At 32.8% G+C, this 107,703-nt stretch carries 96 protein-coding genes, 3 tRNA genes, 1 other RNA gene and 1 pseudogene (1 of these 101 running past the window's edge); 49 read left to right on the top strand and 52 right to left on the bottom strand.

Going from position 1 to position 107,703, the window contains the following annotated elements; genetic code table 11:
• Nucleotides 1–119 precede the first annotated feature (119 nt).
• Together DWQ18_09780 and DWQ18_09775 are read left to right on the top strand one after the other, a co-directional pair.
• Nucleotides 120–6,026, top strand: a complete 5,907-nt coding sequence (locus DWQ18_09780; GenBank protein RDJ33405.1) for a hypothetical protein — start codon at nt 120–122, stop codon at nt 6,024–6,026.
• Between the two features lie 231 nt (nt 6,027–6,257).
• The gene (locus DWQ18_09775; protein ID RDJ33404.1) at nt 6,258–11,993 is read left to right on the top strand and encodes a fibro-slime domain-containing protein; all 5,736 of its coding nucleotides are present in this window, start codon (nt 6,258–6,260) and stop codon (nt 11,991–11,993) included.
• A gap of 18 nt (nt 11,994–12,011) precedes the next feature.
• Here DWQ18_09775 and glyS read toward each other — a convergent pair whose 3' ends face one another.
• The gene (gene glyS, locus DWQ18_09770; GenBank protein ID RDJ33403.1) at nt 12,012–13,469 is read right to left on the bottom strand and encodes a glycine--tRNA ligase; all 1,458 of its coding nucleotides are present in this window, start codon (nt 13,467–13,469) and stop codon (nt 12,012–12,014) included.
• Nucleotides 13,470–13,499: 30 nt separating this feature from the next.
• Entirely contained in the window at nt 13,500–14,339 is an 840-nt protein-coding gene (locus DWQ18_09765) for a deoxyribonuclease IV (protein RDJ33402.1), read from the bottom strand.
• A 97-nt stretch (nt 14,340–14,436) separates the two neighbouring features.
• On the opposite strand from DWQ18_09765, the gene DWQ18_09760 reads away from it, so the two are divergent.
• The 5 genes from DWQ18_09760 (at nt 14,437) to DWQ18_09740 (ending at nt 21,099) form a co-directional block, all read left to right on the top strand.
• A complete protein-coding gene (locus DWQ18_09760; GenBank protein RDJ33401.1) occupies nt 14,437–15,468 on the top strand; it encodes a DNA primase in 1,032 nt (343 codons plus the stop codon).
• A complete protein-coding gene (locus tag DWQ18_09755; GenBank protein ID RDJ33400.1) occupies nt 15,461–16,588 on the top strand; it encodes a DNA primase in 1,128 nt (375 codons plus the stop codon). Before DWQ18_09760 ends, DWQ18_09755 begins: the two co-directional genes overlap by 8 nt.
• 125 nt (nt 16,589–16,713) lie before the next feature.
• The gene (locus tag DWQ18_09750; protein ID RDJ33474.1) at nt 16,714–19,563 is read left to right on the top strand and encodes a hypothetical protein; all 2,850 of its coding nucleotides are present in this window, start codon (nt 16,714–16,716) and stop codon (nt 19,561–19,563) included.
• Entirely contained in the window at nt 19,564–20,106 is a 543-nt protein-coding gene (locus tag DWQ18_09745; protein RDJ33399.1) for a glutamine amidotransferase, read from the top strand.
• Nucleotides 20,107–20,139: 33 nt separating this feature from the next.
• Nucleotides 20,140–21,099, top strand: a complete 960-nt coding sequence (locus tag DWQ18_09740) for a tetratricopeptide repeat protein (GenBank protein ID RDJ33398.1) — start codon at nt 20,140–20,142, stop codon at nt 21,097–21,099.
• A gap of 2 nt (nt 21,100–21,101) precedes the next feature.
• On the opposite strand, the gene DWQ18_09735 is transcribed toward DWQ18_09740, so the two are convergent.
• Nucleotides 21,102–21,175: transfer RNA gene (locus tag DWQ18_09735), tRNA-Gly, on the bottom strand.
• Nucleotides 21,176–21,227: 52 nt separating this feature from the next.
• Here DWQ18_09735 and DWQ18_09730 point away from each other — a divergent pair.
• From DWQ18_09730 to DWQ18_09700, 7 genes and pseudogenes are all read left to right on the top strand, one after another.
• On the top strand, nt 21,228–21,401 hold the full coding sequence (locus tag DWQ18_09730) for a zinc-domain-containing protein (protein RDJ33397.1): 174 nt from the start codon (nt 21,228–21,230) through the stop codon (nt 21,399–21,401).
• A gap of 195 nt (nt 21,402–21,596) precedes the next feature.
• Nucleotides 21,597–22,001, top strand: a complete 405-nt coding sequence (locus DWQ18_09725) for a 30S ribosomal protein S6e (protein RDJ33396.1) — start codon at nt 21,597–21,599, stop codon at nt 21,999–22,001.
• A 31-nt stretch (nt 22,002–22,032) separates the two neighbouring features.
• Entirely contained in the window at nt 22,033–23,295 is a 1,263-nt protein-coding gene (locus tag DWQ18_09720) for a translation initiation factor IF-2 subunit gamma (protein ID RDJ33395.1), read from the top strand.
• Complete coding sequence (locus DWQ18_09715; protein ID RDJ33394.1) at nt 23,288–23,656, top strand: twitching motility protein PilT; 369 nt, start codon at nt 23,288–23,290, stop codon at nt 23,654–23,656. The genes DWQ18_09720 and DWQ18_09715 overlap by 8 nt, the downstream gene beginning before the upstream one ends.
• A gap of 35 nt (nt 23,657–23,691) precedes the next feature.
• Nucleotides 23,692–24,147, top strand: a complete 456-nt coding sequence (locus DWQ18_09710; GenBank protein RDJ33393.1) for a YbhB/YbcL family Raf kinase inhibitor-like protein — start codon at nt 23,692–23,694, stop codon at nt 24,145–24,147.
• A gap of 57 nt (nt 24,148–24,204) precedes the next feature.
• Nucleotides 24,205–26,361 (top strand): annotated as a pseudogene (locus tag DWQ18_09705) (hypothetical protein).
• Between the two features lie 12 nt (nt 26,362–26,373).
• Nucleotides 26,374–26,874: a peptidylprolyl isomerase gene (locus DWQ18_09700; GenBank protein RDJ33473.1), complete on the top strand. Its 501-nt coding sequence runs from the start codon at nt 26,374–26,376 to the stop codon at nt 26,872–26,874.
• Here the strand turns inward: DWQ18_09700 and DWQ18_09695 are convergent, their stop codons facing one another.
• From DWQ18_09695 to cobO, 3 genes are read right to left on the bottom strand one after another with little or no spacing between them, the layout of a single operon-like run.
• Nucleotides 26,875–27,030, bottom strand: coding sequence for an RNA-protein complex protein Nop10 (locus DWQ18_09695; GenBank protein RDJ33392.1), 156 nt, complete (start codon nt 27,028–27,030; stop codon nt 26,875–26,877). It lies immediately after the preceding gene.
• 1 nt (nt 27,031) lies between these two features.
• Complete coding sequence (locus tag DWQ18_09690) at nt 27,032–27,835, bottom strand: S1 RNA-binding domain-containing protein (GenBank protein RDJ33391.1); 804 nt, start codon at nt 27,833–27,835, stop codon at nt 27,032–27,034.
• A 39-nt stretch (nt 27,836–27,874) separates the two neighbouring features.
• Nucleotides 27,875–28,408 carry a cob(I)yrinic acid a,c-diamide adenosyltransferase gene (gene cobO / locus DWQ18_09685; protein ID RDJ33472.1) on the bottom strand — a complete coding sequence of 178 codons (534 nt, stop codon included), beginning with the start codon at nt 28,406–28,408 and terminating at the stop codon, nt 27,875–27,877.
• Nucleotides 28,409–28,494: 86 nt separating this feature from the next.
• On the opposite strand from cobO, the gene DWQ18_09680 reads away from it, so the two are divergent.
• The gene (locus DWQ18_09680; protein ID RDJ33471.1) at nt 28,495–29,850 is read left to right on the top strand and encodes a cobyrinate a,c-diamide synthase; all 1,356 of its coding nucleotides are present in this window, start codon (nt 28,495–28,497) and stop codon (nt 29,848–29,850) included.
• On the opposite strand, the gene DWQ18_09675 is transcribed toward DWQ18_09680, so the two are convergent.
• The 4 genes from DWQ18_09675 to DWQ18_09660 are packed head-to-tail and all read right to left on the bottom strand — an operon-like array spanning nt 29,839 to nt 33,407.
• Nucleotides 29,839–30,477: a precorrin-8X methylmutase gene (locus DWQ18_09675; protein ID RDJ33390.1), complete on the bottom strand. Its 639-nt coding sequence runs from the start codon at nt 30,475–30,477 to the stop codon at nt 29,839–29,841. The two genes, DWQ18_09680 and DWQ18_09675, sit on opposite strands and share 12 nt — an antisense overlap.
• On the bottom strand, nt 30,467–31,219 hold the full coding sequence (locus DWQ18_09670; protein RDJ33389.1) for a sirohydrochlorin cobaltochelatase: 753 nt from the start codon (nt 31,217–31,219) through the stop codon (nt 30,467–30,469). Before DWQ18_09670 ends, DWQ18_09675 begins: the two co-directional genes overlap by 11 nt.
• Nucleotides 31,216–32,271 carry a precorrin-3B C(17)-methyltransferase gene (locus tag DWQ18_09665; protein ID RDJ33388.1) on the bottom strand — a complete coding sequence of 352 codons (1,056 nt, stop codon included), beginning with the start codon at nt 32,269–32,271 and terminating at the stop codon, nt 31,216–31,218. Before DWQ18_09665 ends, DWQ18_09670 begins: the two co-directional genes overlap by 4 nt.
• Nucleotides 32,272–32,306: 35 nt before the next feature.
• Nucleotides 32,307–33,407, bottom strand: coding sequence for a cobalt-precorrin-5B (C(1))-methyltransferase (locus DWQ18_09660; protein RDJ33387.1), 1,101 nt, complete (start codon nt 33,405–33,407; stop codon nt 32,307–32,309).
• A gap of 96 nt (nt 33,408–33,503) precedes the next feature.
• Here DWQ18_09660 and DWQ18_09655 point away from each other — a divergent pair, with 96 nt between their 5' ends.
• Nucleotides 33,504–34,358, top strand: a complete 855-nt coding sequence (locus tag DWQ18_09655; GenBank protein ID RDJ33386.1) for an NAD-dependent epimerase/dehydratase family protein — start codon at nt 33,504–33,506, stop codon at nt 34,356–34,358.
• Here the strand turns inward: DWQ18_09655 and DWQ18_09650 are convergent.
• Together DWQ18_09650 and DWQ18_09645 are read right to left on the bottom strand one after the other, a co-directional pair.
• The gene (locus DWQ18_09650; GenBank protein RDJ33385.1) at nt 34,335–35,501 is read right to left on the bottom strand and encodes a methionine adenosyltransferase; all 1,167 of its coding nucleotides are present in this window, start codon (nt 35,499–35,501) and stop codon (nt 34,335–34,337) included. The genes DWQ18_09655 and DWQ18_09650 overlap by 24 nt on opposite strands.
• A gap of 13 nt (nt 35,502–35,514) precedes the next feature.
• Nucleotides 35,515–35,757, bottom strand: a complete 243-nt coding sequence (locus DWQ18_09645; protein ID RDJ33470.1) for a ribonucleoprotein — start codon at nt 35,755–35,757, stop codon at nt 35,515–35,517.
• Between the two features lie 108 nt (nt 35,758–35,865).
• Here DWQ18_09645 and DWQ18_09640 point away from each other — a divergent pair, with 108 nt between their 5' ends.
• Nucleotides 35,866–36,525: a recombinase RecA gene (locus DWQ18_09640; GenBank protein RDJ33384.1), complete on the top strand. Its 660-nt coding sequence runs from the start codon at nt 35,866–35,868 to the stop codon at nt 36,523–36,525.
• 98 nt (nt 36,526–36,623) lie between these two features.
• Entirely contained in the window at nt 36,624–39,377 is a 2,754-nt protein-coding gene (locus DWQ18_09635; protein ID RDJ33383.1) for an Lhr helicase, read from the top strand.
• Here DWQ18_09635 and DWQ18_09630 read toward each other — a convergent pair.
• Nucleotides 39,374–40,771, bottom strand: a complete 1,398-nt coding sequence (locus tag DWQ18_09630; GenBank protein RDJ33382.1) for a single-stranded DNA-binding protein — start codon at nt 40,769–40,771, stop codon at nt 39,374–39,376. The genes DWQ18_09635 and DWQ18_09630 overlap by 4 nt on opposite strands.
• A gap of 71 nt (nt 40,772–40,842) precedes the next feature.
• Here DWQ18_09630 and DWQ18_09625 point away from each other — a divergent pair, with 71 nt between their 5' ends.
• Nucleotides 40,843–41,784 carry an ABC transporter ATP-binding protein gene (locus DWQ18_09625; protein RDJ33381.1) on the top strand — a complete coding sequence of 314 codons (942 nt, stop codon included), beginning with the start codon at nt 40,843–40,845 and terminating at the stop codon, nt 41,782–41,784.
• On the top strand, nt 41,765–42,529 hold the full coding sequence (locus tag DWQ18_09620; GenBank protein ID RDJ33380.1) for an ABC transporter: 765 nt from the start codon (nt 41,765–41,767) through the stop codon (nt 42,527–42,529). The genes DWQ18_09625 and DWQ18_09620 overlap by 20 nt, the downstream gene beginning before the upstream one ends.
• A 7-nt stretch (nt 42,530–42,536) precedes the next feature.
• Here DWQ18_09620 and DWQ18_09615 read toward each other — a convergent pair.
• Together DWQ18_09615 and DWQ18_09610 are read right to left on the bottom strand one after the other, a co-directional pair.
• Nucleotides 42,537–42,609, bottom strand: a tRNA-Gln gene (locus tag DWQ18_09615).
• A 38-nt stretch (nt 42,610–42,647) separates the two neighbouring features.
• Nucleotides 42,648–43,709 (bottom strand): DUF354 domain-containing protein, encoded by a 1,062-nt coding sequence (locus tag DWQ18_09610; protein RDJ33379.1) that lies wholly within the window; start codon nt 43,707–43,709, stop codon nt 42,648–42,650.
• A gap of 64 nt (nt 43,710–43,773) precedes the next feature.
• Between DWQ18_09610 and DWQ18_09605 the strand changes: the two genes are divergently transcribed.
• The 6 genes from DWQ18_09605 to DWQ18_09580 all read left to right on the top strand — a co-directional run bounded on the left by DWQ18_09605 (nt 43,774) and on the right by DWQ18_09580 (nt 49,170).
• Nucleotides 43,774–44,913: a hypothetical protein gene (locus DWQ18_09605; GenBank protein ID RDJ33378.1), complete on the top strand. Its 1,140-nt coding sequence runs from the start codon at nt 43,774–43,776 to the stop codon at nt 44,911–44,913.
• A gap of 34 nt (nt 44,914–44,947) precedes the next feature.
• Complete coding sequence (gene grpE / locus DWQ18_09600) at nt 44,948–45,517, top strand: nucleotide exchange factor GrpE (protein RDJ33377.1); 570 nt, start codon at nt 44,948–44,950, stop codon at nt 45,515–45,517.
• Nucleotides 45,518–45,529: 12 nt separating this feature from the next.
• Nucleotides 45,530–47,380 carry a molecular chaperone DnaK gene (locus DWQ18_09595; GenBank protein RDJ33376.1) on the top strand — a complete coding sequence of 617 codons (1,851 nt, stop codon included), beginning with the start codon at nt 45,530–45,532 and terminating at the stop codon, nt 47,378–47,380.
• Nucleotides 47,381–47,414: 34 nt separating this feature from the next.
• The gene (gene dnaJ, locus DWQ18_09590) at nt 47,415–48,509 is read left to right on the top strand and encodes a molecular chaperone DnaJ (protein ID RDJ33375.1); all 1,095 of its coding nucleotides are present in this window, start codon (nt 47,415–47,417) and stop codon (nt 48,507–48,509) included.
• Nucleotides 48,510–48,767: 258 nt separating this feature from the next.
• Nucleotides 48,768–48,852, top strand: a tRNA-Leu gene (locus DWQ18_09585).
• 63 nt (nt 48,853–48,915) lie between these two features.
• The gene (locus tag DWQ18_09580) at nt 48,916–49,170 is read left to right on the top strand and encodes a hypothetical protein (GenBank protein ID RDJ33374.1); all 255 of its coding nucleotides are present in this window, start codon (nt 48,916–48,918) and stop codon (nt 49,168–49,170) included.
• 36 nt (nt 49,171–49,206) lie between these two features.
• Here DWQ18_09580 and DWQ18_09575 read toward each other — a convergent pair whose 3' ends face one another.
• From DWQ18_09575 to DWQ18_09565, 3 genes are read right to left on the bottom strand one after another with little or no spacing between them, the layout of a single operon-like run.
• A complete protein-coding gene (locus tag DWQ18_09575; GenBank protein RDJ33373.1) occupies nt 49,207–51,099 on the bottom strand; it encodes a Glu-tRNA(Gln) amidotransferase GatDE subunit E in 1,893 nt (630 codons plus the stop codon).
• A gap of 31 nt (nt 51,100–51,130) precedes the next feature.
• Nucleotides 51,131–52,420 (bottom strand): Glu-tRNA(Gln) amidotransferase GatDE subunit D, encoded by a 1,290-nt coding sequence (locus DWQ18_09570; GenBank protein ID RDJ33372.1) that lies wholly within the window; start codon nt 52,418–52,420, stop codon nt 51,131–51,133.
• Nucleotides 52,421–52,452: 32 nt separating this feature from the next.
• Nucleotides 52,453–54,639 (bottom strand): AAA family ATPase, encoded by a 2,187-nt coding sequence (locus DWQ18_09565; GenBank protein ID RDJ33371.1) that lies wholly within the window; start codon nt 54,637–54,639, stop codon nt 52,453–52,455.
• Between the two features lie 106 nt (nt 54,640–54,745).
• Between DWQ18_09565 and DWQ18_09560 the strand changes: the two genes are divergently transcribed.
• Nucleotides 54,746–55,477, top strand: a complete 732-nt coding sequence (locus DWQ18_09560) for a 50S ribosomal protein L2 (GenBank protein ID RDJ33370.1) — start codon at nt 54,746–54,748, stop codon at nt 55,475–55,477.
• A gap of 47 nt (nt 55,478–55,524) precedes the next feature.
• On the top strand, nt 55,525–55,803 hold the full coding sequence (locus DWQ18_09555) for an acylphosphatase (protein RDJ33369.1): 279 nt from the start codon (nt 55,525–55,527) through the stop codon (nt 55,801–55,803).
• Here DWQ18_09555 and DWQ18_09550 read toward each other — a convergent pair.
• From DWQ18_09550 to DWQ18_09535, 4 genes are all read right to left on the bottom strand, one after another.
• Nucleotides 55,800–56,132, bottom strand: coding sequence for a hypothetical protein (locus DWQ18_09550; GenBank protein RDJ33368.1), 333 nt, complete (start codon nt 56,130–56,132; stop codon nt 55,800–55,802). The two genes, DWQ18_09555 and DWQ18_09550, sit on opposite strands and share 4 nt — an antisense overlap.
• Nucleotides 56,133–56,161: 29 nt before the next feature.
• An RNA gene (gene ffs / locus DWQ18_09545) (signal recognition particle sRNA) lies at nt 56,162–56,473 on the bottom strand.
• Nucleotides 56,474–56,507: 34 nt separating this feature from the next.
• On the bottom strand, nt 56,508–57,422 hold the full coding sequence (locus tag DWQ18_09540; GenBank protein ID RDJ33367.1) for a TIGR00269 family protein: 915 nt from the start codon (nt 57,420–57,422) through the stop codon (nt 56,508–56,510).
• A 34-nt stretch (nt 57,423–57,456) separates the two neighbouring features.
• Nucleotides 57,457–58,614: a PDZ domain-containing protein gene (locus DWQ18_09535; GenBank protein ID RDJ33469.1), complete on the bottom strand. Its 1,158-nt coding sequence runs from the start codon at nt 58,612–58,614 to the stop codon at nt 57,457–57,459.
• Nucleotides 58,615–58,702: 88 nt separating this feature from the next.
• On the opposite strand from DWQ18_09535, the gene DWQ18_09530 reads away from it, so the two are divergent.
• Complete coding sequence (locus DWQ18_09530; GenBank protein ID RDJ33366.1) at nt 58,703–59,014, top strand: divalent-cation tolerance protein CutA; 312 nt, start codon at nt 58,703–58,705, stop codon at nt 59,012–59,014.
• On the opposite strand, the gene DWQ18_09525 is transcribed toward DWQ18_09530, so the two are convergent.
• Nucleotides 59,004–60,059, bottom strand: coding sequence for an mRNA surveillance protein pelota (locus tag DWQ18_09525; protein RDJ33365.1), 1,056 nt, complete (start codon nt 60,057–60,059; stop codon nt 59,004–59,006). The two genes, DWQ18_09530 and DWQ18_09525, sit on opposite strands and share 11 nt — an antisense overlap.
• A 41-nt stretch (nt 60,060–60,100) precedes the next feature.
• Nucleotides 60,101–60,517: a hypothetical protein gene (locus DWQ18_09520; GenBank protein RDJ33364.1), complete on the bottom strand. Its 417-nt coding sequence runs from the start codon at nt 60,515–60,517 to the stop codon at nt 60,101–60,103.
• Nucleotides 60,518–60,687: 170 nt separating this feature from the next.
• On the opposite strand from DWQ18_09520, the gene DWQ18_09515 reads away from it, so the two are divergent.
• Nucleotides 60,688–61,107: a YjbQ family protein gene (locus DWQ18_09515; GenBank protein RDJ33363.1), complete on the top strand. Its 420-nt coding sequence runs from the start codon at nt 60,688–60,690 to the stop codon at nt 61,105–61,107.
• Nucleotides 61,108–61,328: 221 nt separating this feature from the next.
• On the opposite strand, the gene DWQ18_09510 is transcribed toward DWQ18_09515, so the two are convergent.
• On the bottom strand, nt 61,329–61,787 hold the full coding sequence (locus tag DWQ18_09510; protein RDJ33362.1) for a metal-dependent transcriptional regulator: 459 nt from the start codon (nt 61,785–61,787) through the stop codon (nt 61,329–61,331).
• A 1-nt stretch (nt 61,788) separates the two neighbouring features.
• Entirely contained in the window at nt 61,789–62,553 is a 765-nt protein-coding gene (locus DWQ18_09505; protein ID RDJ33361.1) for a TrmB family transcriptional regulator, read from the bottom strand.
• 209 nt (nt 62,554–62,762) lie between these two features.
• On the opposite strand from DWQ18_09505, the gene DWQ18_09500 reads away from it, so the two are divergent.
• Nucleotides 62,763–64,334: a radical SAM protein gene (locus DWQ18_09500; GenBank protein ID RDJ33468.1), complete on the top strand. Its 1,572-nt coding sequence runs from the start codon at nt 62,763–62,765 to the stop codon at nt 64,332–64,334.
• A gap of 55 nt (nt 64,335–64,389) precedes the next feature.
• A complete protein-coding gene (locus tag DWQ18_09495) occupies nt 64,390–65,340 on the top strand; it encodes a glycosyltransferase (GenBank protein ID RDJ33360.1) in 951 nt (316 codons plus the stop codon).
• Here DWQ18_09495 and DWQ18_09490 read toward each other — a convergent pair.
• Nucleotides 65,337–66,242: an SDR family NAD(P)-dependent oxidoreductase gene (locus DWQ18_09490; GenBank protein RDJ33359.1), complete on the bottom strand. Its 906-nt coding sequence runs from the start codon at nt 66,240–66,242 to the stop codon at nt 65,337–65,339. The genes DWQ18_09495 and DWQ18_09490 overlap by 4 nt on opposite strands.
• A 112-nt stretch (nt 66,243–66,354) precedes the next feature.
• On the opposite strand from DWQ18_09490, the gene DWQ18_09485 reads away from it, so the two are divergent.
• A complete protein-coding gene (locus tag DWQ18_09485) occupies nt 66,355–67,737 on the top strand; it encodes a nucleotide sugar dehydrogenase (GenBank protein ID RDJ33467.1) in 1,383 nt (460 codons plus the stop codon).
• Complete coding sequence (locus DWQ18_09480; GenBank protein RDJ33358.1) at nt 67,734–68,945, top strand: asparagine synthase; 1,212 nt, start codon at nt 67,734–67,736, stop codon at nt 68,943–68,945. Before DWQ18_09485 ends, DWQ18_09480 begins: the two co-directional genes overlap by 4 nt.
• 15 nt (nt 68,946–68,960) lie before the next feature.
• On the opposite strand, the gene DWQ18_09475 is transcribed toward DWQ18_09480, so the two are convergent.
• Nucleotides 68,961–70,013 carry a glycosyltransferase gene (locus tag DWQ18_09475; GenBank protein ID RDJ33357.1) on the bottom strand — a complete coding sequence of 351 codons (1,053 nt, stop codon included), beginning with the start codon at nt 70,011–70,013 and terminating at the stop codon, nt 68,961–68,963.
• Nucleotides 70,014–70,141: 128 nt separating this feature from the next.
• Here DWQ18_09475 and DWQ18_09470 point away from each other — a divergent pair, with 128 nt between their 5' ends.
• Nucleotides 70,142–71,185: a methyltransferase domain-containing protein gene (locus DWQ18_09470; GenBank protein RDJ33356.1), complete on the top strand. Its 1,044-nt coding sequence runs from the start codon at nt 70,142–70,144 to the stop codon at nt 71,183–71,185.
• On the opposite strand, the gene DWQ18_09465 is transcribed toward DWQ18_09470, so the two are convergent.
• A complete protein-coding gene (locus DWQ18_09465; GenBank protein ID RDJ33355.1) occupies nt 71,186–72,241 on the bottom strand; it encodes a glycosyltransferase in 1,056 nt (351 codons plus the stop codon).
• A gap of 121 nt (nt 72,242–72,362) precedes the next feature.
• Between DWQ18_09465 and DWQ18_09460 the strand changes: the two genes are divergently transcribed.
• The 3 genes from DWQ18_09460 to DWQ18_09450 all read left to right on the top strand — a co-directional run bounded on the left by DWQ18_09460 (nt 72,363) and on the right by DWQ18_09450 (nt 75,390).
• Complete coding sequence (locus DWQ18_09460; GenBank protein RDJ33354.1) at nt 72,363–72,854, top strand: hypothetical protein; 492 nt, start codon at nt 72,363–72,365, stop codon at nt 72,852–72,854.
• Nucleotides 72,855–72,985: 131 nt separating this feature from the next.
• Nucleotides 72,986–73,915, top strand: a complete 930-nt coding sequence (locus DWQ18_09455) for a hypothetical protein (GenBank protein RDJ33353.1) — start codon at nt 72,986–72,988, stop codon at nt 73,913–73,915.
• The gene (locus tag DWQ18_09450; GenBank protein RDJ33352.1) at nt 73,915–75,390 is read left to right on the top strand and encodes an MBOAT family protein; all 1,476 of its coding nucleotides are present in this window, start codon (nt 73,915–73,917) and stop codon (nt 75,388–75,390) included. Before DWQ18_09455 ends, DWQ18_09450 begins: the two co-directional genes overlap by 1 nt.
• A gap of 12 nt (nt 75,391–75,402) precedes the next feature.
• On the opposite strand, the gene DWQ18_09445 is transcribed toward DWQ18_09450, so the two are convergent.
• Nucleotides 75,403–76,356, bottom strand: a complete 954-nt coding sequence (locus tag DWQ18_09445; GenBank protein ID RDJ33351.1) for a hypothetical protein — start codon at nt 76,354–76,356, stop codon at nt 75,403–75,405.
• A 51-nt stretch (nt 76,357–76,407) separates the two neighbouring features.
• On the bottom strand, nt 76,408–77,367 hold the full coding sequence (locus tag DWQ18_09440; GenBank protein ID RDJ33350.1) for a pentapeptide repeat-containing protein: 960 nt from the start codon (nt 77,365–77,367) through the stop codon (nt 76,408–76,410).
• Between the two features lie 137 nt (nt 77,368–77,504).
• On the opposite strand from DWQ18_09440, the gene DWQ18_09435 reads away from it, so the two are divergent.
• Nucleotides 77,505–78,266, top strand: coding sequence for a macrocin O-methyltransferase (locus tag DWQ18_09435; GenBank protein RDJ33349.1), 762 nt, complete (start codon nt 77,505–77,507; stop codon nt 78,264–78,266).
• Here the strand turns inward: DWQ18_09435 and DWQ18_09430 are convergent.
• A complete protein-coding gene (locus DWQ18_09430) occupies nt 78,253–79,026 on the bottom strand; it encodes a class I SAM-dependent methyltransferase (protein RDJ33348.1) in 774 nt (257 codons plus the stop codon). The genes DWQ18_09435 and DWQ18_09430 overlap by 14 nt on opposite strands.
• Before the next feature lie 147 nt (nt 79,027–79,173).
• Here DWQ18_09430 and DWQ18_09425 point away from each other — a divergent pair, with 147 nt between their 5' ends.
• A complete protein-coding gene (locus tag DWQ18_09425; GenBank protein RDJ33347.1) occupies nt 79,174–80,778 on the top strand; it encodes a hypothetical protein in 1,605 nt (534 codons plus the stop codon).
• Here the strand turns inward: DWQ18_09425 and DWQ18_09420 are convergent.
• The 11 genes from DWQ18_09420 to DWQ18_09370 form a co-directional block, all read right to left on the bottom strand.
• Nucleotides 80,775–81,686: a glycosyltransferase family 2 protein gene (locus DWQ18_09420; GenBank protein RDJ33346.1), complete on the bottom strand. Its 912-nt coding sequence runs from the start codon at nt 81,684–81,686 to the stop codon at nt 80,775–80,777. The genes DWQ18_09425 and DWQ18_09420 overlap by 4 nt on opposite strands.
• Before the next feature lie 99 nt (nt 81,687–81,785).
• The gene (locus DWQ18_09415) at nt 81,786–82,910 is read right to left on the bottom strand and encodes a DegT/DnrJ/EryC1/StrS aminotransferase family protein (protein RDJ33345.1); all 1,125 of its coding nucleotides are present in this window, start codon (nt 82,908–82,910) and stop codon (nt 81,786–81,788) included.
• 3 nt (nt 82,911–82,913) lie between these two features.
• Entirely contained in the window at nt 82,914–83,639 is a 726-nt protein-coding gene (locus tag DWQ18_09410; protein ID RDJ33344.1) for a cephalosporin hydroxylase, read from the bottom strand.
• Nucleotides 83,640–84,413 carry a class I SAM-dependent methyltransferase gene (locus DWQ18_09405; protein RDJ33466.1) on the bottom strand — a complete coding sequence of 258 codons (774 nt, stop codon included), beginning with the start codon at nt 84,411–84,413 and terminating at the stop codon, nt 83,640–83,642.
• 23 nt (nt 84,414–84,436) lie between these two features.
• Entirely contained in the window at nt 84,437–85,672 is a 1,236-nt protein-coding gene (locus tag DWQ18_09400; GenBank protein ID RDJ33343.1) for an NAD(P)-dependent oxidoreductase, read from the bottom strand.
• Nucleotides 85,656–86,747: an ATP-grasp domain-containing protein gene (locus tag DWQ18_09395; GenBank protein RDJ33342.1), complete on the bottom strand. Its 1,092-nt coding sequence runs from the start codon at nt 86,745–86,747 to the stop codon at nt 85,656–85,658. The genes DWQ18_09400 and DWQ18_09395 overlap by 17 nt, the downstream gene beginning before the upstream one ends.
• The gene (gene rfbC, locus DWQ18_09390; protein ID RDJ33341.1) at nt 86,744–87,274 is read right to left on the bottom strand and encodes a dTDP-4-dehydrorhamnose 3,5-epimerase; all 531 of its coding nucleotides are present in this window, start codon (nt 87,272–87,274) and stop codon (nt 86,744–86,746) included. Before rfbC ends, DWQ18_09395 begins: the two co-directional genes overlap by 4 nt.
• Nucleotides 87,271–88,500 (bottom strand): methyltransferase domain-containing protein, encoded by a 1,230-nt coding sequence (locus tag DWQ18_09385; GenBank protein ID RDJ33340.1) that lies wholly within the window; start codon nt 88,498–88,500, stop codon nt 87,271–87,273. The genes rfbC and DWQ18_09385 overlap by 4 nt, the downstream gene beginning before the upstream one ends.
• 3 nt (nt 88,501–88,503) lie before the next feature.
• Complete coding sequence (gene rfbG / locus DWQ18_09380) at nt 88,504–89,580, bottom strand: CDP-glucose 4,6-dehydratase (protein RDJ33339.1); 1,077 nt, start codon at nt 89,578–89,580, stop codon at nt 88,504–88,506.
• Nucleotides 89,571–90,341, bottom strand: a complete 771-nt coding sequence (gene rfbF, locus DWQ18_09375; protein ID RDJ33338.1) for a glucose-1-phosphate cytidylyltransferase — start codon at nt 90,339–90,341, stop codon at nt 89,571–89,573. The genes rfbG and rfbF overlap by 10 nt, the downstream gene beginning before the upstream one ends.
• Nucleotides 90,342–90,396: 55 nt before the next feature.
• The gene (locus DWQ18_09370; GenBank protein ID RDJ33337.1) at nt 90,397–91,377 is read right to left on the bottom strand and encodes a glycosyltransferase family 1 protein; all 981 of its coding nucleotides are present in this window, start codon (nt 91,375–91,377) and stop codon (nt 90,397–90,399) included.
• A 65-nt stretch (nt 91,378–91,442) separates the two neighbouring features.
• Here DWQ18_09370 and DWQ18_09365 point away from each other — a divergent pair, with 65 nt between their 5' ends.
• Nucleotides 91,443–92,231 carry a hypothetical protein gene (locus DWQ18_09365; GenBank protein ID RDJ33336.1) on the top strand — a complete coding sequence of 263 codons (789 nt, stop codon included), beginning with the start codon at nt 91,443–91,445 and terminating at the stop codon, nt 92,229–92,231.
• Between the two features lies 1 nt (nt 92,232).
• Here DWQ18_09365 and DWQ18_09360 read toward each other — a convergent pair whose 3' ends face one another.
• From DWQ18_09360 to DWQ18_09345, 4 genes are all read right to left on the bottom strand, one after another.
• Nucleotides 92,233–93,072, bottom strand: a complete 840-nt coding sequence (locus tag DWQ18_09360; protein ID RDJ33335.1) for a sulfotransferase — start codon at nt 93,070–93,072, stop codon at nt 92,233–92,235.
• A gap of 13 nt (nt 93,073–93,085) precedes the next feature.
• Nucleotides 93,086–94,654 carry a hypothetical protein gene (locus tag DWQ18_09355; protein RDJ33334.1) on the bottom strand — a complete coding sequence of 523 codons (1,569 nt, stop codon included), beginning with the start codon at nt 94,652–94,654 and terminating at the stop codon, nt 93,086–93,088.
• A gap of 7 nt (nt 94,655–94,661) precedes the next feature.
• On the bottom strand, nt 94,662–95,840 hold the full coding sequence (locus tag DWQ18_09350; protein RDJ33333.1) for a hypothetical protein: 1,179 nt from the start codon (nt 95,838–95,840) through the stop codon (nt 94,662–94,664).
• 91 nt (nt 95,841–95,931) lie between these two features.
• Nucleotides 95,932–96,915 (bottom strand): NAD-dependent epimerase/dehydratase family protein, encoded by a 984-nt coding sequence (locus DWQ18_09345; GenBank protein ID RDJ33332.1) that lies wholly within the window; start codon nt 96,913–96,915, stop codon nt 95,932–95,934.
• 133 nt (nt 96,916–97,048) lie between these two features.
• Here DWQ18_09345 and DWQ18_09340 point away from each other — a divergent pair, with 133 nt between their 5' ends.
• The 3 genes from DWQ18_09340 (at nt 97,049) to DWQ18_09330 (ending at nt 99,891) form a co-directional block, all read left to right on the top strand.
• Nucleotides 97,049–98,053 carry a glycosyltransferase family 1 protein gene (locus DWQ18_09340; protein RDJ33331.1) on the top strand — a complete coding sequence of 335 codons (1,005 nt, stop codon included), beginning with the start codon at nt 97,049–97,051 and terminating at the stop codon, nt 98,051–98,053.
• Between the two features lie 61 nt (nt 98,054–98,114).
• The gene (locus tag DWQ18_09335) at nt 98,115–98,924 is read left to right on the top strand and encodes a class I SAM-dependent methyltransferase (GenBank protein RDJ33330.1); all 810 of its coding nucleotides are present in this window, start codon (nt 98,115–98,117) and stop codon (nt 98,922–98,924) included.
• 25 nt (nt 98,925–98,949) lie between these two features.
• The gene (locus DWQ18_09330; protein RDJ33329.1) at nt 98,950–99,891 is read left to right on the top strand and encodes an NAD-dependent epimerase/dehydratase family protein; all 942 of its coding nucleotides are present in this window, start codon (nt 98,950–98,952) and stop codon (nt 99,889–99,891) included.
• On the opposite strand, the gene DWQ18_09325 is transcribed toward DWQ18_09330, so the two are convergent.
• Both DWQ18_09325 and DWQ18_09320 read right to left on the bottom strand, forming a co-directional pair.
• Nucleotides 99,875–100,705: a DUF3473 domain-containing protein gene (locus DWQ18_09325; GenBank protein ID RDJ33328.1), complete on the bottom strand. Its 831-nt coding sequence runs from the start codon at nt 100,703–100,705 to the stop codon at nt 99,875–99,877. The genes DWQ18_09330 and DWQ18_09325 overlap by 17 nt on opposite strands.
• 44 nt (nt 100,706–100,749) lie before the next feature.
• Nucleotides 100,750–101,289 (bottom strand): acyltransferase, encoded by a 540-nt coding sequence (locus DWQ18_09320; GenBank protein ID RDJ33327.1) that lies wholly within the window; start codon nt 101,287–101,289, stop codon nt 100,750–100,752.
• A gap of 121 nt (nt 101,290–101,410) precedes the next feature.
• Between DWQ18_09320 and DWQ18_09315 the strand changes: the two genes are divergently transcribed.
• From DWQ18_09315 to DWQ18_09295, 5 genes are read left to right on the top strand one after another with little or no spacing between them, the layout of a single operon-like run.
• Nucleotides 101,411–103,162, top strand: coding sequence for an HAD-IIIC family phosphatase (locus tag DWQ18_09315; GenBank protein RDJ33326.1), 1,752 nt, complete (start codon nt 101,411–101,413; stop codon nt 103,160–103,162).
• Entirely contained in the window at nt 103,162–103,401 is a 240-nt protein-coding gene (locus DWQ18_09310) for an acyl carrier protein (protein ID RDJ33325.1), read from the top strand. The genes DWQ18_09315 and DWQ18_09310 overlap by 1 nt, the downstream gene beginning before the upstream one ends.
• Complete coding sequence (locus DWQ18_09305; protein ID RDJ33324.1) at nt 103,394–103,828, top strand: enoyl-CoA hydratase; 435 nt, start codon at nt 103,394–103,396, stop codon at nt 103,826–103,828. The genes DWQ18_09310 and DWQ18_09305 overlap by 8 nt, the downstream gene beginning before the upstream one ends.
• Complete coding sequence (locus tag DWQ18_09300) at nt 103,821–104,567, top strand: SDR family NAD(P)-dependent oxidoreductase (protein ID RDJ33323.1); 747 nt, start codon at nt 103,821–103,823, stop codon at nt 104,565–104,567. Before DWQ18_09305 ends, DWQ18_09300 begins: the two co-directional genes overlap by 8 nt.
• A gap of 2 nt (nt 104,568–104,569) precedes the next feature.
• Nucleotides 104,570–104,926 carry a holo-ACP synthase gene (locus tag DWQ18_09295; GenBank protein ID RDJ33322.1) on the top strand — a complete coding sequence of 119 codons (357 nt, stop codon included), beginning with the start codon at nt 104,570–104,572 and terminating at the stop codon, nt 104,924–104,926.
• Here DWQ18_09295 and DWQ18_09290 read toward each other — a convergent pair.
• The 3 genes in view from DWQ18_09290 to rfbB are tightly spaced (at most 57 nt apart) and all read right to left on the bottom strand, a layout consistent with a single transcriptional unit that may run on beyond the window.
• Nucleotides 104,923–105,966 carry a glycosyltransferase family 2 protein gene (locus DWQ18_09290; protein RDJ33321.1) on the bottom strand — a complete coding sequence of 348 codons (1,044 nt, stop codon included), beginning with the start codon at nt 105,964–105,966 and terminating at the stop codon, nt 104,923–104,925. The two genes, DWQ18_09295 and DWQ18_09290, sit on opposite strands and share 4 nt — an antisense overlap.
• 57 nt (nt 105,967–106,023) lie before the next feature.
• A complete protein-coding gene (locus tag DWQ18_09285; GenBank protein RDJ33320.1) occupies nt 106,024–107,088 on the bottom strand; it encodes a glucose-1-phosphate thymidylyltransferase in 1,065 nt (354 codons plus the stop codon).
• 22 nt (nt 107,089–107,110) lie between these two features.
• A protein-coding gene (rfbB, locus tag DWQ18_09280; protein ID RDJ33465.1) for a dTDP-glucose 4,6-dehydratase crosses the window boundary here: on the bottom strand, nt 107,111–107,703 show its 3' portion. It continues 394 nt past the right edge of the window; only the last 593 of its 987 coding nucleotides appear in the window; the start codon falls outside the window, past its right edge; its stop codon occupies nt 107,111–107,113.

Genomic DNA, 107,703 nt, shown 5'->3' with positions numbered 1-107,703 from the left:
GACAAGCTACAGTCTCACTTACAGAGAACTTAGGTCTCAACGATAACTTCAGACAAGCTACCATCTCACTTACAGAGAACCTCGGTCTCAACGATAACTTCAGACAAGCTACAGTATCTTTGACAGAAAACTTAGGTCTCAACGATAACTTCAGACAAGCTACAGTATCTTTGACAGAGAACCTCGGCCTACAGGATAACTTCAGACAAGCTACAGTCTCACTTACAGAGAACTTAGGTCTCAACGATAACTTCAGACAAGCTACCATCTCACTTACAGAGAACCTCGGTCTCAACGATAACTTCAGACAAGCTACAGTATCTTTGACAGAGAACCTCGGCCTACAGGATAACTTCAGACAAGCTACAGTCTCACTTACAGAGAACCTCGGCCTACAGGATAACTTCAGACAAGCTACAGTCTCACTTACAGAAAACTTAGGTCTCAACGATGTAGCAAACGCTCAGCTCACCACAATCAAACTATCTGAGAACCTCAGCCTACAGGACAACTTCAGACAAGCTACAGTATCTTTGACAGAGAACCTCGGTCTCAATGATCAATTCAGACAAGCTACCATCTCACTTACAGAGAACCTCGGCCTACAGGATAACTTCAGACAAGCTACAGTCTCACTTACAGAAAACTTAGGTCTCAACGATGTAGCAAACGCTCAGCTCACCACAATCAAACTTACAGAAAACCTTGGCATATCAGATGAAGATTTCCTTGCAGCAGTAGGATTGAAGAAACTTACAGAGAACCTCGGCCTACAGGATAACTTCAGACAAGCTACCGTATCTTTGACAGAAAACTTAGGTCTCAACGATAACTTCAGACAAGCTACAGTATCTTTGACAGAGAACCTCGGCCTACAGGATAACTTCAGACAAGCTACAGTATCTTTGACAGAGAACCTCGGTCTCAATGATCAATTCAGACAAGCTACAGTATCTTTGACAGAAAACTTAGGTCTCAACGATGTAGCAAACGCTCAGCTCACCACAATCAAACTATCTGAGAACCTCAGCCTACAGGATAACTTCAGACAAGCTACAGTATCTTTGACAGAGAACCTCGGTCTCAATGATAACTTCAGACAAGCAACCATCTCACTTACAGAAAACTTAGGTCTCAACGACAACTTCAGACAAGCTACAGTCTCACTTACAGAGAACCTCGGTCTCAACGATAACTTCAGACAAGCTACAGTATCTTTGACAGAAAACTTAGGTCTCAACGATGTAGCAAACGCTCAGCTCACCACAATCAAACTATCTGAGAACCTCGGCCTACAGGATAACTTCAGACAAGCTACAGTATCTTTGACAGAGAACCTCGGCCTACAGGATAACTTCAGACAAGCTACAGTATCTTTGACAGAGAACCTCGGCCTACAGGATAACTTCAGACAAGCAACCATCTCACTTACAGAGAACTTAGGTCTCAACGATAACTTCAGACAAGCTACAGTATCTTTGACAGAGAACCTCGGCCTACAGGATAACTTCAGACAAGCAACCATCTCACTTACAGAAAACTTAGGTCTCAACGATAACTTCAGACAAGCTACAGTATCTTTGACAGAAAACTTAGGTCTCAACGATAACTTCAGACAAGCTACAGTATCTTTGACAGAGAACCTCGGCCTACAGGATAACTTCAGACAAGCTACAGTCTCACTTACAGAAAACTTAGGTCTCAACGATAACTTCAGACAAGCTACCATCTCACTTACAGAGAACCTCGGCCTACAGGATAACTTCAGACAAGCTACAGTTTCACTTACAGAGAACTTAGGTCTCAATGATAATGTCAACGCTCAGCTCACCACAATCAAACTATCTGAGAACCTCGGTCTCAACGATGTAGCAAACGCTCAGCTCACCACAATCAAACTTACAGAAAACTTAGGAATTGTTGATACTATAGACAATCAGTTCACTAAGATCATTCTATCTGAGAATCTTGGTATTTCTGATGATTTCTTTGCAGCTAAAGGATTGGTCAGATTTGTAGAAAACTTAGGAATTGTTGATACTATAGACAATCAGTTCACTAAGATCATTCTATCTGAGAACCTCGGTCTCAACGATGTAGCAAACGCTCAGCTCACCACAATCAAACTATCTGAGAACCTCGGTCTCAACGATGTAGCAAACGCTCAGCTCACCACAATCAAACTATCTGAGAACCTCGGCCTACAGGACAACTTCAGACAAGCAACCATCTCACTTACAGAGAACTTGGGCTTCAATGATGCAATTAGCGTTAGACAATCCACAGTATCCCTAACAGAAAAATTGGGATTATCTGATACAACAAATGCAAGAAAAACATCCATCTCATTAACAGAGAACCTAGGAATTCAAGGACCACAACCCTCAATCAAAGTACTAGGTACACTCAAAATAATTACTACTCCACGAATTTCAGGTGCAGTGTATAATATTGGACCAAATCCATTCACCGGAACTGGAATACTAAGTGTCACAGAAAATAACTTGTCTCCAGATCAGAATGCAACAAATGGTGTATTGGTAATAGGTCCTGTACCTCTTGGAGTATACAATATCACAATGACTTCTGTTCCAGGTGTTGCTACAAATGTTGTCATGGCAAACCAGACATTTACTACGGTTGGTCTTACGGTTCCATTCCCAGTAGTTGAATTTGTAATAGTTGATGAGGCCACACAAACTCTCTCCACCTTGCCTCCAACAAATTCCACTTCATCACCATCTCTATCAGATAGCACCCTAGTTACTTGGAAGAATACATTCAGTGCAAAGGTAATTTCTAAGGTATCTGGTAATACAGTTCAAACACCAATAACTTCTACAGACCAGCTACCTAGATTTACAATGGTTGGTACTGGTAATACTGCCGGAATAAATACTGCAACAGGATCACAAAAATCAGTTCAGCTAACAAAATCATTTGATCCACTAAGAACAGGCCCAGCAATAATCTCAGAAATTAATGCTCCTGCATACACAATGAATAGCAAACAGTCTGTAGCATCTGTAATGACTGCCATTGTTGCATCATCAAATACCGCAGGAGGACAATTTGTTATGCCTCCGCCTATCACAAAGATACCTGCAGGTAAAACAATGATTATGCCTGTACAAGACTCCTTACTACCAAGTACCGGCGGTGTCTCTAAACTTCAATTAAAGACATCTACTACTCTTACCAAGACTGGTTCCCCAACATCAGAGTGGTTACTAATTAACAGTGAAAGAACAATTCCTGCAGGATCTGCGGCTCCGACTTCATTACCCGCACCACCTGTATCAGGAAGAACTAGTGGAGTTGAAATGTTCTTTAACATTACCTCTTCATTTGAGGCAAATGGTGTTGGTACTGACTGGAGCAAAGCAAGCACATTTGCAGAAAAACCAAAGCTTACAGTAAAGATACCAAAGACCACAGATTCACTTATAGATGTTGATTCAACATATGGATGCCAGATTCTAGATGCTTATGTGATAGATCACACTAGTGGTTTGCCAACTTGGGTAACTGAATCCGGAGTATCAGCAACCGCAATAGGAGTTGATTCTAACAATATGTGTATCTATGAGATGACTACAAATCACTTCTCATGCTATGGACTTGCTCACAGAAAGGCAAGTGCAACCACTTCAACTCCATCTGGACCAGGAGGTGCACCTTCACCAGGTAGCAAGACTGGTGCTGGCGCTGGTGGTGCTGGTGGAGCTGGCGGTGCTGCAGCAGGCCCAGGATTTGGAGGTGTCATTGGCCCATTAACTGGAGGTAAGTCACCAGCTACATTCAATGATGTTAGAGTAAGTCTAGGAGGAGGTGCACCAATTGATGCTGCAAACCCAGGTGGTAGCTGTGCAGACAACTTCCAGACAATGTTTGTCACATCAATTGTTCAGAGCCCAATAAGTCTCAAACGAGCAGAACTAAGATTTGTACAATATGGTCAATCAACTGATGAATACACTGCCATAAAGATGAAGATTACAAACTCTACTGTACCTCAACAGTATGAGATCTCTGCATCAATTCCATGGGAATTCATGTATGGTTCACCTGCTCTCAAATATTGGATACATGTACTAGATGATAATCTGGCAACAGCTGATTCTGAAGAATACATCATGAGTACCAAGACTGATTACACAGCGCAAGGAAATCTTGAATTTGATGTAGTATCTGTCAAGGCTGAAGGCACAAATGTAAAGCCAATTGCATACTTTACAAACCTAATCACTCAACCAATTGCTGGTGCAATATCTCTACTGGTAGATGGCAAGGTTGTCTACACATCAAAGCCATATGTCTTTGAATCAGGTCAGTCTTCAGTTCCATTATCTTGGGATATACCCAAAGTAAATCACATTGAAGATTACCAATTCCAAGTAATTGGTGAATTCTGTGGCCAGTTGTTTGAAACTGAAGATCTTACATTCAACTCATTCCCAAGGACTGTTATTACTACTGCTTCAGAGGAACTTGATGTAGAAGTTTTAATGGATAAACAAGGAGAACCAATTGCAAGAGCTGCAAGTATCTATGCTTCTAATACTGAAGATGATTCACAGTTTAAGGTAGTATCCCCAGATGGAGTCTGTGTAATTGGTTCTGCCAATGAATGCCTAGTCAAAGAATCAACATTTGGAAAGCCAGGAAATCTACAAAGTGTCACACTTGGTGAGCAAGTAATCCGAGTAAGATACTCTGGACCAGATAATGTACTTGAGAGATTCACCATAACCTCAGTTGACCCAATTTCAGGAAACTGGAGAGTCTACCTTGAGTCAAATACAGGATTAATTCCAGAGGCTCATGCTACAGATAATGTAAAACTCAAGATCCAATATAGAGCACAACAAAGTATAGTTAGCACAGCATTTGACCAATCTCCAATTCAAAGATCAGAAAATATTGTAGAATTTGGAGGTACATTAGCTCCAAAAGAGACTTCTCCAGGCATCAAAATACTAAACACTACTACCCAGCTACTAAACAATCCATTAGAGGTAGTTAACCAAGTGTATGTCGACATTCGTTCAAAGACAGTAAGCGCATCACAAACTCCAGTGTACTCTCTCTCAAACGAATCATTAGATGTCTATGGTCTAGTCTTGAATCCAGTACAATTTGATAGGGCAGAACTTAGATTTGTAACATCAAATCTTAATCTTGATGAATACTCTGCAGTTAGAATGAATGTTGAGCCACTACCTGGTAACCCAGCTTACTCTGTAATCTCAGCGTCTGTTCCATGGGCAATGATATCTGAAGGTCCCGAAGTCTTCTATTGGATTCATCTAATGGGTGATGAAATCCTAGAATCAAAAAGATTCATGATTAGAGTTTCAGAACAACAAGAACAAGAATCACTGTTACCAAACAATCAAGAGACTTCAACAGATCTAGGTGATGAGACAACTTTAGAAGATGACGGTATAACTCCTCCATCAACAAGTGATTCTATTTCAGAAAAGAATCCATCAATCTCAGAATCAGAAACTACTGAGTTTGGAGGAAAAATCTCTGAACCCGGACCTGGCGAAATTCAATTTGATGAACCCATCGAACATACATCAACATCAAATGAATCAATTGATACTCAAACATCATGGATAATTACTATTGTAGTCACTATTGCAATTATTGGAATGATGTATTTCCAATTTAGCAAAATCAAGTCTCCTGTAGTGATAATCAGGTATGATCGTCAGTTGATGGTAGAAAAATTTGTTTCTGGAACTACAGTTTCAATAAGTGTAAGAAACTATAGTAATAATCCAATTAAAGAATGCCAGATTTTATGCAATGGAGTGGCTTGTAAATGGAACGATGATTCCATACAACCTAAAGATATCTTGCCTGGACAAGTAGAACTAGTTAAAATAGAAAATTCTACCTCAAACAGTTTGATTGTAATTTCTAGTGAAAACATTCCATATTCAAAATTCTATTTGGAAAGCATGAATGGAGTTTCAATTGTAGATTTCTCAAAACCTAGAAACATTTACCATTGAATCTATATTCCGATTCGGAAGCCTATCTAGGTTAATAATTCCATTAGGGCAGTAAATATCTCAAATAACTTCCTTCTATCATATTTATTCCCGTTTTATAGGATAATTATTGCATAAAAGTGGACGATATACTATATCTGATGATATATTGACAACTTCATTACCACTTTTGGGAATTTCCTTTTCTAAAAATATAAGTGATCAAACATTTCAATCTGAGGTAGAAAGTTGTTGAAATCATCAATCCTACAAAATAAATCATTAACAGTTTTTCTCTCAATAATTTTAGTTGCTTCTATAACTTCTGTTACCTTTAACCCAAATCCTGTTGATGCTGATCTTATCTATAATGAAACTCCAATTCCCAACCCAAATACATCTGGTTCTGACTTTGGATTTTCAATCACTGATGTAAATGGAAACTTTGCCGTAGGGGCCCCCGGTAACAATGGTGGTGTTGGAGAAGCATTTCTCTTTAGTGGAGCAGATGGCTCACTAATCTGTTCAATATCTCCAACAGGATTATCCCCAGGTGATAGATTTGGAGAAAAAGTCGGAAGAGTTGGAACAAGTGGATTATTTGTAGTAGGAATTCCAGGTGTTAATGGAGGACTGGGACAAATTAGAATTTATGATAGTACTTGTAATCCGGCAGGAATTGGAACAATTTCTAATCCTGATACATCGGGAAAAATTGGAGCAACAAAGATTACGTCATTTAGTAATAGTGAAATTCTAGTTGGTAATCCAACTGCAATAGCACAAGGACTCAGTCAAGCAGGAAAATTGTATCGCTTTAATGTTATCACTGGAGCTACCACAACTTATGATGCAGGAACTTCAGCACAAGTAGGCGGTCAATTTGGATTTCACTCTTCTGTACTTGGTCCTATCAGAACTTTAGTTGGATCTCCCGGGGTTGATAAGGCATTCATCATAAGTCATAATACGGGAGGAAATATCTTGGCTACAATAAATGATCCAGAGGGCGCGACCTCAACTGACAAATTTGGCTGGTCAACGACAAAAATTTTTGGTTCCATTGCAATCTCTGCACCCTTTGGCGGATTAAATGATGGTGGAGCGTTCTATCTATTTAGTGATCAACCACCTTATGCTTTCCAAGCAACAATCAATAGTGAATCTCCTGATAACGGTGATCAATTTGGATTTTGGGTAGCCTCTGATGTTTCTGGTTCAGAAAACTCTGTCCTAGTAGGTGCTCCATTTGATGACACTACAGGAGTAGATTCAGGAACATCATATCTTTACAAAGGAGTACCTTCAATTGCTATAGAAAATCCACCCATTGATAATTTTGGAATATCACCTGTAGGGGATAACTTTGGTTATGCTGTTGACTTTGTAGAAAATTCAGGCATACAATATCTTTTGATTGGTGCCCCAAAAGTTGATGCCGGTGTAGTGTACTATATTCTACCTCAAGAAGCATTTTCTGCATCAACTAGCATTACTGGAAATGGTCAATCCCTTGAGTTAACCATTGATCCAAATGATCCTAATGACATTGATATGCGATACTTTGTAGAAAACACTGGAGCAACAGACTTTTCTATAGACACAATTTCCGCTGCTGAGTGTAGTCCGCTTGGATTTGTAGGTGGAGATATTTCACCAACAGACGGATTAGTAAATCCAGGAGAAATCTGGGAATATCAATGTGATCTCCCAGTTCCAACATCTAACACACAAGAATCCTTAATCTTAGAAATTACTGACACTGGATTCCCTCCAACCACCTTAACATGTTTTGATCAAGATTTATCATGTGCTACATTTGATATCACTTTAGGAAGTCCTTCACTACAAATAATCTCCAGCACTCAGAATCCAGATCCCACCCTTCCAAGTACCATTACCGATGTAACCTTTACAGTAAAAAATACTGGAAACGTTGATCTTACCGATGTCACTGTAACTAACAATGATCCAAAAATTCTTTCTCCAAACTGTGATGTTACTACTGTGGTAGCCCCAGGTGATGGTGACATTGCACCTGGCGAGACTGAAACATTTGCATGTCAAACTAGTTCACTTTTACCGGTATCATTTACGACAACTGCTTCTGGTACAACACCATACAGTGGTTTGATTTCAGCAAATTCTCCATTTATGTTGAACGTTGGAATATATTCAATGGATATATCTAGTAATTTCTCACCTGCTAATCCTATATCTCCAAATGACCCCGTTACAGTTACTTTTACACTGACCAATGATGGTACTTTACCAATAACTAACATAGCAGTAACAACAGATGATTCTGGAAGTTGTGCCAATCCAACTGTTGTATCTCCAGGTGATGGAAATCTATTGTTTGGAGAGACAGAAACATACCAGTGTACTACTAGCTATGCTACAGCTCAGACTGTAACGTTAACTGCAACTGTATCATCTACAGAATTACCAGATCAAACCCACCAAGTAGATGACATTATAATTGGAGAATCATCACTATTGCTTGCCGGCTCATTTTTACCACCAAATCCAATTCCATCAAATGACCCAATCACTGTTACATTTACAGTAACTAATGATGGTGATTTTGACCTAACTAACACGGTACTTAGTACAAATGACCCGAAGGCTGGTTCTCCTAATTGTGCCAATCCAACTGTTGTATCTCCAGGTGATGGAAATCTATCAGTAGGAGAATCCGAAACTTATCAGTGTACAACAAACTCACCTTCTTCAATATCTCTTGTAGGTAGTGTCACTGCAACAGATTCATTTTCAAATCCCGTAGGACCTGAAACTGTACAACTCGACCTTGTTATTGGTGGTGCCTCAATGTCTATTTTGGGCATTGCAGATGAAAACCCTTCACCTCCATCAGGAACCAGTGTCACATTTACTGTAACAAACACTGGATCCCTTGACTTGGTTAATGTAATAGTTACGACTGACTATCCGGGAGATTGTTCCATCCCAACTATAGTTGCTCCAGGTACGGGAAGCATTCTCACTGGCCAATCCCAGGATTATACCTGCAACACTGGTCCAATTTCTGGCGATATCTCAATAATATCAACAGTCAATGCAGAAGATGAATTTTCAAATCCCTTGGCACCTGTTAGCTCACAACTAGATATTGAAATTAGTGCCCCATCAATCTCAATTCTAGGAAATAATGTTCCTCCATCTCCAGTTTTGCAAGAAACTACTGCAACCTTTGACTGGACTGTATCAAATGATGGAAATGTACCAATAGCAGATCTTACATTTGCCTCCTCTCCAGTTTGTGAAAATGGAGTTCAGGGACCACTTGATGAAGAAGATCCTAACAATAATGGATTATTGGATTTAACAGAAGTTTGGACATTCTTTGATTGTCAAATAACATTTAATGATTCACCAGGAAGTACTTCTCCGGTAACTGCCACATTCACTGGAACTGATGAGTCCGGAGAGGTCTCATTAAACATTCCACATACAACTCAAATGCTTATTGCAAATCCACTGGTAGGACTCACAATTTCTTCAGATCCGACTAGTCCCATAGTAGGTGAAGACACTACACTAACCTTTACTGTTGAAAACACCGGAAATGTTGATTTGGATCAACCACTTTTGACCATGTTGACTCCTTTCCCTTCAACAAACCCTATCATAACGAGCTGTAATCAAGCAAACCCTGTATTGTTAATGCCAGGTCAAACCTTTGATTTTACATGTGATGTACAGTTTACCACATCTGGAACAAATACAGTCAATGCCCAAATTGAAATTAGTATTTCACCAACCCACCTACCAGGAAATCCAATCTTCAATACTGATTCGTTAGCACTTGAAGTCTCAGAACCAGTATCAGATGTAACACTAGTTAGTATTATTCGAGACTTTAAGCAATCCCACCCTGACATGGAGCAAGGCTGTAGCGGACCTATTTGTACCGGTGTAAAGACAGGACTAGTACAAAATACTCTAGGTCTTGATGGAAATCCAGTATTCAATGAAGATATTGATTCAACACATGGACCTGTAAACTTTAACCAGTGGTACAATCCAGTTACCGGAATTAACCAATGTGCAGACTATAACATGGTACTAACATTTGATGAAACCTCCGGAAAATACACATTTACTAATGGAGGTATTTCGGAAGGATTCTTCCCAATTGATTATCAACTATTTGGAAATGAAGGCAAACCTCACAACTATCACTTTACCATGGAATCAAAGGCAACATTTACCTATCAATCAGGATTGTACTTTAAGGTAAACGGCGCAGATGATGACACATTTATCTTTATCAACGGAAAATTAGCAATTGACCTAGGTGGAACACACCCACAAAACCAAGCAACAGCAACCATCAATCTTGATGATCCAATGCTGAAAACAAAACTTGGTCTAGTTGATGGACAGCAGGCAACATTTAGCTTATTCTTTGCAGAAAGACAGCAAACTGGTTCACACTTGGCAATTGAGACAAATATACCATTTACTGGTGTAAACCAAGGACAATGTGATGCACCAGCAAATTCAGCCGAATTATCCATCACAAAGACTGGTGAGTTAGTAAGTGCAGGTCCATCCACTCAGATATTGACCAGAACAATCATTCAAGGCTCAGATGATGCAGAGCAAGACAAAAATGACATGGATCTCGACTCTAGTGATTTAGATCTTAACGAAAAAGATTATGTCGGATTAAGATTCCAAAATATTGACATTCCAAACGGTGCTACTATTACTAACGCATATGTTACATTTACCGTAGAAGATCCTGAAGGTGATACTGGTAAAGCAGAAGTAAGAATTTATGCAGAAGATACCGATAACGCTTCCACCTTTACAAACTCTAAAAAAGATATCTCTAGCAGAAAGACAACATCAGCAAAAGTAGATTGGGATATTCCAAATTGGAATAGTGCCGGTCAAAATGGAGCTGCCCAAACAACACCAAATATTTCAGCATTGATTCAAGAAGTTATAGATAGAAACGGATGGCAAGATGGAAATTCCATAGCTTTAATCTTTGATTCACACAAAGGAAATAACGATCGAGATGCAAAAGCATATGACAGCTATCCTTCTATGTCTGCAAAACTTGTAGTGGAATTTGAATCCGATTCTGTAATAGATTCTAATCTGGAATATACTGTAACCATAACAAATAACGGTCCAGAGAGTGCAAACAACGTCATAGTTATTGATGATCTTCCAGAGGAAGTGACTGCAATCAGCGTTTTGCCATCAGAATGTGAAATTGTTGATGATCACACCGTTTCATGTGACTTTTCAACACTCTCTGTTGGACAAGACAAAACTATAACCATAGTCACTGAAGTAGAATCAGGATTTACTGGAACCATTACAAACAACGCATCAGTAGAATCATCAAAATCCGACCCATACTTGGGCAACAACCAAGTTTCCCTTGAAACCACTATTGGTGGTACTGCAGAGCTATTCTGTGGACAACCCGAATCCTTCTATGATAAAGTGATTTACGGAACCGAAAGAGCAGACAAACTAAAGGGTACTAATGGCAATGATCTAATCTTTGGATATGGTGGACCTGACAAGATTCACGGATACAAGGGCAATGACTGTATCTATGGTGGTTCTGGAAATGACAAGATTTACGGACACAACGGAATGGATACAATCTTTGGTGAAGAAGGAAACGACCGAATTTACGGAAACAATGATGATGATGTATTATCTGGTGGAGAAGGCCGTGACTATCTAAGAGGTGGCTACGGAGTAGACCAAATTTCTGGAGGTTCTGATAGGGACAACATTAGAGGCGGACAGGGCGATGACTCGCTAAGTGGCGACTCTGGTGATGATAACATCCATGGAGGTTCTGGAGATGACTTTATCGATGGTGGAGCAGACACTGACCTATGTAAGGGCGGTTCTGGAAGCAACACCATAATTAACTGTGAGCAGGACGATAAGAAGAAAGACAAAGATGAAGATGACGATGATGACTAGTCTAATCTTCTAAAGTTTTTACGGAAAGGATACTCTATCTGATAACTTTGAGCCAAGCTCTGAAATCTTGATTCTCTCCTGACTCATAGAATCCCTCTCTCTAATGGTAACCGAATCATCCTCCAAAGTCTGATGATCCACTGTTAATGCAAAGGGTGCACCAATCTCATCTAGTCTTCTGTATCTTCTACCGATTGCACCAGAGTGATCCAAAAATGCATCATACTTTGTCTTTAGTTTCAAAAATATCTCATCTGTCTTTTCTTTTAGACCGTCTTTTTTGACCAAAGACAAAACCCCTACATGAACAGGTGCCAAGTATGGTTTGATTGATAGTACTATTCTCTCATTTTCCTTATCATCCTTTAGTGAATGCTCCAAAATGGTATACAGGCTGCGGTCAATTCCCATTGATATCTCAAAGACATGTGGCAAGACCTTGACATCATCATCCATTACCTCAAATTTCTCTTTGCTCTTTTTTGCATGACTTCCCAAATCATAGTCTGAACGATAGTTACATGCTACTAGCTCAAGCCAACCAATAGTGGTCTCTACCTCAAAGTCAAATGCAACTTCTGCATAGAATGCCTTTTCCTTATCACCAAGTTTTCTAAATCTTGATTTTGACACATCAATGCCTGTCTTTTCATAAAATGACATTAACAATCCAAGATAATATGCAACAAACTTGTTTGGAATCATTCCTGAATCCACTGCCTCTTTGCATGTCATTGATTTTATCTCAGAATCAATCTGAACATGAATAACCACATCTTGTATCTCTGAGAATTTCTCCAAGTCATCTAGTTTTGCAGGATTGCAAAATACCTCAATCTCTGCCTGGTAAAATTCTCGTAATCTCAATAAACTCTGCCTAGGAGAAATCTCGTTTCTAAAACTCTTTCCAACTTGGGCAATTCCCAGTGGAAGCTTTCCTCGCATTGTTTTAAACAATCTTGGAAAATCAACAAAGATTGATTGGCATGTCTCTGGTCGAAGATATGCATCAACACCATCAGGCCCAATACCTACTCGAAACATCATGTTGAATCGTCGAGTCTTATCAAAACTTCCTTTGCACTTTGTACATTTTATGCCATTTTCAGAAATTGCTTTGTCAAAATCCTCCAAATCAGCACTCTCTGGAATCTCAACTTTGGAAACTTCAGCAATTAATCGATCTGCCCTAAATGTAGAACCACACTTTGTACATTTTATGATAGGATCAGCAAAACTTGCAAGATGCCCTGATGCCTCAAAGACTGATTTTGACATTATCTGCGAGCCATCAATCTCTAGCATCTGATCACGACGAATCAGCTCTCTTCTCCATAATTCCAAGAATTTATTCTTCAAGCTGACACCAGATGGTCCATACTCCCAAAATCCTGCATGTGCATCACCATACACCTCGCAACTAGGAAAGTAAAATCCTCGTTCCAATGCTAGCTTCATGACTTCATCGTAGTTCATGTTTAGTCGAAAGTTTAATGAAATAAAATCCTATGCAAGTTTTTTTGCCTTTTTGATATTCTCAAAATCATCTCGTACATCATCAATTGGCGTCTCCAAAATTATTGGTATCTCTTTCTTGTTTGCCATTTTAATCACAGCGCTCATTCCTTTCTCCCCAATCTGTCCCAAACCAATATGATAATGCCTGTCCAGTCTTGAGCCAATTTCCCCCTTTGCATCATTTAGATGAAGAATCTTCAAGTGCTCAAATCCAATAGCTTTCTCAAATTTTGAAAATGTATCATTTACCGCCTTTTCTGTACGTAGATCATATCCTGCAACAAATGCATGACATGTGTCAATACAGATGCCAAACCTCTTTGCTGGCTTTAGTTCAAAAAATATTTCTGCAAGCTGCTCAAACTCAGAACCAACTGAATTTTTTTGCCCAGCCGTATTCTCTAATAGAATCATAACATCATTGTCCACTTCTGCAACTTCCTTTAATGAGGCAACTAGTCGTTTTATTCCCTCTTCCTCACCAGTTCCCAAATGGCTACCAAGATGTGTTACTAGATAGGGGATTCCCAGTTTTCCACATCGCTTTACCTCGTTAATCATCGCATCAACTGATTTTTTGAGTGAATCCTTCTTTGGGGAAGACAGATTTGGCAAATACGGCATGTGCGCACATGTTGCCAATCTTTCAATATCGCTTGCTTTTAGCTTCTTCTTAAAATCAGAGATCTCCTTTTCAGGCAACTCCTTTGCATTCCACCCTCTTGGGTTTCGCGTAAAAATTTGAAATGCACTACAACTTCTCTCTACTGCATTATCAACTGCATTGTTTACACCACCAGAGATCGAAACATGACAGCCAATCTGCATGAAATTTTTTTGCAGTACGCATAATTTAAACCCGCTTTTAAAATTATCAAGTTATCCATAAACCAGATTTTTATGTAAAGATGGTAAAGAAAAACCAATGATAAATCTAGGTCAGGATGAGATGGCAAAGTATCCATTCTTAGCTGATGCAGGCCAGTACCTAAAAGACAAAGGATTCACATTGGAGCAGTTTAGCAAAGATCCTGATCTTAAACTAATTGTAGACAAGGCATTTCATAGAATTGAAGTGGCTGCAAATGGCCAAATTTACAAATCTGATCTTCAAGGGGAGCAGGTTTCAAGTGATTCAGTATTACCAATGGAGGTATTTTCATTTTTAATTGCAGTTGTTTTGCTAAAACAGAGTGGAATGTACACACTCATCAAAAGATTTGCACTTGCCGAGGCAAGGCGTGCCGAAAAATTTCTTGAAAAGGATCTTGCAAGCATCTCAAACAAATCAAAGGAAGAACTCTCAATTAAAATTCTAAGCGATCTCTTTTCTGTAAATGTAAAAAAGATAAACGACAACTATGTGATTCCAGTATCTGATTACCTTACACATTCTGTGCATTTTCATGAAAGAGAATGGAAGCTTGTCAATCGTAAAGTAGATGACGGATACGTCTATCTTAGTCCCCATGAGACAGTCAGGCTGGTACGAAAGGAGCTAGGAAATTACATCAACTCAAAAATTCTATCAGTAAACACTCCGCCAATTGGGGGTGCTTTTGACCAACCCGTACAAAAACTAGTCACAATGGCAAAAAAGTTCTCAACTACAACTGTAATCACTACAGAGTATCCGCCATGTATCAAGCATGCAATAGAGGTACTAGAGAAAGGAGAAAACCTTCCACATTCAGGTAGATTCATGCTTGCAACATTTCTTTTGTCACGTGGGCAGACCGTAGAGCAGATTGCTCCGCTCTTTAAAAACGCACCAGACTATAATGAAAAGATTACACTCTATCAGCTAAATCATCTTGCTGGAGAATCAGGCAGTGCAACAAAGTATTCTTGTCCATCTTGTGAAAAATTAAAGGGACAAAATCTCTGTTATGCTATTCCTCAATGTGATAACATAATTAATCCACTACAGTTTGGAAAAAAGACAGTTAATGCTTGATAATGATAAAAAACTTGTAGAAGAAGTCTTCAAAAAATATTATTTTGAAAATTTCAAAATGATTCGAGTTCCAGAAAAGACAGAGGAACGAGAGTTTGGTTACCAAAAGTTTGACTCTGGGATGATCCGACATCTCACAATAAAAAATGACAAGGAATTACATCTACTGTTAATGCAAAATACACCTTCAGATGTATATTGTTCCAATGCATACTATTCCTTTCCAAATTTACCAATGAATGAAAAGGATTGGAAAGAGGCTGATCTAATATTTGATATTGATGCAAAGGATCTCAAACTAGAATGCCGAAGCCAACACACGTGCACAAAGTGTAATCAATGTCAAAAAATATCTACACACAATTTAGAATGTCCATCATGTAATTCCACTAAAATCTCTCAGGTGCCTTTAACATGCAATAACTGCGTTTCAATGGCAAAGACCGAAGTTAAACGACTGGTATCAATTCTTACAAATGATCTTGGTATTCCAAAAGAAAACATTCACATCTATTTTTCTGGAAATGACGGTTTCCATGTTTATGTGTATGATTCCCAATATCAAAAATTAGGATCAAAGGAAAGAGCAGAGCTCTCTGATTACATTATGTTTAGGGGAGCAATTCCAGAAACATTTGGCATGAAAAAATTCAAGCCAGAGCGCTCATCTTTTCCAGAACTAGACGAGTCAGGATGGCGGGGGCGAGTCTCAAAGGAGATCTTTGGCTCAAAGTCAAAAAAATCAAAAATCATCTCAGAGATTATCAAGGATCCAAACGGCTATTCATCATTTCAAAACCAAATTCAAACATTATCAAACAAAATAGGAGTAAGAATTGATCCAAATGTAACAATGGATATTCACAGAATATTTCGTCTGCCTGGCTCACTGAATAGTAAGAGTGGACTCTCAAAGGCATTCTGCAAGAATCTTGATGAATTTAACCCGTATTTTGATGCGTGCTTTTTGGATGAGTCAAGCGTAGAGGTTTTGGCAAAATGCCCAATCCAGTTTAGGCTAAAAAATAAGAAATTTGGACCATATGATAACCAAAAGGTTACAGTTCCCAAATTTGTTGCAGTATACATGATCTGTAAAGGACTTGCTACAGCAGCCTAGTTCTTGTATAATTCTAGAAAATTAAAAGAAAATTTTGATTAATTTCAAATTTTTTTGTAAAACCAACATCTAGCCTCAAAAAACTGGTAAGACATTAATGTACGACACCTCAACTTAGGTTGATTTTGTATAGCGCATCTACTGATAACACTCCGCCACCAGACGCCGGAAAGTACATCCGATGGGGTATAGTCGGCATCATAGGTCTAGTAATCTTGGTTATCGTTGGAAACCAAGGTGTAGTTCTCTCAATGAACATGAGTGAGTTTGAGACTGACTTTACAAAACCAGTTTACTATTCAATTGTAGGCGCACTAGTATTATCAGCCATTGCCTTAATTCGTGTTAACATTCTAAAGAGATCTTCCATCTTTTGGTATGCCATTAACACAGCTATTTCATTTCTTAATCGTTCCCCACAAGACCCAGTAGCTAAAAACATCTCAAGTTATAGAGACTACAAGCTTAGCCCAGTACAGTTTGTAGTCTGGCAGATTACGAAAATCTTCTTGTTTGGTGCATTCTTTGCAAATGTCCTATTTGGTCTAGCAGTAATGTCATTTATCGATGGCAATACAATGGGTGTTGAAACTCTCCCCACATTATTCTCATTACCATTTGTCACCCCACCAACTGATGGAAGCTATGCAGTTGAAAATGTAATCCCAATGATGCCTGCATTACTAATTTTGATTCCGCCAATCTTGGCAGCAATTGGTTTACGACTTGTTCTGTATGTAGGATTACATTCAATCATTAACGTAATTACATCTTACATTCAAGATACAACAGAAGGAAAACCAAGATACCTAAACTATGTCTCAACTATTGAGGCAATAATTGGAATCGGTGTATTGTGGGCAGCCTTTAATCTCTTCTTTACTGAACAGATTGATTACAACACTCGTTACTCCATTGCAGGAACTCTGGTCATTGGCTTTGCACTAATTGCATTCTCAGTGACCGATAGAATTCGAGCCCGCGTTCTAACTCACATGCTAAAAAGAGATGTGTATATTCGTGTATTAACAATAATTGCAATTGCAATTATAGTTGGAGCTCTAGTTTCAGTCAACAATAGTATTGCTGATGCAAGAAAGATAGAGTATCTTGGACCATACACTGCTCAGCAAATCAGCGTCAACAGATACCTTGGTGAGCTAGATAAAATTCAAGAAAACAAACACGAAGTCCATTTAGAATCTGTCTCGCCAAATAATATCAAAAATTATGTTAAAGAAAATAGTGATGTCCTTAATGTAATTCGTATTTGGGACTGGGATGCAGCTTTTGCAAAATTAAAGCCTGAAATTGGTTTAATTCCATATGTAGATTTTGAAGATAATGATATTCTGCGATTTAACAATACATTATACTGGACTGCTTCAATGAAGCCAAGATTGCCAGATTCTGTGAGTTTAGAAAATAGATGGTATAATGAACATCTCGTATACACACATGTTCCTAATGGATTTCTGACCTTAGATGCTTCAAATGGACAAATCATAGACAGTGCAAAATTCTTCAAGCAGAGGGCAATCTACTATGGTGAGGGTGGATTACTGGAAGAAACTTGGTCTGCATATCCAACCAGTCGTACTGAAAGTGCAGAACTAGGTGGAGCATTTTATTCTGGAACTGGTGGATTAGAAGTATCGCCACCTCTTAGCTGGATATTTGAGCCAAACTTTTTGCTATCCTTCCCAGCCGAATCAGTCCACATTAATCGTTACAAAGACATCAATCAAAGAATGGAGTTGTTATACCCATACTTTGTCTATGACTTTTTTGGTAGAGAGCTAGATGCATATCCAGTTACTGATGGACAGAATTCATACTGGTTAGTACCATTAATCTTTGGAGTAAAAGCAAACGATGTACCATGGTCATCAGGTAATCATTACATCAGATTGGTTGGGTACGGACTAATTGATTCCTACAATGGTGAAATCAGATTGCTAAAGGTAGGTGATGACTTTTTCACACAAATGTTTGAGAGTCAATATGGAAATAAATTCGAAAAGATTCCTGCTTGGCTTGAAAAACAGATCAGATATCCTGTAGAGCTATTCAATTGGAAGACTGGTATGTACAACTTTTACCATGTAACTAATGCAGAAACATTCATTCAGGCAAATCAATTCTACGAAATCCCAAGAGGTCTTGATACATACTATATCCAAGCAAAACCTCCTGGTTTTGAAAAACCAGAATTTATCGGCTTGTTGTCATTAGAGCTTAAGGGCTCTCAAGGTAGAAACCTTGCTGGATTCATGATTGTAGAAAATGATCTTCCAAACTTGGGTAAGATGCAATTCTATGAAGTTCCTCTAAACTCTACAACAAAACTCATTGGACCTACAGCAGTAAGGGAAGCACTAGATAGAGATCCAGACTTTGCACAGCTTAAAACATTGTTGAGAACTCCAAGAATTGGTGATAATATCCTGTATCATGTTGGTGTTCATGATACTTACTTTATTCCAGTGTATACTGCAGGTGCTGGTGGAGTAGTGGCTCAATTAGGAACTATTGCAGCAGTTGGTGCAGCATTTGATGGTGAATACTATGTAGGATTAGGCAATACACAACAAGCAGCGTTTGAGGCCTATCTTCAAAAATTATCTGGAATAAAATCCACACCTTCTTCTCCTAGTGCTCAAGCAATAGAGCTTGGAAAGGATGATCGAATAGAACTGTTAAGAACGTTATTTGAAGAAGAAGGGTTATCGATTGTTGAACCAACAGCGATAATGATTCCATTGTCTTTCAAGGAAGGTGAGATCTTCTTTTACAGTGATGCAGAACGCGAGGATACTGAAAAGTTAGTCTCTCAATTCATTGATGACTTTATCAAACCAAGAAGTGATAGGGTTTTCATGTGGAAGGACAACAAAGTATTCAACTTTGGAACGATTATCGTAAAAGATAACATTCCAGAGATGCACTACATCACAATTGAGGTAGGTAGCTAGTTGCTACTGGTTGTGGATAACGGCTCTGTTTACACAAAAAATCTTTTAGAATTTCTTTCAAATCTTAACAGGCCTTATCATGTTTCTACACATGATAAAATATCTCAAGATGAATTACAAAAATATGAAACATTCATTCTTTCTGGAAGACGAAACAATAATTCACAAATGAATGCAAAAAACACAGCAATCATAAAGCATGCAATTTCAAATAAAAATTCCCTTCTTGGTATATGTTATGGGGCAGAAATTTTAGCATTAACAGCAGGTGGCACAATAAAAAAAATGACATCTATTCACAAAGGCGATGAAAATGTTTCCATCCTACAGAAAAATCCACTTTGCATTGGAGAAATTTCAGTATTTGAAAGCCATAATTACGAAATATCAAAACTAGGTAACCACATTATTCCCATTGGAAGATCAAAGCGTTGTAACAATGAAATAATTTGGTACAGAGATTCCAAAATTTTTGGAACCCAATTCCATCCTGAAATGAGTCCAGATGGTCATAAAATTATTGAAAATTTCTGTAATCTCTGAACATTTTTAATGACTGAAATAGTCTTCTAACCGATGGAATCAACTCATGATTTGATACTACCAATTGTGGATGAAGAAAACATCTGCCTGCCACTAGCAGTAAATGTTGTATCAAAATATTGGAATGTGGATCTGCCCTTATCAGAAGCCATAGAGATTGCCAAAAAATATCCAAACGTTAACGGCAGCATCCTAATTGAAGGAATAGAACTTGCTGAAAGACACGGTTTATCTACATTAATCCTGCGTTCTAATGTTTCTGAATTAAAAAAAATGATTGACATGGGAATTCCACCGATTGTAATTCTTCCTGGAATCCATGAAACTATACAACATGCATCAGTTATTTCTGGATACGACGACGATGAAAAAACTATCATTCATTATATTCCTCAAACTGACAAAGAAGGCTCTTTTCAAATGGGTGTTATTCCAGAAAAAAAATTCAATGAATTGTGGTCTGAAGATGGAAACTTAATGATAATTATTGCAACATCAGACATTATCTCTGAATTAAAATCAATCAATGAAAATAACAACAAATCAAACAAATTATGCTTTAATTCAGAGAGATTAAACCTCTCAAATAAAAAACCCGAGGCAATTGATTCATTAAAAAAAGCAATTGAGTTAGATCCAAAAAACTCAACTGCTTATTCATTATTGGGCTCAATTCTAAATGAATCAAATTCAAGCGAATGTGAAAGTTACTACAAAAAATCAATTGAGATTAACAATAGAAATTTCTTGGCATATCGTGGTTTGGGAAATTATTATCTAAAAAGTAAGCAATATCAATTAGCAGAAAAATTTTACACAAAAGCAATTGAAATTAATCCTCATCGTAATGGCCCTATTTACAAAAATCGTGGTATAGTTAGATTAGAGCAAGACAAAAAAAGTGATGCAAAAAAGGATTTAGAAAACTACCTTTCACATACTCCAAATGCTAAAGATAAAAAATCAATTCAACAAGCAATTGCAGAATTGTAAAATGCGGAGTGCGGGATTTGAACACGCGACCTCCAGCTTGGGAAGCTGGCGTCATACCGAGCTAGACTAACTCCGCGCAGCATTTTTTTGAAAATTATGATTATATAGTTTGATGTGACACTAATTCTATGGATGCCAGATGCCCAGAATGTGAAAAGGCTGCAATATTAGATGATGAAATGATCAAAGTAAAATGCCCACACTGCAACTTTGAGGCAACCTATGATGACTATCTAGAAATTATGAAAGATCAAGCAGTTAATATGGCATCTGACTATATTCCAAAAAGACCTGGTTTCTAATTTACCAATAATTTCCTTTATCTGAGCAATCTAGGTGTGCCCCACAATTAGGACAAATCATATGACATGCTTGCATGTTAACCATCTTATTCTCACATCTTGGACAGGAAATGTCATCCATAAGAAAGAATGGGGTTTTTACTTTAAAAATTATTTCCAAAGGTTAATTAGTCCAACAAAATTTTTTTTGAATACTTGGTAAATTTCAAGCTTACAGTATCTGACAAAAAAGGGAAATCCATCTCAAAGGAGCTCAAAGATAGCGATGCTCATCCTCTTGTGGGATTACCAATTGGAAAAGATACTGATGCCGCCATAGTTGGACTATCTGGAAAGATGAAGATTACTGGAGGAAGTGACAAGTCTGGCGTTCCAATGCGTCAGGATGTTCATGGCAGCGCAAGAAAATATGTAATGTTATCAAAAGGAGTTGGATTACAACAAGCTGAAAAGGGACAAAGAATCAGAAAACTTGTACGTGGAAATACATTATCTGAAGAAATTTACCAGATTAATTGTAAATTTGATGGAGAGATCCCTGTTGAACAGGCAGCACCAGAAGAAACTCCTGCTGATGCTAAAGAAGAAAAAAAGGAATAGATTAACATATACCGCTTTTAGATTCTGATCGTTGCATTGGAAAGAAACTCTTCCTGAATGGTATATCAAAAAATATGGATATCAACCCTGTGTCAATATTGGAACTGCCGGTCATGTTGATCATGGTAAAACAACATTAATTCAAGCTCTAACTGGTTCATGGACTAGCGTTCATAGTCAAGAGTTAAAGAGAGGAATTACAATTCGTGTTGGATATTCTGATGCCGCTTTTTACAAATGTAAAAACTGTGAGGAACCATTGGGATATTCTACCACACCAAAATGCCCGAACTGTGGTAAAGAAAGCGAGCTTACACGTGTTGTAAGTTTTGTAGATAGTCCTGGACACGAAAGTCTTATGGCAAATATGTTATCTGGCTCTGCATTAATGGATGGAGCATTACTTGTGGTCTCTGCAAATGAAAAAGTGCCAAGACCTCAAACCAAAGAACATCTTTTAGCACTTGAAACATTAGGAATTAAACAAATTGTTGTTGTACAAAATAAAGTAGATCTTGTCTCCTACAAAGATGCACTCTCAAATTATTCTGATATAACAAATTTTGTCAAAGGAACAAAAGCAGCAAAATCCCCTATCATTCCAATATCTGCCCAATCCGGACTTAACATTGATGCATTGATTGGAGCCATTGAATCAACTATAGAAACACCAAAACGTGATGAATCAAAAAATGCAGTCATGCATGTTCTTAGATCTTTTGATGTAAACAAACCCGGTTCTAAAATTAAAGATCTTAAAGGTGGTGTAATTGGCGGCAGTCTCACTGAGGGAACATTTCAGGTTGGTGATGAAATTGAAATTAAACCTGGAATATTAAATGAAAAAAAGAAATTGTATGAACCAATTCAAACTGAAATTGTTTCATTAGGGACATCTGCAGGAATAGTTGAATCCGTAAAACCTGGCGGTCTAGTAGCTATTGGAACAAAACTAGATCCGTCATTAACTAGAAGTGATTCTTTTATTGGTTCAGTAATAGGAAAACCTGGAACGTTACCTGAAAATTCAACTACTGCAAGTTTTCAAGTGAGTCTCTTTGATTCTGCAGTAGGAACAACTGATGATACAAAGGTTTTGCCAATACAGAATGGTGAGGCACTTCGTCTCAATGTTGGCACTGCACCAGTATTATCTAAGGTAACCAAAGTAAACTCTGAACAAATTCAAGTGGAATTTAGAAGACCTGTTTGTCTCTTTGAAGGTGGAAACATCGCAATCAGTAGAAGAATTGCAGATAGATGGAGATTAATTGGTGCAGGCGTCATTGGTTGACGTTATCTGTGATACTAGTTTTTTAATTCATTTAGCTACAAAAAGAATTAAGAATTTATCTCAACTTGATACTGAAATTGGACAGATACAATTTGTAGTCCCAACTGTAGTGATAAATGAATTAAATCAATTACTGTCTAATGAAACAAAAAAAAATAACGCATCAATAACCCTTCGATATATTAAAAAATTCAGGATAATTCCTTTAGATGGAAAATTTGCAGATAAAGAAATGATTCTTTATGTAAAAAATAATGGGGGAATTATAGCCACAATGGATAAGGACCTAAAGAACAAAATCAAAGAAAATAAAGGTTCAGTAATTTCATTTTCAAACGACAGAATAGTGTTAGAAAATTAGAAAAATTTAACTTGTCCAAGTTGATTTAATCTGTATTGGGAAATCTTAAACTTGAAAGTAATTCGTTTTCTAATGGACAAAAAATTCCAAAAAAATTTGGATACAAACATGGAAATGTTAGTCCACATCTAAAAATCAGTGGAGTATCATCTGATGCAAAATCTTTAGCTCTAATCATGGATGATCCGGATGCTATGGGGGCAGTTGGAAAAATTTGGGTTCATTGGGTTTTATGGAACATAGATCCTTCTACAAAAGAAATTCCAGAATCTACCACTCCTTCCAATTCGGTTGATGGGAAAAATGATTTTGGCGAATATGGATATGGTGGACCTGCTCCCCCTGATAAAGAACATACCTACATATTCACATTGTATTCTTTAAACAAAAAATTATCAATTCCAAAAGGTGCCACTAAATCTGAGCTTGAGAGTTCCATGAAAAACTGTATTTTGGATGAAGCTGTACTCAAAGGAACTTTTTCACCATAATTGTTCGTGCCCAAATACGGAAAAGAGTAATAAGCCAATCTTTTTCAGTCATCATAATTGCTATCAAACGCTAAACTATTCTCAGTTGGAAAATTTGATTTTCGTTTACAACATCTATTAATCATAGGGATACTCTCTCTTTCATTTACAATTTCAATTCTTATTCGTTCTCAAGCAGCTGATTATGGCTTTGAACTAAATGAGTTTGATCCATTCTTCAATTTTCGTGCTACAGAATTTATCTTAGAAAATGGATACGCTGCCTACTTTGATTGGCATGATGATATGAGTTGGCATCCACATGGAAGAAATGTATCAGAAACATCTCAAGTAATGTTACATCTTACAGCAGCATCTCTTTATCCAATTTTTAATGCTGGACATTCACTTTATGATTTTACAATAGTCTTTCCAGTAGTCTTTGGCGCATTTACAGCAATTGTAGTTTTTGGACTTGTTCGTGTTATTGGCGGAACAACAGCAGGCCTCTTTGCATCGTTAATATTTTCTATATCCGTACCAATAATTATTAGAGGAACTATTGGATGGTTCAAATCAGAACCTTTAGGACTTTTTTATGGATTATTAGGGATATACTTTTTTTTGAGTGCAATAAAATCTAAAAACCAAAAAATAACAGCCATAAAAATTATTGCTGCAGGAATTTTCTTAGTATTTGGACTATCCTCTTGGGGAGGAATTCAATTCTTTATTCTTCCTTTGGGACTTTATTTTTTGACTTTACCTTTTTTGAGAAAAGATTATAATTTTCTTCTTTGGTCTATTCCATTTTTTGTAATAACCTCGCTGATTATTGCAGCTTCTCTACCTCGACCTGGTCCTAGTTTTGTAACTGGTTTAGGTGGTTTAGTGTTTATTGGACCGACAATCTTTATGATAATATCAATTTTCATAATGAAAATTTCTAAAAATCATGGAAAAAGAAATGCTGTAATATTTCTAGTTGGTTGTATCCTTTTAGCTAGCTTCTTCATTATCTATAATTCCACACTTCATTATTCTGAAAGAATTGTGACAATTCCAACTTATAGATATCTTAATGCAGTCAATCCTTTTCTAACAACTACAGACCCACTAATTGATTCAGTAGCAGAGCATGCAACTACTACATTGGATCAATCTTTTTACTTCCAATCTATACTTATGATTTTTGCTGGATTAGGGATCTGGTTAATTTTAAGAAAAAATCAGAAATATTCCTCAATTCTTCTTCAAAAAGATATGATTGTATTTTCTTTGATAATAGGTATGATGGGTGCCTATATCAGTTCAGCATTCATTAGGCTGGAAATTTTTGCATCTGTAGGAATTTTAATTCTTGCCTCAATAGCATTAGCTATATTATCTTCGGAAATTTTTTCATTTAAAAAAGACGGGAAAAAGTTTGCCTCCACTTCTAAAAGTATAACAAAAATAAGTTTTACAATAATCATTATTGGATTTTTAATTTCACCTGTAATCCTCCCAGTAAATGCAACATGGATTAATGCAGTAAAAGCTCCACCTACATTACTTAATGGCGGAACCCAATTTAACATCGCTACTACTGATTGGCCACATGCAATGGATTGGATAAAAAATAATACTCCTCAAGATGCAGTTGTAGCATCTTGGTGGGATTATGGTTATTGGATCACAACACTTGGGGAAAGAATATCGCTTGCAGATAATGCTACGTTAATTGATTGGCAAATTAAAAAAATTGCCCAAATGTTTCTAAGTTCACCAGATGAAGCTTGGAATCTATTACAAGAATTAGATGCAGATTATGTTCTAGTCTATGTTGCAGCCCAAAAGATTCAATCTGAACCTACCGAGATATATCTTCTCACTGGGGGCGCAGATGAGAGCAAAAAACAATGGTTCATCCGAATTGCTGGCGAACCATTATCAAAATACCTATTTGCTGATGGTATGAGTGGAACTGATCTTTTCTGGAATGATACCATCTTAGGAAAAATGTTCCCATTTACACCAGTTGCATATGTTAACTTTGCAAATAACTTGCAGATTGAATCTTATTCGCCTGGATATACTCCAATTTACATTAAAGATGTGAAATATCCTTCTGATAGTGATGGACCTTTAAGACTTGTGTATCAATCACCTTCTCTAAATCGTGAATCACCAGGTCCTATTAGCGGTGTTTTAATTTATGAAATTAATAAAAACTATAATCCGACTTTAATTGACGATATTCCAACTATACAATCCAAAACAGAATTAGCAGTTTTACAAACAACATTAGGTGAGATTACTATTGAATTCAAAGATGACATTGCGCCAAAAACAGTGGATAATTTTGTTCAATTAGCAAAATCTGGATTTTATGATGGAACAATTTTCCATAGAATCATACCTAGCTTTGTAATTCAAGGGGGCGATCCAAATACTATTTCAGGTTCTCCTGATACGTGGGGAACTGGCGGACCCGGTTATTCAATTTCTCCAGAATTTAGTGACTTACAGCACAAAAAATACATTGTTTCTATGGCTAGAGGAGCTGATGTTAACAGTGCAGGCTCTCAATTCTTTATAATGTTAGGAGATTCTCCGTGGTTAGACGGGCAGTATACTATATTTGGTGAAGTAATTTCTGGACAAGAAGTAGTTGATCAAATTGGTTCTTTAGAAACAAATGAATTTGATCATCCAATAAATATTGACTCGGCAAAAATTGAAAAAATTACTATAATTGAGAAATAACTATTCGTATCTTTCAGCTAGTCGATATCTCATGTATTTATCATCTGGTGAAAATTTTGCAGGATGAACCGAGTAAGTATCTGTTTCACACTTTGAACATTTCATCTTTAGTGTATAGATATTACACTTTTGACATTTACGAAGTTGAAAATGCATTTTATGTCTCTCTTGTCTTTTTTGATTCTTCTCTACTGAATTTGAATGAACCTTTCTTCTTTTCTATGGATTTTTGTATCTCTTCAATTATCGGCTTTAATGATCTCTCAGCTGATTTGAAATCTTGAGCAGATACTGATATTCTATATTTTGGTGCACCTAAATATGTAATCTGTACGTTAGATTCTTTTTCTTTTTTTATCACATCAAGTAGTATTTTTTTGATAACCTCTACACCATCCGGTTGGTTATTTGTTAATTCCAATATGCCTCTAATCTCTACTGATGGGAGTCTAATTTTTTCACAAACATCTTTGATTGCTGTGGCAATTTTTTTTGAAATCTTTAGTTCATTTAAAACTGATTCGCCTTTTCTAGCAATATCTAAAAATGCATCGTAAATAGAATCATATTTTGCATAAATCGCTTCTTCTATTTTTTCTACATCATTATCTGAAAGTTTTGCACTTTCTTTAACACTGTTGATTAGAGTTTTTCCTTTTTCAAATCTTTTTGCTTCTAATAGCTTTCGCTTTTTTTGATCAGTAGAAACCTGCTTTAGTGATAAATCAATATCTCCGCGTTCAGAATTTACTCTCTTGACTAGTAAAACTTTCTTTTCTCCTTGTTTAACAAATTTTCCAACAGATCTAATCCATCCAGGAGCAATTTCTGAGACATGTAAAAAACCCTGAATTCCATTATACTCATCAAGGGTAACATATGCCCCATGATCCATTACTTTGGTTATTGTTGCTAGGATAATTTCTCCTTGTTCTGGTAATTCTTGAGTTTCAGTAGACATTGGCAGTAAAATTTTTTGTTGGTAATTTAATGTTGCTAGTTAGAAATCGATACCCTTCTTTGCTTTTATTCCTAATTGAAAAGGATGTTTTACCTCTTTCATCTCAGTAACCAAATCAGCTACTTCAATTATCTCAGGTTTTACATAGTTTCCAGTCAAAACTAGATTGACATTATTTGGTTTTGATTTAATTAAATCTAAAATATCACCAGTTTTTACTAAATCTAAATTTACTGCATAATTAATTTCGTCAAGAATCACTAAATCATACTTTTTTGATAGAATTTTTTCTTTCGATATTCTGACTGCTTCATTTGCAATTTTTTGATGATCTTCCTTTGGACTTTTATCATCAATTATACCAACAAAACCCTTCCCTATTGCAGTCATTTCAAATTCTGGTTCGAGTCGTTTTGATGAACTCATCTCCCCATAATGCCATGAACCCTTGATGAACTGAACCATGCAAACTTTATGATTATAACCTATTGCACGTAGTGCCATACCTAATGCTGCAGTAGTTTTTCCTTTTCCTTTACCTGTATAGACTATAACTAAGCCTTTATCGCTCATATTTTCTAAATCATCACCGCTAACTAATAAGATTGGCAAAATCAAGATTATTATTAATTTAAATTCAAATGATTCCATTAAACAAAATGAAAATACCTAGACTGATAGTATCTGGTGCAACAAGTGGAGTTGGAAAAACATCTATCACTTGTGGAATAATTTTTGGATTAAAAAAACAAGGATATTCAATTCAGCCATTTAAGGTAGGACCTGATTATATCGATCCAAGTTATTTATCATCAGTTGCAAAAAACAACACTCGAAATCTCGATGTATGGATAATGGGTAAGGAGGAACTTGTAAAAAGCTTTGTAAATCATTCAAAATCTGACATTTCAATCATAGAAGGTGTAATGGGATATTATGATGGATTCTCAGGAGCTTCTAATTATTCTAGTACTCATCATGTAGCAACCATACTTGATACACCAGTCATCTTAGTTTTAGATGCTAGTAAAACTGCACGATCGCTAGGAGCAATTGCATTAGGATACAAAAAATTTCATAAAAACTCTCATATCGTTGGAATAATTCTCAATAAAATTGCTAGTAAAAAGCATGAAAATCTATGCAGACAATCACTTGAATCATTAAAGATCCCAATTATTGGAATTATCCCAAAAGATGAAAAATTGTCTTTACCATCAAGACATTTAGGCTTAATTCCTACAAAGGAAGATAAAACTATACGAACTAAGATAATTAAAATTGCTAAGGAGATTTCTTCTTATATTGACATTCAAAAATTAATTACTGTCTCTGAAAATACTTCTCATATTACAATCCCAAAAATTTTCAAACACAAAAAAACAAAAACTAGTATCGCAGTAGCCCTTGATGATTCCTTTAATTTCTACTATCAAGATAATCTTGATGCATTACGTCGTGAAGGTGTTCGACTAAAATTTTTTAGTCCAACTTCCGATACAAAATTACCTAAGTGTGATGGAATATACATCGGTGGTGGGTTCCCTGAAGTTTTAGGGGATAAATTATCAAAAAATTACCAAATTAAAAAATTAATTAAAAAAGCTGCAGTTGATGAAATTCCAATTTATGCAGAATGTGGAGGATTAATGTATCTTACAAATTCAATTTCCTATGACAATAAAAAATTCAAAATGATAGGGGTTTTTGATGCAGAAACCATCATGACAAAAAAAATGAAATTAAATTATACAAAGGGTAAAATTACTTCAAATTGCTTGATTGGCCCAAAAAACTCTATTTTTCAAGGACACGAATTTCATTATTCTGAGATTGATTCGTTATCTTCTGATAGCAAATTTGCTTATTCCCTATCAATCGGTGATGGAATAAAAAACAAAAAAGATGGCTTGATAAATTATAACACATTAGCATCTTATGGCCATTTGTATTTTGATAGTTCATCATTTGCACAAAATTTTGCAAATATCAGTTTAGCTTATTCAAGGCGATGAACTTTCTCTAATCAATTTGTATAATGCATTAATTATTGCTGATGCAGACGGACTTCCACCTTTTCTACCTATATTAGAAATAAAGGGAACGTCAAGTTTTTGTAATTCTTCTTTTGATTCTGCTGCAGAAATAAAGCCCACTGGCATGCCAATAATTAATGCTGGACTGATGATCTTTTCTTTTAGCATTTTTATGACTTCTAGTAACGCAGTTGGAGCATTTCCTACAACTATTACTCCACCTTGCATACTATCCTTCGATAACCTCATGGATAGTTGTGATCTAGTCAAATTTTCCTCCTTGGCTTTTCTAACTACCTCTTGATCTGAAATTTTACATACAATCTTGTTTCCAAAATCTTTTAGATTTTGTTTATTGAATAATCCTGAAACCCCATTTACATCGACAACAATGTCACAGCCATTCTCAAGTGCATTCATACCGCTTTTAATTGAATTTTTATGAAAGACAATTGCATTTTTTTTAGCAAAATCAAAATCTGCAGTTGAATGAATTACTCTTCTTACTATGGGCCATTCCATTTTATCATATTCATGTTTTCCTATCTCTGACTCGATCATTTCCATACTCGCATCTTCTATGGATTGACCTTTTCTAGTCTGCATCTTCTACCTCTTTCGCTCTTTCTATTATCAAGTCAATCATTTTTTGATCTGTTCCTATATGTTTTGTTACAAACACTTTTTCGAGTTTTGAATTTTTTAGTGCAGGATTTAGATCCTCGTAAATATCTCTTTTAACATGAGCGCCTTCATGCAGAAAGTAAAAAACTATAATCAAAATTATTGGATTATTTTCTTCAGCATTCTTTATTCCGTGAGGGATATCTGGCTGCTCTATCTCTAAGAAACAATGATTTACATTTCTATATGTTGATTTAAGACCATCTACAACATATTTTATAGAAATCTGTGCATTGGGATCTTTACTTCCGTGACCAATAATCAAAACATCAACATCATTTTTCGGTAGTGATACTGAATTTTCTTTCATTGTAGTAGATATTCTATTATCAACCAAATCAATCATGGTCTTGTGCATTGTCATTGGTTTAGTTACAAGAAATTTTACCTCTGTGTTTGCCTGAAACTTCATGGCATCAGTTACAGCTGCTTTGACTTTTTTCCCCGGATACAAAAAATATGGAACTAGAGTTAATGTATTCATTTCATTTTGTAATGATTTCTCTATTCCTTCTTTAATGAATGGTGGTAAAACCTCTAAGAAGCAATAATCTACATAGTTGTAATTTCCCTTTTCTTTAACTTTTTTACAAATAATCTCTAATTCTTCTTTCGCTTCTTTCTCTCTACTTCCCCTATCAATTAACAATAAACCGCGTTTCATTTTTCAATTCTCGCAATTGCAATTGTAAGATTAGGTGGGAATTTTTGCTTTTCTACAACTAACTTTCCTCCTGAAACTTTGATTGCTGAAGCTTCTGATACACTTGGCGTTCCTTCAAATGTATTAACTACATAAGATGGATTTGGTATAGTAATATCGGCAAGTTCCTCTTTTGGAACATATACTAATGAAACATTCATTTCATTTGCAATTTCTATCAAACCTTGAACATCTTCTTTCTTTTTTATTGAAGTAAATTTTGTAATGCTCTTTTTACTCAAATTAAATTTTTCAAGACAGAACTCTAAACCTTCTCTTATGGTTTCTTTTGAAGTATCCCAATGAAGACCCACTCCTACTACCAAAGTTTTTGGTCTATACACAACCGATTTTTCGAGTAACTCTTTTTTGATTTTTTTATCGGATATAATCAAAAATGCTTTTGCATTAGATTTCTCTAATTCCTCTAAGGATGAACAAACCACTATGTTTTTTGGTAATTCTTTTTTCCACCAATCTCTTTCTCCTGCATCTTGATACAGGCCAATTTTTTCCTCATTTACCATAAATGCACTGATCTTTGTTACATTAGAATCATTATCAATAATCCAACCAAACTCTTTTCCTACTAGATCTACTGCGATTGTTTTGTTAACATCTGCTGCAGTTGTTATAACTGGTGTTGCACCGATCTTTCTTGCTATGTCTTCTGTAAGCTTGTTTGCGCCACCTATGTGACCAGAAAGTGCACTGATTACAAAATTTGATTGATCATCAATTACAATTACCGCAGGATCAGTTTTTTTATCTTTGAGATGTGGAGAAATTAACCTAATTACTGCGCCTAAAGAAAATAAGCAAATAATAGCTTCATTGTTTTTGAATAATTTCTCTATCTTCTCTGTTGTCGATTCTAGGAACCAATTGATTTTTGGATTATTGTCTGAGAATTTAGAAGGTGCATATGCCTCCCAATTAGGGAATGTTTCTTTTAATTTCAATGAAGTTTTAATTCCATTTTTTGTAATAGCAATAATTGAAATTTTTTCCACAATCAGGATCGTTTTGTATTGAATAAAATACCTTACTACTCAGAATATCTTTCTAGAACTATCCCATCAAAATCAAACAAAATTATCTCGATTGGCACTTTGTTCTCAGAATGTTTTCTCATTTGTAAATAAACCTCTTTGCACAGCAACTTAAAAAAATCTGAATTTTTGGATTCTTTCACTATCTCAAGTACATGTCTTGCAGTGTTTGCTTCTTTTACTCTCTCTACAATTGTATTATCAGAACCTGTTTTTTTTACCAAATCAGCTAAAAACTGCATATCTACTTTAGAGCCTTTAACATGTGTTTGTTTTACACCCATTGCCATTTTTGCTAATTTTCCAATAAATCCTACAACAAACGCTTTTTCAATATTTTTTTTTGCACACTGTTGAATAGTATATCCAGAAAAATCACCCATTTGAACAAAACAATGTTCTGGTAAATCTACAATATTTTTTGCAAAGGTTTCACTACGTCCTCCTGTAGTGAGCACCACAATCTTATCTCCCATTGCAAGAGAGACATCAAGATTTTGTCTTATTGATGCAGCATATGATGCTGTAGAAAATGGAATCACTATGCCACTAGTTCCCAGAATAGATATTCCCCCCACTATGCCAAGACGTGGGTTATCTGTTTTTACAGCAAGTTCTTTTCCTTTAGGGACAGAAATAGTTACATTCACTCCTTTTCTTGATAACAAATCTTTTCCTACACGCAGTAAATTATCAATAATCATTTTTTTTGGGACTGGATTAATTGCCGGTTTGTTAATCTCTAATCCTAAACCAGGCTTAGTTACAATCCCTACTCCTATTCCACCATTAATTTGAATTTGACCAATTTGATCTGTAATGCTTACATCAACAACGATTTCTGCTCCATGCGTGACATCTGGGTCATCTCCTCCATCTTTAATTACTGAACATTTTGCTGAATTTTTCTCAAATACACAAGAATGAATTTTAATTCTTATTGAATTACCTTTAGGTAATTCTACTTCAACAAAATCTATCTTCTTTTGATAGATAATTGATAAAACTGAGGCCATGGATGCTGCAGTGGAACATGTTCCAGTTGTGAAGCCTGTTCGTAATTTTTTATTTTCTTCGGTCACATTTTTGTTATGAATATTCAGTATTAATTCTTCCCGGTAGCAATTTTGTAATTAGAACATTTTTGGAAGAATTCCAAAAATTTAACAAACAGGCATTAATGATACGTTATAATGAAAATTGCAATTACTGGAGCTACCGGATTTGTTGGCAAAAATTTAAGAAAATTTCTCTCCAAGCAAAATATTCCGGTAGTTGCCATAGGAAGAAAAAACTTCCTAACTTACAAAAATGAAATTAAAGTAGTCACAAAAAACTATTCAGAGGATCTTTCTTCAAAATTGATCAATTGTTCATGTATGGTTCATCTAGTAGGTGTTGGAAAGCAAACCTTTGATAATAATTATCATGATATCAATTTTCTTCTTACAAAAAAAATTCTACAAATATCTAAAAAAGCAAAAATTAAAAAAATTATTTTTAATAGCGGATTAGGAGCGTCAAAAAACTCAACCACAGATTATTTTATCTCAAAATATCTTGCAGAGCAAGAAATTATCAAGTCCGGTTTAGACTATACCATTTTTCGACCTTCATACATTATTGGAACCAGCGATCATTTATCAAAAAATCTAAAAAAACAAATCCGTAGTGGAGTGATAAAAATTCCAGGATCTGGAAATTTTCCTTTACAGCCTATTTCTATTAATGATGTAGTCAAAATATTATTTTATGCAGCAACTTCAAAAAAATATTCTAATAAACTTCTGGATTTAGTTGGATCTGAAATTATTTCTTATGAAAAATTTGTGAAATTATTTGTATCTTCTACCAAAACTATTATTAAAAAAACTGATATTGAAATTGCTTATCGTGATGCGATAAGAAACCCTACTAGTCAATATGGTGTGGATGATCTACACATTCTGGTGGGAAACTTCATTGGTAGTTCAAAAAAATTAAAACAGATATCTAATTTAGAATTTGAAAGTTTTAGAAATATTTTAAAGTCCAGCAGTCTTTCTTAGTACATCTGCCTTATCCGTTTTCTCCCATCCAAATTCAGGTTCATTCCTGCCAAAATGACCATAAGCAGCTGATTTTTTGTAAATGGGTCTTTTTAGATTTAGCTGAGTGATAATGGCAGATGGTCTCATATCAAAATGCTTTCTTGAAATACTTTCAATATCTTCTTCAGGAATCTTATTTGTTCCAAATGTATTTACCATTAACGAAACAGGATCAGCTACTCCTATTGCATAGGCAACTTGAACTTCGCATCTATCAGCAAGACCTGCGGCAACAATATTTTTTGCAATATATCTACACATGTAACATGCGGATCTATCTACTTTAGATGGATCTTTTCCTGAAAAAGCACCACCACCATGTCTTCCATATCCACCATATGTATCGACAATAATTTTTCTACCCGTAAGACCGGCATCACCATGAGGACCTCCTATTTCGAATTTCCCAGTAGGATTTACATGAATTTTTATCTGATCATTCCACCATTCGTTACAAACTGGTTTTATTACTTTGTTAATTATTGATTTGGTTATTTCATCGTTTGAAATGTTTGGAGCATGTTGAGTAGAAACTACAATTGTTTCAATCCTTTTTGGTTTATCATCTTCATATCGTACAGAAACTTGAGATTTGCCGTCAGGTCTTACCCATGGAAGTTCTTTTGACTTTCTTACTTCTGATAACTTTTTTGTTAATTTATGAGCTAAAAGTATAGGTAAAGGCATTAGCTCTTCTGTTTCATTTGATGCATAACCAAACATCAACCCTTGATCTCCTGCCCCTTGATCCTTGTCTGCGGTAGCTGTAACTCCTTGACTAATGTCAGGACTTTGTGAATGTAATCGAAGCATTACTTCACAGGAATCTGCATCAAAAAGTAAGTCTGGATCATCATATCCAATTTCTTTTATTGTATTTCTTACAAGTCTCTCTTGTTCGGTTTTTCCAAAATTCGCTTTTGATGTTACCTCTCCTGCCACTGCTACAAATCCTGTAGTTGTCATGGTTTCAACTGCTACTCGTGAGTCCGGGTCCTGCCTTAGGTATTCATCGAGAATGGCATCTGAAATTTGGTCACAAATTTTGTCCGGATGTCCTTCAGTCACAGATTCAGAAGTAAACAGAAAATTTTTAGTCATAATAAACTCCTAACTAGAGTTCATTTTCTAATTTGATAAATAAAACATTGTTACCTCTAACGATAACTCTGCCGTAATTAGCAATCACTTTGTCTTCGTGGAGCTCTTCTGCATCAGTCATAATCAAATTCATGTATGAATCAACATTATCCATTTTCCCCTTATACTCTACTTCATTTTTCAGTCTTACCGTGACTTTCTTTTTAGTACTTTTTTGAAGTGTTGTTAGTGGTCTTTTTGCACTTGTTTGAGACAGATTATTCACTTGTTTTGCATACGATGTTATCCAGAATAAAAGCCTTGCCTCTTAAGATTTTGAAATGAGATTCCTTTATTTTTCATAAAATCATCAAATATTCAGACAATGATTAGTACAGGATTGCAAAAATTAGATGAGATTTTGGGTGGAGGTATCAAAAATGGTAACATCATTGATATTTATGGTGAAAGTAGTACTGGTAAGACTCAACTAGCACTTCAGATAATAATTAATTTTCTCAGTAGTAATGAAAAAATTTTATTTTTAGATACAACTGGTGAATTTAGACCAGAGAGATTATTAGAAATTATGAATTTACAAAAAATAAATGTTAAATTACTAGATAATATCATGGTATCTAGAATTACAAACACCAGCGAGCAAGTAAATTATTTTAAAAATATACCAACATCCAATTATGGTTTAATCATAATTGATAACGTCAGTGAGTTATTCTCATTTGAATACTCAAAGGATGAACAATCTCTTCAAAAAACGATCTCTTTTATGAATTTCATGCATGAACTATCTATTATAGCACTAGAAAAAAAAATTCCTATAATAGTAACAAATACAGTGCGGCATAACATAGACAAAAATATTGAAAATCTTTCAAGAGCAATAAGCTTCTTTACTCATGTAAAAATTCGCCTCTCAAAATCAAACTCAAAACACATTGGATATGTAGAAAGCATATCAAATTCTGGTAGTTTTTCATTTTTAATTTCAGCAAAAGGATTAGAAGAAACGTATCAATCTATTTAACCCTGTAAATTATCATAAAATTATGGCAGGAATTTTTGATTCTATTCCTATAGTTACAGTGATATTGTTTGCCCTTGGCCTAGTTGGCGTGATGGTATATGAAAGAGCTAGAACAAGACAAACAGAAGAATCAACTACTTGATAACGAAATCCTTTCTACATTCAAAGAATTAGGGTTTACTGAGCTCACAGAAATCCAAAAAAAAGCAACACCAATAATTTTTCAAAAAAAAGATTCATTAGTTATTGCACCCACAGGTTCTGGCAAAACTGAGTGTTCTGTAATACCAATTTTTCAACATGTAAAAAATACTAAAACGTTAGGAAAAATTAAGGTTCTATATGTTACACCATTACGAGCATTAAACCGTGATGTATTTAGAAGAATTACTAGATATGCAGAGTTTAATCAATTAAGTCTAGAAATACGTCATGGAGATACAACACAAACTGCTCGAAGAAAAATAACTAATAATCCACCTGATGTTTTAATTACAACTCCGGAAACCTTAGTAATTCTATTAACTCAGAAAAAAATGTTAGACGCTTTATCAGCATTAGAATGGATAGTTATTGATGAGGTACATGAATTACTTTCTAGTGAAAGAGGAACTCAACTTTCTCTTAGCTTAGAACGTTTGCAATTTAATTCATCTAAAGAGATTACTAGAATAGGACTTTCTGCTACTGTAGGTAATATAGAAGATGCAGCCAAATTTGTCGTTGGAACAAAAAGAAAATATAAAATAATTCAAGACACATCTGTTCGAAAATATGATGTAGAAGTAAATTATATTGAAGGCACTATATCTGATGTTGCAACTTTTATCATCTACTATGTTACTAAATTAGATCTAAAATCTCCCGTTCTCTTATTTACAAACACTAGAGGTGAGGCAGAGTTTCTTGCTTCTATTCTAAAAGAAAAATCTTCTATAAACATTGAGCTTCATCACGGCTCCTTATCAAAAAATGTGCGTGAAGAAACTGAATTATCACTAAGAGATGGAAAATCCGGAATTGTTGTATGTACATCATCATTGGAATTAGGACTAGATATTGGTTCAATAGAACTGGTAATTCATTATGGATCTCCAAGACAAGTTTCCAAATTAGTCCAAAGAATAGGACGTAGTAAACATAACAGGAGTTCTTCAGCAAAAGGTATGATAATTACAAATAATCCTGATGATGAGTTTGAGGCAACTGCAATTCTTGATAGAATAAAAGATCAATCCATAGAGGAGCAAAAAATTCATGATGGTTCATTGGATGTTTTAGCTCATCATCTTGTAGGATTAAGTATGCAAATTGGAGAGGTTAGTATTGAAGATGCATTTAGTTTACTAACAAATGCATACCCATACAGAAATCTGACTCTCGAGGATTTAGTTAATGTCATTGAACTTTTAGATTCTAATTTTTTGTTATTTTTCAATAGAGAAAAAATGACTTTTATTAAAAAAGGAAAATCGTTCAGATATTACTTTGAAAATTTGTCCACAATTCCAGATATACTAAAATTCAAAGTTTTTGATTCAATAGGTAAAAAAATTATTGGAACTCTAGATCAAAGATTTGTAGGGGATTTTGGCGAATCAGGAAATGTATTTGTTTTACGTGGTTCTCAGTGGAGAATTCTTAACGTTGACGAAAAAGGATTATCTGTAAATGTTGAGCCTTTTCGTTCAGGTGGTGTGACTGTACCATATTGGGAAGGTGAAAATATTCCAATTGATTATAGTACGGCAAAAAAGGTTGGGAATTTTAGAACTAAAGTAAAACACGGTACCCTGTCTTTACTAAATAAAGAAATCTCAAAACTAAATTATGATTTAGTTCCTAATGAAGACAACATTGTTGTTGAATCTGTTAAAACTCAAGGTGCAATTGTAATACATGCATGTTTTGGAACAAAAATTAATTCCACATTAGCTACATTGCTTTCTTCAATGCTATCATCAATGTTAGGCTATATTGTAGAATCAAGATCCGATGCATATAGAATTGCTTTAACATCTCGTTCAAGAATAAATGAGGAAATGTTTAGAAATGTCATCACTGATAACTATGATCTTCATTCAATTGTCACTGCTTCATTATCTGGTACTCACAATGTAAATTGGAGAACATGGTGTGTAGCTAAGAAATTTGGTGTTGTAGGTAGAGAGGCCATTTATGATAGAAAATCTGCCAGATTCTTATATGAAAGATATTCTCAAACTCCATTAGTAAAAGAGGCATTACGAGAATTATATCATGACAAGTACGATTTACCAGGTACAGAAAAAACACTTCAAAAAATAGTAGATAAAGAAATTCAGATTCATTGGTATGAATTAGATAAATTTTCTAAACTATCTGAGCCAATTTTAGATCATACTTCAAAATATTATTCATCCCCTGCAAATATCGATAAAGGTGTACTTGACCTAGTGAAAAAGCGTCTTTTTAAGACAAAACATAGGCTTGTATGCGCACGATGTGGGAAATGGGAAAGAATTGTTGAAACCAATGAAGTTGAAACTATTCGAGCTTGTCCATATTGTAAAGGTAAACAAATTTCTGCCACATTTTACTCTGATCACGATCTACCAAAAATTATTCGAAAAAAAGTCACTGGAAAAAAACTCACCAAAGATGAATTACACAAATACACTCGCGCATGGAAAACTTCTTCGTTATTGGCAAATTTTGGAAAAACAGCTTTGATAGTACTCTCTGGATATGGAATAGGTGTTGATACTGCAGCCAGAATTTTACGTAATATGGTTGATGATGAAATTCTCTATAAACAAATCTATGAAGCAGAAAGACAATATGTAATGAATAGAGGATTTTGGGATTCTTAATTTTTTTTATTAATTGTTGAAAATGCTGAAAGTGTAAGTTCGACTCTTCCTTCTAATCCAGCTTTTGCATTAACTCCGGTAATTGAAATTATTTCACCGATACTACATTTGTCAATTAGTCTTGCTTGATTTCTCCATCCTTTAACCCAAATTTGTCCACTATCATCTTCAACAAACATTTCTCCTAGTAGAACCATTTCTCCTGTTTTTGTCTGAATCTCACGTCTTTCCGGAATTTTTAAAACAATTGCCTCTATGCAGTATGATTCTCCAACTTTCACATCTGAAATTTTTGTCCTCGTCTTTTCTCTGGTGGGAATAGAAGGATCATCATCCACTCTTCTAACAAATGAATCGCTATCAACTGTTATTGCATTGCCAAATAACTTTGAAGGCATACACTCAATCATATCTCCTTCAGAGAATTGGTTTAGATTTTCTGAAAAATCAGTGATGTTGAATAGATTTTTTTCTTTGTCCACACCTATTACCATTTTATTTCCTGATTCGTTGGTTGTTATTGAAATAATTCTAGTAACAATGGGCTTTATTTCAGAAGTTCCTTCAATATCCATGATTGTGGATTCATTTCCATGAATTTCTAATCCCTGAGTTCCAGTTTTTACCTTTGTACCCAATAATCGTACTTTAGTATTGGGAGCAACAACTTTTGGAATGTCCTCATCATTCTTACCCCAAAGAACGATTCTTGTCGAATTACCATCTTTTCCTTTCAATCTCAATCTAAGCGCACTGCCAGGTTGTCCTCTAGAATTTGTAAACTGCATTGAAGTAATAGGACCATCCAACAAACCAGAAACTACTAGATCCTTTTGTCCCTCTTGAATTTCACTAACATCTTTTGTTATTGATTCAATAGATGGAATGGAACTATCTTCGTCTGTAGATTCGATACTAGAACCTGAGCCTACATTAATTGTGGGTAATCCATTAAAATCTGACTTTACATACGCTTTGATTATCTTGATCAGATCTCCTGGCTTTAATTGATTAATTGCAGGAAGCTTTGCCTTTTCATCCCATAACTTGACACTTGCAGTTGAATCTCCATCATAAACCGTCATAGTTCGTAGAAAGAATGGAGAACCATCTTTTCTTGAATATTGTTTTGCTGGTGACATGTTTAAAACTCTTGTTTGTAACGAAATTTCTTTCGCTCCCACGTAAAGATCTTTTAAATTCATTTCCGTTTTTGGTGGTTCTGATAATGTAATCCCATAATCCGAGGCAATTAAAAACAAGGCACCTTGGTCTGTCAAATAACCTGCGCCAATCTTTTCTTTTTTCTGTTTAATCATTTCTTCAACATCTGTTTTGGAAAGATCTGGTTTTTGCTCCAATAACTTTTCAATTAAACTTTCAAATTCTGACAATCATCAGGTGATATTTTCTCGTACTATAAAAATTTCATTAACTACATTAGTAAGAAGATCGCAGTTTGAGCATGTTCAGTATTGAAGCAAAATCACTTTCTAAATCGTATAATTCTGTAAATGCTGTTGATGGTATTGACATTAATGTTGATTCAGGACAAATTTTTGGTTTTTTGGGTCCAAACGGTGCCGGAAAATCTACTACAATAAAGTTACTTACCACTTTAATTCCTCCAACTGAAGGAAGCTTACAAATCCTTGGCATAGACGCCATAAACAATCCATTGGAAGTCCGACAAAAAATTGGTGTTGTTTTACAGGAACCAAGCTATGAGCCTAATTTGACCGTAGAAAAATCCATTGAAAAATACGGAATGATGTGGAATGTTCCTAAAGAAATTAGAAAAATTCGAACAAATGAACTAATCTCTTACTTTGAACTAGAAGAAATCAGGCATAAAAAAAATGAAGATCTATCCATAGGACAAAGACGTAGAGTTCAACTGGCAAGAGAATTCATACATGACATGGAGTTGTTGTTTTTGGATGAACCTACAGTTGGGTTAGATCCATATGCACGAAGAAATCTATTAAATTTCCTGAAAAAAAAGGCATCTGAAGGTCTAACTATATTTTATACCACCCATGTTTTAACGGAAGCTGAATATCTTTGTGATAATATTGCAATAATAAACAAAGGAAAAATTATGACAATTGATTCTCCTGATGATTTAAAGAAAAAATTTGGTAATCAAAAAACTATTAAAATACAAATTTCATCAATTAAAAAAGAATTACCTTCACTATTTTCAAATATACAAGAATGTAAAATTGAATTTAATTCTGGTTCAACAATCACAATCCATTCTGACAAACCTGAACTACTCCTTATGAAAACTCTTCAAATTCTTAATGAAAATAATATAGACATTGAGAATCTATCTGCAATACCTACTAGCTTGGAAGATATATTCTTGAAAATGGTAAACAACAATGACTCATCCAATAATTAGATTAGTTAATAGAAATCTGACGATTTCTATAAATCCTGGATTCTTAATCTGGCAAGTAGTTTTTCCATTGATCTATATTTTCATCGCAGGATTTGCATACACATCATTAATTGATACAGTTCCTTTTGAAAACAAAAATCTTGACTATCCATCATTTCTTGCAACTGGTATGATTGGTTTTAACATAATGAATAGCACACTAGTTTCTGGAATAATTATCTGGAATGATCGACGTCACGGTATGTTTGAACAAATCATGTCAGGACCTTTCACTAGAGTTCACTATATTTTGAGTAACGTACTTACAATTGGAATTGTTGGTATGATAAGTGCAACATTAATAGCTCTTGTTGGATTTCCGATTTTTTTCCAATCCATTGATTTTAATTTTATTACAATTCCAATTCTAATCTTTGCTGCAATCACTGGTTCTGTTTTGTTTGGTTCTATAGCATCAATTATTTCTACTAGACTTCGCTCGAGTGAGGGATTTAATGTAATAATTAATACTGTGTTTTTATTTTTTGCATTTGTAAGCACTGCATTTTATCCTGCTTCAGGTGCACCACCAATTCTAGCTGCTGCATTTTACATTAATCCATTAACATATCTTGTTGATATAATCAGGGCCGGAATATTTGGTTCAATCACAGGTTTTGTACTTGTTGAAATGGGTATATTGGTAACTCTGGCAAGTATATTATTTGTCATTGCAACGCGACAGCTAACAAAATTAGATTTTTGAAGAAAAATAGCCCGAGGCAGATTCGAACTGCCGTCAAGGGCTCCAAAGGCCCCTATGCTTGACCTCTACACTATCGGGCTAACGAAGAACTGAATTTTTAATCCCTTAATGATATTTTCTATTTTGAATGATTTTTACCAACTTTCTTAGACTGTTTTTTTCTTAATTCAATTATTTGTTCAAGTTTTTCAAATGGATCTTCCATCTTCACTAGTTCATTTCTTGCCCGTTTCTTACTAATTTGATTTAAAAGTAGTTTTTCTGATTTTCTAGCAATAATATTTGGATTCCTTTCCCTGATCACTAGCTTCCTTCTAACCAAGTAATCTTCAATAAAATTTGGTACTGCATTAAATGAAATTGTAGGAACACCTAATAATGCAGCTTCCGCAGTCATTGTTCCTCCTGAACCAATAAACACACTCGTATTTTCTAATAATTGCTTACCATCATATGACATTGTTAAAATCTTAATGTCATTTCCAAAATTTTTTCTTAAATTTTTTACCTGCGATTGGTATCTACATGAAATTACTAGGTTGACATCTCCAAATTTCTTTAGAAGGGCTTTCACAAGAGGAATTATCATGTTATTTTTTTTTGAATATGCTGCATATTCTTCTTCAATTCTAACTAGAATTGTTTTTTTTGATGTATTATACGGCAGTTTTATTTTATTATCTACTACTCGCTTCGAAATTGATGCTGCATCGATTGCTCGATATTGAATTATGTCTTTTTCTTTTATACCAAATTTTGTAAATTCATTTTTTGGAATAATCCATGGAATGAGTAATTTCTGAATTAGAGGTAATGATAACTTCATCACTGCATCCGCATGAGGCGAATCAGAAAAAACAATATGATAAATCCCTAAACCAAAAGATATTCTACTTGCTTCAGGAGAACAAAAACTAACAACACAATTTGGAGAATAGTCTTCAATAATTTTTGATAATTCTGCCATTCTTTCAATGCTTGCTCTTAGCTTTTCAGATTTTTCGCCACCACCATGTCTTCCTACAACTTTTAGGGGAAAATGTCTGATTTGTGCAAGAGAAGTAACTTCATTATAATTGCGTGTTGTACATAGAATGTCATGATTTTTGCGTAATTTCTTTATCATTGGCTCAAAAAACAGTAATTGTTTAGGTGTTAGAATATCAAACCAGATTTTCAAGCATTTTGGGTAGATTTCGATACTTCAATAAGTTTTTCTTGGTCTAATTACCCACCACATAGGTATGGGGGGAGCCAAAGTAGTTGTATATGGTTTGAGTACTGAAGGATATTCTCTAGCCTGCCAAATGGCAATTAAAGGAGCAGATGTTCATATTATTGATGAATCTACCCCATCTGCAATATCGCTAAAATCAGAAATTGCAAAAACATATCCTAATGTTTCAGCACTTAAAGAGGATGAACCATTGCTGGCAATGGAACCAATAGATGTGGCAATTTCTAAAGCTCAGTATCTATTCTTTACTCCAAGAATCCGAAAAACAGGACAAGATACGAAAACTGAAATTCATTCTAAATTCAAAGATGCCGCTTCTTCATTAAAAAAAAACAGTTCAATCATTTACACTTTGCCAACAGGTTTTGGTGGAAACAATGAAAACATATCTCTATTGGAACATGTAACAGGATTTGAAGTTGGTAAATCTATCTTCTACTATTATTTCCCAGTAGTAGATGCCAATAAACTACCATCAGTTATAGGATCATTTAATGGAAATGAAGATTCTAAACTATCTGAACTTTTGATAACAGGTAAAAAACCTAAAAGATTTGTTGCATTATCCTCAGCAGAACATTTTCATGCAATTGATATTTTATCCCAATTTTCAAGTCTATGTAGCATACTAGAAGTCTGTAAATTTGCACAAGATGAAATTACAAAAACAGATCTATCATCAGATCAATTTCAAAACATCTTTTTGGATGATATGATTAATGGGCTGTATGATTTACGCTCATTAGGTACTTCCTTTGAAGGTGCAAATACTTTGATGTATCTCATTAATGGTGGAATTAAAGGGATTGACGGATACATTAAACGATTAATTGATGAGATTCGTGCAACCCTGAAGAAAAATGATTTGAAAGCTAGCAGGACCAAAATTGCAATTTCATGGACTTTGGATCAACATGAAATGCGTGGAGATAAAATAGAAATGCTACAAAATTTGACTGCAAGACTGCGTGATTATATAGGCGACGTTGAAGCATATGAAGATCCTAACTTTGATCTATTTCATAGCGATAAAACAACAATTGTTGTGGCATGTTCAGTCGAAGATTTTGAAAATATTGAGAAAAAGAAAAAGGACAGTGATTTAATTATTATTAAAGCTAATCCAATATGTGAAATAATTCAATAAGAATATTATCTAATGAGGCGAGATTTAATTTAGAATGTCTGAAGATGATAAAAATGAAGTAAAACTAGATTTTTCAGAAGACGATGATATTGTTTCCACAGAAAAGGAAAACTCTGAAAAAGAATCTAACGCTTCGGAAATTCTAGAGCAATTAACAGACTCCTTAAACAAAGAAAAACAAAAATCTCTTGATCTAGAAGATAAATTAAAACGAGTATTTGCTGATTTTCAAAATTTAGAAAAAAAATCCCAAACCGAGATAAAAAATTCAATCAATAATCTTATGGATAAATTTATTCTAGATTTTTTGCAAATATATGATGATTTTATACGAGCTAAGAATGCATATTCAGAAAATAAAATTGAAACCACCGGTTTAGATTCAATTCTCAAAAATATGGATGCTCTCTTAAGTAAAAATGGTATAGTGCCAATAGATGCCTTAGGAGAAATATTTGATCCCAATCTTCATGAAGCTATTGCGATCAGAGAGGATCCTTCACTAGATGATGATACAATTACAAAAGAAATCAGGAAAGGATATATTTCTCATAATAGAGTTATTAGGCCAACATTAGTAGAAATATCAAAAAAACAAAAATGACAAGGTGAAAAAATGGCAAAAATTATTGGTATCGATTTGGGAACAAGTAATTCGGCTGCTGCTGTAATTATGGGTGGTAAACCAACCATTGTACCAGCTGCAGAAGGTACAACTGTTGGTGGCAAAGCTTTCCCTTCGGTAGTTGCATTTTCTAAAGATGGAGATCTTCTTGTTGGGGAACCTGCACGTAGACAAGCAGTGACAAATCCTGCTAACACAATTGTTGCAGCAAAAAGAAAAATGGGTACAGATCATATTTTTAAAATTCGTGATAAAGAGTACAAACCACAGCAAATTTCGGCCTTTATATTACAAAAAATTAAAAAAGATGCAGAAGCATTCACGGGAGATAAAGTAGAAAAAGCAGTAATCACGGTTCCTGCATATTTTGATGATAATCAACGTCAGGCTACAAAAGATGCTGGTACTATAGCAGGTTTAGATGTTGTTCGAATTATTAATGAACCAACGGCAGCGTCACTTGCATTTGGTCTTGATAAAGCCAAAGAAGATATGAAAATTCTAGTTTTTGATTTTGGTGGAGGAACTCTTGATGTAACTATAATGGAAATGGGTGGAGGTGTATTTGAAGTCATGAGTACTTCTGGAGATACTCAATTAGGAGGTACTGATATGGATAAAATACTAATTGATTACGTAGTTGATCAATTCAAGAAAAAAGAAGGAATTGATTTATCATCTGATAATACAGCAATGACAAGAATACGAGAAGCAGCAGAAAAAGCAAAGATTGAACTTTCTACTGTAATGGAAACTGACATTAATTTACCATTTATTGCTCATGACCCATCATCTGGCTCAAAAAATCTTGAATTAAGATTAACTAGAGCTAAACTAGAGGAATTGATTAATCCAATCGTTGAAAAATGTAAACCCTCAATAGAAAAAGCACTTGAGGATGCAAAATTAACAAAATCTGATATCTCAAAAATAGTGATGGTTGGAGGACCAACAAGAATTCCATTAGTGAAAAAATTTGTTGGTACAGTGTTAGGTAAAGAGCCAGAATCTGGAGTTGATCCTATGGAAGCAGTAGCGATGGGCGCTGCAATTCAGGCAGGGATTATCGGAGGGGATGTAACAAGTGATATAGTTTTACTAGATGTTACTCCATTAACTTTGGGAATTGAAACATTAGGAGGCGTTAGAGAGCCACTAATTGAAAGGAATACAACTATTCCAACTTCAAAAAGCAAGGTGTTTACTACCGCAGCTGATAATCAAACAGCAGTTACAATTCATGTAGTTCAAGGCGAAAGACCTATGGCAGCTGATAATGTATCTCTTGGAAGCTTTAATCTAACTGATTTACCGCCTGCACCACGTGGAGTTCCTCAGATAGAAGTCAAATTTGATATTGATGCTAACGGAATTATCAACGTAACTGCGAAAGATTTAGGTACACAGAAAGAAGCAAAGATCACAATTGAATCTTCATCAAAATTATCTGAAGATGAAATTGAAAAATTACGTCAAGATGCGGAAAAATTTGCTGACGAAGATAAAAAGAAAAAAGAAAAAATTGATCTACGAAATGAAGCTGAAAGTTATATCTATACTACTGAAAAACTTGTGAATCATGATCTTAAAGATAAAATCTCACAAGAACAAGGTATCAAAGTTACTGATGCAATAAAAGAGGTACGAGAAGTTCTTGACAAGGATGCAACAGAATTAAAATCCAAATTAGATGCCCTTAAAGCGATTGTAAATGAAATAACTACCGAATTGTACAAAAACGTCTCTCCCCCTCCAGGTGAACAATCACAAAATAATGAACAACAAACGAATCAAGACACATCTCAAACTAAAGAAAACTCTGATTCAAAAACATCAAATTAGTTAATTTATACTTCATAGATACAAGGTGTTGACAATGAGCAGTAAACGTGATTATTATGAAGTTTTAGGAGTTTCAAAATCAGCTTCCGCTAGTGAAATAAAATCACAATATCGAAAATTAGCATTAAAATTCCATCCTGATAGAAACAAATCTGCAGAGGCATCAGAACATTTCAAAGAAATTTCAGAGGCTTATGCAGTATTGTCAGATTCTGAAAAAAGAAAAACATATGATCAATATGGGCATGCCGGTGTTGATGGAAAATACAGTACTGACGATATCTTTAGGGGTGCAAGTGGAAACTTTAATGATGTTTTCAATGATCTTTTCGGAGGATCAGGCGGCGGATTTGATTCTATCTTTGATACATTATTTGGAAACAGACGTGGATTTAATCAATATCGGCAGCAGAAAGGTGCTGACTTACTATATGAAACCTCAATTACTCTAGAAGATGTATTACATGGCAAAAAAATCGACATTGACTTGAAAAAAGATATTGAGTGTGATGCTTGTGGTGCATCAGGTTGTGCTCCAGGTTCAAATAAAAAATCATGTGGTTCATGTAATGGTCAAGGGCAATTACGGAAAACCAGAAAAATGGGATTTGCATCGTTTGTTACAGTTGAACCATGTAATTCTTGTAAGGGACAAGGAACAGCTATAGAAAAACCATGTAATGCATGCAATGGTAAGGGAACAAAAAAAGGCTCAAAGCATCTTAGTTTTGATTTACCACCAGGAATTGATAATGGCGATTACACAATTCAAAGTGAAGGAGAATATATTCCAGATGGGATTAATGGGGATCTTATAGTTCGGGTGAGAGTTCAATCACATCCAAAATTCAAGCGTGATGGAAGAGATATTTTCTATGATCAAGAAATTTCCATGATTGATGCAGCACTAGGTCGAGAGATGGTTGTACCAACGTTAGATGGTGAAGAAAAAATAAAGATTGAAAATGGAAGCCAACCAAATACTATACTAAAATTAAAAGGTAAAGGTGTTCCTTTTCATAATTCATCAAGAGGAGATCAATATGTACGATTAGTGGTAAACATTCCTAAAAAACTGAACAACCATCAAAAAAATCTACTAAAAGAATTTGAGGAATCCTTTAACTAATTTCATTATTCTTTGATTCTTCTTAACTCTATTTCATGACCTTCTCTTACATGTATGGTATGACTGGTTTTGATTACTTCTCCAATTTTATCGTCTGAATAATACTTCATGTTATATCTTCCAAGAACTTTTTTACAATTGTTACAGTAAATTTCTCTAAATTCCATATAAGCAAATTACAAAATGTTGATTTGTATTTGTATCTGTATCTAATTTGAACAATAAAGAAACTTATTCTAGATTCCTAAATTCTACGATGCGGGAGTCGCCCAGCCTGGTCAAAGGCGTAAGGTTCAGATCCTTATCTCCTAGGAGTTCGTGGGTTCAAATCCCACTTCCCGCACTATATCACTAAAATTCGTATAATAATGAACAACTTTAAACCATAGTAAATTCATCATGATTTATGGGCAAAGTAATTCGAGTTGGCGGCAGAGGAACTTCTAGACGAGTTTCTGACAAATCCGAAGACAATTGGTCTGGCGAAGACTTCAAAGAGTATCAACGCAAACGAAAAGAAGCTTTGGGAGATGCTTATGTTACTGTAGGACGAGGAACTACAAAGATTAAACTAAGCGATCTTAAAGAATCAAAATCAACATCAACAAAGGGACGATATGTCTCCATGGGCCGTGGAACCGGTAGACGAAAATTAGATTAGAAATATCTATTCTAATTTCTATAATGTTTTCGATTTTTAAATTAACTTTTTAATTTTTTCCTGCAAGATTTGATTAATTTTCTCTCCTGGAGCTTTTCCTCTTAACGATTTCATAGCTACTCCCATTAACGGTGCAACTGATCTTTGACCTTGCTTTTTCACCAAACTTAAATTTTCTTGAACTATTTTTTCTAATGTTTTTTCCAATTCTTCATCTGATAAATTGGTTATAGAAGATTTTTCAATTGCCTCTTCTACTGATTTTACTTTTCCTGACATTATTTCTGAAAATATTATTTCTAGTGACTCCTTGGAAATTTTTTGAGCATCTAACAACTCAAACGATTTCATTATTTGATATTCATCTAACTCAATAACAGAAAATTCTTGTCTTTGAAGATTTGTTATGGTGGAACATAATGTAGACGCAACAAAGTTTGGTAAAATATTAAATCTAGACGAGATCTTTTCAAATAATGGTAGATAATCTGAATCAAAAATTTGCTCTGCTAATTGTTGATTCAAATTATATTTTTCTTGTAGCTCTTTTAATGATTCGTCCCATGATTTTGGGATATTCTTCTTTGCAAATTCAATTTCGTCTTTATTTATTATGATTGGCGGTATATCTGTCTCAGGATACATTCTTGATGCTCCCGGTTTTGGTCTAAGATACACCGTTTCTCCTGTTTGAGTAGCTAGTCTTGTTTCAGAAGGAACTCCATATTTCGCACTTTCGATACGTTGAATAATTGATTCTATGGCAAATCTAATTTTTACATTATCTGCTGCAATAATTAAGAAAGCATCTTTTTCATTAGCATCAATTATTTTTCTAATTTCTTTAACTTCATTCAACTCTATTCCATAATTGGGAAGCTCATCTGAATGAAATACTCCTCCAATTCCAAAGAATCTAACTAATTGGCCTAATTCTTTTCCAAGTCTAATGCCATCATAAGGTGAAAAACTAAACATCCCTGAAAAATTTTTTATTTTTACTACTTTGATTATTGCATTCGTTTTTAATGCATTTTTTATTATCTTTGAGTTTGATTTTTTCATAAATTCTGTTATATCATAGATATCATCATTAGATATTTTTTCTAAATTTTTTTCATGTAGTTTTTTTGCAATAATTTGTAATCCATGTTGTCTTTTTGCTTCATATTCAACTACCTTTTCTAATTGATCTAATTGTTGTACTCCTTTTACTTCGACAATTCCGCCGCCTGTTATAGAGACATTTACATCCTGTCTGATTGAACCTAATCCCCTAGTGACTTTTTTTGTAGTTCGTAGTAATCTTCCTAAAGTTAATGCAATTTTTTTCATCTCTTTGGAATCTGCACTAACTGGCTCTAATGCAATTTCAATTAGTGGAACTCCAAGTCTGTCCAAACTATATTCTCTAGTATTATCTTTATCACCTAGAAGCTTAGCTGCATCTTCTTCAAGACAGATTGATTGAACACCAATTTGCTCCCCATCTACATCCAAATACCCTCCCTGAGAAACCAACATTGTTCGTTGGAAACCGGAAGTGTTGGAACCATCTAACACCATTTTTCTCATGGGATAAACCTCACTGAAGATATTGGATTTTAAGGCTGAGGCTATGATTAGCACAATTTTTTTTGCATCATTATCTAAATCATGAGGCGGCTCTTCATCTCTTTCTACCAGGCAACTACTTTTTTCATTTGCACAATAAACAATCGTTTTTGATTTAATATTTTCAAATAGTGCTGCAGGATCATATTCGCCCATTTCACTTTTTGATACTCGTAGTTTTCGGGAAAATTTTGAATCATATTCATCTAGTTCTAAGGGAGGGCAATCACAAAATAGCTTTTTGTTGGTGGCCAATTGCTGATGTATTTCCAATCCAACTTTAAGCCCAATACTTTTCGGATCTATTTCTGCCATTTTCTTGATGACTCTTAAACCTCTTTAATACTTAATTAGAATATTCAGAGGAAATTTCTTGCAGCATAATTTCTTTAATTTTTGATATATCTTCAGTATTTCCTAATGCCCACATAGCTTTTACAAGTGCTACTTCGGGAATTAAATTTCCTAATGGAATAATTCCCATATCCATTAAATCTCGGCCACTTTCGTACACTGTCATTCTAACTTTACCATCAATGCATTGTGATGTCATCCCCAAAAATAACCCTGATTGATTTGCACTTTTGACAACTTCATACATGTTCTTTCCAATATGTCCGAGACCAGTTCCTTCAAAAATTATCGCCTTATGACCTAAATCAATCAAATTTTCTACAATTCTAGGATCAAATCCTGGATAATATTTCAATAAAGCAACTCGTGAATCTACGTTTATTCTAGGAAGATATTTTTCTGTCTGAAAGAATTTCTTTGTAATGTTTTTTTGAATTGAATTCTCAACGATAAGAAATCCTGGATTCCCACCAATTGTTTGAAATGCACCGCGTTTACTTGTGTGATTTTTCCTTACTCTTGTTCCTAGATGACAAGCAATTGTTTTGTCGTTTTCATCATTGTGCATTATGACATAAACTCCTTTTTCATTAGCTTCGGTCAAAAATTTTACTGCAGCAATTAAATTTAGTGCTGCATCCGATGACGGTCTGTCTGATGAACGTTGAGAGCCTACTAAAGCTATTGGAATAGGATATCCTGATAACGCAAAACTAAGAAACGCAGATGTGTAATGCATGGTATCTGTTCCATGTGCCACAATAATCCCTTTGTAATCTGAATTGGAATAATCATCTAGTTTTTGGGCAATTCTCTTCCAATCTTTTGGCTGTAAATTTTCTGAATACTCTGATAAGATTAATTCTGTATCAATATTTGCCATTTCTGCTAACTCTGGGATTGATGAATTGAGTTCTTCTGGACTTAGGGCAGGTGTTACGGCTCCTGTTCTATAATCTATTTTGCTAGCAATAGTACCACCGGTTGAAATTAAAAGAATTTTTTCTAAATTTGCCTTTTTCTCTATAGGTCTTTTATGCTCAGTTTTAATTTCTAGAGATTCTAATTTCTCGATTTTTTCAATCTTATCAATTTCAAGACCAATGTTGTAACCACTTTTTAATTTCAGTGTGATGTGATTTGAATCTGATTTTTCATATCTGGGCATTATGATACCATCATAAACAATATCTGAAAAAATTTTCACCTTGCTGCCTATCTTGATATTATTTTTCTGTAAAAATTCTAGAGATCTACCTTGGTAGCCTCTGTATTCGGACATTTGTCTGAGTTAAAGTAACTATTTTATTAAAACTACCTATAATATGAGGCAACAACTTTTTGACCAATCTTTAGGTCTTTTTGTTCTCTTACTTTCTTAACTGCTTCTTCGAAATGTCTCATGGTAACTCTGGCTTCGTCTGAACTCTTTTCTACCTGAATTGCATCTGGATGACTATCCAAGTATTCATGAATTACTAATGATACTGCGGTATTTGCAATTGATGCTACATCTGCTCCACTCATTCCATCAGTTAATTCAGAAATCTTATCTAGATCAACATGTTCCGGATCGCTAACTTCGGTAACAGCTGGAATCTTTGCAGTGTTTATTTCAAGAATTCTCTTTCTACTCTCTTTATCTGGAAGTGGAATTTGTATAATTTTGTCAAATCTTCCTGGTCGTAATAATGCTGGATCAATCATGTCTGCACGATTTGTTGCTGCTAACACGACAACTCCATGCATATTTTCCATACCGTCTAATTCTGTTAGTAATTGGCTTACTACTCTTTCAGTAACGGCAGTCTCGCCTCCTGCACCTCTTATAGGAGCAATGGAGTCTATTTCATCAAAGAATATTACACATGGAGAAGCTTGACGTGCTCTTCTAAAAATTTCTCTTATACCTCTTTCTGATTCACCAACCCATTTTGATAATAGTTCGGGACCCCTTACTGATACAAAGTTAGCTTCACTTTGAGTTGCAACTGCTTTTGCAAGTAAAGTCTTTCCAGTTCCACTTGGACCGTGCAATAAAATTCCTCTAGGCATTCTATGACCTAGTTTATCATATAATGATGGATATTTCATTGGCCATTCAACAGCTTCTTGTAATTCTCTTTTTACTTCTTCTAATCCTCCCACTTCTTCCCATTTTACATCTGGATTTTCAATAAACACCTCCCTCATGCCTGAAGGAGTAACTTCAATCAAGGCTTTTTGGAAATCCTCTGAATTGACAATTAATTTATCCAAAGTTTCAGGGGGAATTTTTTCATCCTCGAGGTTTAGTTCTGGCAATAATCTTCTGAGGCATTTCATCGCTGCTTCTTTACAGAGATATTCCAAATCTGCTCCTACATACCCATGACTAACAGCTGCAACCTTGTCGGCATCAACATCATCTGATAATGGCATGTTTCTTGTATGAATTGCAAGAATATCTTTTCGTCCTTTCTTATCCGGTACTTTAATTTCTATTTCTCTATCAAATCTACCTGGTCTTCTTAATGCTGGATCAATTGCATTGGGTCTATTGGTAGCAGAGATGACAATAACTTTTCCCCTAGCTTCTAAACCGTCCATTAATGATAACATCTGTGAAACAACTCGTCGTTCAACCTCTCCTGTAACTTCTTCTCGTTTTGGAGCTATGGAATCGATCTCATCTACAAAAATTATTGATGGAGCTTTTTCTCTTGCCTCTTTGAAAATTTCTCTTAGTCTAGCTTCACTTTCTCCATAGAACTTGCTCATGATTTCTGGACCTGAGATACTTATGAAATGAGCATTACTTTCATTTGCAACTGCTTTTGCAAGTAAAGTCTTTCCAGTTCCTGGTGGACCATAAAGTAACACACCTTTTGGAGCTTCAATACCAAGTTTTTCAAAAATTTCTGGATGACGTAATGGTAACTCGATCATTTCCCTAACTTTCTTTATTTCATCTGTTAATCCACCAATGTCTTCGTATGTTACTTGCGGTACACCACGAAGAGTCTCTCCCTTTTCTGCAATATGGAAAACTGTTTTTTGTGTAACTAAAACTGCATCTGCTGCAGGGGTAACACCAATAACTTGAAAGGTTAATCTTCCACCAAAATATGGAACCATAACATTATCTCCTTTGATTAATGGAACACTTTCTAATGCATCTGCAAGATATCTCTCATCAATTGGAGGTATTGCTTCAAGTGGGGCTACTACAACTTTTTCTGCAGCGACCGCTTTGATTTTTCTCACAGTAATAGTATCTCCAATGGCAATACCAGAATTATTTCGACCTAATCCATCAATTCTGATAATTCCTTTCCCTTCATCAGAGGGATATAATGGAAGACATTTTGCTACTGTTCTTCTTTTTCCTTTGATCTCAATAACATCTCCAGTAGAAGCATTTAGTGTATCCATTGAGTCATAATCTATTCTGGCTACTCCTCTTCCAACATCTCTAGTATATGCCTCTAAAACTTTTAACGAAAGAGAATTCTGACTCATAGGAAAACTCTCTCTGCCTATTTTTTATATCTTTGGCGTTTTATTCTTGACAATTACCACCAACAATCACAAACTTAAAATCCGTAGTGAAAAGTAGTCGATCTACTTGGGAAAACGACCATTAGTTAGAAGACGTGGCCGCGGAGGCATGCAGTTTAGGGCTACAGTAACTGGTAAAGTAGCTCGCTCCAAATATCCAAGTTTTACATTATCTGAGCAACATGAGGGAAAAGTCATTGATCTCGTACATGAGCGAGGAAGAGATGCACCTTTAGCAAAAATTCGATTTGAAGACGGATCTGTCTCTTTTGTACCTGCGGTTCTTGGTACTAAAGTAGGCGATACTCTAGAATTTGGTTTAAAATCAAAAATTCAAGACGGTAATGTAATTAGTATTCAAAACATTCCTGATGGAACCATTGTATGTAATTTAGAAAAACAATTTGGTGATGGTGGAAGTATTGTAAAATCAGCTGGAACTAACGCAACAATTTTCTCACATAATGAGGAAGGAGTTACTGTAAAACTCCCATCTGGAAAATTTGCAACATTTAATCCTAAAAATAGAGCCATGATTGGTACTCTCTCAGGCGGAGGTACTAGCGAACGACCATTTATGAGTGCTGGTAGAAAATGGAGAAATTTCAGATCAAGAGGAAGAAAATATCCTATTGTCAGGGGTGTTGCTCAAGCAGCATATGTTCATCCTCACGGTGGTGGAAGACATCAACATGTTGGACAAAGCTCTACTGTATCTCGTGATGCCCCGCCCGGAGCCAAAGTTGGTAGCATTGCTGCTAGAAAAACTGGACGAGCAAGAATTAAGGAACGAAAGTAACTTAAAATTCCTAAAATTGATTAATAGCTGTTTTTCCACAATTTTGCATGTCTAAACAACGTGTTCGAATCTTTGTAACTGGTAAAGTACAAGGAGTATTTTTTAGACAAGCACTCAAAGTAATGTCTAAAAAAAATAATGTATTTGGATGGGTTCGAAATCTAAAGGATGGACGTGTTGAGGCAGTTTTAGAAGGAGAAGATGTTGACGTTAGTCATGTAGTTGAATGGTGTCATGCTGGACCTGCAAACGCAAGAGTTGAAGACATAGATATAAAAAATGAAAAATTTTCTGGAGAATTCAAAAAATTTGAAGTTTTGTATTAATGAATTGATTCATACGCATTTTGAATAGTTTTTTTGATATTTGTGATATCACTCTTTAACGAAATCTCATTAATTATAACAGGTTCTTTTCGATTCTTTTGAATTTTAATGATGATATGATCTTTTTGTGGTTCCATATCTGCAAACCATCTAAAGGTAAATGATTTACAAAAAACAACTCTATGCATTCTTACATCTTCAATCGTTTTTTCACCTAATGATAAGCAGAACTCCCTTAGGGTATCAAATAACGGTATGACATTCTTCGGAATCTGTTTTTTAAAATCAGCATATGTTCTCTTATTTCCTGAGGAAATTAATCCGTCCATAAACAAAATTAATTTCGAGTATTATAAGGTAGTAGATCTGTTGGTTCCAGTCTAGACGGATAGCCCCATTTCAAGGCATACAAGATCCGCCACGTTGACGAGGAAGCGTGGATGCTCCAACTTAGGATTGCTCCCTCCCGGACCTCATCCCTTTCGCTGGTTCGCTCTTGGAAGTTATCCCTTCGGATATTTCCAGAGCTGCAACCACCCGCCTCGGCGTGATTTCATTTCCGCACACCAAGCGGGAATTACCTATCTAGAGATTTACCCAACAGTTACTGATCTCTGCGTATAGCCGGTTTCAGAAAAGGGCACGGCTGGCACCCTGATCCTCCCTACTACCAATGTTTTATAGAATTGAATGTTATATTTGCATTAGGTTTGATTATCTTTCAATCGTAATACCATTTGACATACAGAACAAATTTTTCCAGTACATTCTTTCCCACATTTTGAGCATATTGTTTTCTCTTTGTAGTTCGCATCTTTCACTACTTGAGAAATCTTTAGAATTGAATTAAACAAATTATTTTTTATTCCACTACGTTGTCCTTCTAAGGAATTTAGAAATTCGCGTATTTCGGTTCTAATTCCTTCATTCATGTGTGGGCATGGTTCTGATTGGAAAGGCAATTCATTTGTAAATGCATAAAATACAATCTCAGATTCGTATATCTCACAAAATGGTTTGATTTTTCGTAATGTATTATTTGATGTATCTGGATTCATCCAGCCGATTTTGTTGGTATCGCCTGATATCATGTTAATTAAAAATGTCTGTAATATGTCATCCAAATTATGGCCTGTTGCAATTACATCTGCATTGTTTTGTTTTGCAGCATAGTCAAGTGCTCTCCTACGTAGTATTCCACAAATCGAACATGAGGATGTCTTTTCATTTTCTCTTTGTGATAAAGCATCATCTAATGTTAAATCAAAAAGATTTTCATAAGAATAAACAGTATGATCAACTTCAAGTTTTGAACAAAATTTTTCAACAATTTCTAAAGCTTCATTTCTATATCCTGGAATTCCTTCATCGATAGTAACAGCTTTAATTCTAAAGTTATGCGTCTTTGACATTTGATTCAATATGTGTAATAATGCAAGGGAATCTTTTCCTCCTGATACACCTACACATACTAATTCGTTATTTTTTATCATTTTATACTTAGAAATGGTTTTTGCAGTTTTACGTAAAATAGCATTTGAAAAACAATCTGAACAAAAATTCTCTCCAGAATATTTTCTTGAATAAACTGCCTTATTATCACACCTATCGCATTTCATAATTTTCAAGAATTTTTTTGTACTTTATGTTTTTTTATATTGTAAACCAACCTGATTTAAAATATGACAAGCCAATGTTTAGCCCAAATAGAATAAATGTAAATCCATAGATTGACCACATCATGATGTTCACTGATTTATCAGAAATTTTTTTATCAATAATACTGTGAATGAATTTACCTCCATCTAAAATTGGTAGAGGCAACATATTGATAATACCAATAAAAAATGAGATCATCCAAAGCCATAGTAGAAACATGGAAAGTTGTGGATTATTCCATTCAATAAAATTGTAGACTGGTTTATACGCAAAAGAATTATCTCTCATTATTCCGATTAATCCTCTTTCAGGATCTTCAGGTGATGGCATTATTTCTACTGGAATCTGTAGTTCATTTCCATCTCTTAGAACGCTTACAGTAACTGTTTCACCTGACTTTAATTCAATATTCTGAAAATCTATCGGCGTCAAAATTCTCTGGTCATTTATGGCAGTTATGATATCATTGGGTTGTATCCCTGCCTTCTCTGCTCCAAGTCCATCGATTAAAGATAGTACCATAACACCTTCAGGAGCATCATAAAATGCACCAAGGATTGGTTCTGGAAGTACAATTGCAAAGAGCGGATTCGTTAGTAAAATTGCTCCTAAAACAAGTGCAAAAATAACATTAGAAGTAGCACCTGCTCCAATTACTCGTAGTTTTGAAATCTTTTTTGCCTTATCGAATTCTTCCTCATCTGGTTCTACGAATCCAGCAAACATTGCAATGAATATTGCAAAGCCACCAGTTTTGATCTTAATCTTCTCAAGCGTAGCTACAATTCCATGAGCTCCTTCATGAATTACAAGAACTATTGGAATTGATAACAAAAAGTAAGTAATAGAAGCTGAAGAAGTTAATGTAATTCCTGGAATTAAAACCGTAACTTCAGCAAATTCTGTTGGAGCAACAAAAAATTTTGAAATATTTGATAACAAAAACCAGAATGCAAAGCCCATCATAATAAAACCTGAAATGACACTAACATCTGCAAACACACGAATGCCTCTCCTAGTTCGCGAGAGCATTTTTGTAAGCACGGATTGGACACCTTTGTTCTTATACACCAGACTGTAAGCCTTTATCTCAAACCCATGCTTTTCGAGTTTGAGCCCTTTTGCTACAAGTACGATTACTACCCAAGCCAAAAGAACGTAAATAATTGAATTTTCCGTTATAAAATCAAATTCCAAATTAATTGGTACTTTTTTTAATTACGTACATTTATCGGTTACTGTGAATCCAGTCATAATAATTTCAACATATCCCAATAAAAGAATAATCACCAAAATCGCAAATCAATTAGTTAAAGAAAAAATTGTAGCCTGTGTAAACATTTCTAAAATCTCATCGATTTATTCTTGGAATAATAAAATAGAAAATACTTCTGAATACCTTGCATTATTCAAAACCACACAAAAAAATAAGAAAAAACTCAAAGAAAAAATCCAAAAAACACATCCATATGATGTTCCTGAAATAGCTGAGATTAATTTGAATTCAATTAACAAATCATATCTAAAATGGGTAGTCGGTTCTACCCTTTAGAAACTGAATAACGTAATGTTGCAATTATTCCGCCAAGTCCATCAACACGTAATCCTACATCTGTTGATGAATCCACGCTGAAAACTTTGGCACCTTTACTCTCAATATCATTTAAAAATTGAATGATTTTGTCTTCATTTTCTGTCTGAATGATTTTATCAGAAAAAATTAATGACTCAATTGCACCAATATCTCCTGCCTCTTTTGTTTCACTAAAACCCATCGTAAATTTTTGACTTTTTTTATTTGCCATGTACATTATCTCATCAATTATTGTAGAAACAATTGCTAGCTTACTATTTGAGAGAATTTCTTTCATTACCGGTGACTTAGTAAAGGTGTAGATACCATCTTCACCTCCCGAATCAATCCCATCAACAATTTTAATCTGAAATTTCTTCTTTGAGAATTTCTTTTCTAAATAATTTGCAAATTTCTTCCTAGTTTCACCAGGCCCAAAAACAATTATTGTATCATTGTCTTTAATTAGTGATAATAATGCACTATGTACTTCTTCAAAAAATTTTTCTATATTGAAATTTGTTTTGTATCTTTTCCCACTTGCACCTGAGTAAATATTTGGCATTATCTGTAAATGAGTTCCTTTTAGTTTTCCTATTCCACAATCTGCAGTATCAATTGCAATTAGTAAGAATCCAACATTCTGATCTTTTGATTCTAAAAGTTTTTTTTCCATCTGATTCCATTTTTTCTTGAAAATAGTAATTCCTTCATCAGGTTTTATTGAAATAGAATGATGTGAACCATGAGGAACTGATTCATTATTTGATTCAATAATTACTCCATGAACTCGTAACCTATCAAGGACATTATCTAAAGAAACTTTTTCAACATTTAATGCAATTCTAATTCTAACTTTTTCTCCTCTATCTGGCCTAGAGTATTCTTTTTCTTGTTTTATTACTCTCGTTGTATCTGCAATAACTCTATCATCTTTTTGAATTATACGACGCAAAATCAACAAATCATCTGATTCTTCGGGAATAACCGAAATTGAATTTTCATCAATAATTTTTTTAATCATTATTTGAATTATGAATGTGTAGTTAAAAAATTAAGATAATCTTAACTTGTTATCTCATTTACCTTATCGTCTTTAGTCTTTTTACGAACGTAATTTTCAACCCAATCAAGAGTTATCACTCCTGCTTCAGCCAAGTTAACAAGAGAATTTGATGATGCTTCACCAGTAACTTTGCCTGTGTTTCTTCTAATTTGACGCCACTTTAATGCAGTATTTCCACTTTTTGAATTGTAAATAATTCCTAACACATCTCTTGCATTTACAAATGTTATATCACGAATTTTTTTGATTGTAACTTTATCAGCTGCTTCTACATATATTGAACCTAGGCTTTCATCACGTTCTGCAAATACTTCAAAATCATCAAGATAACTTTTTGGAGCATATGAGCTACATGTACTTGTGATGATAAATCGTCTAAAACTTTCTAATGATGCAGGTGTATCGATGGCTACCATTATGTCACCTAGTCATATGCCATTTATCAAGCTTCTTGAAAGACTCAATTAGGATTTTGTTTAAACTGATGTGCAGGCGTTGATGAACGTATCCCATTGATTGATGATATGGATCTTGAGTTCTGAGCCTGCCTCTAGAATTTTATTCTAGAAGCAATTTTTAATTTCTATTGAAATCACTTACTGAATATTTGACATTTAATACAAAAAGAAGGATCTCTTTTCTTAACATCACACAAGACATAGAAAAATTAGTTTACAAAAGTAAAATTCGTGAGGGTTTGTGTCTTGTGAATGCCATGCATATTACTGCTAGTGTCTTTATCAATGATAATGAATCTGGATTACATAGTGATTATGAAAAATGGTTAGAAGGATTGGCTCCTCACGAACCAATTTCACAATACAAACATAATGATACTGGTGAAGATAATGCTGATGCTCATCTAAAGAGACAAGTTATGGGCAGGGAAGTTGTAGTTGCAATCACAGATGGCAAGCTAGACTTTGGTCCATGGGAGCAGATCTTTTATGGTGAATTTGATGGAAAAAGGCAAAAACGTGTTTTAGTAAAAATAATAGGCGAATGATTATCCAAAATCTGCGTCTCTTTTTTGACTCTGCTGCTCATTAGCTCTTGCTGCAGCTCGAAATTCTTCTTCATGATTTTGTGGTCCATGACCGCATTTTACACAAGCTAATTTGAAACCATCTTCGTTTTTTTGATATGTTTCACAGCCACAAAAGCATGCCATGTTTAATCTTAAAATTTGTTAATTATATCTCTTAGGTTTTGAATTACAAGTTATTCTTATTCTTCATTGTTTTGTTTACAACATTCACCCATTGGAATTTCATGGTCATGAGGACACTTTCTAGGGTGTTTTAGCATGGTACATAATGCATTTGTAAATTGTTTATTCATATGATGCTCTACTCCGCAAACCATCTCTTCATCAATTTCTATTTTTAGTGCACTGTCCATCAAAACTTCAAGGAGTCTACTATTTCTCATCATTACGGATCCTATCCTTTCTCCCTCTTGGGTTAATGTTACTCCTGCTTTGTTATAATTGACTAATTTTTGTTCATTGAGCTTTTTGAGCATTTGAACCACACTTGGTTGTCTTACATTGAGCATCTTTGCAATTGAGCTAATCTTGACGTCCTCTCCACGTTCTTTGATATGCCAGATTGCTTTGAGATACATCTCAACATGCTCTGCTTCAGCAGTTCCAACAAAAAGAACTTCCTGATCCAATGAATCCATACTATGACTTCTTTGAATCTTTTAATAAATATTCAAAGTATTCCCTTGCAAATCCTGCTAATCCAGCATGATCTGCCCATATTGCGACTGTTTCAGCATTTGTACTTCCAATTTCAGGTCCTAACAAAATTACTACATAGCGTTTATCAGAGATAATACCTCCTCCAAAAAGACCTTTTTTCACTTTTACTGTGGCTACTCTAGTGATTGCTTTTAGTGACTCTTTATCCATCTTATCTGATGTTAGAATTGTTATTTTTACACCCCTATCATGCAATGATCGTAATTTTGGTAATGCCTGCTTTACTAAGGCCTGACCTGCCTCAGGGAGAGCAATCATGACTTCACTTCTGCAAGATTCTACCATTTCCAAGATTTTTGCTGCAATGTTTACGGTACCTGATAAGACCCAAATGTCAGGCCTTTCACTAGTACCACTTTTTTCATAGAGTGGAACAAGTTCATTTAAAATAATACTCTGGTTTGCTGCAAAGTCTATCTCCATTTTTTGCTTTGTGGTCTCTAAGCCGGTCTTTGGAGATTTTGGGAAATATTTTGTTGGACGAGAGTCATCAGAGCCAATCCATCCTTTATCCTCAAGTGTTCCTAACACTTCGTAGATCTTTGAATATGGCACTCCTGATTTTTGACTAAGATCAGACGCAGTTAATTCTCCGTCTTTGAGAAGGGAGGAAAAAGTCCTAATTTCATAACTAGTCAAACCTATTTTTTCTAGTGATTTTCGTGTCTTATCAGAAATGCTCATGCGATCTAATCGATCGTTCTTTGTATTTAAACTCCACAGGAATAATTACACACATTCCAACGGGGCCTAGTGGGAAATGGATTATATACCATTTTGAAAAAATGCCACTAATAGGTATGGCTCTAATTCAGATTGCAAATCAATCTACTAAACAAGTAGGTAAGAAATCTACTATTAGATTTACTCAAAGCATCTGTCCAGATTGTAACATGATATTAGATGCCGAAGTCTTTGAGAGAAATGGCAGAGTCTACATGACAAAGACTTGCCCTACGCACGGTGAATGTGAGGAGCTTTACTTTGGTTCTTATGAGATGTACAAGAAATTTAGTACTTATTGGATGGATGGCAAAGGTGCCCATGCTCCAAATGTTATGATTGACAAGTGTTCATGTCCAAATAACTGTGGATTGTGTTCAAACCATCTTTCACACAGTGGATTAGCAAACATGATAGTTACTAATAGATGTGATCTCACATGCTGGTACTGCTTCTTCTATGTAAAGAAAGGGCTAGAAGGCGCTTACATGTATGAGCCATCACAAGATCAAGTAAGAGCAATGATGAAGACTCTACGCTCTGAAAGACCAATTCCAGGCAACTCTATGCAAATTACTGGTGGTGAACCAATGTTGCGAGAGGATATCGCTGATGTTATCAAAATTATGAAAGAAGAAGGAGTTGAACATGTCCAAATGAATACCAATGGTATCCGACATGCAATGGATCCTGAAGCTGCTCGTGAAGTAAGACTAGCAGGATGTAACAATCTTTACTTAAGCTTTGACGGTGTAACTGCAAGAACAAACCCAAAGAATCATTGGGAAATTCCTTATGCTCTTGATAGCTGCAGAAAAACAGGTACAACAGTAGTATTTGTTCCAACTGTCATCAAATCAATTAATGACCATGAATTAGGCGGTATTATCCGATATGCACAAAAGAACATGGATGTAGTTCACGCAGTAAATTTCCAACCAGTTTCCTTGACAGGAAGAATGGGTAAGCAAGAGCGTGAAAAATATAGAATTACCATTCCAGATTGTATTCAAAGAATTGAAGAGCAAACAAACGGTGATGTAACAGTTGATGACTGGTTCCCAGTTCCAAGTTGCATGCCATTAACAAACGTAATTGAAGCATTTTCTAGTAAACCAAAGTATGAATTATCAATCCACTTTGCATGTGGTGCAGGAACATACATCTTTGAGGATGCTGAAACCAAGAAATTCGTCCCACTAACAAGATTCTGTGATATTCAAGGTATGCTAGAATTATTTGAGGATAAAGCAGAAGAGATTCGTTCTGGTAAAAACAAGTACTTTACAATGCTTGAAGTTGTCAGAAAACTCAAAGGTTTTGTTGATACAAAGAAACAACCCGCAGGCTTGGATCTTGCAAAGATGTTTGGTAACATACTCATGAAGAGATCATTTGATTCTGTTGGCTCTTGGCATGTCAAGGGATTATTCCTTGGTATGATGCACTTCCAAGACAAATACAATGAAGACCTAGAGAGACTACAAAGATGTGACATTCATTATGTAACCCCAGATCTTAGAATCATTCCATTCTGTGCATTCAATGTAATTCCAGAATGGTACAGAGACAGAATCCAAAAGAAATATTCTATTACTGTAGAAGAATGGGAACAAAGAGAAGGCGTTAAGCTAGAAGACGGTCTTTACAGAGGTCTAATGAGACGTGGAGCAGGCGATGAACTTGCTGCAGGTTGTGCAAAAAGCCAGATGTTTCATGAAGCATCACAGGCAGTAATGTAGAAAAATTAATTTTTTAATCTAATACCTTTTAAATCTAGAAACTATTTTTTTGTAAATGAAAATCCTGTATATTGCTCCTACCTACAAGGGTGGAATTGGAGGACATGCAAAAAGAGTTGCTGAGAAATTACGTGAAAATGATATTGAAGTAGATCTAATGGATGTACCACATATACCAATAAAAAAACTGAAGAATCCATCATTTACATTATTTGGTACACTAAAAGCAAAATTTGCCAAAGAAAAATACGATATAGTTCATGCGTGGAATATTCCTTCTGCATTTGTTATGAAACAAGTTAATGCCAGGAAAAAAGTTCTTTCGGTACATGGAGTTTACTCTGAACAAGTTTCCATGATACACTCATCACCCACTGGCACATTGGCAAAAATAGGAGAAAAAAAAGCACTTGCATTGGCAGATGTATTAACTACCGACTCCAAAACTGTACAACATTCATATCGAGAAAAATTAAAAATTAACTTTGAATATCTTCCAGCCCCATTAGATACAAAAAAATTCGATGATATACCAAAGGCATCACAGAAATTAAATCAAATTATCTATATTGGCAGAGACAGCTATGAAAAAGGAATTGATATCTTAAAAGAGATCGAACCAAAAATTAATGCTGATGTTGTATATTGTACAAACGTCTCTTGGAACGAGGCTATGACACAACTCTGCAAATCCAGAATGTTGGTCATTCCTTCTAGAATAGAAAGTATTCCTCAGGTAATCAAAGAAGCCTTTTTTTTAAAAATTCCTGTAGTAAGTACTGAAGTAGGAGGTGTTCCAGAAATTATTGAGAATTCCAAAACTGGAATCTTAGTACCGCCCAATTCACCAACAAAATTACTTGAAGCAATAAACGATCTCTTAAAAAATCAGGATAAGGCAAACTTCTTTTCAGATCATGCATATGAGTATATCATCAAGAATTTTACTTGGGATGTACTGTTGGACAAATATCTTAATTTTTACAAAAATCTTTTGAAAAACTAACCTTGCTTTTTGAGATTTTTTAATCCTTCTCTTAAGCTCATGTTATATTTCCAACCTAGGGTTTTTTGAGTCAATTTAATATCTGCTTGACTAATTTTTACATCTCCTTCTAGGGCTTTGGCAAATTTTATCCCTGAAGATGAATTCCAAATATCAATCATCATTTTTGCCAATTCAGTAATTGAAGTTTTTACACCAGTACCAATGTTAAAGAATCCTTTGCTAATACTACTCTCCATAGCTAATAGATTTGCTTTTGCAACATCTTCTACATGAACAAAATCTCTGACTTGAGTTCCATCTCCATTAATTACAAGATCTAATTTTTCATTTAGATTGTTCATGAATTTAGTGATGACGCCTGCATATGAACCAGTTTGTCCCTTACCAAAAACATTAAAGTATCTTAATCCAATGATTTTTCCTCCATCAATATTGAATTGTTGAGCAAGTTTTTCATCATCCAATTTTGTTTGTCCATATGGATTAATTGGCATACGTGGAGCATCTTCATTTATTGGAATTTTTAATGCATTACCATATATGCTTGAACTAGAAGCAAAGATCACTTTTAAATCATATTTTTTTGAAATTTCAAAAATATTTCTTGTACCAACAACATTTACCTCATGATAATCTTTCTGTTTTATGAAAGATTCCTGTACAACTGTTAAAGCAGCTTCATGAAAAATCCCGTCACAGCTACTCAAGACCGATTCAATTTTTTCATAATCTCTTATGTCATATTCGTAAAAATTTATGTTATCAAGAATTGAACTGATATTTTCCTTTCTTCCTGTATGCATGTTATCAATAACAGATACTTCATGACCACTTTTGAGCAAATTTTTAACGATATGACTTCCGATAAAACCCGCTCCTCCTGTAACAACAAATCTCATGCGGATGCTAGTTCTGTCATATCTTTAAGTTTTAATAAAAAATTCTTAATAATCCAAAATTAAATAAAGTACCAAATTTGCTTCAAATCAATTAAACTCTTAGGAAATGGAAATGTCTGAAAATAATAACAAAATCCTGAATTTGGAGATAAACGAAATAATAAAAAAAATCAATGAAGATAAAATCACAGTATGTGTTATCGGTATTGGTAGGATTGGATTACCCACTGCGCTATCATTTGCAAAATCTGGTTTAATGACTGTTGGAGTGGATATTAACTCTGAGTTAATCGATAAAATAAATTCAGGCATCTACCCATTAAAAGATGAACCTGAATATGACGTAATTTTTGAAAATGTAACAAAAAATAAAAAATTTCAAGCTACAAATGATATTGAGAGAGCTGTTCCTGCCTCTGATGTAATTCTTCTCTCATTACCCACTCCCATGGATGAAACTAATGTTCCTGATTATTCTGCATTGAGAATTGTTGGAAAACAACTTAACAAATTATTGGCTGATGGCACTCTAGTAATAGTAGAAAGCACCATTGAACCTGGTTTTATTGAAAATGAATTAATCAAAATAATTGAAGGAGATGATAATCGATTGAAGGTAGGAGTAAATTTTTCTATCGGCGTATGTCCTGAAACAGCCAATCCAGGAGAGATTGCAATAGATTTTTCGAAATTACCTAGATTGGTTGGTGCAATTAATGAGAAAACTCAGCGCATAATTATAGAATTATACAAACATGTTTTTCCCGTAGATTTGATTCCAATGCCCAATTGCAAAACAGCTAATGCTGTAAAACTTACCACAAATGTTTTTAGGGATATTAATATTGCATTCATAAATGAATTAGCATTACTCTTTGAAAAACTCGGAATAGATACAATGACAGTGTTAGAGGCTGCTAAAACAAAATATAATTTTCAAGTGCATTATCCTGGAGCTGGTGTAGGGGGTCCATGCCTCCCAGTAAATTCATACCAATTACTGAATTCTTCGACAGCTGCAGGCCTAAATGAACTTAGTATTGTTAAAGCTGGAAGAAAAATTAATGAAAAAATGCCATTTCACGTGGTAGATTTGATAACACAAGCATTCTCAGATGCAAACATTGGATTAAAGGAAAGCTCTATTCTAATTCTAGGAGTTTCGTATAAACCCAATGTAAAAGATCTTCAACTATCTCCTGCAAAAATTGTTATTGATGAATTAAAGAAAAAAGGAGCAAAAATCAAGATTTACGATCCATATTTTTCAAATTCTACTGTATATGATATTATGGTGGAAAATAATTTTGCAGAAATTCTTTCCGATATTGATTGTTTAGTCTTACTTACAGCTCATAATGAATTTCTAAACATTGATCCTGGCTTTTTGAAATCAAGAATGAAAAATCCTTTACTGATTGATTCTAGAGGTGTTTTTGAACCAAAAGAAGTCGAAAAAGTTGGTTTAATCTTCAAAGGAGTAGGTAGAGGATAAGGAATTCATTGGAAATATCGCCTCAATCAATCATAGAAATTCTTTCACTTCGTTATGATTCAAACCATTCTCCAAAATTACCAAAACTCTCCTGGAAGGATTTTCTCCCTAGTGAAAATTATTCTGATGAACAAATTGAAAAAATCATCAAAGAGTATTTGCATAGCACATTATCAAATAATAAAGAAAAAAAAATCTCAATTGCTCTTAGTGGTGGTATTGACTCCACCCTGACACTATTGTATCTAAAAAAATTTTTACCGGATTGGGAAATTACTGCATTTTCAATAAAGTTTGCGGATAGTACAGATGAAACTATTCAAGCAAGTAAAATTACTGAACACTTTGGCGTTGATCATAAAGTCATTTTTCTCAAAAATTATCTTGAAGAATTACCAAAAGCTATATCCATCATTAAACAACCCTTTTGGGATTTACATTGGTATTATGTTGTAAAAGAAGCACAAACTTTTTCCAAAATTTTGGCTTCTGGTGATGGAGGAGATGAGTTATTTGGGGGTTATACTTTTAGATATAAAAAATACCTCTCTTTGATTAATTCAAGTTCCACTCCAATTGAAAAAAGTACTGCATATTTACAATGTCATGAAAGAGATCATGTACCAGACCAAGAATCCCTATTTGGTCAAAATATTCCATTTTCATGGGGTAAGATTCACACTAAACTGTCACACTGGTTTGATAACTCACTTCCAGAACTGACGCAGGTATTTTTAGCAGACTATAACGGAAAATTACTTTATAATTTTAGTCCGATAAATAGTAAAATTAACAATCATTTCGGAATAACATCGGTTACTCCTATCTTATCTCCTAAGTTAACCCATTATGCCTGTAAAATACATCAAAACAAAAAATATGATTTCCAAAACAATATTGGAAAAATCCCACTGAGAAATTTACTAAAAAAACATGGAGTTGAACATCTAATCTCTAATGAAAAACTGGGATTCTCAGTCAATACCTCCAATCTTTGGAAATCTATTGGACATGAATTATGCAAATCCTATCTCATTAATTCAAACATTGTTAAATCAAAATTGATTAACAAAGAATGGATTCAAAAACATATTGATCGGGACAATTTAGATACGCGATACGTGAATAAATTTTTAGGATTACTAGCTTTAGAAATTTGGTATCAGTTATTTATCAGCAAAGAAATTGATGATTCAATAACACTATGATTCTATAGTGCTTTTTTAAATTACTTTTTTGACATTATCAATAAAGTCACGCGTAATTTTATCCCAAGAAAATTTTTCTTCTACAAACTTTTTTCCACTTTGTCCCATTTTCATGGAAGTTTTTTGGTCGTTTAAGAAGATAGAAATTTTATCAATTATGTCTTTGCTACTTCCTTTGTTAATTAAAAATCCAGTATGACTATCATTCATCAACTCTGGTATGCCTCCAACATTGGTTGCAATGACTGGTTTTGTCATTAGCTGAGCTTCTAATAATGTCAAAGGAGACATGTCTATTCCGCTGATTAATGCGTAAATATCAATCTCTGTTAAAAATTGTCTTACTTTATCTGGATAATCCAATGATCCAAGCCATTTGAAGTTATCATATTTTCCTAACACTGATAACACTTCATCTTTGTATGGTCCATCTCCTGCCCAGTAAAATGTTACATGAGGTAATTCCTCTAAAACATTTTTCAGAGTTAGCATCTCTTTTGTTTTACCCCAGATCACTGCTCCTTGAAGTAATCCTACACATGGGTGCTTTAGTTCAAGTCCTTTTTCTTGATACCATCTTGCTGAATTAATCCCTTGATAAAATACTGCTGTATCTTTTTGTGGATAGTATTCTTTTACTCTATTCTCAAGATGCTTGCAAATTGGTAAAATTAGCGATGAATTTGTAAAACACTCATGTGCAATCTTCTTCCATTGATGTAATGCTAGATTCTTTGGGAACGACTTGTATAATGTTTGACTTGCCCAATCCATCTCCTTCCAAAAATCCCCGCGAAGATGTACCAACAATGGTATGTTCTCTTTAACAACTGCGATACCAAAATGTCGCTGCCTATCAATAAATACTGCATCTGGTTTAAAATCTGCTACAAGATTTTTGAATTTTTTTCTTGTTTGAAACCAGTGAGAAAACTTTCTACTTGGATAACCATCATAAATTTCAGAATCTGTGACTAGTCTATACTCTATATTGTGTTTTACTAACTCATCTCCAAATTCTTTAAGATGAAAGAACTTTGAACTTGCTCCGCCAATAAGTATCTTCAATTTTGAATAACCTGAATGATTTACTCCCTGTTTTAAGTACTATTGTGATTTTGATTATTTTTTATTGAGTTAATGTGTAAAATTAATTCCTACTAGTTTTTATGGGCCTGATTTTTTTCATTTAGATTATGAAAATGTCACTCATCCAATATCTTGTTTGTCCAACTTGCCGTAGACCAACTACGATAAAAATTCATAAAAAAATTAAGGATGAAATTATCTCAGGAAAAATTCTTTGTACTCACTGTAATGAGGATTTTATCATAAAAGGTGGAATTCCCAGATTTGTTACTGATCAAACTAAGGATTTTGTAAGAACTGAAGAAGCTTTTTCTGCAAAATGGAGGACTCACCATAAAAATCATCAAGCAAAAGACTGGATATTATTCCAACAAAAATGGTTTCTGGAAAGATTTGGTTGGAAAACTCTTGGAAATTTTACAAAATTTTTAAAAACAAAAAATAAAATTTTAGATGCCGGTACCGGAATTGGAAACAGCGCAAAACTATTATCTGCAAATCCTAATGCCCAAGTTTTTGCACTTGATGCAAGTGAAAGCATAGATTTTGCGTATAAAAAATATGGAAATATTAAAAATATTCATTTCCTACAGGCTGATCTTAGGCAATTACCTTTTGCAAAAAAGTTTTTTGACTATGTTTATTCAGATCAAGTCTTACATCACACAAAAAACACTGCCACATCATTCAAGTATCTTACCAAATTTCTTCAAAAAGATGGTCATATCTCCATTTATGTTTACAATAAAAAAGCACCTGTAAGGGAATACGTAGATGATTTCATAAGAAAAAAAACTGTTAAAATGTCTATTTCTGAGTGCGTGGAATTTTCAAAAGACATGGCTGTTCTGGGAAAAAGTCTATCAAAACTAAAAAAGAAAATTACTATACCACGTAACATTCCACTCCTTGGAGTCAAGGCTGGAACCTATGATGTACAGAGATTTGTTTACTGGCATTTTTTAAAATGCTTTTGGGATGAAAATGACGATTTTGAAAGAAGTGTTGGTGTGAACTTTGATTGGTATTATCCCAAATTTGCTTTTCGCCACACCCCAAACGAAGTTAAAAAATGGTTTAAAGATACAAAAATTAGAATTAATCACTTTAAAGAAATTGAGAGCGGAATAAGCGTTACAGGAAAAAAATAATTAATTTTTTAAATTTTTTAACGTTTCTGAAAATTCTTTTGCAATCTTTTCCCAACTAAAATTTTTTTTCACATAATGATAAGCCGAACAAGCCATTTCTGAAGATTTATCTTTTTCTTGTAAAAGTATTGTTATTTTCTTTCGAATTTCTTCAGGATTGTTACTAACTAGAAATCCTGATTTGTCATTTTGAATAATTTCAGAAATTCCACCTATGTTTGTAGCAATGATTGGTTTTTTCATTAGCGATGCTTCTTGAATTGAATGCGGAAACATATCTAATCCCGTTACTAGTAAATAAATATCAATTTCATCTAGAAAATCTCTTACCTTATCTGGATATTCCAATGATCCAAGCCATTTGAAGTTATCATATTTTCCTAACACTGATAACACTTCATCTTTGTATGGTCCATCTCCTGCCCAGTAAAATGTTACATGAGGTAATTCCTCTAAAACATTTTTCAGAGTTAGCATCTCTTTTGTTTTACCCCAAATATTTGCATTTTGTAACAACCCTACACAAGGATGTTTTAAAAAAGAGCTATTTGTTGGAAACCAATCTTTTGATTCAATCCCTTGATAAAGAATTTTGGTTTTTTTTCTAGGATATTTAATTTTTACAATATCATTCAAATGCTTACAAATAGGTAGAATCATAGTAGATCTTTCAAAACATTTTTTGGCAATTTGATCCTTTATTATGATTTCTAGTTTTTTATTTGGGGTTTTATTCAATGTTTGTTTTGATATCTTACTTTCACTCCAATAATCTCCTCTTAAAAAAATCAAAAGTGGTATATCGGAATCTATGACAAGTGATGAAAAATGACTTACACGTTCTGTGAAAACAAAATCTGGTTTATACTCATTGATTATTTCAGTAAACTTTTTCGGTGTCTTAAACCATCTTAAAAACTTCTTTCCAGAAATTGAATCATCATAAATTTCAAGATCATCAACAATCTTGTAATCAATCTCATTTCTGAGTAATTCATTGCCAAATTGTCTAAGATCAAAAAACCTAGATTTATCGGCCGCAATTAATACCCTCATAAAAATAAAACGTTTTTTACTATCTTAAAGTCTTTTAATTTTTAATTAACAATAATATAATTTCACAATTAAACTATATTTAGCTAGTTTGTGATTTGAAATATGGAAGTGGATACAAACATTGGCTAGAAATTTAGGTTTTAGATTTTGGTTTTATTTTAGGCAAGGTTGGAGTGTTTACTTTGCCTTTATTTTTGCAGCAATCAATACACTTACAGTCACATATTATTTGGCAATCGAGAATTATCCTATTTTGCAACAATTTTTCCCTACTTTTGAATCCTATATTTTAGCAGTAGCGGGAATAGGTGTTCCTTTATTGGTAGCAATAGGATATGCTCATTATAAAAGAACATCTGCCTTTAAGGCCGAAGCTACCGTTTCTTGGGAAAGCAATCCCTATGCTAGACGTATGCTTTCAAATGCTGAAATGACCTTGGGATTGAATATCACCTTACTGGAATTAATTTTGAAGTTGTCAAATAATGAAAAGTTATCAGAAGCAGAAATAAAAAATATACTCGAAAAGAAAAAAGAAATAGATGAGTTCCTGAAATCTCGTTCACTTGATAATAAATTGGATTTAGACTATATGAAAAAGTTAGTTAAATAATGCTTTCAGGATAACATTGTAAAAACTCTCCAAAATACTTCACCTTCTTTGTCAAAGGTAAATATGCACAACAATTTATTATCAAATAAAGACATAAATTTTAATTGAATACTAAAATAGCAATTTCTTTATTGATCGTTTTCATAATTGTTTTTTCATTAATGTTTTTTTTACAATATATTGTTAATGATCCAACTTCTGTAAATGAACAAAACCATCCGTTTTATTCTAAAAAATTTCCAGAAAACCATAATCTAGTTTTTATAATTGGTACTAGTCATGTAGGTCAATTAAATTCTACTTTTATCAATGAAGAAATCTCTAGCAGGTTTTCTAATTATGAAGTGTATAATCTAGCTCATTTCAAAGATAATCCTCAACGTAGAGAACCATACTTAGATAAAATATTGGAATTTAATCCGACAATAGTTTTTTACGGTATATCTCATAGAGAATTTAAACAAAATTCTGAATCTAATCAAAACATAATCCTTAATTTTCAGAATGGATTTTCTGAAATTTTGTCGCCAGAAAAATTTGGTTTTGAATCTATCAATCCAAAATTTAATACTCTCCAGATAATTAGAAGTTTTCTAGATATTCCTTCCATGAGTATAGATGATAAAATGTATGATGCTTATGCTCCTTTTTTCTGGTATGAGAGGCCTCAAACTCTAATTTCTAACGAAGAATCTCTGTTAAGAGATGATGCTCTAATTACAATTGATGAATACAAAATTGGGGATCCTACTCATAACAATCAAGTAAATGTATTCAAAAATATCATTCAAAAACTTCAAGATAACAATGTCAAAGTAGTAATTTTTACCACTCCGTTAAATCATCACTACTTGAATTTAATAGATAAAAATGAAATTACCACATTTAATATGATTCTCGATGAAATATCAAATGAGTTTAATGTAGATGTTTATGATTTTACTGAGAAATATGAAGAGCTTTCAATATGGATGAATCCAACACATATTTCATATAATAAAAATGCAATAATCGTAAGCCAAGATATTGCAAATATGATAATACAGGAGATTCAAGAGTAATGTTATTTACTACACTTGAATTTGTGTTATTTTTTGTTGTGGTTTTAACCACAATAAGTATAATTAAAAATCGTCAGTTTCATCATTTTTTTCTTTTAGGAGTAAGTTTATTTTTCTTTTATTATTCGAGTAACTATCTTATTACTATCTTAATTGCTTCTACATTACTTGACTTTTATGTTGGAAAAGCAATATGGAAAACATCTAATGTTTCAAGAAAGAAAATTCTTCTTATAATTAGCCTAGCAGGAAATCTAGGATTATTAGGATTTTTTAAATATGCTGATTTTGCAATCTTGCAATTTAATATAATGGGTAATTACTTTAATCTGTCTAATGAGATTCCTCTGCTGAATTTAGTATGGCCCATAGGCATCTCATTTTACACATTTCAAACCATAAGCTATTCTGTTGATATTTATCGTGGAAATCTAACACCATCAAAATCATTCTGGGAGTTTGCTTTGTTTGTGTCCTTTTTCCCTCAGCTTGTGGCAGGACCTATTGTCAGGGCAAAAGATTTCCTACCACAATTACGAGAAAAGATTGAAAATTTTGAGACTGGTGAAAGATTACGTCAAATTATCATCAACAATTCAAATCTCAAGTTAGGAACAACTCTGATGGCATTTGGATTTCTCAAAAAGATGTTCTTTGCGGATAACATTGCTCCATTTGTAAATGAAATCTTTGCAAATCCAGTTGGTCTTGATTCATTTGCAATAATTATGGGAACAATAGGATTTGGAATTCAAATCTATGGGGATTTTTCAGGATATACTGACATTGCAATAGGCGCTGCTCTGATTCTAGGATTTAAACTTCCAATAAATTTTAACAAGCCATATTTTGCTACGTCTCCATCTGATTTCTGGAGAAGGTGGCACATATCATTATCTACTTGGGTACGGGATTATGTCTACTACCCACTAGTGTTTCATAGGAGAAATTCTACAGGAGTAATTTTTTTCTCCCTGATTTTGTCTTTTTTTATATTAGGAATATGGCATGGGGCAGGATGGAATTTTATTTTATTTGGGATTTTACATGGACTTTATGTTTCAATAGATACCATATTGCGAAAAAAATTCCCACTTCTTAGAAACAACAAATTCTTCAAATCGAAAATTGGAAAAATCGGTGCTATTTTAGGTACTCAAATTTTAGTATTTTTTGCATGGATACCATTCCGAGTATCCGATACTAATGACATGTTATATTCCATGGAAAAATTTATTCTTGTAGATATTCAAATTAATGAAATTATTCCATTTGTATTGAATCATAAACTTCCAATTGCTTTAATATCATTATTTATAGTTCTACATTATATTTCATATAAAAAACCGAATATGATAGAGTATTTTTCAAAGTTAAAACACCTGCATTGGACAATAATGATTTTTGTAATTTTACTAACCATAGTTTTCTTCTTTGATGGTAATTCTGAAGATTTCATTTATTTCAGAATTTGAATTAATTTAGAATTATTTTCTAATTTGAAATGAGTCTACTATGTTGCCGTTATTTGAAATAAACTCTCCAATCAAAGTTTTTTCATTTTTGTATAACCCAATGCTTAAAAATCCATAGTCATTATCATTCTGAATTATTGACCATTCCTTCTTTTCTATGAATGGAGAGTGACTATGACCGCCAGTCCCTACTGTGATAAATATTTCTCCTTTCGGATCATCAAAAGTACACTTTGAGAAATCAGTTATTTTTTCATCAAACAGTAGTGGAAAAGTTCTTTCATATCCATGTACATCTCCATGAATTACAAGGTCTACATCAAACTTATCAAAAACAGGTTGTAGTTCATCTCTCAAATGAGAAATTTCTGTATTACTAGAATATATTGGTGCATGGAGTAATACTATTTTCCATTCAAGAATTTCATTATTTATTGTCTGGTTAAGAGTACTAACTAGAAAATTATATTGTGAGGAGTTTTGATTATATGGTTCCTCCATTGTAAGTACAATAAATTGAACAGAGTCTAGTTCAAAAGAATAAAAAACATTTTCTAAATTATAATACTCTAGATAAACTTGCTTATCTGAAATCTCTTCATCAGCAAATGCAATTTTAATTTTTTCTTTTTTAATAAGTCCTGTTTGATTAAACCAATGATCAGGTGTTTCATAACTCAAATCTCCAACAAATAAAAATAATTCTGGATTTATCGATTTCATATTTTCCAGTGTGTTAAATCCATTTTCTGTTGTCCCGATGTCTGCCACAATAGCAATTTTCTTAGGAATTTCTTTAATTTTTGATTTATCTAACGGTTCACAAATATTCTCCTGAATACCAATTCGATATAGTCCTCTTTCTATCAATCTTGGTTCCATTGAATATAGTACTATCATAAATGAAAAAACCAATAATAGAAAAATAATCATTATTTTCCAGAGCATTGAATAAATTAATGACATAGTCACCAGAATTATACTTTGGGATTTTCTTTTTAAATTTATATCATATTTTTATTTTTCAATGATTCTATAAATTTTACAAAGTACTCTATTGAAAAAATCTGAGTTAAAACAATAATCTGTTTTAGTTTGTGGAGACACTATTACATTTTCTAAATTTGTTCCTCTGAAGTATGCTCCTATCAGATTAGTATCTGATAGATCCGAATTTGACAATATTGCACCCGAAAGATCAGCTCCCGATAAATCAGCATTACTGAGATTAGCATTAGAAAAATCTAAATTTACTAAATATGCATTTGAAAAATTTACCTTCTGTAAATTTGCATTTTTAAAATTAACCTCGCTAAATGTAACTCCAAAAAAATTTCCATTTTTTAAATCAACATCCTTGAAATCTATGTTTACTAAATCTGATCCAGAAAAATCAGTGTCAACAATAATTGCACCTGTTAAATTCACATTATGTAAATCAGAATAAAAAATAACTGAATTACTCAAATCAGCATATGAAAGATCAGATTTAGTTAAATTAGCATAAGATAAGTTTGCATTTGAAAGATTACTATGACTAAAATTTGTTTCAATTAAATTTGTTCTAAAGATATCCTCTTTTTTAAATTCAACACCTTTTAAATTTGGCCCAGTAATCCCTGAAATTAATTTTAATCCATATGGATTTAATCCTGAAAAATCTGAGTTGCTAAAATTTGAATTAGATAAATTTGACCCTGCAAGATTAATGCTTACAAATTTTCCGTTGTTTAGATCCATATTTGATAAATTCTTATTATCCAATAAACAAAATGATAGATCTACATTTGGCTGAAGAATTAAAACCTCAGGAATTCTATCACCATCATTATCATACAGTGAGCTACATTTCTCTGGAATTGAATCTAAAGTTGGATTATATGTAATTTCATATGAATTGTCTTTAGAATCTATAAGAATAGATACTACGATCAATGCTGTGACTATGAGAATCACAAAGAAGATTTTTTTTAACAAGAATCGCTTAGTAGAAAATTCAATTAAATAAAAACATTATTTGTTATTCGAGAATTAATTCTAGTATTTTATTAGACGATGATAAAATCATTTGATATAAACTATAATTAGGTCTATGCTAATTCAAGTTATCAATAATGAAAAATTTAATAAAAAAATCTGTAAGAAAAGTTGCACAGAGTGCTGGTTATGATATAATTCAAGGAAAAGCTAGCGAGTTTCCTCCAGACTTTAATGAAGAGCATGTTTCAATAATCAAATTAGTACGTCCTTATACTATGACAAGTAACGAACGGATTTTTACTTTAATCGAATCTGTCAAATACATTGTTAACAATAAAATTCCAGGTGACATTGTAGAATGTGGAGTTTGGAAAGGAGGATCAATGATGACCGTAGCAAAAACACTTTTGAATCTGAACAAAATTGAAAAAGATCTTTACCTATTTGATACTTTTGAGGGAATGCCAGAACCTTCTAGTGATGATATCTCATTTTCTGAAGTTCCAGCATCTAAAGAATTTGAAAAAACCAAAATTAGCCAAGATAGTTCAGAATGGTGTCGTGCAACCCTTGATGATGTAAAAAGAGCAATTTTTAGTACTAAATATCCTCAAGAAAAATTTCATCTTATAAAAGGAAAAGTTGAGGATACAATACCATCTAACGCACCTAACAAAATTTCATTACTTCGTTTGGATACTGATTGGTATCAATCAACAAAGCATGAATTGATTCATTTGTTTCCTCGTCTTACAAAGAATGGGGTGTTAATAATTGATGACTATGGATATTGGCAAGGTGCCAGAAAAGCAGTTGATGAATATTTTTCTGAAAATAATATTTCAATACTGCTAAACCGAATTGATGAAACTGGTAGAGTCGCTATAAGGCAGTAGCTTTTTTCAAAACAAAACAATATGAACTAGAAAAAAATTTCTGAGCAATAAATTTTCGTTGATTTAGTAATTTATTCTTAAACACACCGTATCCTGATGATAATTGAGGACACTTTTTTACAGCAATTATCTCAAAACCATGTTTATCAAAAAATATTTTCCATGAATTTTTTCTAAAATAAATTAATTCGTGAACAAAACTTGGATTTACTCCTATTGGATTTGCAAATAAATCTTTGATGGTTTTTTTCTTTTCATCTACTTGGTGTTTGGTATCCCTATTTTCACTTTGTACTTTGGAAATTCTTTTTTTAATAGATCTGAATAGATATTTTGGAATAAAACAATAATGCCAAAAATTTGTTATTAATGACCACCAAGGTGATGGAACAATATGTATTATTATCCCATCCTTTTTTAAAACCCGTTTAAGTTCATCAAACACTTTTTCTGGATCTGCTATGTGAGCTACCACATGAGAGGAAAAAACTACATCAAACGACTCCTCTGAAAAATCTAGATTCTCAGCGTTGGCTTTTTGCACTGGAAAATCTTGAGGAAACCGTGGATTAAGGTCTATGGAAGTTATATCATGTCCAATCTCATTGATTCGTTTTGCTAAATACCCCTCTCCTCCGCCTAATTCCAATATCTTAATTTTTTGTTTAGGAAAAAAACTCAAAATCGTACTAAGTTCAATATCCCGAATATAATGAAGCCAATTTAGCTCATTTTGATCTTCATAAACATATTTTTTCATTATTTTCACATTTTCTTTGTTTGAATTTTGTCATTATTTATCAATAAAACTTTTGATAATAGTAGAATATTTTACTAGTAAATATGATTTACAATTTTTGTAAATAATAATTCTAAAAGGGTTAAATTTTACCGAATTTTCTTAGCCATGACAAACATGAATCATTTTGAAAATACGATATTAAAAATTGGGATAATAGTAAAAGACATTGAAATCCCACATTGGCAATATTATATCATAGAAGAAATAAACAAGTCTCATTTTGCAACAATATCTAATTTAATAATATCTTCAGGTACAAATGACTTTTCGCCCAAATTTACCTTTATAGATAATATTTTCAAAAATATATTTGAAAAAATTGAATCGAATCGTCAGCTTGGAGAAGATGACTCACAAAAAATAAAAAAATTAGAAATAGATCCATCATTAAAAATCACCAACATTAATTCTGCATCATCCACCTCTAAAATAAAAGATGAAAACCTTGATCTCATTATTAATCTGTCATCAGAAAAATTATCTGATTTGTCAAATGCGTCTAAATATGGATTATGGAGTATCCATCATGGTCCTAATCCATATGAACTTAATCAACCTCTTGGATTTTGGGAGATTTTAAAATGTCAAAACGTTACGAATTCTCTTTTATTGTTTTATTATCCGCCAGGAAGATGCCAAATTATAGATAAGTCATATGTTCGAACAAATATTTTATCACCTAAACGTACTCAAAATTTGATTTATTGGAAAACTTGCTCTCTAATTCTTAATAATCTTAAAATTTTTTATATCCTTGGTCCATCTCGCTTTGAACAGCTCAGTAACCATAATGTTGAATTTAGTAATGAAATTAAAATTAATTTTCCTCATTTCAAAGATTATTATGAAGTGATTAGCATTATGAAGAAACGGCATTCACGTGCCAAAAGTATTTCTAAAAATCTTGAACAATGGATTTTACTGTATAATTTTGGAAATTCTTTATCCACTGAATTTCATAAATTCAAAGAAATTCGTCCACCAGAGGACCGTTTTTGGGCAGATCCATTTGTACTATTTAGAGATAATACTTATTTTGTATTTTTTGAAGAATTTATTTATGGTGATAAAGGTAACATATCCTATCTTACAATAGATGAGAATGAAGTAATATCAGAACCAAAAAGAATCCTAGAAGAATCGTATCATATGTCGTATCCATATATCTTTGAATATGATAATTCAATATTCATGATTCCTGAAACCCATTCAAACAAAACAATAGACCTCTACGAATGTATTGAATTTCCATCAAAATGGAAATTTAAAAAAAATTTAATTAAAGATATTGATGCAGTGGACTCAACGCCTCTATTTTTTGATAACAAATGGTGGATTTTTACTAGTGTAAAAACCAATCCATATCTTGAAAATTGGGATGATCTCTTTTTATTTTATTCAGACGATATTCTATCAGATAACTTCATTTCTCATCCTATTAATCCAGTTGTATCTGATATTCAAAAATCACGTTCTGCAGGAAAAATATTTTTTTCACAAAATAAAATTTTAAGACCATCTCAAAACTCATCAATTAGTTATGGTGGAAGTATATCACTAAATGAAATCAACGTTTTAACACCAGATGATTTTAAAGAAAAAAAAATTAAATCATTTTTGCCTTGGTCAGAAAAAATTGTTGGTATTCATACAATAAATCATACAAACAAACTTTCGATTATAGACGCTAAATATTTAAAATCTTGTTAAATCCAAAACTTATTTTTTCCTGACACCATTCTTTTACACATTCTTAACACTTCTAGAATTATCGTATATTCTGCTTTCATGTTTAACACAAAAAATAAATGAACATTTTTACTAAAATTTTTTTTCCCAATATTTTTTGCACACCAATAAGTAAAAGGAACTTCAAAAAATACTATTTTCAATATTGGAATATTTTGATCTAATAATCGTTTAATTTTTGATGGAGATGGATTATCTCTGACATACCTATAGAGTACTACATCTGGTATGACCTGAATATCTCCATTTTTTACAATGTTTAATATCACTGCTAAATCCCAAGTAGGAAAGTAATTTTTTATAAACGAATTTTTTAGTACTTTTCTGTTAAAAATTCCATAAATTAATGATGCACGACAAAATTTTAGAATAAAATTTACTTTTTTGCCATAATCTCCAATAATTGGATGAACATGTTCAAAATTCTTATCTTTAACATATTTTTCTTTTTCAAAAATCAATTCCTTTGAAATGGAATTATATGTTATGACTTCTCCAATACTTCCTACATATTTTTTGTTTGATTCTAAAAACACTATATTTTTTTCTAAAAATTTTGATGACCATACGTCATCAACTCCGGCCCACATGAAATACTCAGACTTTGCTTCTTCCAAAACATAATTAAAATTCCAAATTCCTCCCATGTTCTTTTTATGACGTTTGTATTTGACACGGCAATCTTTTTTTACATATTCTTTACAAATTAATTCTGTTTTATCATTTGATCCATTATCCGAAATTATTATCTCAAAATTTGTATATGTTTGTGCCAACAAAGAATCTATAGCATTTCGAATAAATTTTTCACCATTATATACCGGTAAACCTATACAAATTTTTGGTATTGGTTTTTCATTACTTTCCAATAATTTAAAATCTTAACGGTATTATAATAAACTCTTGCAACAACTTCTGTTAATAATTAATTTATGATTTATTTTCCTTTTTTTATTCTCTTTAAAACTTTAGTTAAAATAACTCGTTACCCCATCTATTACTCGCTGTACATATTCTTTTTTCATGTTTGAATGTAAAGGCAGAGTCAAAACCTCTTTTACAACTTTTTCGGTAGTCGTCATATCTCCGCACCGTGAATTTACAAAATAGGTATGTTTATGAACTGGTATAAAATGAATTCCAACATCTATTTCTAATCTATCTAAATGTTTTATGAGTCCTTCTCTATTATCATTTAACACACGTAAAGTGTAAATGAAAGGAGATATTTCGGAAAAATCTGACTTTGGAATTTTTAATTCTGAAATTGTATCAAATGCTTGATTATACATCTGACAAACTCTTTGACGACTATGAATAAATTGATTAATTTTTTTAATTTGAGATAATCCTACACTTGCCATTATGTTTGTTAAATGATATCTATAACCTTCACCTACAACATCATAATCCCATGAACGTTTGTTTTGGTAACGTTTTATCGTGTCTTTATCGACACCCAGAATTCTTAAATGTTGAGCTCTTTCCAATTCTTCTTTATTATTAATGATGACGCAGCCGCCATCAATAGATGTTATTACTTTGACTGGATCAAAACTAAAACATGTAATATCTCCATAACTTCCAATTTTTTTTCCGTTAATATGAGAACCCATTGCATGCATGGCATCCTCTACTACTCGCAATCCATATTTTTTTGCCAATTTAAAAACCTCATTTTGGTTACAAGGAATTCCAGCAAAATGAAGTGGAATTATTGCTTTAGTTTTTTCTGTGATTAATTCTTCTGCTTTTTTACAATCTATTCCTAGATTGTCATCACAAATATCACACATAACTACCTCTGCTCCAGTCATTTTGATTGATTGATGATCTGCAACATAGTTGAATGATGGAGTGATTACCTCATCTCCTTTACCAACTCCTGCTATCTTTAATCCAATGTGTAATGCTGATGTTCCAGTGTTAGTTGTTACCACAAAACGATTTTTTAATCCTAGAAATATACTAATTTCATCTTCAAACTTTTTTGTTAAATCCCCCATTCCTAACCATCCGGCATCTAGAGCATCACTAAGGTGTTTTTTAGTATCTTTCCCTACCGCAGGGATAAAAACTGGAATTCTATTCATCAATTAATCCCTAATGCATTTAAGATAACCGTCTGGCGAAACAGTAATCAGTAATTTATTTTCTATTTTTTTATCAATTTCAAACTTTTTGTTATTTCTGAGAAATTCATATACTGCCGTTTTAGGATTATCTTTTTTATTCCATGGTCGGTCTGGAAAGAAATTATTTGGCATATCTTGTATAGCTGTATCAAAAACTATTATGTAGCTTCCTTTCGTGACAAATCTTGAATATAATTGTAATTCTTTTAGAACATGCTTATGAGAATGATCTGAATCTAATAAAACCATGATTTTTTCTTTACCTACAGCGTATTCATCAACCTTTCTTAAAATTTCTTCATCGATTGAGGAACCTTGAATCAATCTAATTCTTTTTTTTAATACATGTGATTGAATTTTTTTTAAATTATGCTTTCTTATATCAACATCTATTCCTACAACTTGCCCTTTACCGATCATTTCTAAAATAGATGCATAATAGACTAAAGAACCTCCATGTGCTATACCAGTCTCAATAATTAAATCTGGTTTAATTTTCCATATGATTTCTTGTACAGCTATCATATCTTGTGGAAATTGGATTATTTTCATTCCCAACCAAGAGAAATTATATGAATATCTATACTCTGAAGTATTCTTAATAAAATCCATTCCCATTTTTTTTAGTTTTATGTTACTTCCCATTTTTTCAATTAAATTATTATTTGTTTTTTTGTTTGTCATCATTTAATCTAATATTGCATAAGATATTGCTGGAGTATATGGGAATCTCTGTATTTTAAGATGTCTTAGCCCAATTGTTTCTAATATTGCCTGTGTTTCACCAGGCCATATAGCTTGGTTCAATTCATCAAATACAATAATTGCTCCCTTTGGCATTAATGGAAGAAATTTTTCTATTGCGGTTTTTGTAGGTTCAAATAAATCAAAATCCAAATAAAGTAATGCTATAACCTCATGAGGATTATCATCGATAAATTTTGGAATTGTTTCATTTGCATTTCCCTTGATAATTTCTATTTTTGGAATATGAGAAATATGTCTATTCAAATCATATATCTCTATACATTTTTTTAAATCATCATAAGCATTGGTTGCCAAACCTCCAGGTCTTATGTATTCTGGACCATCTACCTCATCTTTTGGATGTATTTTTTCAAACCCTGTAAAAGAATCGAACCCAATAATTTTTCTTGTATGATTAATTGGTTCGTAGATTGAGCTTAATTGAGCCCAAGTCATCAATCCCCCGCCTAGAAAGACCCCGCATTCTATAATATTACCATGAATATTCAAAATATTTTTAAAAATAGAATTTTTTGCTAGAAACAAACTAAGTGACTGTCTGGGAACAAATTTTGGAAAATTTCTTAATTTATCCATATTTGTTCCTAAACTTGAACTAAAAAACTCATTCATTCTTTTTGAAAATTCTATATCATTTTTAGATTGATTTTTTAAATCTAGCATAGAAAATTTTTCTTCAGAATCTTTACTCATGTAATTTGTTTTCTCCATCACTTTTATTTTATATTATCTAATTTAGTATTAATCATTAATTGTAATCCATCATCAATTGAAACTTTTGGTTCCCATCTGATTATTTTTTTTGCCAAATTTGTATTTAAAATGATATTACTTACACTATCATCAATTTCTACATGCTCTATCTTACTTTTGGATCTCATTTTTTTTACTATTTTTTCTGCTACTTCTTTTGTACTGATACTCGTTCCACTTCCTATATTGATAGACCCATTGATTCTTTTTTTCACAATCTCTTTAATAGCACTGACTAAGTCATCGACATATAACAAATCTAATTTTGGATAACCATTATGATATTTATGCGTCAAGATATTTTCATTTTTTACAGCCTTCTCAAGAAAATTCCAGATAAATTTTGGTTTGTCTCCATCTATACCGTATATAGGACTCGATCTAATTATTGTATATTTTAATTTAAAATTTTTGTGATACATTTTAATTAATGATTCAGAAAGAAATTTTGTATATCCATAAGTACTTCCAGGATTTGGAATTGTGTTTTCTTTAATTATCATTTTATTTTTTTTATATCCTGAATATATTTCCCAACCACTAAGATATATCAAAGATAATTTATTTTCTACACAAACATCAAGGACATTTTTTAACATTATTAGTGAATTTCCCATGGATTGATTCGTTGAGTATATTCTAGGATTTGCAGTGTGAATAATAAGATCAATCTGATTATCTTTTACAAATAAATCTAAATCCACTATGTCGTTAATAAGATCAATCTGATTACGATTCGGTGTAAAAATCTCAAATTCTTTTTTAAATTCGGACATAATTTTTTTTCCGAGAAAACCTGTTGAACCAGTTATGACAACTCTTAATCTATTATTTTTCTTCTTCAATTTTTTTTTCTCTATAACTCCTATTACCGTTGATAGTACATCGATTTTAATTGATTTTTCGCCTGTTTTTTTTAAAACAGTTCTTATTGCATCATTCATACTTATTTCTTCAGAGAGTGCTAATACTCCTGCAGCAATGGAATTACTGCGTGATATTCCATAATCACAACAAATGGCAACCTTTTTTCCCATTTTTAATGAATTAAGAGCATCGTTTATTTTTGTCCTGATAATATTTCGTGAATTTCCTCTTTTATCGACGAGATCTCTGACATCTATAATGTGCAGGTCCTTCGATTCAGTGACTTCTGAAAAAGATGAAGTACACAAATCTTTTCTAATCCATTTCACCATTTTTTATATCTCCAATTTTTACAAATTCTTCTGTAAAACTGCGTAAGTAATATCCTTTTTTGAATGAATTAATAGTAAAATTTTCGTTGAATAGTAAGTGACGAAGATATACATCTATCTCATTAAAACCTGCTAGTGAACGTAAATATGTTGATGCTGAAAATCTTGGATTAATCTCAAACGGATAAAAAATACCTTCTAACATTCTACCTTGAATGTTTAATGGGCCTTTACTGTTGATCTTTTTAGCTATGTTTTCCGCTTGAATTCTGACATCTTTAAATTCATCAATTATTCCCTGACTGTATCCACTAGAAATTAATCCATGCTTCGATTTAAAGGAAACAGATAATTTTGAATCAAATATCCTCTTCATTGCAATAGAACCTATAATACTACCTTTTGTTGATGACAGAACACCTACTGTAAATTCTCCCTCGTGTAAAGGAATGTATTCTTGAATGAGCATCTTTTGATCATTTTCTGTAAAAAATTTAATATATCGAGAAAGCTCTTGACGATTCGAAACTAAAAAAACAAACTTACTTCCACCGCTTTCTAATGCAGGCTTAATAATACATGGATAAGGAATTATTTCTAAATTTAGTTCAATATCACTTGAAAATGATTTTGGAATGGGAATTGACTTATTCAAATTATTAAATAAATTTAATTTATCGGAGCATAATTTTACTACATCAATTGAATTTGCCGCTATGATTGTTCCATTTTTATGAAATCTTTCTCTTTCGGAAGTAAGAATCTTTAATGGTTCTTCTCCTCCCGGTATTATTACATGAATTTTATATTTTTCAACAATTTCTTTAATCTCTTTAATGTATTGTGTTCTATTTATGACAAATGTGTCTTTGAAACCCTTTTGATAATGACCAAACGCAAACCTCGAAATATCACATCCATATAATACATATCTGTTTGACTGTAAAAGGCATTTTTGTATTTCAGTTCCTAATGAAGCTCCTCCAATTCCAGCAATCAATATGTGGGGTTTAGTTTCTAACAAGATGTAAATAACAATTTTAATGATAGATGATGAGTTTAAAAATTCTACTATTTTAAGAAATTTTTGTACATTTTATCTTTTTCAGAAATGACTGATGGATTTAATGGCCATTTGACATTGATAATTGGGTCGTTCCATCTGATTCCTTTGGCATATTCGGGATTATAGTATTCTGATATGTTATACAACACAACGGTATCATTTTGTAATGTCTGAAAACCATGAGCAAAACCTTTTGGAATGTATATTGCTTTTTGATTTTCTTCATTTAGTTCTATAGAAAAAGACTGTAAATAAGTTGATGAAGATATTCTTAAATCAATAATTACATCAAAAATACTTCCACTTACACATCTCACCATTTTAATTTCTTGATAAGGTTCATTCTGAAAATGCATACCCCTTATGGTGCCTGATGCTTTATTATAGGAAATACTTGATTGAATCCAATTCGTATTTAGCTGTTTATCTTTAAATTTTTTTTCATCCCAAATTCTTGAAAAAAATCCCCGTTCATCTACGATCTTTTCTGTGTCTATTACATATACTCCTATAAATTCTGTTTTTGAAATAATCAAATTATTGTTACCTTTGGTATGGGTACTACAAATTTACCTCCCCACTCTTTAATGTAATTCATCTGCTCAATAATTTCTTCTTGTAAATTCCATGGTAATATGAGTAAATAATCTGGTTTTGTTTTTCGTATTTCATCTGGATTTTTAATTGGAATATGAGTACCTGGAAGATACAGACCTTGCTTGTGTATGTTATTGTCTACAACATATTCGATATATTCTTTACCAATTTCACAATAATTTAATAGCGTATTACCTTTCGCAGCAGCTCCATAACAAATAATTTTTTTTTCTGCTTTCTTTGCTTCAATAAAAAAATCACGTAGATTTTTTTTAACAGATTTTACATTGTTTTTAAAATTAGAATATGTTGAAATATTTTTTAATCCAAACTTTTCTTCCTCTTCTATCACATTTTGTACATTGTGGTTTTTTAAAATCTGATTATTATTTGAATGTTTAACATAAATTCGTAATGATCCTCCATGTGTGGGAATTTTTTCTACATCAAAAATTGTTAATTCATGAAAAGAAAAAATTTTTTCTACAGTGTATAATGAAAAATAAGAATAGTGTTCATGATAAATTGTATCAAATTGATTTTTCTGTATTAAATTTAAAAGATGAGGAAATTCCATAGTGATTATTCCATTTGGTTTAAGCAAAATCTTTAATCCTTTTATAAAATCATTCAAGTTTGGTACATGTGCTAAAACATTATTCCCAATAATAAGATCTGCAGATTTTCCATGTTTCTTTAATTTTTCCGCATTTTTTGTATTGAAGAATTCTGTTGTTGTGGGTATTCCCTTTTCTTTTGCAACTTTAGCAACATTTAGTGCTGGTTCTATACCTAAAACTGGAATATTTTTTTTTTTAAAATATTGAAGTAAATATCCATCATTACTAGCAATTTCTACAATTAGATTATTTCTATTGAAGCCAAACCTGTTATTCATCATATCTACGTACCTTTTTGCATGTTGTAACCACGAATTTGAATAGGAGGAAAAATAAGCATAATTCTTGAAAATTTCTTCTGCTTTTTTAAATTCTGGAATTTGAGTAAGAAAACAATTATGACAAACATATACACAAAGAGGAAATTTTTTTTCATCATTTGAAAGCATAGATTTTTTTAAAAATGAATTTGATAAAGGAGACATTCCTAAATCAATTAATTTTTCTTTTAATGTTTTATTACAAAATCTACAATTTAAATTCAAAAACTATTTCACCATTTTTTGAAATCGTTTTATTTGTTGCTCTGTAATTTCTCTCATATCTTTTTTTTCTTCATAATTTTTATACCATTCTACTACCCATTCTAAACTTTCATTAGTATTTAATTTTGGAATCCATCCAAGTTTTGTTTTCGCTTTTGTACAATTTAATTTTAAAAATTCTTCTTCATGTTTATTCATATTATTTTCTTTTATCCAACATATTTTTTCTGGCCATTTCTCAATTATTTTTTTTACAATCCATTTTACGGTTTTTGATTCATTTACATCCGGACCGAAATTCCAAGCTTCTGAAAATTTAGAACCTGATTTCCAAAGTTTTTCTGCTAACATCATATATCCATATAATGGATCTAGCACATGTTGCCATGGTCTTATGGAATCTGGGTTTCGAATTTTAATTGGTTTCTTATTGATAATACCTTTAATTATGTCAGGAATCAGTCTATCTTTATTCCAATCTCCGCCTCCAATAACATTTCCTGCTCTAACAGATGCTATTCCAATATTGTGTTCACTTTGTTTTTTAATATTAAAAAAAGAATTTCTGTATGATGATGTTATTAACTCTGCGCATCCTTTACTACTACTATAAGGATCATATCCGCCAATAGGATCTTCTTCAGTTAATGCTTTTTTTCCTACAATTTTATAGCATTTATCACTTGTTACAATTATCCCAACTTTGATGCTATCTGACATTCTAATTGCCTCCAGCACATTTGCTGTTCCCATCATATTTGTTGCGTAGGTTTCTAATGGATGAGTATATGACTCTCTTACCAACGATTGAGCCGCCATGTGGAAAATTATCTCTGGCTTGTATTTCTTTACAACTGTCAAAACCTGATTATAATTACAAACATTTCCTTTTAATGAAGTCATCCCATTCTTAATTTTTGCAATCTCGTACATGCTTGGTTTGGTTGGAATTCCATTTGAAAAACCTACAATGTCTGCATTCATTTCTTGTAGCCATAGTGATAACCAACTTCCCTTAAAACCCGTATGACCAGTTAACAAAACTCTTTTATTTTTCCAAAATCTTTTATCTAATCCCATTTTTTCCACGGAGCTATTCCTCTTACCCATAAATCATCTAATTTGATTTTATCTCTTAAAGTATCCAATGGTTGCCAAAAACCAGTATGCTTATACGCTGATAGTTCTGAATCTTTTGCTAAATTTTCAACTGGTTCTTTTTCCCATACGGTTGAATCTCCTTTTATGTAATCAAAAACAGTTGGTTCAAGAACAAAATATCCTCCATTAATCCAATTTCCATCTCCTGCCGGCTTTTCTTTAAACGATAAAATTTTTTCATTTTGTAAATCAACCATTCCAAATCTTCCTGGAGGTTGTACAACAGTTACTGTTGCTTGGGTTTTTTTATTTTTATGAAACTGAACTAATTTAGAAATATCAATATCACTAATACCGTCTCCATATGTGAAACAAAATGTTTCACTCTCCACAAACTCTTTAACTTTTTTTAATCTTCCTCCTGTCATTGTCTCTAATCCAGTGTCAATTAATGTGATTTTCCATGGTTCTCCTTTTTTCCTATGAACATCCATTTTATTTTGTTTAATATCAATCGTAACATCAGATGTGTGAAGAAAATAATTTGCAAAAAATTCCTTAATCATATATCCTTTATACCCACAACAGATTACAAATTCATTTACGTTATGATGAGAGTATATTTTCATTATATGCCAAAGAATAGGCATCCCTCCAATTTCAATTAATGGTTTTGGCTTTAGATGTGTTTCTTCACTAATTCTCGTCCCAAAACCTCCAGCTAAGATGACGGCTTTCATGATTTCTTTAATTGAAAGATCGTGAGTACATTAATCTTTTCGTAAAAAATATTAATTAAATTAACTCTTCCATTAAATCTACTAGCGATTCCGTAGCTCTATCATTATTCAAGTAATTCATGGCATGGGTTCTACCATTATGGGCAATCTCTTCCCATTTTTTATTCTCAGTATCATGTAAATATTCTTCAAATTTTTCCGTATAGTTTTGCTCATTGATGAAAATTGCACTTTTATTATCTTCAAAACCAAGATATTCTGCCTTGTTTTTGTCATTAACTTCCATAAATGTAAGGCATTCTGCAGCTGGAATCTCCCAATATTTTATCGTGGGGAAATATGTTGTTGCAGCAATTGCTGCAAAATACTTGTTGAGTAATTCAGGATATTTATCATTTACATATTCATGTGACAATGTTGGCGTATGAACAACATAAGGTAGCTTATTGCACAATGTTCTAAGCTTATAGTGTATGTTAATATCTAATTCTGGATTTTTAATTTTACTTAGTATCCGTGGAAAAATTTTTGATGTACCAATTGCTCCAGAATTTAAGATCTTACTTTTTATTCTATTCCTAAACGGAATCACTTTCTGGTATAATGATGATTCCAATCCAAAAATTATGGTCTTGTACTTGTAATCATTTGGGTAGAACTGATAAAATGAGTCTGGATGTTGAAAACCAAAATAATAATCAATTTTCCATTTGTCATGAAATTCTTTACTGTGGAGTTTTTTTGCCCAATGTGGGTCTCCCACTCTTGAAATAACCGGAATATCGATCTTTTCTCTCCCTATAACATCATGTGGCGTACCAATGTAGTTATTGTCAAATAATAAAATAACATCATGTTTATCATTAAATTCTGAAACATCAATTTTTGTTTCTACAGGATAATTCTTTACATCAAGTCGTTGATTTCTCCTTAATGCTTTAATAAAAAAATTATAGTAAGTATTATCAAAAAAACGCCCAGTTAGGAATTCGTTTTTTTTATTGTAAATAAAAGCACATCTAATTTTCTTCTCCATTTTAATTTCTTAAAACCCCTGCTTAACTAAATACTTATTATTATATCAATTTGAATCGATTCATTATGCAAAAGAAAAAAGATATTGTTGTTGGCATGGGAGAAATTGGTAACCCCTTGCAAAAATTGCTGTCAAAAAATGAAGTCGTTCTGGGTTATGATATTAATCCTACTCTAATGAACAGCAAAAAATTTAATGATTTTAAAAATTTGCCAACGTCATTCCTTCACATTTGTATCCCTTTTACAAAAAATTTTTTTATTAATTTAAACGAACTTAATAAAAAATTCCAGCCCGAATGTATTGTCATTCATAGTACTATTCAACCAAATACTACAAAAATATTACAAGAGAAAAGTAAGATTCCAATTATTTACAGTGCAGTTCGTGGTGTACATAAACGAATGATAAAAGATATGAAAAAATATACAAAATTTTACTCTATATACAAATGGGCTCCTAATTCAACATGGGCAGCAAAACAATACGAAAAAAAACTCAAAAAGGCTGGTATTACTCCAAAACAAATGACTACGCCTCTGACTCTTGAGCTGGCAAAAATTGTTGTTGATACTTCGTACTATGGCTGGTTAATCACTTATGCTCAATTAAGTAATTTAATTGCAAAAGAAAATAATGTTGATTATGATGAAATGTGGTCCTTTTCAGATGAAATTCACAAATATTTAGGTAATCGACCTAAAATGTATCCTGGGTTTATTGGTGGACATTGCGTTATTCCAAATCTGGATCTAATTCAGAATCAAACACTCAATTTAATTAAAAAAATAAATTCCTCATATTCAAAAAAAATTAAGAATTCTAAATCAATCTATAAAAAATATTCCAAATAAATTATTTCCACTCAAATTTTCGATTCAACAAATTTTCTAATCTTAAATTATGTGGTTTAAAAAAATCAAATAATTTTTCCCTTGTCTTTTCATTCATTTTTTCATATTTCCCTTTTTTCATTTTGTGGTGATCTGTTAAATTGTATTCTGGAAGTCCCAAAAAATGATATGTCTCATTCAAAACTGTATTAGAGTCATCTGTCAAATCTTCATTTTTTATTACAAAAATCTGTTCATGTTTGAATTTTTCTAACCATATTGATAATTGATCTGCGTATATTCCCTTGGCTAAAATTGACTCTCCTGCAGCTTGTTCCAAATTAAATTCAAAATCTACTTTATTTTCTTGGTATATTTTTAGCTCAGTATCAATCACTTCTTCAAACGATTTTTTCACTGTGCCAACTCTAACTGCATTGTTGTGTTCAGAATATGCCCTATCTATCGGATTTCGTAAAATTACAATTAATTTTATGTTGGGTAACAAATCATGTATCCTCTTCGCAGCATCTCTTCTCCAAAAATAAAATGGTGTATCTTCACCAGTCAAAAAATAACCATGATGTTTAATTGTAGAGTTTTTTTTAAATTTTGTTGGAAACATGGATCGGTACCAGTTTAATCCAAGATGGTAATTAGTGTCAAAATACCCAATCTCATCATATGCTGCCGGTATTATACATGGATGCTCGCATATGTCGTAGTACAATGAAGTAGTACCAGATCTCATTGCACCAATGATTAAAAAATCGGGCAGAACTCTAAGAAAACCAGTTAACGCAAAAAAATGTCTCTTACCAAATTCATAGTATAATCTTTGATAAATTCTATGTAATTTCATTAAATTAATCTCCTCAATTTTGTTGGAATGATTTATCTATTAATTCATAATTAATCTTGAAAATTTTTGCTTTATATCTTAGTAATTCATCATTTGAATCATATACTTTTTCTAGATAAGAATATTTTGTTTCATTATAGAACACATCTTTTAGAAAATCTGGACGATTTGGATTTTCATCTATTATCAAATGAGTCAACCCCTTATCTTGGTTCTCCAAAATAAAATTATTTAATGAGTTATACCCATCCGTTGAAATCATTTTAACAGAGTAAGGAAAAGACTTTCTTAACGTTTCTCCTTCAATTCTATCTTGATCGATAATAATTGACTCCATTTCATTCCATCTATTTATTACATCCACAACAGTAACATACTTGTGTTCTGGTTCATACTGATTAATTCCTCCTGCTATGCTGACAATTGTATTTGCTACTAGTAATGATTCTGATTCATATTCATAATCTATCATGTTCCAAAAATTAAATAAAATAGAACCTGTTAGTACTCCTGCAATAATCATCCAAGTAATCAAATCTTTTTGTTTAACCTTACCAACAATATTTTCTACAAAAAGAACTGATACTACTGAAAACAAAGGATACAAAAAAAAGAAATATCGCGTTTCAGGAATAGGAATCGTATATACATAAAAAGCCGGAATAGAACAAAAAATTACTCCAAAAATTATTGTTAATTTTTTATATTCTACTTTTTTGAAAAGATAGTAAACTCCAATAGGCATTAAAAAAATAAAGACGGGAATCATATCCCAAATTAGAAATTTTGGAAAGTTTTCTAATCCAGTAAGTATAGGGGACTTTTCTTCAACATAATAAGAAGCAGAAATAGATTCTGCGGCTCTGCCAAAAATCCTATCATCTCCATGTATGTCGATTTTATACGCTGCCATTGGAAGTATTACTAGAGAAAAGATACTTAGAGCAATTAGAAATTTTGGAACAATAATTTTTCCTTCATTTCTAAATCTAATTAAAAACATTACAGAAATTGCAAAAAAAACAAAAATTCCTTCCGCTCTTACTATGGATGCAAGAGCTGCAATTCCAAATGAGATAAATATGATTCGCTTATCATTGTTAAGAAATAAAGCAAATATCGATGCTACAAGAAAAATGTATAGTGTGTCTGAGATCCCAAGTAATGAATTCTGGATTAATCTTGGCTCAAAGGCAATTATTGAAGCCCCAACCAATGCAATCCTCCTTCCTACTAACTTATTACATAACACAAAAGTTGGAATTATAGTTAATGTAGAGATTACAATTGTAGACACAAATTGCAACTGCATGTATGATGTAATGCTCGAAAAATGTATTGTAGAAAAAACCATGCCTAAAAATGCTGGCCAACCATTATTTGCAGGTGAATAATCTGTGGGTAAATGTCCACTGATGCTAGTGTCTATTGCATAATAAAAATAGGCTAATGCATCAGAGGTTGGAGGGATTTCGGGATTATAATAAAACAATCTGACTGCTAATGCTATGATTACTATAATTGATAATCCAATAATTGATTTCTTAATTGTAAAATCTGATTCTACACCATTCTTTAACATTGGAATATCACGTCTTTTCTCCAGTAACGCTATTTACTTCGTTTCTTTTTTGTCGATAATTAATCAACATCAAATATACTGCATGACCTGATGCAGATAGAACAAATGCTATAGCCAATCCAGTCACTTCCAATATTTGTCCCAAGACAAATATTCCAGATATTAAAAGTACTATTCCTATACTTTGACCAATTGCAACATGCTTGCTTTTTTCTTTTCCTAGAAATCTTGATGTATACATTGTTGCTATGGTTCTAGGAATTATTGATAAACTAAGAATTGGAATTAAATCAACTAATTCTTGATATTCCGGGAAAACAATCGGTATGATAACAGGAGCAACAAAAACCCCTAACAGTGCCAATCCAAATGACGCAATAACAGCTAGTATCTTAATCTTCTTAGTTGACTCTCCTGTTGAATCTGCAGGCAAAGTATACGTGAAAATAATTGTAGGTACAGTTGTGAAGATTGCCACAACCTGTAAACCTAAATAATAATTTCCAAGTAATGCAAAACCAAAAAACGGACCAATTATTATCTTATCAATTTGTATTCTTCCCGCAACAGAAAGATCTAACAAGTAACTATTAATCAGAAATCCAGCTCTTTCTTTTAAAATTCTAAACTCAAATTTTGAAATTTTGAACGTTTTTAGTATTCTAGGCAAAAATATAATGTATGATATAGCATAGCCTATAATTACACCATCTATGCCAATAGAATAAAATAAAATTATTGATAGTACTACAAACGAGGTTTTTTGTAATAAGAAATACTTTGACCATTTTTTGTACATTTTCATTCCTATTAATTCTGCAAAAACAAGACTGTATACAGCAAAACCAATTACATAAAAACTCATTCCGATGTTATTGAACATGAAATAAATTACAACTGCACCCATAATGGAAGAAAATAATGAAATCAAAAATATGGGTGGTTGAATATTTACTCCTTTTGAAGTATAAACGGTTATTGCATACGATCCCCCAAGGAGACTCATATTTGAGGCAATCCCAACTATCGCAATTAGATAACCTAGTTCTCCATAAGATTCAGAACTCATCAACTGCGCTAGATATATCCAAAATAATGCTGAGATAGTATTGCCAACTATATTTGCAAAACCTATCGAGGAAATATTCTGAAATGCCTTACTATTCAACAATTTTTTTAAATTCATATCTTTACGATGATACTATTTCCTAAAATTGAAATTATCGCAGGTAAATGACGCTCTTGTAAACATATTCAATCAATCATTTTCTAACAATTCATTCATCACGAGTATAACAGATCTCAGATAGTAATTCCTTGACTGCTAATTCGACAGATTCTGTACTTGAAAATTTTGCCTTCCATCCCAACTCTTGAATTTTTGATACATCTAACTGCATTTCTTTAACATCTCCAATCCAACCTCTTCCATCTTTTGTACCTCCATTTGGAACGATCTTAACATCACCAAGATTCATTTTTTGGCATACAATATTTGCAATAGTCATTACGTCTGTTTTGTCTATATTTCCAATGTTGTAAATTCCTACATTTTCATTTGATTTTTGAATCGCTGTTAAAAAACCATCTACACAATCAGAAACATGAACATATGATTTTGATTGGGATCCGTCTCCTAACACGTCAAGTATTTCTTTGTTTATTTTTAATTTATTTATGAAATCCCAAATTACCCCATGTCTGCTTCTTGATCCAATTACATTTGCTAATCTAATAATTGCTGCTTTAATTCCATAATTATTACAGTATGATGATATTAGACCTTCACAGGCCAATTTTGAACCACCATAAGCTGAAATTGGAAGTAAGGGACCATAATTTTCCTTTGTAGGTATTATTGAGGGTTCTCCATATACAACTGATGAGGATGCAAAAATTAATTTTTTAACATTTGATTTTCGAATATTCTCAAGTAAAAAATAAGTATTTTCTATATTTTCTTTGTATGCTAAACTTGGATTCTCAAATCCGGTTCTTACTTCTGGATGTGCAGCCAAATGAAATACTGATAATGCATCACTGATAATTTCATTAATCTTATCTATATTCTTTAAATCTTGATTCAAATAACTAAATTTAGAATTATTTAGGCAGTTCACTAAATTGTCTTTAGAACCTGTTGCAAAATTATCAATTACCGTCACTTCATTATCATGATGAAGAATCTTTTCTGCTAAATGACTTCCAATAAATCCAGCACCTCCAGTGATTACTACCTTACCAAAATCTGATGATTTCATCTGTGAACTGCGAATTTGGTATCATAAAAGTTTGATTATTAATTAAGTGTGAATTATCCACAAAAAACCATTTTATTAATTAATAACTATGTAATCTATTTTTTTGAAACCTTTGAAATATAATTCTGTATTAATGGTAGTAGCAAAATATCCTGCAACTCATGGTCATACAACAGTGATCAATAACCTTTGCATTAATCTTCAAAAACTTGGATATAAAACAGGAATAGGAGCATTTTCTTTTGAAAAGAATCCACCTTCAAATATAGAAAAAATCAAGCTCAATAAATCTAAACTTCTCTTTTATGGTGTAAATTACTTGGATTTTGACATTATTCACTCTCATCAATCTAGAGTAAACTATTATCTTCTTTTAGTTAAACCCACCAAACCAATTGTTCAGCATTATCATGGGGCATCTAATAAAATTCAAGAAAAAAACTTTCAACTAATGATGAAATTATATAGAAATAGAATAAATAAAATAGTTTCAGTATCAAAAGCAGGTATCTCTCAAATGAAAAAAATGGTAAACAACATCAATGCCGATGTAGTTTACAATGGAGTTGATACTAAATTTTTTAATACAAACTTGCCAAGACCATATCACAAAGGTGAACCACAACTTCTTTTTGTAAGTGCCCTTCGTAAATACAAAAATACTGATAAACTCATACTTGCAATGCCAAAAATTTTAGAAATTTATCCAAAAGCACATTTACAGATTGTTGGTGATGGTGAAGAAATTTCACATCTAAATAATTTAATATGTAAAACAAAAATGGAAAATCATATCGAATTAACAGGAAAAGTTTCTAATGATGAATTAAAATTATATTATTCATCATGTGATATTTACATTTCTGCTAGTGCCTTTGAGGTTTGTCCAGTTCCAACTTTAGAAGCAATGGCTTGCGGAAAACCCTTAGTACTATTTGACATTGAGCCACATCAAGAAATAATTGAACAATCCCAAGCTGGATTAATTTTTTCCAATTCGTCTGAAGATATTGCAAAACAAGTTCATGAAATTTACTCCAATAAAGAATCATATGGAAAACATGCGCAAATTTTTGCCAAAAACCATGATTGGGGAAAAATATCCCTTCAAATGTCCGAAATTTATCAGAAATTATGAAAGCCTTCGTAATTAATACAATTTACTTAAATTATCATTTGTTTAGCTTGACATAACCACATTGAACAAAATTCAATTTTATTTCTCTATTATAAAACACTCAATCTTGCACCCAAAAAGTGGTTTGCAGCTATATGAATCCGTAATGCAAACAAAAGACGATGAAAAACATCAAATAAAAGAAATTGAGATAAGACCGTCTACATTTAATGAAATACTATCCAATTTTTTTCCACACCACGAACTTACTCACAATGTTATTGATGAAGAATTAACTCAATTATACTCTCATTTAGAAAATTTTACTAAAAAAATGGATTCAGAAACGTTTCCATCAAAAACCAAACCATATCCACTAAATTATTCACTAGATGATCAGTCAGGTATTTTGATGTATACCTTATGCAGATTGATTAAACCAGAACTGGTTGTTGAAACTGGTGTTGCTTACGGGATTAGTACTTCTTTCATTCTTAAAGCCTTACATGATAACAAAAAAGGTAAATTATTTTCAATTGACTATGTTTTCAGACCTTGGGAGTCTAAAAATATGATTGGAATTGCCATTCCAGATGAATTACGAAATAATTGGGAACTAGTTTATGGACCATCTGCATCTAAGCTTCCAAAATTACTTAAATCACTTGGTAAAATTGATATTTTCTTTCATGATAGTTTGCATACATTCAAGAATATGATTTTTGAATACAATACAGCTTGGCCCCACATTAAGAAAAATGGATTTTTGTTATCGGATGATGTTCTAAGTAATAATGCATTCAATGATTTTTACATGAAGAATAAATTAACTCCAAAGATTTTGCAACAAAAAAATACTGTTAAATCCTATTTAGGAATTCTTCAAAAGTGATAACCATGCTAGATGTGATGGATAATTGAAGATTCTGATAACTGGGGGATTGGGATTTATTGGAAGTCATCTATGTGATAAATTAATAAAAAATAATGATTTAACGATTATTACAAAATCAACTTCAAAAATACAAAACATCTTAGCTCCTTCTAAAATCAATATTGAAAAAATTGATATCACAAATTTTTCCACTGTTGAAAAAATCATAAAAAAAAATTCCCCAGAAGTAATCATTCATTTGGCTGGCCAAACATCTCATTCACAATCTTTTGAAAATCCACTTTATGATGTAGATATTAATTCTAAATCCACTTTGTTTATGCTTGAAACCATGAGGAAGCTAAATTTGAATTGTGAATTTATTTTAGGTAGTACTTTTGTAGTCGTTGGTAAGCCAAAGAAATTACCTATTAATGAAGAATCTCCTTGTCAACCCACTACAATCTACGGTGCTAATAGACTCTTGAGTGAACATTATTGTAAAATATATCACGATGTGTATGGTTTAAAGACAAAAATATTTAGAATTACTAATTCTTTTGGACCTAGAGAACAGATAACTGCTAACAAAAACGCAGTTAATTTTTTGATTCACCAAGCATATCTTAATAATAAAATACAAATTTATTTTAGTGGTAAATTTTTTCGCGATTTAATCTATGTTGATGATGTTGTCTCAGGAATCAAAACTGTATTAAAAAAAGGCAGGTCTGGAAATCTATACTGGATTTCATCAAATACAAAAACCTGGTTTTATCAATTAGGAAATTTACTTCACCAACTAACTGATGTTGATGTAAAATACATCGATCCTCCACCATATACCAAAAAAACCGATGTTGGAAATTTCATTGTTGATAATTCAAAATTAAAATCTCTTGGATGGAAACCAAAAATATCTGTTAAAGATGGTATAGAAAAAACAATTGAATACTTCAAAAACAATACTACATTTTCTGGATAAATCTTTCAAATGAGGTAAAACTAAATGTCTTAAGAATTTCTTCCATTCTTCTTGGAGTTTTTTCTAAATTATGATATGTTACAAAATGGTCCTTCATATTTAATTTAATTTTAGGCATGTATTCTGGTGTAAGCTCCCATGAATGAATATAAAATGTAGCTGGAATTTCTTCATTCTCAGCATTTTTGATAGCATTTTTTGTAATGATTTTAGGTAATATTCGTAAATAGAAGCCACCTGCAGCAGGTATTTTTTTACCTAAGAGTTTGGTAGTTAAAAGAGGAAATTCCATTATTTTTCCATTTGGATCATTTTTTTCAATTGACGAACTTGAAATTTTATATGGTTTGTAATCTGCATCGGGTATTCCGTACATACTTGTTTTAACAGGAACAATACTACTGTCATATTCATAATTAAATTCATTCAAAGCATCAATAACCCATGAGCTTTTTTCATTTAAAGAAAATGTTGGCGCACGAAAACCTTTTGATTTTTTATTTGTTAAATCAGAAAATACTTTCAATTCATCATAAAATTTTTCCTTAAAATTTTCTGAATCAATTCTAGTGTGATGCATAGTATGAAAGGCTATTTCATGTCCGTTTTCTAGAATTTTATCCAAAATCTCAATTTTATACTCCAATAACTCTCCTACCACAAAAAATGTTGCAAAAGTATTGCACCTTCGTAATAATTCCAGAATTTTATCAATTCCATTAATTACTTTAGGAACTTTTTTTCTAGAATTAATCACAGGTTGTATTAATTCTGGATGATACCAATCTTCAAAATCTATTCCTAAAATATTCATATTTTCATTTTACAAATTAACTAAATAACACTATCATTTTTTTATTAATGGTTTATTTTTTTAATTACTCTTGCAGGATTGCCTACTGCAATACAATATTCTGGAATATCTTCTGTTACTACACTACCTGGTGAAATTATTGAATTACATCCTATTTTTACTCCTGCAAGCACAATCACTCCTGGATTTAGAACGACTCCTGATTCAATTGTCACATTTTCAACTTTTCTTGGATAGTGATTCTTTTTTAAAAATAAATTTGCCGTTGGGTTGGAATGTGCAAATATCATACAATTTGAACCCAGAGTTACATTATCACAGATTTTAATTAAACTTGGATAGATTAAATCTAGTTGTACATATGGACAAAAATGACAATTTTCTCCAATTTGAACGCCTCTCATACGTTGCATTTTTTCAACAAAACTGGAAACTGGGGATGAATAAGCTAATGAATGTAAAATCCACGATCTTAGGATTTTTAATTTAAGGCGAAATCTTCCAAAACCTCCTTTTAGACCATAATATTCCATTATTTCTGCCTCATTCATTGATAAAGCATCATTGAATTCTTTTTTTTCCATTAATCAAATCAATCAATTTTCATATCGGTATAACCTTTTTGCATAAAATTTTTGAGTAAATTAATCACATCAAATAATTATTCAAAAATCTTTAATTTAGATAAAACTCCGACGAAATTACATGAATGAAAAAAAATTGTCATATTATATGAATAAATCAAAAAGCATTATTCCAAATTCTTTTGAGAAAAAATTACGAATAGCAATTTTAGGTAGTTTTACACTTAATGGATTGGATGAAACATTACGCGTTAAGTGCTCAGAGGTTAAAATTGGCTGTTCTACCTATGTTGGACCTTATGGCCAATATCAGCAGGAGATTTTAGATCATACAAGTAATTTGTACAAATTTTCTCCAAATATTACATTTTTACTTTTAGATGTCAGAAACTTGTTAGGAAATTATTTTTATTTTCCGTATACTGTTTCTGAGGATGAAAGAAAAGAAATTATAAATCATAAATTTGATGAACTTTGTAATCTAATAGAAAATTTCAAACATAATTCAAACTCTAAATTATTCTTATCAAATTTCACGATTCCAACATTTTCTCCCTATGGGATTTTTGAAATGAAAATGAATTATGGTTTGCAAGAAATGATTTTTGATATAAATTCTAGACTTAAAAATTTTGCAAAAGAAAATGATTTTCTATATTTGTTTGATATGAATAGATTTTTTAATTTTTATGGTGAAAAAAATGTTTTTGATTATCACCAATTTTTTGTAGGCGACATTAAGATTTCATTAGATCACATTCCATATCTCGCACATGAATTAATGGGCTTCATCAAAGCGGTAATGGGTTTGAATAAAAAATGTATTGTTCTAGATTTAGATAATACCTTATGGGGAGGAATTATCGGCGAGGATGGATTTGAAGGAATACAATTAGGTCCTGATCAGAAAGGTAGAATGTTTGTTGAATTTCAAAATATTTTATTATCATTTCATCAACGTGGAATAATCCTAGCAATTAACAGTAAAAATAATTTTGATGATGCTATTAAAGTTATAAAAGAACATCCATACATGGTACTCAAAGAAAATAATTTTTCATCAATGAAAATCAATTGGAATGATAAAGTCAGTAATATGAAAGAAATTTCTAATGAGCTAAATATTGGTTTAGACAGCATTGTGTTCTTTGATGATGATCCCACAAATCGTGAACTAATGAAATCAATGATTCCAGATGTGTTAACTGTAGATTTACCCCCAGATGCAGCTCAATTTTCAAAAATTTTATCCATGATGAATGATTTCAATTTACTTAAAATAACGTCAGATGATCTCAATCGTGGTAAAATGTATTCTGAACAAAGACTTCGGAATGAACTTCGCCAATCCACTACAAATCTTGATGATTTTTTAAAACAACTTGACATTAAAATCAAATTTTTACATCCAGATGAATTTACCATACCAAGAATTTCACAGCTTACTATGAAAACAAATCAATTTAATCTAACAACAAAACGATATCAAGAAGAAGAAATTGGGCAAATGTCAAAATCAGAAAATTATCTTGTAGGATGTGCTCAAATTATTGATAAATTTGGTGATAATGGAATTACGGGTGTTTATATTGTAAATAAAGAAAATAATGACGAATGGGTACTGGATACATTCTTGCTGTCTTGTAGAGTTATGGGACGACGTGTTGAGGATGGAATACTAAGCCATATTCTTATGACAGCTAAAACGCAAGGAGTAAAAAAAATCAAAGGTAAATTTATTCCAACCAAAAAAAATAAACCAGCAGAAGATTTTCTAAAAAATTATGGTTTTACTAAAGAAGAAGATTTTTGGATTTATTCTTTAGATAATGAGATAAAAATTCCAAAACATTTGGAGATGTCTTTACAATAATGTCTAAAAAATTATTCGAAATTTTATCACAGGTATTTTCAGTACCAATTTCAGAGATTAATGACGAATCGAGTCCTGATACAATTGAAAAATGGGATTCATTTAACAGTCTTGTCTTAATTGATGAATTAGAGAGTGCATTTAATCTAAAGTTTACTGTTGCAGAAATGACAGATACGCATTCAGTAGCAGACATAAAACGACATTTAAAAAACCGTGGTGTCTCCTTGGATGAATGAAACTTACAAAAAGTTTACACTAAATGAATTAGCTATAGGCCAAAAAGAACAATTTGATGTTTTAATTACCGAGTCCCTGATTAATCAATTTGCTGAAATATCTGGGGATTTTAATCCACTACATATGAAATCCGAATATGCAAAACAAAATGGTTTTGCTGGTAGAGTATGTCATGGAATGCTATTATCGTCATTTTTTTCCAGATTGGTTGGAATGTATCTACCAGGAATTCATGCTTTATATTTTTCTCAATCTCTTAATTTTAAAAATCCTTGTTACATAAATGATAAAATCACAATAGAAGGGGAAATATTAGATAAAAGTGACGCTAGCAAAATTTTAACTTTAAAAACAATAATAAAAAAAGATTCGGGAGAAATAGTTGTAGAAGGAAATGCCAAAGTAATAGTGAGAAACCATGTTTGATGGAAAAAGATTTTTGATTTCTGGTGGAAACAGCTCTGTTGGAATTGCTATATCTGAATTACTTTTACAAAATGGAGCACATTTGGTTTTACTCTATAATAAAAATCGGAATAATATTGATACACTTTTAACGAAAAATCAGAATTTAAAATCAAAAATAAATACCCTTCAAATTGATTTAATGGATGAATCTGAAATCAAAGATAAAATTCCTACATTAGTAAAAGATTTTCCGATATCTGGATTCATACATTCTGTGAGCCTTCCCCTATCGATGAAAAATATTACCGACTTAACTTGGAATGATTTTCAAAGGCAGTTTGATCTACAATGCCGTTCATTCTTTACCTTGCTTTTAGAAATTTTACCTTCAATGAAGGAGCAAAAATATGGTAAAGTAATCACTATTCTAACAACTGGTGTTATTGGTAAACCTCCTAATAATATGTCTGATTATATTGTTGGAAAATATTCGCTTTTAGGATTAACAAAAACACTAGCTGGTGAATTGATTCGGTTTGGAATAACAATTAACTCGATTTCTCCTCCTATGATGGACACTCCTCTGACTGAAAATTTACCAAATGCATTAAAGAAAATTATTTCTAGTCAAAATCCTTCTGGTAAATTAGCTGATTCTAATGATATTGCACCAGTAGCTCTTTTTTTGAGCTCAAAACTTTCTGATAATATTTCTGGCGAAAACATAATTGTAGGATCTGGTCAAACTATGCATTAATCATGATTGAAAATTTTGGAATCGGAATTGATATAATTAATGTTTCACGTTTCCAAAAACAACCTTATGAAAAAAAATCATCATTTTATCGTAAGCTATTCTCGCCCTCCGAAATAAAATATTGTTTAAAATTTAAAGATCCATACCAAAGATTTGCAGGAAAGTTTGCCTTAAAGGAAGCAGTCAAAAAATCAATCAAGGAACCTATAACTTTTCTAGAAATTGAGACATATCATAAAAATTCTAAACCCTGTATAAGATTGACAGACAAGTATCATAAAAAATACAGATTATTATGCTCCATTAGTCATGATAGCGGGATTGCTTTAGGCATAGTAATTTCTGAAAAAATAAATTAATCATCTACAAGTACTGATTTTTTTGCAATTCTACTTAATTTTGAAATAATGGAATTGAATCCCTTATTTAATAATCCTGGCATAACATTTTCAGGCACAAAAATTTCATCGGGAAAGTTTTTTATTAATTCTTTATCTGATATGATTTTCTTTTTTTCAATTTCAAAATATTTTTCTGCTATAATTTTTTTATTTTTAAAAATAAATATCTCTACTTTCAATTTTGTTATGAAAAATCCTTTAGAGCAATAATATGCCCACACTAACACTTCTACTAAAATTAATGCCAGTCTAATTTTCTTATATGTTTCTTTAGAATATCTTGTAAGAAGACAATATTTTCTATTTCTTTCTAACCAATAAAATTTTCTTGCACTCCATTTTAATGAATAACTTTCAGCATGAAAAACCATTGATTTAGGAACATAAAATGAGGGTATTCCTAACTGTGCTGCTCTCCACCCCAAATCTAAGTCATCATGATACAAGAAAAGGAATTCATCAAATAGATCTAATTCATCAAGAATTTTGGCAGATGTAAATAGACATGTTCCTGAAGCATATCCTATTTTTTCTACTTGCTTTCTTTTATCAAAATCCTTAATCCCTTTATCTCTTGCAAAACCAAATCCAAAAATATGAAGCAAATTTCCTGTGCTTTGAAGAATATCTTTTTCATATAGTGATAGAATTTTTGGCTGATATAATCCACTTCCAAATTTATCATATGCGGTTATAAGCTCATTTAACCAATTTTCATCCACAATTGTATCTGGATTTAATATGACGATGAAATCTCCTTTTGCATTTCTTATGCCTATGTTATTTCCTTCACAATATCCGTAATTTTTTTTATTTTCAATTAGGCAGATCTGGGGAAATTCTTCTTTACATCTTATGTGACTTTTATCAATCGATAGATTGTCAACAACTATCACCTCATAATTTTCATAGTTAGTTTTAAAGACAGATTCAACACAATTTAGTAGTAAGTCCCCTGCATTATAATTTAAAATAATAATACTTATTTTTGGATTCATTTAACTTACTAGTTTTAACATCAGTATTTATTAATAGATCAAAAATAAATTGTTCAATTAAAATAATATTTTTGTTCCTTCTCCTAAAAGAAACTGTTTCTCTCCATCTTTCTCAGTTTTTGTTTTAATGGAAGAATTTTTTGCGATAATGCTATTCCTAATTTGCAATTCACTATCTATATCGCAATTTGACATTACTATAGTGTCCCTAATACTACACTTTGAAATTTTTGTTTTATCACCTATGCTTGTATTTGGACCAATCCTTGCATTAGATATCTCACAATCATCACCTACTATAACAGGACCTTCAATTTGAGTATCTTTTTTAATGACGGTATTTTTGCCAACAAAAATTTTTCCAGATAACTTTACACCTTCCTCTTTAATTCCATAAAAATACGGTTCTAAGTTATTTAATACAGTCTTATTTGCATGAATAATATCTTCTGGAGTTCCAGTATCCTTCCAATAGTCTGTTACAATATTGTACGAAATTTTTTTTCCCTCATCAAGCAACAATTGCAGGGCATCTGTTATCTCAAATTCATTTCTCCATGATGGTTTTAATTTTTTAATTACTTGAAAAATTGATTCAGTTAAAAAATAAATCCCCGTAACAGCAAGATTTGATGGAGGATTCTTTGGTTTTTCAATTATTTTTTTAATCCTCCCATCATTTACATCTGCAATTCCGAATCTTGTAGGATTGTCTACCTCACATAATAAAATAGAAGCATCATTATCTGATTTTGAAAACTCATCAACAAGCCTGTTAATTTTTTTCTGGATTAAATTATCTCCCAAAAAAACTATGAATTTATCTTTGCTAACAAAACTTTCACATAATCCTACTGCATGAGCAATTCCCCTAGGCAAATCTTGCTCAATATAACTAATTTTTACACCAAATTTTTCTCCACTACCGTAATACTCTTTAACTTTTTCAGAACCATTCCCTCCAATTATTATGGCTACATCTATAATACCTGCATCCCTAAGAGATTCTAAACAATATTGAGACATGGGCTTATTAGCAATCGGGAGTAATTGTTTAGGTCCTGTATGGGTTAATGGTCTAAGTCTGGTTCCATGTCCCCCATGTAATATTATGCCTTTCATATTTCTAGGTCATTAACTCCATTCAAGTTTTCCAAGGTGAAGAAGTCAATACATTAAGTCCTAATTCCTTCCACCATTCAACATTTGTTAGATACCAATTAACCGTTAATGCTAAACCTTTTTCTAATGAGGTAAATTCCTTCCATCCTAGATTTTTTCTAATTTTTTCTGAATTCATACTGTATCGAAAATCATGCCCTGGCCTATCTTCAACAAATTCAATCAAATCTTCTGATTTGTTCATTATTGATAAAATATTTTTAATAATTGCTAAATTATCTACTTCATTATTTGCAGATATATTATATGTCTCACCACTATTTCCATTTTTCATGACATCTATAATGGCATTACAATGATCATTTACATAAATCCAGTCTCTAACGTTTCTACCATTTCCATATATTGGAATTTTTTTTTCCTGCTTTGCTAATAGAATAACCTTTGGAATTAGTTTCTCTGGATATTGTTGTGGACCATAGTTATTTGTACATCTAGTAATCAAGCAATCACAATTGTATGTCTTGACATATGACTTAATCAATAATTCAGCAGATGCTTTTGTTGCTGCATACGGACTTGATGGATTAAACACCGAATTCTCATTGGCTGTGC

This window comes from Thermoproteota archaeon (assembly GCA_003352285.1).
In the GTDB taxonomy this organism is placed as follows: domain Archaea; phylum Thermoproteota; class Nitrososphaeria; order Nitrososphaerales; family Nitrosopumilaceae; genus PXYB01.
Note: the sequence above shows the minus strand (reverse complement) of the source record. Positions and strands in the feature narration are given on the sequence as shown.

Bases quoted from the DNA above. Each gene is read 5' to 3' on its own strand.
- glyS (RDJ33403.1), bottom strand. From the start codon at position 13,469: ATGAACTACGATGAAGTCATGAAGCTAGCATTGGAACGAGGATTTTAC.
- DWQ18_09765 (RDJ33402.1), bottom strand. From the start codon at position 14,339: ATGCAGATTGGCTGTCATGTTTCGATCTCTGGTGGTGTAAACAATGCA.
- DWQ18_09760 (RDJ33401.1), top strand. From the start codon at position 14,437: ATGATAAATCTAGGTCAGGATGAGATGGCAAAGTATCCATTCTTAGCT.
- DWQ18_09755 (RDJ33400.1), top strand. From the start codon at position 15,461: ATGCTTGATAATGATAAAAAACTTGTAGAAGAAGTCTTCAAAAAATAT.
- DWQ18_09740 (RDJ33398.1), top strand. From the start codon at position 20,140: ATGGAATCAACTCATGATTTGATACTACCAATTGTGGATGAAGAAAAC.
- DWQ18_09730 (RDJ33397.1), top strand. From the start codon at position 21,228: ATGGATGCCAGATGCCCAGAATGTGAAAAGGCTGCAATATTAGATGAT.
- DWQ18_09695 (RDJ33392.1), bottom strand. From the start codon at position 27,030: ATGCATTTTCAACTTCGTAAATGTCAAAAGTGTAATATCTATACACTA.
- DWQ18_09690 (RDJ33391.1), bottom strand. From the start codon at position 27,835: ATGTCTACTGAAACTCAAGAATTACCAGAACAAGGAGAAATTATCCTA.
- cobO (RDJ33472.1), bottom strand. From the start codon at position 28,408: ATGAGCGATAAAGGCTTAGTTATAGTCTATACAGGTAAAGGAAAAGGA.
- DWQ18_09680 (RDJ33471.1), top strand. From the start codon at position 28,495: ATGAAAATACCTAGACTGATAGTATCTGGTGCAACAAGTGGAGTTGGA.
- DWQ18_09675 (RDJ33390.1), bottom strand. From the start codon at position 30,477: ATGCAGACTAGAAAAGGTCAATCCATAGAAGATGCGAGTATGGAAATG.
- DWQ18_09670 (RDJ33389.1), bottom strand. From the start codon at position 31,219: ATGAAACGCGGTTTATTGTTAATTGATAGGGGAAGTAGAGAGAAAGAA.
- DWQ18_09655 (RDJ33386.1), top strand. From the start codon at position 33,504: ATGAAAATTGCAATTACTGGAGCTACCGGATTTGTTGGCAAAAATTTA.
- DWQ18_09650 (RDJ33385.1), bottom strand. From the start codon at position 35,501: ATGACTAAAAATTTTCTGTTTACTTCTGAATCTGTGACTGAAGGACAT.
- DWQ18_09640 (RDJ33384.1), top strand. From the start codon at position 35,866: ATGATTAGTACAGGATTGCAAAAATTAGATGAGATTTTGGGTGGAGGT.
- DWQ18_09635 (RDJ33383.1), top strand. From the start codon at position 36,624: ATGAAAGAGCTAGAACAAGACAAACAGAAGAATCAACTACTTGATAAC.
- DWQ18_09625 (RDJ33381.1), top strand. From the start codon at position 40,843: ATGTTCAGTATTGAAGCAAAATCACTTTCTAAATCGTATAATTCTGTA.
- DWQ18_09620 (RDJ33380.1), top strand. From the start codon at position 41,765: ATGACTCATCCAATAATTAGATTAGTTAATAGAAATCTGACGATTTCT.
- DWQ18_09605 (RDJ33378.1), top strand. From the start codon at position 43,774: ATGGGGGGAGCCAAAGTAGTTGTATATGGTTTGAGTACTGAAGGATAT.
- grpE (RDJ33377.1), top strand. From the start codon at position 44,948: ATGTCTGAAGATGATAAAAATGAAGTAAAACTAGATTTTTCAGAAGAC.
- DWQ18_09595 (RDJ33376.1), top strand. From the start codon at position 45,530: ATGGCAAAAATTATTGGTATCGATTTGGGAACAAGTAATTCGGCTGCT.
- dnaJ (RDJ33375.1), top strand. From the start codon at position 47,415: ATGAGCAGTAAACGTGATTATTATGAAGTTTTAGGAGTTTCAAAATCA.
- DWQ18_09580 (RDJ33374.1), top strand. From the start codon at position 48,916: ATGGGCAAAGTAATTCGAGTTGGCGGCAGAGGAACTTCTAGACGAGTT.
- DWQ18_09575 (RDJ33373.1), bottom strand. From the start codon at position 51,099: ATGGCAGAAATAGATCCGAAAAGTATTGGGCTTAAAGTTGGATTGGAA.
- DWQ18_09570 (RDJ33372.1), bottom strand. From the start codon at position 52,420: ATGTCCGAATACAGAGGCTACCAAGGTAGATCTCTAGAATTTTTACAG.
- DWQ18_09565 (RDJ33371.1), bottom strand. From the start codon at position 54,639: ATGAGTCAGAATTCTCTTTCGTTAAAAGTTTTAGAGGCATATACTAGA.
- DWQ18_09555 (RDJ33369.1), top strand. From the start codon at position 55,525: ATGTCTAAACAACGTGTTCGAATCTTTGTAACTGGTAAAGTACAAGGA.
- DWQ18_09550 (RDJ33368.1), bottom strand. From the start codon at position 56,132: ATGGACGGATTAATTTCCTCAGGAAATAAGAGAACATATGCTGATTTT.
- DWQ18_09540 (RDJ33367.1), bottom strand. From the start codon at position 57,422: ATGAAATGCGATAGGTGTGATAATAAGGCAGTTTATTCAAGAAAATAT.
- DWQ18_09525 (RDJ33365.1), bottom strand. From the start codon at position 60,059: ATGATTAAAAAAATTATTGATGAAAATTCAATTTCGGTTATTCCCGAA.
- DWQ18_09520 (RDJ33364.1), bottom strand. From the start codon at position 60,517: ATGGTAGCCATCGATACACCTGCATCATTAGAAAGTTTTAGACGATTT.
- DWQ18_09510 (RDJ33362.1), bottom strand. From the start codon at position 61,787: ATGGATTCATTGGATCAGGAAGTTCTTTTTGTTGGAACTGCTGAAGCA.
- DWQ18_09505 (RDJ33361.1), bottom strand. From the start codon at position 62,553: ATGAGCATTTCTGATAAGACACGAAAATCACTAGAAAAAATAGGTTTG.
- DWQ18_09500 (RDJ33468.1), top strand. From the start codon at position 62,763: ATGATATTAGATGCCGAAGTCTTTGAGAGAAATGGCAGAGTCTACATG.
- DWQ18_09495 (RDJ33360.1), top strand. From the start codon at position 64,390: ATGAAAATCCTGTATATTGCTCCTACCTACAAGGGTGGAATTGGAGGA.
- DWQ18_09490 (RDJ33359.1), bottom strand. From the start codon at position 66,242: ATGAGATTTGTTGTTACAGGAGGAGCGGGTTTTATCGGAAGTCATATC.
- DWQ18_09485 (RDJ33467.1), top strand. From the start codon at position 66,355: ATGTCTGAAAATAATAACAAAATCCTGAATTTGGAGATAAACGAAATA.
- DWQ18_09470 (RDJ33356.1), top strand. From the start codon at position 70,142: ATGAAAATGTCACTCATCCAATATCTTGTTTGTCCAACTTGCCGTAGA.
- DWQ18_09465 (RDJ33355.1), bottom strand. From the start codon at position 72,241: ATGAGGGTATTAATTGCGGCCGATAAATCTAGGTTTTTTGATCTTAGA.
- DWQ18_09450 (RDJ33352.1), top strand. From the start codon at position 73,915: ATGTTATTTACTACACTTGAATTTGTGTTATTTTTTGTTGTGGTTTTA.
- DWQ18_09445 (RDJ33351.1), bottom strand. From the start codon at position 76,356: ATGTCATTAATTTATTCAATGCTCTGGAAAATAATGATTATTTTTCTA.
- DWQ18_09435 (RDJ33349.1), top strand. From the start codon at position 77,505: ATGAAAAATTTAATAAAAAAATCTGTAAGAAAAGTTGCACAGAGTGCT.
- DWQ18_09430 (RDJ33348.1), bottom strand. From the start codon at position 79,026: ATGAAAAAATATGTTTATGAAGATCAAAATGAGCTAAATTGGCTTCAT.
- DWQ18_09425 (RDJ33347.1), top strand. From the start codon at position 79,174: ATGACAAACATGAATCATTTTGAAAATACGATATTAAAAATTGGGATA.
- DWQ18_09415 (RDJ33345.1), bottom strand. From the start codon at position 82,910: ATGAATAGAATTCCAGTTTTTATCCCTGCGGTAGGGAAAGATACTAAA.
- DWQ18_09410 (RDJ33344.1), bottom strand. From the start codon at position 83,639: ATGATGACAAACAAAAAAACAAATAATAATTTAATTGAAAAAATGGGA.
- DWQ18_09405 (RDJ33466.1), bottom strand. From the start codon at position 84,413: ATGAGTAAAGATTCTGAAGAAAAATTTTCTATGCTAGATTTAAAAAAT.
- DWQ18_09400 (RDJ33343.1), bottom strand. From the start codon at position 85,672: ATGGTGAAATGGATTAGAAAAGATTTGTGTACTTCATCTTTTTCAGAA.
- rfbG (RDJ33339.1), bottom strand. From the start codon at position 89,580: ATGGGATTAGATAAAAGATTTTGGAAAAATAAAAGAGTTTTGTTAACT.
- rfbF (RDJ33338.1), bottom strand. From the start codon at position 90,341: ATGAAAGCCGTCATCTTAGCTGGAGGTTTTGGGACGAGAATTAGTGAA.
- DWQ18_09370 (RDJ33337.1), bottom strand. From the start codon at position 91,377: ATGGAGAAGAAAATTAGATGTGCTTTTATTTACAATAAAAAAAACGAA.
- DWQ18_09365 (RDJ33336.1), top strand. From the start codon at position 91,443: ATGCAAAAGAAAAAAGATATTGTTGTTGGCATGGGAGAAATTGGTAAC.
- DWQ18_09360 (RDJ33335.1), bottom strand. From the start codon at position 93,072: ATGAAATTACATAGAATTTATCAAAGATTATACTATGAATTTGGTAAG.
- DWQ18_09355 (RDJ33334.1), bottom strand. From the start codon at position 94,654: ATGTTAAAGAATGGTGTAGAATCAGATTTTACAATTAAGAAATCAATT.
- DWQ18_09350 (RDJ33333.1), bottom strand. From the start codon at position 95,840: ATGAATTTAAAAAAATTGTTGAATAGTAAGGCATTTCAGAATATTTCC.
- DWQ18_09345 (RDJ33332.1), bottom strand. From the start codon at position 96,915: ATGAAATCATCAGATTTTGGTAAGGTAGTAATCACTGGAGGTGCTGGA.
- DWQ18_09340 (RDJ33331.1), top strand. From the start codon at position 97,049: ATGGTAGTAGCAAAATATCCTGCAACTCATGGTCATACAACAGTGATC.
- DWQ18_09325 (RDJ33328.1), bottom strand. From the start codon at position 100,705: ATGAATATTTTAGGAATAGATTTTGAAGATTGGTATCATCCAGAATTA.
- DWQ18_09320 (RDJ33327.1), bottom strand. From the start codon at position 101,289: ATGGAAAAAAAAGAATTCAATGATGCTTTATCAATGAATGAGGCAGAA.
- DWQ18_09315 (RDJ33326.1), top strand. From the start codon at position 101,411: ATGAATGAAAAAAAATTGTCATATTATATGAATAAATCAAAAAGCATT.
- DWQ18_09310 (RDJ33325.1), top strand. From the start codon at position 103,162: ATGTCTAAAAAATTATTCGAAATTTTATCACAGGTATTTTCAGTACCA.
- DWQ18_09305 (RDJ33324.1), top strand. From the start codon at position 103,394: ATGAATGAAACTTACAAAAAGTTTACACTAAATGAATTAGCTATAGGC.
- DWQ18_09300 (RDJ33323.1), top strand. From the start codon at position 103,821: ATGTTTGATGGAAAAAGATTTTTGATTTCTGGTGGAAACAGCTCTGTT.
- DWQ18_09295 (RDJ33322.1), top strand. From the start codon at position 104,570: ATGATTGAAAATTTTGGAATCGGAATTGATATAATTAATGTTTCACGT.
- DWQ18_09290 (RDJ33321.1), bottom strand. From the start codon at position 105,966: ATGAATCCAAAAATAAGTATTATTATTTTAAATTATAATGCAGGGGAC.
- DWQ18_09285 (RDJ33320.1), bottom strand. From the start codon at position 107,088: ATGAAAGGCATAATATTACATGGGGGACATGGAACCAGACTTAGACCA.